Annotated in this window: 97 protein-coding genes and 16 pseudogenes (2 of these 113 cut by a window edge); 35 read left to right on the top strand and 78 right to left on the bottom strand. The window is 52.4% G+C overall.

Translation table 11 applies throughout. The annotated features are described in order from the left end of the window. From rpsJ to fkpA, 12 genes are all read right to left on the bottom strand, one after another. Positions 1-47, bottom strand: the 5' end (the start) of a protein-coding gene (gene rpsJ / locus O3W44_RS14260) for a 30S ribosomal protein S10 (protein ID WP_001181005.1). The gene continues 265 nt to the left of window position 1, outside the view; the window shows 47 of its 312 coding nt (coding positions 1-47); its start codon is at positions 45-47; its stop codon lies beyond the left edge, outside the window. Between the two features lie 385 nt (positions 48-432). Further along, entirely contained in the window at positions 433-906 is a 474-nt protein-coding gene (gene bfr / locus O3W44_RS14255; RefSeq protein WP_269293588.1) for a bacterioferritin, read from the bottom strand. 106 nt (positions 907-1,012) lie between these two features. After that, the gene (gene bfd / locus O3W44_RS14250; protein WP_269293587.1) at positions 1,013-1,207 is read right to left on the bottom strand and encodes a bacterioferritin-associated ferredoxin; all 195 of its coding nucleotides are present in this window, start codon (positions 1,205-1,207) and stop codon (positions 1,013-1,015) included. A 178-nt stretch (positions 1,208-1,385) separates the two neighbouring features. Further along, positions 1,386-2,570, bottom strand: a complete 1,185-nt coding sequence (gene tuf, locus O3W44_RS14245; RefSeq protein ID WP_269293586.1) for an elongation factor Tu — start codon at positions 2,568-2,570, stop codon at positions 1,386-1,388. Positions 2,571-2,638: 68 nt separating this feature from the next. Beyond that, positions 2,639-4,753 (bottom strand): elongation factor G, encoded by a 2,115-nt coding sequence (gene fusA, locus O3W44_RS14240; RefSeq protein WP_269293585.1) that lies wholly within the window; start codon positions 4,751-4,753, stop codon positions 2,639-2,641. Between the two features lie 93 nt (positions 4,754-4,846). Continuing rightward, entirely contained in the window at positions 4,847-5,317 is a 471-nt protein-coding gene (rpsG, locus tag O3W44_RS14235; RefSeq protein ID WP_013510774.1) for a 30S ribosomal protein S7, read from the bottom strand. Positions 5,318-5,413: 96 nt separating this feature from the next. Further along, complete coding sequence (gene rpsL / locus O3W44_RS14230) at positions 5,414-5,788, bottom strand: 30S ribosomal protein S12 (RefSeq protein WP_003852912.1); 375 nt, start codon at positions 5,786-5,788, stop codon at positions 5,414-5,416. Between the two features lie 123 nt (positions 5,789-5,911). Then, the gene (gene tusB, locus O3W44_RS14225) at positions 5,912-6,199 is read right to left on the bottom strand and encodes a sulfurtransferase complex subunit TusB (protein WP_269293584.1); all 288 of its coding nucleotides are present in this window, start codon (positions 6,197-6,199) and stop codon (positions 5,912-5,914) included. Positions 6,200-6,208: 9 nt separating this feature from the next. Further along, the gene (gene tusC / locus O3W44_RS14220; RefSeq protein ID WP_269293583.1) at positions 6,209-6,568 is read right to left on the bottom strand and encodes a sulfurtransferase complex subunit TusC; all 360 of its coding nucleotides are present in this window, start codon (positions 6,566-6,568) and stop codon (positions 6,209-6,211) included. After that, positions 6,568-6,954, bottom strand: a complete 387-nt coding sequence (gene tusD / locus O3W44_RS14215; RefSeq protein ID WP_269293582.1) for a sulfurtransferase complex subunit TusD — start codon at positions 6,952-6,954, stop codon at positions 6,568-6,570. The genes tusC and tusD overlap by 1 nt, the downstream gene beginning before the upstream one ends. Beyond that, a complete protein-coding gene (locus tag O3W44_RS14210) occupies positions 6,954-7,676 on the bottom strand; it encodes a helix-turn-helix transcriptional regulator (RefSeq protein WP_136196209.1) in 723 nt (240 codons plus the stop codon). The genes tusD and O3W44_RS14210 overlap by 1 nt, the downstream gene beginning before the upstream one ends. 165 nt (positions 7,677-7,841) lie before the next feature. Further along, entirely contained in the window at positions 7,842-8,672 is an 831-nt protein-coding gene (fkpA, locus tag O3W44_RS14205; RefSeq protein ID WP_269293581.1) for an FKBP-type peptidyl-prolyl cis-trans isomerase, read from the bottom strand. 279 nt (positions 8,673-8,951) lie between these two features. Here fkpA and O3W44_RS14200 point away from each other — a divergent pair, with 279 nt between their 5' ends. After that, positions 8,952-9,170, top strand: a complete 219-nt coding sequence (locus O3W44_RS14200; RefSeq protein WP_269293580.1) for a protein SlyX — start codon at positions 8,952-8,954, stop codon at positions 9,168-9,170. 128 nt (positions 9,171-9,298) lie between these two features. On the opposite strand, the gene slyD is transcribed toward O3W44_RS14200, so the two are convergent. From slyD to kefG, 4 genes are all read right to left on the bottom strand, one after another. Beyond that, positions 9,299-9,871 (bottom strand): peptidylprolyl isomerase, encoded by a 573-nt coding sequence (slyD, locus tag O3W44_RS14195; protein WP_205953740.1) that lies wholly within the window; start codon positions 9,869-9,871, stop codon positions 9,299-9,301. Between the two features lie 196 nt (positions 9,872-10,067). Beyond that, the gene (locus tag O3W44_RS14190; protein ID WP_269293579.1) at positions 10,068-10,262 is read right to left on the bottom strand and encodes a YheV family putative zinc ribbon protein; all 195 of its coding nucleotides are present in this window, start codon (positions 10,260-10,262) and stop codon (positions 10,068-10,070) included. Between the two features lie 24 nt (positions 10,263-10,286). Beyond that, complete coding sequence (gene kefB, locus O3W44_RS14185) at positions 10,287-12,092, bottom strand: glutathione-regulated potassium-efflux system protein KefB (RefSeq protein WP_269293578.1); 1,806 nt, start codon at positions 12,090-12,092, stop codon at positions 10,287-10,289. After that, the gene (kefG, locus tag O3W44_RS14180; protein WP_269294445.1) at positions 12,092-12,643 is read right to left on the bottom strand and encodes a glutathione-regulated potassium-efflux system ancillary protein KefG; all 552 of its coding nucleotides are present in this window, start codon (positions 12,641-12,643) and stop codon (positions 12,092-12,094) included. Before kefG ends, kefB begins: the two co-directional genes overlap by 1 nt. A gap of 110 nt (positions 12,644-12,753) precedes the next feature. Here kefG and O3W44_RS14175 point away from each other — a divergent pair, with 110 nt between their 5' ends. Next, entirely contained in the window at positions 12,754-14,658 is a 1,905-nt protein-coding gene (locus tag O3W44_RS14175) for an ABC transporter ATP-binding protein (protein ID WP_269293577.1), read from the top strand. A gap of 174 nt (positions 14,659-14,832) precedes the next feature. Here the strand turns inward: O3W44_RS14175 and O3W44_RS14170 are convergent, their stop codons facing one another. Then, on the bottom strand, positions 14,833-15,435 hold the full coding sequence (locus tag O3W44_RS14170; RefSeq protein WP_269293576.1) for a LysE family translocator: 603 nt from the start codon (positions 15,433-15,435) through the stop codon (positions 14,833-14,835). Between the two features lie 61 nt (positions 15,436-15,496). On the opposite strand from O3W44_RS14170, the gene O3W44_RS14165 reads away from it, so the two are divergent. The 3 genes and pseudogenes from O3W44_RS14165 to O3W44_RS14155 all read left to right on the top strand — a co-directional run bounded on the left by O3W44_RS14165 (position 15,497) and on the right by O3W44_RS14155 (position 17,664). Continuing rightward, complete coding sequence (locus O3W44_RS14165) at positions 15,497-16,519, top strand: hydrolase (protein WP_269293575.1); 1,023 nt, start codon at positions 15,497-15,499, stop codon at positions 16,517-16,519. Continuing rightward, entirely contained in the window at positions 16,516-16,734 is a 219-nt protein-coding gene (locus O3W44_RS14160; protein WP_269293574.1) for a YheU family protein, read from the top strand. The genes O3W44_RS14165 and O3W44_RS14160 overlap by 4 nt, the downstream gene beginning before the upstream one ends. 61 nt (positions 16,735-16,795) lie before the next feature. Next, positions 16,796-17,664: pseudogene (locus O3W44_RS14155) on the top strand (phosphoribulokinase). Positions 17,665-17,702: 38 nt separating this feature from the next. Here O3W44_RS14155 and O3W44_RS14150 read toward each other — a convergent pair. From O3W44_RS14150 to O3W44_RS14140, 3 genes are read right to left on the bottom strand one after another with little or no spacing between them, the layout of a single operon-like run. Further along, a complete protein-coding gene (locus O3W44_RS14150; RefSeq protein WP_269294444.1) occupies positions 17,703-18,410 on the bottom strand; it encodes a M20 metallopeptidase family protein in 708 nt (235 codons plus the stop codon). Between the two features lie 23 nt (positions 18,411-18,433). Then, complete coding sequence (locus tag O3W44_RS14145; RefSeq protein WP_269293573.1) at positions 18,434-18,877, bottom strand: amidohydrolase; 444 nt, start codon at positions 18,875-18,877, stop codon at positions 18,434-18,436. 15 nt (positions 18,878-18,892) lie between these two features. After that, complete coding sequence (locus O3W44_RS14140) at positions 18,893-20,083, bottom strand: MFS transporter (RefSeq protein ID WP_269293572.1); 1,191 nt, start codon at positions 20,081-20,083, stop codon at positions 18,893-18,895. A gap of 174 nt (positions 20,084-20,257) precedes the next feature. Here O3W44_RS14140 and O3W44_RS14135 point away from each other — a divergent pair, with 174 nt between their 5' ends. Then, the gene (locus tag O3W44_RS14135) at positions 20,258-21,184 is read left to right on the top strand and encodes a LysR substrate-binding domain-containing protein (protein WP_269293571.1); all 927 of its coding nucleotides are present in this window, start codon (positions 20,258-20,260) and stop codon (positions 21,182-21,184) included. Here the strand turns inward: O3W44_RS14135 and O3W44_RS14130 are convergent. Continuing rightward, positions 21,160-21,567, bottom strand: a complete 408-nt coding sequence (locus tag O3W44_RS14130; RefSeq protein ID WP_269293570.1) for an OsmC family protein — start codon at positions 21,565-21,567, stop codon at positions 21,160-21,162. The genes O3W44_RS14135 and O3W44_RS14130 overlap by 25 nt on opposite strands. Before the next feature lie 304 nt (positions 21,568-21,871). Between O3W44_RS14130 and crp the strand changes: the two genes are divergently transcribed. Next, positions 21,872-22,504, top strand: coding sequence for a cAMP-activated global transcriptional regulator CRP (crp, locus tag O3W44_RS14125; protein WP_000242758.1), 633 nt, complete (start codon positions 21,872-21,874; stop codon positions 22,502-22,504). Positions 22,505-22,556: 52 nt separating this feature from the next. Beyond that, positions 22,557-24,633: pseudogene (locus O3W44_RS14120) on the top strand (YccS/YhfK family putative transporter). A gap of 122 nt (positions 24,634-24,755) precedes the next feature. Here the strand turns inward: O3W44_RS14120 and O3W44_RS14115 are convergent. From O3W44_RS14115 to ppiA, 6 genes are all read right to left on the bottom strand, one after another. Then, positions 24,756-25,013 carry a hypothetical protein gene (locus tag O3W44_RS14115; protein WP_269293568.1) on the bottom strand — a complete coding sequence of 86 codons (258 nt, stop codon included), beginning with the start codon at positions 25,011-25,013 and terminating at the stop codon, positions 24,756-24,758. A 578-nt stretch (positions 25,014-25,591) separates the two neighbouring features. Then, the gene (gene argD / locus O3W44_RS14110; RefSeq protein ID WP_269293567.1) at positions 25,592-26,812 is read right to left on the bottom strand and encodes a bifunctional acetylornithine/succinyldiaminopimelate transaminase; all 1,221 of its coding nucleotides are present in this window, start codon (positions 26,810-26,812) and stop codon (positions 25,592-25,594) included. 88 nt (positions 26,813-26,900) lie between these two features. Continuing rightward, a complete protein-coding gene (locus tag O3W44_RS14105; protein ID WP_269293566.1) occupies positions 26,901-27,476 on the bottom strand; it encodes an aminodeoxychorismate/anthranilate synthase component II in 576 nt (191 codons plus the stop codon). Positions 27,477-27,517: 41 nt separating this feature from the next. Continuing rightward, entirely contained in the window at positions 27,518-28,111 is a 594-nt protein-coding gene (locus tag O3W44_RS14100) for a putative adenosine monophosphate-protein transferase Fic (protein WP_269293565.1), read from the bottom strand. After that, positions 28,101-28,268 carry a YhfG family protein gene (locus tag O3W44_RS14095; protein ID WP_269293564.1) on the bottom strand — a complete coding sequence of 56 codons (168 nt, stop codon included), beginning with the start codon at positions 28,266-28,268 and terminating at the stop codon, positions 28,101-28,103. Before O3W44_RS14095 ends, O3W44_RS14100 begins: the two co-directional genes overlap by 11 nt. Positions 28,269-28,367: 99 nt before the next feature. After that, a complete protein-coding gene (gene ppiA / locus O3W44_RS14090; RefSeq protein WP_269293563.1) occupies positions 28,368-28,940 on the bottom strand; it encodes a peptidylprolyl isomerase A in 573 nt (190 codons plus the stop codon). A 261-nt stretch (positions 28,941-29,201) separates the two neighbouring features. On the opposite strand from ppiA, the gene tsgA reads away from it, so the two are divergent. Beyond that, positions 29,202-30,380 (top strand): MFS transporter TsgA, encoded by a 1,179-nt coding sequence (tsgA, locus tag O3W44_RS14085; protein ID WP_269293562.1) that lies wholly within the window; start codon positions 29,202-29,204, stop codon positions 30,378-30,380. Between the two features lie 36 nt (positions 30,381-30,416). Here tsgA and O3W44_RS14080 read toward each other — a convergent pair whose 3' ends face one another. Continuing rightward, positions 30,417-31,700 carry a cytosine deaminase gene (locus O3W44_RS14080; RefSeq protein WP_269293561.1) on the bottom strand — a complete coding sequence of 428 codons (1,284 nt, stop codon included), beginning with the start codon at positions 31,698-31,700 and terminating at the stop codon, positions 30,417-30,419. A gap of 230 nt (positions 31,701-31,930) precedes the next feature. Between O3W44_RS14080 and nirB the strand changes: the two genes are divergently transcribed. Genes nirB through cysG form a run of 4 tightly spaced genes read left to right on the top strand, consistent with a single transcriptional unit; the run spans position 31,931 to position 37,033 of the window. Next, entirely contained in the window at positions 31,931-34,471 is a 2,541-nt protein-coding gene (gene nirB, locus O3W44_RS14075) for a nitrite reductase large subunit NirB (RefSeq protein ID WP_269293560.1), read from the top strand. Continuing rightward, positions 34,468-34,794, top strand: a complete 327-nt coding sequence (nirD, locus tag O3W44_RS14070; RefSeq protein ID WP_269293559.1) for a nitrite reductase small subunit NirD — start codon at positions 34,468-34,470, stop codon at positions 34,792-34,794. Before nirB ends, nirD begins: the two co-directional genes overlap by 4 nt. A gap of 23 nt (positions 34,795-34,817) precedes the next feature. Further along, the gene (nirC, locus tag O3W44_RS14065; RefSeq protein ID WP_269293558.1) at positions 34,818-35,621 is read left to right on the top strand and encodes a nitrite transporter NirC; all 804 of its coding nucleotides are present in this window, start codon (positions 34,818-34,820) and stop codon (positions 35,619-35,621) included. 47 nt (positions 35,622-35,668) lie between these two features. Next, a complete protein-coding gene (gene cysG / locus O3W44_RS14060; RefSeq protein ID WP_269293556.1) occupies positions 35,669-37,033 on the top strand; it encodes a siroheme synthase CysG in 1,365 nt (454 codons plus the stop codon). Between the two features lie 70 nt (positions 37,034-37,103). Here cysG and trpS read toward each other — a convergent pair whose 3' ends face one another. From trpS to pilM, 12 genes and pseudogenes are all read right to left on the bottom strand, one after another. Continuing rightward, complete coding sequence (gene trpS, locus O3W44_RS14055) at positions 37,104-38,105, bottom strand: tryptophan--tRNA ligase (RefSeq protein WP_269293555.1); 1,002 nt, start codon at positions 38,103-38,105, stop codon at positions 37,104-37,106. Between the two features lie 16 nt (positions 38,106-38,121). Continuing rightward, a complete protein-coding gene (locus O3W44_RS14050) occupies positions 38,122-38,799 on the bottom strand; it encodes a phosphoglycolate phosphatase (RefSeq protein WP_269293554.1) in 678 nt (225 codons plus the stop codon). Continuing rightward, positions 38,783-39,466, bottom strand: a complete 684-nt coding sequence (gene rpe, locus O3W44_RS14045; RefSeq protein WP_269293553.1) for a ribulose-phosphate 3-epimerase — start codon at positions 39,464-39,466, stop codon at positions 38,783-38,785. The genes O3W44_RS14050 and rpe overlap by 17 nt, the downstream gene beginning before the upstream one ends. 67 nt (positions 39,467-39,533) lie before the next feature. Continuing rightward, entirely contained in the window at positions 39,534-40,346 is an 813-nt protein-coding gene (gene dam, locus O3W44_RS14040; RefSeq protein ID WP_269293552.1) for an adenine-specific DNA-methyltransferase, read from the bottom strand. 95 nt (positions 40,347-40,441) lie between these two features. Continuing rightward, positions 40,442-41,455: an SPOR domain-containing protein gene (locus O3W44_RS14035; RefSeq protein ID WP_269293551.1), complete on the bottom strand. Its 1,014-nt coding sequence runs from the start codon at positions 41,453-41,455 to the stop codon at positions 40,442-40,444. Between the two features lie 72 nt (positions 41,456-41,527). After that, positions 41,528-42,615 (bottom strand): annotated as a pseudogene (aroB, locus tag O3W44_RS14030) (3-dehydroquinate synthase). Positions 42,616-42,653: 38 nt separating this feature from the next. Then, the gene (aroK, locus tag O3W44_RS14025; protein ID WP_033792589.1) at positions 42,654-43,175 is read right to left on the bottom strand and encodes a shikimate kinase AroK; all 522 of its coding nucleotides are present in this window, start codon (positions 43,173-43,175) and stop codon (positions 42,654-42,656) included. A 364-nt stretch (positions 43,176-43,539) separates the two neighbouring features. Beyond that, a complete protein-coding gene (hofQ, locus tag O3W44_RS14020) occupies positions 43,540-44,811 on the bottom strand; it encodes a DNA uptake porin HofQ (protein ID WP_269293550.1) in 1,272 nt (423 codons plus the stop codon). Continuing rightward, on the bottom strand, positions 44,750-45,142 hold the full coding sequence (locus tag O3W44_RS14015; RefSeq protein WP_269293549.1) for a HofP DNA utilization family protein: 393 nt from the start codon (positions 45,140-45,142) through the stop codon (positions 44,750-44,752). The genes hofQ and O3W44_RS14015 overlap by 62 nt, the downstream gene beginning before the upstream one ends. Continuing rightward, complete coding sequence (locus O3W44_RS14010; protein WP_269293548.1) at positions 45,132-45,626, bottom strand: HofO family protein; 495 nt, start codon at positions 45,624-45,626, stop codon at positions 45,132-45,134. Before O3W44_RS14010 ends, O3W44_RS14015 begins: the two co-directional genes overlap by 11 nt. Continuing rightward, positions 45,619-46,161, bottom strand: coding sequence for a PilN domain-containing protein (locus O3W44_RS14005; RefSeq protein ID WP_269293547.1), 543 nt, complete (start codon positions 46,159-46,161; stop codon positions 45,619-45,621). Before O3W44_RS14005 ends, O3W44_RS14010 begins: the two co-directional genes overlap by 8 nt. Then, positions 46,161-46,964: a type IV pilus biogenesis protein PilM gene (gene pilM, locus O3W44_RS14000; RefSeq protein ID WP_269293546.1), complete on the bottom strand. Its 804-nt coding sequence runs from the start codon at positions 46,962-46,964 to the stop codon at positions 46,161-46,163. Before pilM ends, O3W44_RS14005 begins: the two co-directional genes overlap by 1 nt. A gap of 117 nt (positions 46,965-47,081) precedes the next feature. On the opposite strand from pilM, the gene mrcA reads away from it, so the two are divergent. Further along, positions 47,082-49,631 carry a peptidoglycan glycosyltransferase/peptidoglycan DD-transpeptidase MrcA gene (gene mrcA / locus O3W44_RS13995; RefSeq protein WP_269293544.1) on the top strand — a complete coding sequence of 850 codons (2,550 nt, stop codon included), beginning with the start codon at positions 47,082-47,084 and terminating at the stop codon, positions 49,629-49,631. Positions 49,632-49,687: 56 nt separating this feature from the next. Here the strand turns inward: mrcA and nudE are convergent, their stop codons facing one another. Further along, positions 49,688-50,254 carry an ADP compounds hydrolase NudE gene (nudE, locus tag O3W44_RS13990; RefSeq protein WP_269293543.1) on the bottom strand — a complete coding sequence of 189 codons (567 nt, stop codon included), beginning with the start codon at positions 50,252-50,254 and terminating at the stop codon, positions 49,688-49,690. Between the two features lie 374 nt (positions 50,255-50,628). Between nudE and O3W44_RS13985 the strand changes: the two genes are divergently transcribed. The 5 genes and pseudogenes from O3W44_RS13985 to pckA all read left to right on the top strand — a co-directional run bounded on the left by O3W44_RS13985 (position 50,629) and on the right by pckA (position 56,825). Then, positions 50,629-52,764, top strand: a complete 2,136-nt coding sequence (locus O3W44_RS13985; RefSeq protein ID WP_269293542.1) for an intracellular growth attenuator family protein — start codon at positions 50,629-50,631, stop codon at positions 52,762-52,764. A 52-nt stretch (positions 52,765-52,816) separates the two neighbouring features. Beyond that, positions 52,817-53,467 (top strand): GMP/IMP nucleotidase, encoded by a 651-nt coding sequence (gene yrfG, locus O3W44_RS13980; protein WP_269293541.1) that lies wholly within the window; start codon positions 52,817-52,819, stop codon positions 53,465-53,467. A gap of 13 nt (positions 53,468-53,480) precedes the next feature. After that, a complete protein-coding gene (gene hslR / locus O3W44_RS13975; protein ID WP_269293540.1) occupies positions 53,481-53,882 on the top strand; it encodes a ribosome-associated heat shock protein Hsp15 in 402 nt (133 codons plus the stop codon). A 170-nt stretch (positions 53,883-54,052) separates the two neighbouring features. Further along, positions 54,053-54,919 carry an Hsp33 family molecular chaperone HslO gene (hslO, locus tag O3W44_RS13970; protein WP_269293539.1) on the top strand — a complete coding sequence of 289 codons (867 nt, stop codon included), beginning with the start codon at positions 54,053-54,055 and terminating at the stop codon, positions 54,917-54,919. Positions 54,920-55,204: 285 nt separating this feature from the next. Then, positions 55,205-56,825, top strand: a pseudogene (pckA, locus tag O3W44_RS13965) (phosphoenolpyruvate carboxykinase (ATP)). Between the two features lie 31 nt (positions 56,826-56,856). Here the strand turns inward: pckA and envZ are convergent. Continuing rightward, entirely contained in the window at positions 56,857-58,215 is a 1,359-nt protein-coding gene (gene envZ, locus O3W44_RS13960; protein ID WP_269293538.1) for a two-component system sensor histidine kinase EnvZ, read from the bottom strand. Beyond that, positions 58,212-58,931: an osmolarity response regulator transcription factor OmpR gene (gene ompR, locus O3W44_RS13955; protein ID WP_001157751.1), complete on the bottom strand. Its 720-nt coding sequence runs from the start codon at positions 58,929-58,931 to the stop codon at positions 58,212-58,214. Before ompR ends, envZ begins: the two co-directional genes overlap by 4 nt. A 542-nt stretch (positions 58,932-59,473) precedes the next feature. Between ompR and yjbE the strand changes: the two genes are divergently transcribed. The 4 genes and pseudogenes from yjbE (at position 59,474) to O3W44_RS13935 (ending at position 64,644) form a co-directional block, all read left to right on the top strand. Further along, the gene (gene yjbE, locus O3W44_RS13950) at positions 59,474-59,716 is read left to right on the top strand and encodes an exopolysaccharide production protein YjbE (protein ID WP_269293536.1); all 243 of its coding nucleotides are present in this window, start codon (positions 59,474-59,476) and stop codon (positions 59,714-59,716) included. A gap of 163 nt (positions 59,717-59,879) precedes the next feature. Beyond that, positions 59,880-60,352 (top strand): annotated as a pseudogene (greB, locus tag O3W44_RS13945) (transcription elongation factor GreB). Between the two features lie 103 nt (positions 60,353-60,455). Next, positions 60,456-62,780 (top strand): Tex family protein, encoded by a 2,325-nt coding sequence (locus O3W44_RS13940; protein WP_269293534.1) that lies wholly within the window; start codon positions 60,456-60,458, stop codon positions 62,778-62,780. Positions 62,781-62,956: 176 nt separating this feature from the next. Beyond that, a pseudogene (locus O3W44_RS13935) lies at positions 62,957-64,644 on the top strand (alpha-amylase family glycosyl hydrolase). On the opposite strand, the gene O3W44_RS13930 reads toward O3W44_RS13935, so the two are convergent. After that, complete coding sequence (locus tag O3W44_RS13930; RefSeq protein ID WP_269293533.1) at positions 64,645-64,914, bottom strand: DUF1471 domain-containing protein; 270 nt, start codon at positions 64,912-64,914, stop codon at positions 64,645-64,647. A gap of 166 nt (positions 64,915-65,080) precedes the next feature. Next, complete coding sequence (gene bioH / locus O3W44_RS13925) at positions 65,081-65,857, bottom strand: pimeloyl-ACP methyl ester esterase BioH (RefSeq protein WP_269293532.1); 777 nt, start codon at positions 65,855-65,857, stop codon at positions 65,081-65,083. Positions 65,858-65,891: 34 nt separating this feature from the next. On the opposite strand from bioH, the gene gntX reads away from it, so the two are divergent. Continuing rightward, a complete protein-coding gene (gene gntX / locus O3W44_RS13920) occupies positions 65,892-66,572 on the top strand; it encodes a DNA utilization protein GntX (RefSeq protein ID WP_269293531.1) in 681 nt (226 codons plus the stop codon). Between the two features lie 58 nt (positions 66,573-66,630). Further along, positions 66,631-67,206 (top strand): Fe-S biogenesis protein NfuA, encoded by a 576-nt coding sequence (gene nfuA, locus O3W44_RS13915; RefSeq protein ID WP_193406036.1) that lies wholly within the window; start codon positions 66,631-66,633, stop codon positions 67,204-67,206. A gap of 38 nt (positions 67,207-67,244) precedes the next feature. Here nfuA and malQ read toward each other — a convergent pair whose 3' ends face one another. The 4 genes from malQ to glpE all read right to left on the bottom strand — a co-directional run bounded on the left by malQ (position 67,245) and on the right by glpE (position 71,630). Then, positions 67,245-69,317: a 4-alpha-glucanotransferase gene (gene malQ / locus O3W44_RS13910; RefSeq protein ID WP_269293530.1), complete on the bottom strand. Its 2,073-nt coding sequence runs from the start codon at positions 69,315-69,317 to the stop codon at positions 67,245-67,247. Between the two features lie 322 nt (positions 69,318-69,639). Next, on the bottom strand, positions 69,640-70,398 hold the full coding sequence (locus tag O3W44_RS13905; protein ID WP_269293529.1) for a DeoR/GlpR family transcriptional regulator: 759 nt from the start codon (positions 70,396-70,398) through the stop codon (positions 69,640-69,642). A 48-nt stretch (positions 70,399-70,446) separates the two neighbouring features. Beyond that, complete coding sequence (gene glpG, locus O3W44_RS13900) at positions 70,447-71,271, bottom strand: rhomboid family intramembrane serine protease GlpG (RefSeq protein WP_269294443.1); 825 nt, start codon at positions 71,269-71,271, stop codon at positions 70,447-70,449. Positions 71,272-71,303: 32 nt separating this feature from the next. Next, entirely contained in the window at positions 71,304-71,630 is a 327-nt protein-coding gene (gene glpE / locus O3W44_RS13895; protein ID WP_269293528.1) for a thiosulfate sulfurtransferase GlpE, read from the bottom strand. Between the two features lie 228 nt (positions 71,631-71,858). Here glpE and glpD point away from each other — a divergent pair. Continuing rightward, a pseudogene (gene glpD / locus O3W44_RS13890) lies at positions 71,859-73,358 on the top strand (glycerol-3-phosphate dehydrogenase). A gap of 1,324 nt (positions 73,359-74,682) precedes the next feature. Here the strand turns inward: glpD and glgP are convergent. The 6 genes and pseudogenes from glgP to asd all read right to left on the bottom strand — a co-directional run bounded on the left by glgP (position 74,683) and on the right by asd (position 85,573). After that, positions 74,683-77,130, bottom strand: coding sequence for a glycogen phosphorylase (gene glgP, locus O3W44_RS13885; RefSeq protein WP_269293527.1), 2,448 nt, complete (start codon positions 77,128-77,130; stop codon positions 74,683-74,685). An 18-nt stretch (positions 77,131-77,148) separates the two neighbouring features. Further along, positions 77,149-78,581, bottom strand: a pseudogene (glgA, locus tag O3W44_RS13880) (glycogen synthase GlgA). A 61-nt stretch (positions 78,582-78,642) separates the two neighbouring features. Further along, positions 78,643-79,934: pseudogene (glgC, locus tag O3W44_RS13875) on the bottom strand (glucose-1-phosphate adenylyltransferase). A 10-nt stretch (positions 79,935-79,944) separates the two neighbouring features. Continuing rightward, the gene (glgX, locus tag O3W44_RS13870) at positions 79,945-81,927 is read right to left on the bottom strand and encodes a glycogen debranching protein GlgX (protein ID WP_269293526.1); all 1,983 of its coding nucleotides are present in this window, start codon (positions 81,925-81,927) and stop codon (positions 79,945-79,947) included. Then, a pseudogene (glgB, locus tag O3W44_RS13865) lies at positions 81,924-84,109 on the bottom strand (1,4-alpha-glucan branching enzyme). Before glgB ends, glgX begins: the two are co-directional and overlap by 4 nt. Positions 84,110-84,465: 356 nt before the next feature. Further along, a pseudogene (asd, locus tag O3W44_RS13860) lies at positions 84,466-85,573 on the bottom strand (aspartate-semialdehyde dehydrogenase). A 207-nt stretch (positions 85,574-85,780) separates the two neighbouring features. Between asd and O3W44_RS13855 the strand changes: the two are divergent. Then, complete coding sequence (locus tag O3W44_RS13855) at positions 85,781-86,374, top strand: YhgN family NAAT transporter (RefSeq protein ID WP_269293525.1); 594 nt, start codon at positions 85,781-85,783, stop codon at positions 86,372-86,374. Between the two features lie 77 nt (positions 86,375-86,451). Here the strand turns inward: O3W44_RS13855 and gntU are convergent. The 5 genes and pseudogenes from gntU to ggt form a co-directional block, all read right to left on the bottom strand. After that, a pseudogene (gntU, locus tag O3W44_RS13850) lies at positions 86,452-87,791 on the bottom strand (gluconate transporter). A gap of 3 nt (positions 87,792-87,794) precedes the next feature. Beyond that, positions 87,795-88,331 (bottom strand): gluconokinase, encoded by a 537-nt coding sequence (gene gntK, locus O3W44_RS13845; protein WP_269293524.1) that lies wholly within the window; start codon positions 88,329-88,331, stop codon positions 87,795-87,797. A gap of 138 nt (positions 88,332-88,469) precedes the next feature. Continuing rightward, on the bottom strand, positions 88,470-89,483 hold the full coding sequence (gene gntR, locus O3W44_RS13840) for a gluconate operon transcriptional repressor GntR (RefSeq protein ID WP_269294442.1): 1,014 nt from the start codon (positions 89,481-89,483) through the stop codon (positions 88,470-88,472). Positions 89,484-89,554: 71 nt separating this feature from the next. Next, on the bottom strand, positions 89,555-90,250 hold the full coding sequence (locus O3W44_RS13835; RefSeq protein WP_269293523.1) for a pirin family protein: 696 nt from the start codon (positions 90,248-90,250) through the stop codon (positions 89,555-89,557). Positions 90,251-90,594: 344 nt separating this feature from the next. Further along, the gene (gene ggt, locus O3W44_RS13830; RefSeq protein ID WP_269293522.1) at positions 90,595-92,346 is read right to left on the bottom strand and encodes a gamma-glutamyltransferase; all 1,752 of its coding nucleotides are present in this window, start codon (positions 92,344-92,346) and stop codon (positions 90,595-90,597) included. A 199-nt stretch (positions 92,347-92,545) separates the two neighbouring features. Between ggt and O3W44_RS13825 the strand changes: the two genes are divergently transcribed. Further along, entirely contained in the window at positions 92,546-92,824 is a 279-nt protein-coding gene (locus O3W44_RS13825) for a DUF2756 domain-containing protein (protein WP_269293521.1), read from the top strand. Here the strand turns inward: O3W44_RS13825 and ugpQ are convergent. The 11 genes and pseudogenes from ugpQ to O3W44_RS13770 all read right to left on the bottom strand — a co-directional run bounded on the left by ugpQ (position 92,821) and on the right by O3W44_RS13770 (position 103,211). Continuing rightward, on the bottom strand, positions 92,821-93,564 hold the full coding sequence (gene ugpQ, locus O3W44_RS13820; protein ID WP_269293520.1) for a glycerophosphodiester phosphodiesterase: 744 nt from the start codon (positions 93,562-93,564) through the stop codon (positions 92,821-92,823). The genes O3W44_RS13825 and ugpQ overlap by 4 nt on opposite strands. Next, a pseudogene (locus O3W44_RS13815) lies at positions 93,561-94,627 on the bottom strand (sn-glycerol-3-phosphate import ATP-binding protein UgpC). The gene ugpQ and the pseudogene O3W44_RS13815 overlap by 4 nt, the downstream one beginning before the upstream one ends. A gap of 3 nt (positions 94,628-94,630) precedes the next feature. Beyond that, a pseudogene (ugpE, locus tag O3W44_RS13810) lies at positions 94,631-95,475 on the bottom strand (sn-glycerol-3-phosphate ABC transporter permease UgpE). Beyond that, complete coding sequence (ugpA, locus tag O3W44_RS13805) at positions 95,472-96,359, bottom strand: sn-glycerol-3-phosphate ABC transporter permease UgpA (RefSeq protein WP_269293519.1); 888 nt, start codon at positions 96,357-96,359, stop codon at positions 95,472-95,474. The pseudogene ugpE and the gene ugpA overlap by 4 nt, the downstream one beginning before the upstream one ends. A 56-nt stretch (positions 96,360-96,415) precedes the next feature. After that, a pseudogene (gene ugpB / locus O3W44_RS13800) lies at positions 96,416-97,731 on the bottom strand (sn-glycerol-3-phosphate ABC transporter substrate-binding protein UgpB). A 152-nt stretch (positions 97,732-97,883) separates the two neighbouring features. Next, positions 97,884-98,246, bottom strand: coding sequence for a hypothetical protein (locus O3W44_RS13795; protein ID WP_269293518.1), 363 nt, complete (start codon positions 98,244-98,246; stop codon positions 97,884-97,886). Positions 98,247-98,323: 77 nt separating this feature from the next. Then, a complete protein-coding gene (livF, locus tag O3W44_RS13790) occupies positions 98,324-99,034 on the bottom strand; it encodes a high-affinity branched-chain amino acid ABC transporter ATP-binding protein LivF (RefSeq protein ID WP_269293517.1) in 711 nt (236 codons plus the stop codon). 1 nt (position 99,035) lies between these two features. Continuing rightward, entirely contained in the window at positions 99,036-99,803 is a 768-nt protein-coding gene (gene livG, locus O3W44_RS13785) for a high-affinity branched-chain amino acid ABC transporter ATP-binding protein LivG (protein WP_269293516.1), read from the bottom strand. Continuing rightward, entirely contained in the window at positions 99,800-101,065 is a 1,266-nt protein-coding gene (locus O3W44_RS13780) for a high-affinity branched-chain amino acid ABC transporter permease LivM (protein WP_269293515.1), read from the bottom strand. Before O3W44_RS13780 ends, livG begins: the two co-directional genes overlap by 4 nt. Continuing rightward, positions 101,062-101,988 (bottom strand): high-affinity branched-chain amino acid ABC transporter permease LivH, encoded by a 927-nt coding sequence (livH, locus tag O3W44_RS13775; RefSeq protein WP_269293514.1) that lies wholly within the window; start codon positions 101,986-101,988, stop codon positions 101,062-101,064. The genes O3W44_RS13780 and livH overlap by 4 nt, the downstream gene beginning before the upstream one ends. A 111-nt stretch (positions 101,989-102,099) precedes the next feature. Further along, positions 102,100-103,211: pseudogene (locus O3W44_RS13770) on the bottom strand (branched-chain amino acid ABC transporter substrate-binding protein). A 403-nt stretch (positions 103,212-103,614) separates the two neighbouring features. Between O3W44_RS13770 and panM the strand changes: the two are divergent. Further along, positions 103,615-104,001, top strand: coding sequence for an aspartate 1-decarboxylase autocleavage activator PanM (gene panM / locus O3W44_RS13765; protein ID WP_269293513.1), 387 nt, complete (start codon positions 103,615-103,617; stop codon positions 103,999-104,001). A gap of 40 nt (positions 104,002-104,041) precedes the next feature. On the opposite strand, the gene rpoH is transcribed toward panM, so the two are convergent. The 4 genes from rpoH to ftsY all read right to left on the bottom strand — a co-directional run bounded on the left by rpoH (position 104,042) and on the right by ftsY (position 108,230). Beyond that, entirely contained in the window at positions 104,042-104,899 is an 858-nt protein-coding gene (gene rpoH / locus O3W44_RS13760; RefSeq protein ID WP_269293512.1) for an RNA polymerase sigma factor RpoH, read from the bottom strand. Positions 104,900-105,143: 244 nt separating this feature from the next. Beyond that, complete coding sequence (gene ftsX, locus O3W44_RS13755) at positions 105,144-106,127, bottom strand: permease-like cell division protein FtsX (RefSeq protein WP_269294441.1); 984 nt, start codon at positions 106,125-106,127, stop codon at positions 105,144-105,146. After that, positions 106,117-106,785: a cell division ATP-binding protein FtsE gene (ftsE, locus tag O3W44_RS13750; protein ID WP_269293511.1), complete on the bottom strand. Its 669-nt coding sequence runs from the start codon at positions 106,783-106,785 to the stop codon at positions 106,117-106,119. Before ftsE ends, ftsX begins: the two co-directional genes overlap by 11 nt. A gap of 5 nt (positions 106,786-106,790) precedes the next feature. Then, positions 106,791-108,230: a signal recognition particle-docking protein FtsY gene (gene ftsY, locus O3W44_RS13745; protein WP_269293510.1), complete on the bottom strand. Its 1,440-nt coding sequence runs from the start codon at positions 108,228-108,230 to the stop codon at positions 106,791-106,793. A 233-nt stretch (positions 108,231-108,463) separates the two neighbouring features. Between ftsY and rsmD the strand changes: the two genes are divergently transcribed. Beyond that, positions 108,464-109,063, top strand: a complete 600-nt coding sequence (rsmD, locus tag O3W44_RS13740; protein WP_269293509.1) for a 16S rRNA (guanine(966)-N(2))-methyltransferase — start codon at positions 108,464-108,466, stop codon at positions 109,061-109,063. Then, positions 109,053-109,322: a DUF1145 family protein gene (locus O3W44_RS13735; RefSeq protein ID WP_269294440.1), complete on the top strand. Its 270-nt coding sequence runs from the start codon at positions 109,053-109,055 to the stop codon at positions 109,320-109,322. The genes rsmD and O3W44_RS13735 overlap by 11 nt, the downstream gene beginning before the upstream one ends. A gap of 27 nt (positions 109,323-109,349) precedes the next feature. Here the strand turns inward: O3W44_RS13735 and O3W44_RS13730 are convergent, their stop codons facing one another. Continuing rightward, positions 109,350-109,706, bottom strand: coding sequence for a DUF2500 domain-containing protein (locus O3W44_RS13730; RefSeq protein ID WP_269293507.1), 357 nt, complete (start codon positions 109,704-109,706; stop codon positions 109,350-109,352). A 269-nt stretch (positions 109,707-109,975) separates the two neighbouring features. Here O3W44_RS13730 and O3W44_RS13725 point away from each other — a divergent pair, with 269 nt between their 5' ends. Together O3W44_RS13725 and O3W44_RS13720 are read left to right on the top strand one after the other, a co-directional pair. Beyond that, positions 109,976-110,602, top strand: a complete 627-nt coding sequence (locus O3W44_RS13725) for a lysoplasmalogenase (protein ID WP_269293506.1) — start codon at positions 109,976-109,978, stop codon at positions 110,600-110,602. A gap of 96 nt (positions 110,603-110,698) precedes the next feature. Then, positions 110,699-112,978: a zinc/cadmium/mercury/lead-transporting ATPase gene (locus O3W44_RS13720; RefSeq protein WP_269293505.1), complete on the top strand. Its 2,280-nt coding sequence runs from the start codon at positions 110,699-110,701 to the stop codon at positions 112,976-112,978. On the opposite strand, the gene tusA is transcribed toward O3W44_RS13720, so the two are convergent. After that, entirely contained in the window at positions 112,949-113,254 is a 306-nt protein-coding gene (tusA, locus tag O3W44_RS13715; RefSeq protein WP_269293504.1) for a sulfurtransferase TusA, read from the bottom strand. The two genes, O3W44_RS13720 and tusA, sit on opposite strands and share 30 nt — an antisense overlap. A gap of 202 nt (positions 113,255-113,456) precedes the next feature. Here tusA and O3W44_RS13710 point away from each other — a divergent pair, with 202 nt between their 5' ends. Beyond that, positions 113,457-114,122: a 7-cyano-7-deazaguanine/7-aminomethyl-7-deazaguanine transporter gene (locus tag O3W44_RS13710; RefSeq protein ID WP_269293503.1), complete on the top strand. Its 666-nt coding sequence runs from the start codon at positions 113,457-113,459 to the stop codon at positions 114,120-114,122. Between the two features lie 116 nt (positions 114,123-114,238). Further along, positions 114,239-114,793, top strand: a complete 555-nt coding sequence (locus O3W44_RS13705) for a DcrB family lipoprotein (RefSeq protein ID WP_269293502.1) — start codon at positions 114,239-114,241, stop codon at positions 114,791-114,793. Positions 114,794-114,864: 71 nt separating this feature from the next. Here O3W44_RS13705 and iolE read toward each other — a convergent pair whose 3' ends face one another. Continuing rightward, positions 114,865-115,343 carry the 3' portion of a myo-inosose-2 dehydratase gene (iolE, locus tag O3W44_RS13700; protein ID WP_269293501.1) on the bottom strand. It continues 418 nt past the right edge of the window, so only the last 479 of its 897 coding nucleotides appear in the window; its start codon lies off the right edge, out of view; it ends in the stop codon at positions 114,865-114,867.

Raw genomic sequence — 115,343 nt, 5'->3', positions numbered from 1 at the left:
CGATGATCAAACGCTTTAAGACGGATACGGATTCTTTGGTTCTGCATGAGACCAGAGCTCCAAACTTTTTATAGACGAAAAAAATTACTACTCGAACCCATTACGATTGATGGGAGAGTGTAATCGTTCAGCATATAACTCCCCAATTGGGAGTATTGTCAGACGGCCCAACATCCTGCCGCCTGCGATTCTGCTCGAATCGCGCCTGCCAATATCGGCAGGCCCGCGCATTATACGTAAATACGTTCAGGAAGCAACCCGTGTTCTGTTTTTAGCCGTCATTTGTCGCTAAAAAATGCGTTTTAAGCGGTAACGGTTATGTTCAGACGTCCAGGGGATGAAGGAAAGCAAAAACAAGAGAGGGAATAAAGCGCCCGCAACTTCAATGCCACTTCTGGCCATAACGGGCGAACAGAGATAAAAACAGTGGGATCATTCGTCTCTGAGTTGTGCCTGCAGGTAGTTTTGAATACCCATTTTCTGGATAAGATCGAGTTCAGTTTCCAGCCAGTCAATATGGTGCTCTTCCTCTGCCAGTATCTCGATCATCATATCGCGGCTCACGTAGTCGTGAACTTTATCTGCGTAGGCGATAGCTTCACGAAGGTCTTTAGCCCCTTCCAGTTCAAGCGTCAGATCGCTGCGCAGCATTTCCTCGACATCTTCACCAATTCTCAGTCGGCCCAGGTCTTGTAAATTCGGTATGCCTTCGAGAAAAAGGATGCGCTCAATGTATTTGTCGGCATGTTTCATCTCATCAATTGATTCATGATACTCAACATCATTGAGGCGAATCAGCCCCCAATTTTTAAACATACGTGCATGCAGGAAGTACTGGTTTATCGCAACCAATTCATTTCCCAATAATTTATTTAAGTGACTTATGATTTTGATATCGCCCTTCATTTTGCTTCCTCCGCTTCCAGATACTATGAGCGTAGATGCGGATAAAAAGAAGTCAAAAAAGCGCGACAGATATTGTGGGTATTTGCAGTGACGTACAGCGAAGTTGTCAGGCTATTTCTTTATATAACGGGATATGTTGCATCTCTTCATCCATGATTTCACGTGTCGCACGGATACATTTTCCGCATTGCTTACCGACAGGGACGATTTGGCGCAAATGCTGAATAGATTTTGGCTGATAGCGGCGCACCGCTTCGCGGATGGTTTTATCACTTATCCCATTACACAGGCAGACGTACATTTACTGTTCACTCTGGTACATTTTCTAAACTTAGTTTAAATGCGAATGGTTTTTATTTCAAACCCAGGCTTTGTGTGGTAATTAACCTCCATAGCTAAAAAACAGCAAAAAAAAAGAGCACCGAAGTGCTCTCTTTCCGTTGCAGTGGCCGCTTTCACGGCCACGCAAAGTATCACAATTAAGCGATAACTTTAGCAACAACACCCGCACCAACGGTACGGCCGCCTTCGCGGATTGCGAAGCGCAGACCTTCGTCCATTGCGATTGGGTGGATCAGGGTAACAACCATTTTGATGTTGTCGCCCGGCATTACCATCTCAACGCCTTCTGGCAGCTCTACTGAGCCGGTCACGTCAGTTGTACGGAAGTAGAACTGTGGACGGTAGCCTTTGAAGAACGGAGTATGACGGCCGCCTTCGTCTTTAGACAGAACGTAAACTTCTGACTCGAACTGAGTGTGTGGCTTGATGGTGCCTGGCTTAGCCAGAACCTGACCACGCTGGATATCTTCACGCTTGATACCACGCAGCAGAACACCACAGTTCTCGCCCGCCTGACCCTGGTCCAGCAGTTTGCGGAACATTTCAACGCCAGTACAGGTTGATTTCGCAGTGGCTTTGATACCCACGATTTCAACTTCGTCGCCGACTTTAACAACGCCACGCTCAACACGACCGGTCACAACGGTACCACGACCAGAGATTGAGAACACGTCTTCGATTGGCAGCAGGAACGGCAGGTCGATAGCACGAACTGGTTCTGGGATGTAGCTGTCCAGGTGCTCAGCCAGCTCAATGATTTTTGCTTCCCACTCAGCTTCGCCTTCCAGTGCTTTCAGCGCAGAACCACGAACGATCGGGGTGTCGTCGCCTGGGAAGTCGTACTGAGACAGCAGGTCACGCACTTCCATCTCAACCAGTTCCAGCAGCTCTTCGTCATCAACCATGTCACACTTGTTCAGGAACACGATGATGTAAGGAACGCCAACCTGACGACCCAGCAGGATGTGCTCACGGGTCTGCGGCATTGGGCCGTCAGTCGCAGCAACAACCAGGATAGCGCCGTCCATCTGCGCAGCACCGGTGATCATGTTTTTCACATAGTCGGCGTGGCCTGGGCAGTCAACGTGTGCGTAGTGACGAGTCGGGGTTTCGTACTCAACGTGAGAGGTGTTGATGGTGATACCACGAGCCTTCTCTTCTGGCGCGTTATCGATCTGATCGAATGCACGAGCCTGACCACCGTAGGTTTTAGACAGAACGGTAGTGATTGCTGCAGTCAGGGTGGTTTTACCGTGGTCAACGTGACCGATGGTGCCCACGTTTACGTGCAGTTTGTTACGTTGAAATTGCTCTTTCGCCATGGCGATATTCCTTACGTTATGCCTTCATCGTCTGGATGAAGGCATCAGTTCAAATTTAAACCGTAGCCTTATTTGCCACGAGCTTCAATAACGGCCTGCGCTACGTTGTTCGGCGCATCGTCATACTTCAGGAACTCCATGGAGTAAGAAGCACGACCTTTGGTCAGAGAACGCAGCTGAGTTGCGTATCCGAACATTTCAGACAGCGGAACTTCAGCGTGAATCTGAACGCCAGTAGCGTTGGATTCCTGCCCTTTAAGCATACCACGACGTCTGCTCAGGTCACCGATGACATCACCGGTATGCTCTTCTGGAGTTTCAACTTCAACCTTCATGATAGGTTCAAGCAGAACTGGTTTCGCTTGTTTAAAGCCTTGTTTAAAGGCAATAGAAGCGGCCAGTTTAAACGCCAGTTCTGAGGAGTCGACATCATGGTAAGAACCGAAGTGCAGACGAACACCCAAGTCTACTACCGGATAACCAGCCAGTGGACCTGATTTCAGCTGTTCCTGGATACCTTTGTCAACCGCAGGGATGTATTCACCAGGAATCACACCACCTTTGATTTCGTTGACAAACTCATAACCTTTCGGGTTAGAGCCTGGCTCCAGTGGGTACATGTCGATCACAACGTGACCATACTGACCACGACCACCAGACTGTTTCGCGTGTTTGCCTTCGATATCGGTAACTTTTGAGCGAATCGCTTCGCGGTAAGCAACCTGTGGTTTACCGACGTTCGCTTCAACGTTGAATTCACGCTTCATGCGGTCAACGATGATGTCGAGGTGCAGTTCACCCATACCAGCGATGATGGTCTGGTTAGATTCTTCGTCAGTCCATACGCGGAATGACGGGTCTTCTTTCGCCAGACGTCCCAGAGCCAGACCCATTTTTTCCTGGTCAGCTTTGGTTTTCGGCTCAACGGCGATTGAAATTACCGGCTCAGGGAATTCCATACGCTCCAGAATAATTGGCGCGTTTGGATCACACAGGGTATCACCAGTAATAACGTCTTTCAGACCGATCGCAGCAGCGATGTCGCCCGCGCGAACTTCGCTGATCTCTTCACGCTTGTTAGCGTGCATCTGAACGATACGACCGAAACGCTCACGAGCAGATTTCACTGAGTTCAGTACGGTGTCACCGGAGTTAACAACACCAGAATACACACGGAAGAACGTCAGGTTACCTACGAATGGGTCAGTTGCGATTTTAAACGCGAGTGCAGAGAACGGCTCTGAATCGTCAGCGTGACGCTCAGCTGGGGTATCTTTGCCATCGTCCAACACACCGTTGATTGCCGGTACGTCGGTCGGTGCTGGCAGATACTCGATTACTGCATCCAGCATCGCCTGTACACCTTTGTTCTTAAATGCAGAACCACAGGTTACCAGGATGATTTCGTTGTCCAGAACGCGCTTACGCAGAGCAGTCTTGATCTCTTCTTCGCTCAGCTCTTCGCCGCCAAAGAATTTTTCCATCAGCTCTTCAGACGCTTCAGCAGCCGCTTCGACCAGCTTACCGCGCCATTCTTCAGCCAGTTCCTGCATGTTGGCTGGGATCTCTTCGTATTCGAAGGTCACACCCTGATCAGCATCGTTCCAGTTGATCGCTTTCATTTTGATCAGGTCAACAACACCGGTAAAGTTTTCTTCTGCGCCGATAGCCAGCTGCAGAGGAACCGGAGTTGCACCCAGACGTGATTCGATCTGGCCGACAACTTTCAGGAAGTTTGCACCCATGCGGTCCATTTTGTTAACGAACGCAATGCGTGGAACTTTATATTTGTTAGCCTGACGCCATACGGTCTCAGACTGTGGCTGAACACCACCAACTGCACAGTAAACCATTACTGCGCCATCAAGAACACGCATAGAACGTTCTACTTCGATGGTGAAGTCAACGTGTCCAGGGGTGTCGATGATGTTAATGCGGTGCGGCTCAAACTGCTTAGCCATACCAGACCAGAATGCGGTGGTTGCAGCAGAGGTAATGGTAATACCACGCTCCTGCTCCTGTGCCATCCAGTCCATGGTCGCGGCGCCATCGTGCACTTCACCGATTTTGTGGTTAACACCGGTGTAGAACAGGATACGCTCGGTAGTTGTGGTTTTACCGGCGTCAATGTGTGCGCTGATACCGATATTACGGTAGCGCGCAATGGGTGTTGTACGAGCCATTTGATTCCTCTGATTCTCGGACGTTCAAAGTAAGTCGACCCCAGCGGGTTGGCTGTTTGAGCGCCCGCTGGTTTAACAACAACTACCTGGCTGTTACCAGCGGTAGTGAGCGAACGCCTTGTTGGCTTCTGCCATGCGGTGAACGTCTTCACGTTTCTTAACTGCAGTACCTTTGTTTTCTGCAGCATCAGAAAGTTCGTTCGCCAGGCGGAGAGCCATAGATTTATCACCGCGTTTACGAGCAGCTTCAACGATCCAACGCATTGCCAGAGCATTACGACGAACCGGACGGACTTCTACTGGTACCTGATAGGTAGAACCACCAACGCGACGTGACTTAACTTCGACAGTCGGACGTACGTTTTCAAGGGCTACTTCAAAGGCTTCCAGTTCGTTTTTACCTGAACGCTGAGCCAGGGTCTCAAGCGCGGTATAAACGATTGATTCAGCGGTAGATTTTTTACCATCTACCATCAGGATATTTACAAATTTGGCCAGCAGTTCTGATCCGAACTTCGGATCTGGCAGAATTTTACGCTGACCAATGACGCGACGACGTGGCATGGAAATACTCCGTTGTTAATTCAGGATTGTCCAAAACTCTACGAGTTTAGTTTGACATTTAAGTTAAAACGTTTGGCCTTACTTAACGGAGAACCATTAAGCCTTTGGCTTCTTCACGCCGTACTTGGAGCGAGCCTGCTTACGGTCTTTAACACCTGAGCAGTCCAGCGCGCCACGAACGGTGTGGTAACGCACACCTGGCAAGTCTTTAACACGACCGCCACGGATCAGGATCACGGAGTGTTCCTGCAGGTTATGACCTTCACCGCCGATATAGGAGGTAACTTCAAAACCGTTGGTTAAACGCACACGGCAAACTTTACGCAGTGCTGAGTTTGGTTTTTTAGGAGTGGTGGTGTACACACGAGTACAAACGCCACGTTTTTGCGGGCAAGCTTCCAGCGCCGGCACGTTGCTCTTTGCAACTTTGCGGACGCGTGGTTTGCGAACCAGCTGGTTAACTGTTGCCATTAAATAGCTCCTGGATTTGCTTTTGCTTCGTAAACACGTGATAAATCGCCTCGTATGACTACGAGGAGGCAGAATTTTAGGGCTGTGTCAAAAGGGTGTCAAGAAATAACCAGGCTTTCCTCATTACCAGGCCATTTGTTGTTGATGTTTTACCGTTAGCGCGACGAAACCAGTATAGTTCACTGGCCGCACTTTGGTTGAAATTTGTCCAGCCAGGCCGCGTGCTGTCAGGTCTTCTTCCAGCACCGACACGGTGGCAGCAGAGCTTAACAGCCGTGCCAGTGCATAACTGCCTTCCAGCGCAGCTAATACACCATCCTGCAGCAGCAATACATCATCCTCTGCCTGGATTAGCAGAAGCAAGGTATCAAGATCGCTGTAAGCGGGCGAGTGCATCAAAGTATGCAGCATCAAAATCTCTTAAAAAGTCAAAATGCGATCGTAACTCGCCAACTGCTGACGTAGCGCAGTGGCATTCAGTATCTCAACATCCAGCACCCGTGTCATTTCTGCGGGCAAGCCTCGCCTCGTCAGTGAGTCCAGACAAAGATAGCAGTGTTCGATATCATACAGTGCCAGCACACCAAAGGTCGCAGCATAGTGCCGACTAAGAATGACGTCTGGCTGCTGTCCGGCTGTAATTTGCAGCACGCCATCACCAATGAAAAACAGGCCAATTTCCTCACTGAGTGCTGCCGTTGCCAGCGCCGCATCTAATCCTTCTCGTCCCGCACTGCTGCCATGCGGCGCGTGCGTAAAGACAAACGCGACACGCTTCATCAGAATTGCACCATGCGATCACAGGTTAGCGCGGCTTCTGCCAGCGCACCTAAGCCGCTCATTTCAAAACCGGGCTGTAGATTATTACCCGCCAGCTGTAAGCGATTCGCTTCCTGCTCATCCGTTACGCCGCGTCGTAATGCCGCAGCTACGCAAATGTTCAGCGCCACACCCTCTTCTATATGTAATGTTTGCCATGCACGCACCAGATCATATTCATCACTTGCTGGTGCGGTCAGCTGATTCGCATTCATCACACCTTCACGATAAAAGAAGATGCTGTCCAGTTGATGCCCCGCCGCCAGCAAGGCACGCGCAAACTGCAAGGCAGTGCTGGCCTGCTGCGTACCATAAGCCGGGCCAGTAACCAGCAAGGTATAACGCATTAACGATCCTGCCCCTGAAAATCGCCATTTTTAAACTGGCGAATATAGAGATAGACCGTGTGCTTGGAAATGTTGAGGCGATCGGCCACTTGGTTAATGGCATCTTTAATGTCAAAAATGCCCTTTTCATACAGATTCAATACGATTTGGCGATTCTTGGCATTATTCGATACGTTGCGATCTGCACTCACCTCTTCAATGGTAAATTCCAGAGTTTGCATCACTAAATCATCAACCGAGCTGGCGAAATTGACGTTCGAGTCAACCTGCTGCATTTCTGGCGGCATAAAGGTCGACATAATTTGCGAAAATGGCACATCAAGATTCATGTTGATGCACAAAAGTCCGATAACCCGTTGCTGGCGGTTGCGAATAGCGATAGTGACAGATTTCATTAGCACGCCGCTTTTGGCTCGGGTGAAATAGGCGCGGGAGACATTGCTGTCCGCACCATGCATATCATGCAACATGCGTAATGCCAGATCGGTAATCGGCGATCCCACTTTTCGCCCTGTATGCTCACCATTAGCGATGCGTACTGCTGAGCATTTCAGATCTTCCAGAGAATGCAGGACAATTTCACAGTGCGAGCCAATAAGCATCGCCAGGCCATCAACAACGGCCTCGTACGATTTCAAAATATCGTAATCAGTTTGCTCGAACGGACGCTGCTCCAGAAGATCGAAGTCACTCAGTTCGCCGGGATTAAATGGATTAGACATTGAAGACATCACCCTAAGTGGCTGGAGCCTGTCACAGGCGCTGCAGGGCAGACTCAATATTGGGATAGTTATGCAGGCGCTAGTCTGGCAAATGTCGCCCGCTTATGCCAGAGGTTTGTCACCGTGTAGAAATGAAACCGCCACCCGAAGGCGGCGGTGAACAGATTACTGCGCTTTTTTCGCGTCAGCAGCAGGTGCCTGCGCTTTTTCATCTGCTTTAGGTGCAGGTTTGATGTCGAGCAGCTCGACATCGAACACCAGCGTGGAGTTAGCCGGAATGCCCGGAACGCCGTTTTTACCGTAAGCCAGCTGCGGTGGGATCACCAGCTTGATCTTGCCGCCTTTCTTCACGTGCTTCAGGCCTTCAGTCCAGCCAGGGATAACACCATCCAGACGGAATGACAGCGGTTCGCCACGGGTATAAGAGTTATCGAATTCAGTACCATCGATCAGTGTACCTTTGTAGTTTACAACAACGGTATCACTGTCTTTCGGTACGTCACCTTTGCCTTCTTTCTCAACTTTGTACAATAAGCCGCTTTCGGTTTTCTTCACGCCGCTCTCTTTCGCAAATTTGGTCGCATAAGCATTGCCTTTGTCAGCATTCTCTTTCGCGTCTTTTTCCATTTTTGCCTGAGCAGCGCCTTTCACACGGCCTTCGAATGCTTGCAGAGTCTGTTCAATCTCTTCGTCAGAGAGCTTGCTCTTGCCACCAAACGCATCCTGAACGCCAGCGATCAGCTGATCTTTATCCAGTTTGATGCCCAGTTTTTCCTGCTCCTTCAGGGAATTGTCCATGTAGCGACCCAACGAGGCACCCAGCGCATAAGCGGATTGCTGGTCTTCGTTTTTGAAGGCCGCATTTTTTGGAGCCTGTGGAGCAGTCGTCGCTGCTGCTGCTGGTGTGGTGGCAGTTTCTGCAGCCATTGCCAGCGGAGCATTTAGCGCGACGGCCATGGTGGTAGCTAACAATGTGACTTTAAACAGTGATTTCATCCTTTCTCCAAAACCGAAGCCTCTCACCTCGGGAATATCATTGCGGACTGAGGGTCCACACTATAACTGTACGTGGCAGTGGCGAACACTCCCACAACGTAATTACCCGGTTTACCTCCGACCTTTTTGCATCAGGAAGTTTCATCAGAGATGATGCCGCTTTAGGGTTTTTTCAAGCGAAACGCCAGGTAAGATCAAAAAATCAGATAATTCTGCGCCATCAGGCCGTAAAATCATGTCATACGTCAACCATATCGAATGCAATTATGAGGAAGGGTCATGCAACAAGCCGAGTGGGAACAACGTCTGGAGACGCTGGAAAGCAAACTGGCCTTTCAGGAAATGACCATCGATCAGCTAAACAATACCGTTGTGCAACACGAACTGGAGATGGGAAAAATGCGCGAACAGCTGCGGTTACTGCTGGATAAACTAAAAGCCAGCGCACCGTCGATGATTGCTTCGCAGTCGGAAGAGACGCCCCCTCCTCACTATTAATCGTTAACAGAGCTGCGCCATCAGCAGGCTGTGTCAGCGTGACGTGAAATGTTCCGCTCTCGCGCTTTTTTCGGATCGTAGAAACCAAAGAAAGGCCACCTGGAGGTGGCCTTATCATATCGCTTTGCTTAGTGGCTGCAGCCGCAACCGCCCGTACCGCAACCACCTTTACCGTGGTCGTGGTCGTGGTCGTGGTCGTGATCGTGATCGTGATCATGGTCATGATGATGGCCATCTGCACCGTGAACGTGGCCGTGAGCCAGTTCTTCCGGCGTCGCTTCACGAATCGCAACAACCTCAACGTTGAAGTTCAGGTTCTGACCCGCCAGCATGTGGTTACCATCAACAACAACGTGATCGTCTTCCACTTCAGTGATTTCAACCGGAACCGGACCTTGATCGGTTTCTGCCAGGAAGCGCATGCCAACCTGCAGTTCGTCAACACCCATGAACACATCTTTTGGTACACGCTGCACCAGGTTGTCGTCGTACTGACCGTAGGCATCGTTAGCCGGGATATGCACGTCAAACTTATCGCCTGCTACGTGATTTTCTAGGGCATTTTCCAGTCCAGAAATCAGGGAACCATGACCGTGCAGATAGTCCAACGGTGCACTCACCGGTGACTCGTCAACCAACACGCCGTCTTCTGTACGTACCTGATAGGCCAGGCTTACCACCAGGTCTTTTGCTACTTTCATGATATCTCCTAACCGTTGAGAGCTGAGATCCCGTCTCATTGGTCTATTTTTGCGTGCAATAACACCAACCAGAAAGGTTCGGGGCTGAGTACGAGAGGGATTTACTGTCTCTCGCGACCTCAGCGTTAATGGCGCCGATTGTAACGGAATTCAATCCCGCTGTAAGTTTAAGCTTAAAAAAAGCTGCGCCATTCCGCTACTCTGGATGGAAAATCCCGATAACTTGCTCATTGGTGCGCACCTGATCGCGAGCCTGTTTATCAGCTTCACGCATCTGATGACCACATTTAACGCACTCAACAACATCAACATTGTTTTCACGCCACATCGCCAGCGTGTCTTTTTCCTGACAGTGCGGACAGGCCGCACCGGCAATAAAACGTTTACGCATTATGTCCTGCCTGTTTAAGTCTTTTTACCGATCATCATCCCAGCCATCGAGTTGCCGCCTCTCCTGCTGCATCTCACGCTGGAAGATATCTTCCAGTTCTCGTCGTGCTTCACGTACGCGAGAAACTTGCGCACTATCAGCATGGTTTGGCATCAACTCACGCAGCATATTGGTATCCAGGCGACGGAAGTGGAGCTGCGCGCGCTGGGCCTGATGGGGATGCATGCCTAGCGACATCAGCGCCTTACGACCTAATTCCAGCGCACTGGAGAAGGTCTCACGCGAGAATTGTGTCACGCCTGCCTGCAGTAACTCGTGGGCTTCCACACGTCCACGCGCACGCGCCAGAATTTGTAACTGTGGGAAATGTTGCTGGCAAAGATGAATAATTGTCATCGCGTCTTCTGGATCGCTACAGGTCACCACTATGGACTGGGCGCTGGCCGCTCCCGCTGCGCGTAACAACTCCAGCTCAGTTGCATCACCATAGTACACTTTATAACCATACTTGCGCATCAGGCTGACCGCACTGATATCACGCTCCAGCACGGTGATACGCTTATTATTTGCCATCAGCAAACGGCCAACCACCTGACCGAAGCGCCCAAAGCCTACCACAATGACTTGCGGCTGATCGTCCTCAACAAAATGCTTTTCTGCATCATCATCTGGCTCGTTAAAGCGACGCGCCAGCATACGATCGATACCCTGCATAAGCAGTGGCGTGGTCATCATCGACAGCGTTACCGTTACCAAAAGCATGGGCAGTTGATCGCCGGAAAATAGCTTTGCGGACGACGCAGCCGAAAAGAGAACGAAGGCAAACTCACCGCCCTGACTCAGCACGACGGCAAACTGCTGGCGCTCCGAACTACGCAAACCAAAGATGCGCGCCAGCACGTAAAGCACCAGCGTCTTCACGGCGACCAGAATAACCACACCCAGCAGGATCTCGACGATGTGGGTATAAAGCACGCCAAGGTTAAGCGCCATACCTACCGAGATAAAGAACAAACCAAGCAGCAAACCTTTAAACGGCTCGATAGCTACTTCCAGTTCATGACGATATTCACTTTCTGCCAGCAGGATACCGGCAATAAAGGTGCCCAGCGCCATTGACAGCCCCAGCGCATCCATAAACAGCGCCGAACCGAGTACCAGCAGCAGCGACGCGGCAGTGAAGACTTCACGCACGCCAGAGGCCGCGATATAGCGAAAAATCGGACGCAATAAATAGCGCCCGCCAATCAGCATTCCCGCGAAAGCCAGCACTTTCATGCCCAGCTTTAGCCAGTCGATATGTCCGCTGTCGCTGCCCGCTAAGATAGGAATCAGCGCCAGTGCCGGGATCACAGCCAGATCCTGAAACAGCAACACGGAAAAGCCCAACTGCCCGGCTTCGCTGCGGTTCATTCCTTTATCACGCATGACCTGCAACGCCATGGCCGTTGAGGACATTGCTAAGCCGATGCCGCCTATAACAGCGGCCTGCCAGCTAAAATGAGTGAACCACAATAACCCGCCCAGAATAGCCGCAGAGAAGATCACCTGTGCAGCCCCAACGCCAAAAATAGAGCGACGCAGCGACCACAGCTTGGAGGGATTCAGCTCCAGGCCAATGATAAACATCAGGAATACCACACCGAGTTCTGAAAAATGCAGAATCTCTTCGACGTCGCTAATAAATCCTAAACCCCAGGGGCCGATAGCGATGCCCGCCAGCAGATAACCTAAAACGGCACCAATACCGAGGCGAGCAGCCACCGGCACAATCAGTACCGCCGCAACCAAGTAAATGACGCCTGCGGTCAGCAGCGTTTGTCCTTCCATTACACCCCTCCATTCGGCAGCGGCGCTGCCAGCCAGTCGCCATAAGCGCGGGCATAATTTTTCATTAAATCGGGTTGCTGACGGCGAGCCCAATAAACAATCATTGGTGGCATCCAGTGCATGCGACACATCTGCGCAGTGAGTTCAAATGGGCGCATGATGTCGTTCATGGAATAGCGATTCAGTCCCTGTTGCTGAAAAGCACTTTCAGGCTCGCCCGTCGTCACTACGCTGCGCCAGTATTTTCCTTCCAGCGCATTGCCATCAATACCGTTGGCAAAGCCGCGAGACAGCACGCGGTCCAGCCACTCTTTAAGCAGCGACGGGCAGCTATAGGTGTAAAGTGGGTGCTGAAAGATGATGATCTGATGTTCACGCAACAATTGCTGTTCACGATGAATATCAATAAAGAAGTCCGGATAGACCGCGTAGAGATCGCGTACCGTGACATGTTCCAGCGCCTGAGCCGATTGCAATAAAATTCGGTTAGCAACCGAATCTTGCGGTTCGGGGTGGGCATATAGCAGCAAAATTTTTGGTGGCTGCGACATCGTTACGCTCCAAAGCGTCGTCATTGCGGCGGATTTCCGCTACCATGCACGACGCAGCAAATTCTAATTATGTTGCCTGTAAATTAACATATTCTGACGATACGGCGCTTATGATTGTCTTCTCTTCCTTACAAATACGCCGCGGCATCCGCGTCTTGCTCGACAATGCCACCGCAACCATCAATCCCGGCCAAAAAGTCGGTCTGGTGGGTAAAAACGGCTGTGGTAAATCCACGCTGCTGTCGCTGCTGAAAGGTGAGATCACCAGCGATGCCGGCAGCGTGACATTTCCAGGAAACTGGGCGTTAGCCTGGGTAAACCAGGAAACGCCGGCCCTGAGCAAACCCGCTCTCGACTATGTTATTGATGGCGATCGCGAATTTCGTCAGCTTGAATCTGAATTAGCCGAAGCCAATGCCCGCAACGAGGGCAATGCCATTGCGTTGTTGCATGGCAAACTGGATGCGATTCAGGCGTGGAGTATTCAGGCGCGCGCCTCCAGCCTGCTGCACGGGCTGGGCTTTAATCAGGAACAACTGCAACGCCCGGTAAGTGATTTTTCGGGTGGCTGGCGTATGCGTCTTAACCTGGCGCAGGCGCTGATTTGCCGTTCTGATTTGCTGTTACTCGACGAACCGACTAACCACCTCGATCTTGATGCGGTAATCTGGCTCGAACGTTGGTTGAAAAGCTATGAAGGCACACTGGTTCTGATTTCTCACGACCGTGACTTTCTCGATCCGGTGGTGGATAAGATTATCCATATCGAACAGCAAACGCTGTTTGAATATACCGGCAATTACACCTCGTTTGAGCGCCAGCGCGTCGCTAAACTCGCTCAGCAGCAGTCGCTGTATGAGAGTCAGCAAGAAAAAGTCGCGCATTTACAGAACTACATTGATCGCTTCCGTGCCAAAGCCTCTAAAGCCAGGCAGGCGCAGAGCCGCATCAAAATGCTGGAACGCATGGAGATGATTGCGCCCGCGCATGTCGATAACCCGTTCAGTTTCAGTTTTCGTCCACCAGAAAACTTGCCTAATCCCTTGCTGAAAATGGAAAAAGTCACCGCAGGCTATGGCGATCGCATCATTCTTGACGCGATAAAACTTAACCTGGTGCCTGGCTCACGGATAGGTTTGCTGGGGCGAAACGGGGCCGGTAAATCGACCCTTATCAAGCTGTTGGCGGGTGAACTGGATGCCATGCAGGGTGAAATTGGCCTGGCGAAAGGCATCAAACTGGGTTACTTCGCGCAGCATCAGCTGGAATTTTTGCGTGCCGATGAATCACCACTGCAACACCTTGCGCGCATTGCGCCTAAAGTGCTGGAGCAGCAGTTGCGCGATTATCTGGGCGGGTTCGGTTTCCAGGGTGATAAAGCCAGTGAAATGACCGAACGTTTCTCCGGCGGCGAAAAGGCACGCCTGGTACTGGCGCTGATTGTCTGGCAGCGCCCTAACCTGCTGCTACTTGATGAGCCTACCAACCACCTCGATCTGGATATGCGTCAGGCATTGACTGAAGCCCTCATCGATTTTGAAGGTGCGCTGGTAGTGGTATCGCACGATCGTCATTTATTGCGCGCCACGACAGACGATCTCTATCTGGTTCACGATGGCAAAGTCGATGTGTTCCCAGGCGATCTGGAAGATTATCAACAGTGGCTGAGTGACCTGCAGAAACAGCAAGCGCAACAGGATGCTGCCCCTAAGCAGGATAATGGCAACAGTGCCCAGGCGCGCAAAGATCAGAAGCGCCGCGAAGCTGAACTGCGTACGCAAACGCAGCCGCTGCGTAAAGAGATTGAGAAGCTGGAAAAGCAGATGAGTAAGTGGCAGAGCCAGCTTTCTGAAGCTGAAGCGCAGCTTTCTGACAGTGCTATTTACGAGCAGAGCCGTAAAGCCGATCTGACCGCGGCACTACAGCGCCAGGCTGAAAGTAAATCCGCTCTGGAAGAGGCAGAAATGGCATGGCTGGATGCGCAAGAAAAGTTAGAGCAGATGATGGCATCATAAGTTTTTTACTCGCTGTACAAACGCCAAATGTTCGTACCGCCGCAAGACAATGCACAGGAAATGACCAACGCAGATTCATTGTTACAAGCTGCAAATAGCGATTCAGGGTTTTCAAGGGACAGAAAGCGTTTCGAAAGTAAGATCAGGGAGGCGCCAGATGCGCTTCCCTGCATTTCAGTGCCAGATTAACAGGACGCAGGCTGCGGTTAATAAGCCCATTGCCAGATTAAAAATGGTCCAGGCACGGCGACTGCGCAGAATGCGGCCAATCATAGCGCCAAAGCCCATCCAGATGATCCCCGACACCAGATTCACACTGAACATACCGAGACTGATGGCAGCCACGGAATGTCGATAAGCGTCGCCAGCCAGACTAAAACTGGCGACCGCGCCCAGTGCCATTAGCCAGGCTTTTGGATTAATTAACTGCAGCAGACCGCCTTGCCAAAATGGCATTGGAGCCGCCTGGGCCTGATCGGTGTCCAGCTTTTCATAGGTTGCAGTAGCGATTTTCCATGCCAGCCACAGCAGATAAAGACTGCCGGCAATCTTAAGGATCAGGTGCAGTGAGGGATAGAGCAGAATCAGGCCACCTACGCCAAATGCCACCATGAGCAGCATCACCTGCATGCCAATCATAATGCCAATCATCAGCGGTATGGTGCGCACAAAGCCAAAATTAGCGCCCGAGGCGGTGAGTAACATATTATTAGGGCCTGGTGTGATTGCGGCGACCCACAGAAAGCCCAGCATTGATAAAAAAAGACTCAGTTCCATGAAAATTGGGTGCTCCTCACCCCCATCAAGCAAAAAAACTTATCGAAGCTAACAGTGTGATATGGAACAGACAAGCCTTTACGACATGAAATTTTCTGGTAATGAAGCAGAGCGATTCACCGGGCTGCCCGGCTTACGTAATCCGCATCTGCAAACCGTGCTGCCACGTCTGCTGCGTCGTCGCGTGGTTTTACAGCCTCACTGGCAGCGGCTCGATCTGCCTGACGGCGATTTTGTTGATTTAGCCTGGAGCGAAGACCCGCAACAAGCGCAACATAAACCGCGCGTGGTGCTGTTTCATGGTTTAGAGGGCAATTTTTACAGCCCTTATGTACATGGCCTGATGCTGGCTTGTCAGGCGCGCGGCTGGCTGGCCGTTGTCATGCACTTTCGCGGATGCAGCGGCGAGCCCAATCGCCTGAATCGTATTTATCATTCTGGCGAAACAGACGATGCCAGCTTTTTCCTGCAGTGGCTGCAAACGCGCTGGGGTGAGGTGCCTACAGCCGCTGTCGGATTTTCATTAGGCGGCAATATGTTGGGATGTTTGCTCGGCAGGCAAGGAAATGCTGCTTTAGTCGATGCCGGAGTTATCGTATCGGCACCCCTGATGCTGGAACCCTGTAGCATGCGGCTGGAGCACGGCTTTTCACGTTTCTATCAATACTATTTGCTGGCCCAGCTAAAGAAAAATGCTGCACGGAAGTTGCACGCGTGGCCAGAAACCTTGCCTGTTGATTTGACCCAACTGAAAGCATTACGCCGCCTGCGCGATTTTGATGATGCCATTACCGCTCAGGCACACGGCTTTGCTGATGCGGGTGACTACTATCGCCGCGCCAGCGCCCTGCCCTTGCTTCACAAGGTGCGTAAGCCGCTGCTCATTATCCACGCTAAAGACGATCCGTTTATGAGCGATGAGGTGATCCCGCGTGAGGAACAATTATCTGCCACTATTACTTATCAACTGACGCAACATGGCGGACATGTTGGCTTTGTAGGCGGTACGCTGAGGCAACCTCAGCTGTGGCTGGAACAGCGCGTACCGCAATGGCTTTCACCTTTTTGGATAGCTAAATCGTGATTATTCCCTGGCAACAAATTTCACCTGAAACGCTGGAAAATCTCATCGAAACTTTTGTCCTGCGCGAAGGCACAGATTACGGCGAGCAAGAGCGCAGCCTGACAGAGAAAGTGGCTGATGTACGCCGTCAGCTTGAACGTGGCGAGGTGGTGATCGTGTGGTCTGAGCTGCATGAAACGATCAACATTTTGCCGCGCAGCGAATTTCGCGGTTGATGCGTTGGATGAAAATTCGTGCTAACAATGCGCTTCGCCCGATCTCTCAGGGAGCTTTTCTATGTCTGCACGGCATCCAATTATTGCAGTGACCGGCTCCAGTGGTGCAGGAACAACCACCACCAGCCTTGCATTTCGTAAAATTTTCCAACAGCTGAATTTGCATGCTGCGGAGCTTGAAGGCGACAGCTTTCACCGCTTCACGCGCCCGGAAATGGATATGGCCATTCGCAAAGCGCGCGATCTTGGACGACATGTCAGCTATTTTGGCCCGGAGGCGAACGATTTCGGGCTGCTGGAACAAACATTTATCGAATATGGCAAAAGCGGCCAGGGTCAGTCGCGCAAGTATCTCCATACTTATGATGAAGCCGTGCCGTGGAATCAGGTGCCGGGAACATTTACGCCCTGGCAGCCGCTGGCAGCCAATACCGATATCCTCTTTTACGAGGGGCTGCACGGCGGAGTAATGACGGCCCAACACAATGTGGCTGAGAACGTCGATTTGCTGGTGGGGGTCGTCCCGATTGTTAATCTTGAATGGATTCAGAAACTGGTACGTGACACCAGCGAACGTGGTCATTCACGCGAGGCGGTGATGGATTCCGTGGTGCGCTCAATGGAAGACTACATCAATTTTATTACGCCACAGTTTTCGCGTACGCATATTAACTTCCAGCGTGTACCGACCGTTGATACCTCTAATCCCTTCGCGGCACGCTCCATCCCGTCACTGGATGAAAGCTTCGTGGTGATTCATTTCCAGGCACTGGAAGATATTGATTTCCCCTATCTGCTCGCCATGCTACAAGGCTCGTTTATATCCCATATCAATACGTTAGTGGTGCCGGGGGCAAAATGGGACTGGCGATGGAGTTAATTATGGGGCCGCTGGTGAAACGACTCATGGAAGGGAAACGCATTGAATAACCTTTTTTCAGGACGACCTCCCTGTCGTCCTGAAGAGTCTAAAGCAGCAGCTGCTCAATAAGGCTTATATGTGTTTTTACACCAACCTGTAACGCCTCTTCGTCAAGTTTGAAGCGAGGATTATGTACGCTCCAGGTTGTCCCTTTCTCAGGATTGCCGCTGCCAATAAACAGAAAACATCCCGGTACTTTTTCCTGATAAGAAGAGAAATCTTCACTTCCAAACATGGGATTGGGAAATTTTTGCAGCGTATTTTCGCCCATCGCGACAGTCACGGTCCGTTCAGCGATGCGACACGCATCAGGATGGTTAAAGCCGATGGCGTAGCCTTTCGTCCACTTTAGCGTGTAGCGCGCACCCTGTGCCATTGTCAGTCCGTCGAGCATCTCTTTTATCAGCACAGGCACCTGCTCACGCACTTTTGCGCTGTGGGTTCGCAAGGTGCCTGCTAACTCAACGCTATCAGGGATCACGTTGTAACCACCTTCAGCCCGAAACGAAGCGACTGTCAGAACGGCTTTATCAAGCGGATCGAGGCGACGTGAAACGATCTGTTGCAGTTTCAATACGACTTCGGCTCCCAGCACCACTGGATCGCAGCTCAAATGCGGCATCGAGCCATGTCCGCCTTTACCCTCCAGTACAATATCAAAGTTATCACTGGAGGCACTAAACACGCCTTCAGCGAAGCCAATTGAGTGGGTCGGTATATTAGGAAACACATGCAGACCAAAAATCATTGCCACATCATTCAAAACACCCTTCTCGATTAAGTCGAGTGCACCCCGGGTGGCACTTCTTCAGCATGTTGAAAAATAAAGCGCACAGATCCTTTGAGCTGTGGCTGAACGTGGCTAAGTACCCAGGCTGCGCCCAGCAGCATTGCGCTATGTGCATCATGACCACAGGCGTGCATAACACCAGGATTTGTCGAGCGGAACGGTTCATCGTTAAGCTCCTCAATCGGCAAAGCGTCAATATCTGCACGCAGCGCATAACAGGGGCCAGGCATAGCGCCGGTAAGGTCCGCTACCACACTATTGGGCGTGGGCCGGGAAATGCTTAGCCCTTTAATTGCCGCGAGCTGCTGTGCAATATAGTCGGCTGTGCGTTGTTCATGGAAAGAGAGTTCTGGATTAGCGTGCAGATGTCGACGCCAGGCAATGACCTGTGGCGCAATCTTATCGAGTAACGCCGTTAAATTTTCTCGCATAATAAGTGCCCTGAGTTAGTGAGCCTGCGGCTGTACGCGATAAGCGGCGGCTGGCAGAATAACCAGACCAGCAAGCAGCATTGCGCCAGCCAGAAACAGAAACACGGCGCTGTAATCTCCTGTTAACGCCAGTAAATAGCCCATCACAATCGGCGCAACAAAACCGCCTAGCGTCCCGCCGGTATTCACTAAACCAATAGTGGCGCCCATCACCTGCTGCGGCAGCCGCTTCATTGGCAAGGTAAAAACAGTAACGAAAGCCGCCATCAGGAAGATATCGGCAAAAAACAGCGATAAACCGATTACCCAGGCGTTTTCACTGACGTAAACCAGCCAAATCCCTGCGGCACTGAGCAACGCACTCAGGCTGATCACCCGATGCTCATGGCCCTGCATATAGCGTCCAACCAGCCAGCCGGTGGTCAGTGAGGAGATCCAGATGCCTAACCCTCCCGCTCCTACAATCAAACCGGAGATATGTACCGGAATCTCCCGCTGCTGAACCAAAAACTTGGGCAACCATGCCAGTAAGCCATAGGTCGGAATGTTGATACAAAAAATGGCAATAAACAGCATGATAACCAGCGGGTTTTTGATTATCTCTGACCACGGCATGGCGGCGCGCTGTTGCGAAGCTGATGAATGTTGACGCGGTAAGATCAGCAGGATCAGGGCTGCGACCACAATCACCAGCAGGCCAAGCCCGATAAAGGCGTGACGCCAGCCCGCCATGTTCAACACCGCGACGGTGATCACTGGCCCGACTGTCATTGCCAGACCGGATGATGAGAGCAGTATCGACTGTGCAAAAGTTCGCTGTTCAACGGCGAAGTTTTCGGTTACCGCTTTGGCGCAAGAGCAGGGATAACCAGAATGCCCTACGCCTGATAAAAAGCGGAAAACGATGAGGAGTCCCAGGCTGAATCCCATCAGGCCAAAGCAGATAGCAAACAGCCCCAGCAGACAAAGCGAAAGAAATGTCATCGCCCGGTAACCAAAGCGATCGTTAAGCCAACCTGCCGGGATTTGAAACAGCGAATAGGCGAGAAAGAAAATACCGGTGATATAACCAAGCTGGGTGGTGCTCAGCCCAAACTCTTTTTCGATGGGTAATAACGCAAACCCCATTACCGTTTTATCGATATAGACCAGGACATACCCGGTAAAAAGCATGGCAATCATCATGGGACGGGATCGTGTCGTCATCGCAACCTCGTTGCTCTGGGAATGATAAAGTAAAGGAAAAAGATGTGATACCTCTCACAATCACATAACATTCAGTGACTTATAACGTTCCCGTATCATTAAATAATCAGCGGCCCAAGATAAGATGGTATTTTGCTATCAGTGATAGCGATAAGGCATCAGGGAGACACAGCGATGGCCTATTTGCCCAAGCTGCAACAGTTACGCGTTTTTCAGGCTGTTATTCGACAGGGAAGCATTCGCTCGGCAGCACGGGCACTTCATCAGTCCCAGCCAGCCATCAGCCGGGCCTTGAAAGAACTGGAGCAGACGTTAAACACCACGCTATTTATTCGCAGTGCACAAGGTGTGATGTTGACAGAAAGTGGAAAAGTATTGGCTTCACGTACGCAGCTTATTCTCGAAGAATTGCGGCGCGCCACAGATGAAATTGATGTTATCAATCACTCTTCACAAGGTTCCGTTGCATTTGGCCTCTCCTCTTTATTAGCGTTTACCGTTTTACCTGGCGCAATTAAAAGCTACGAGAAGCACTATCCCGGCACGCGCTTTACGATTAAAGAAGCGCAACTTTCAACGCTGCTGACCCCTTTACGCGAAGGCATATTAGATTTTGCCATTGGCTCGCTCAGTTCTCATTTGCCGCTGGAAGCACTGCATGTCGAACCGCTGTTTAACGTGCCATTCTGTGTTATTGCGCGTCGCGATCATGCCTGTCAGCACGTCCGCAGTTTTGATCAGCTGCGCGATCAGCGTTGGATAATTCCAGAAACGGAGATGGGATATTATCCGTTACTCTCTGAATACATGGCGGATTTTTATCCGTCCCTGACAACGCCACCGTTGCGTACTGACTCGGTAGTCTGCGGATTGAGGCTGGTGCTGGAAGCTGATTTTCTGGCGGTAGTGGCGCAGCCGATGGCCCGATCTTTCGGCAGTGAAGTGACTATTCTCAATCTGTCAGCGATCCCGGAAGCGCATTATGGCGTGATCTGGCCAAAAAAATCGCCGCTCACCTTAAGCTCACAGCGATTTCTGAACCTGTTACGGCAACGTTGTGACAAATATGAGTGGCGTTATGCGGTAGCAACGACTTCGTAGCTGTGGGTAATTTCCACGCCTTTGCCCAACATAATTGCCACCGAGCAATACTTATCAGCCGAAAGATCAACCGCACGCGCGACCGCTTTGTCCGACAGATCTTTGCCGCTGACAATAAAGTGCAGATTGATATGCGTGAAGATACGCGGGGCTTCTTCACGGCGTTCTGACTTAAGCTTTACCTCGCAGTCGCGCACATCGTTACGCCCTTTTTGTAAAATGGATACCACATCTATCGCGCTGCAACCGCCCGCTGCCATCAATACCATTTCCATCGGACTTGGTGCTTTATCACCAGAATTACCGTCCATTAATACCTGATGACCAGACGATGACTCACCGAGAAACGTCAGACCTTCCACCCATTTCACTCTTGCCTGCATGTTTTTTTCTCCAGAATAGGGGGTTTTGCCGCCAGAGTACGCTTTCACCTGATAAACAGCAATCCAGAGAAATCCGCCCTTTGCTGAAGCGAGACAACAGAAGACAGTCGGCAAAAGCTGTGCTACAAAAAGAGCTGAAAATATTTTTCGTCACTCGATGGCGAAGCCGGGAAGAATTATGCGCACTGCGCCGAATGCAGCCCGAATAATTTCCTGAATGGAAAAACGCTTGAAGCTTTCATCGCCTGACAGGGAAAACTGCCCCCTGTATTTTGGGCACGATTACAACAGAGGATAATAGCGAATGGTTCTCGGCAAACCGCAAACAGACCCTACACTCGAATGGTTTTTGTCCCATTGCCATATTCACAAGTATCCCTCCAAAAGTACGCTGATTCACCAAGGTGAAAAAGCTGAAACGCTTTATTACATCGTGAAAGGATCCGTCGCGGTTCTGATCAAAGATGAAGAAGGCAAAGAGATGATTCTTTCGTATCTGAATCAGGGGGATTTTATCGGCGAGCTTGGCCTGTTTGAAGAGGGTCAGGAACGCAGTGCCTGGGTACGTGCTAAAACCGCGTGCGAAGTGGCAGAAATTTCTTACAAGAAATTCCGCCAGTTGATCCAGGTTAACCCGGATATTTTGATGCGACTGTCGTCGCAAATGGCGCGTCGCCTGCAGGTAACGTCAGAAAAAGTAGGTAACCTTGCATTTCTCGATGTTACTGGCCGCATTGCACAGACGTTGCTTAACCTGGCCAAACAGCCAGACGCCATGACGCATCCCGACGGCATGCAAATTAAAATTACTCGTCAGGAAATTGGCCAGATCGTTGGTTGCTCACGTGAAACCGTGGGCCGTATTTTGAAGATGCTGGAAGACCAGAACCTGATCTCCGCACACGGCAAAACCATCGTCGTTTACGGCACCCGCTAATTTCTGTCACTCCGGCGTGATGGCAACATCACGCCGTTATTGTTGCTGTCCTATGTGGCGTCGAATCATCTATCACCCCGAAGTCAATTATGCTCTGCGGCAGACGCTGGTGCTGTGCCTGCCTGTCACGCTCGGCTGGCTGTTTAACGATCTGCAAAATGGCCTGCTGTTCTCGTTAGTTCCCGCCTGTTGTAACATTGCCGGTCTGGATACACCGCATAAACGCTTCTTCAAACGCCTGATTGTCGGCGGCAGTTTGTTCGCACTCGGCAGTTTTCTTATCCAGTGGCTGACGCTGCAGGGCATTCCGTTGCCAGCCATTCTGTTCGCTATGCCGCTGCTGCTCGGTGTGACAGGTGAAATCAGTCCACTGCATGGGCGCCTGTTGCCGGGTGCGCTTATTGCTGCAATTTTTACTCTGAGTTTGATGGGACATATGCCGATTTGGGTGCCGCCACTGCTCTATATCGGCGGTACGCTGTGGTACGGCGTATTCAACTGGTTTTGGTTCAGGCTGTGGAAAGAGCAGCCGATGCGCGAAAGCCTGAGCCTGATTTACCGCGAGCTGGCAGATTATTGCGATGCAAAATATACCCTGTTAACCCAGCTTACCGATCCTGAAAAAGCGTTGCCTCCTTTGCTGGCGCGCCAGCAGAAAGTGATCGATATGATTAACACCTGCTATCAGCAGATGCATATGCTGTCAGCGAATGGCGACGAAAGCCATAAGCGGCTGAAACGCGCTTTTCAGATGGCGCTGGATTTACAGGAACACATTTCTGTCAGCCTGCATCAGCCGGAAGAGGTGCAAAAGCTGGTGGAGCAAAGCCATGCTGAAGCGGTGATTCGCTGGAACGCCAGTACGATTTCCGCGCGGTTACGCGTGCTGGCTGATGACATTTTGTATCACCAACTGCCCGATCGCTTTTCAATGGACAAACAGCTCGGCGCGCTGGAAAAGATTGCGCGTCAGCATCCAGACAACCCGGTCGGCAATTTCTGTCTTTATCATTTTAACCGCATTGCGCGGGTGCTGCGTACGCACAAGCCGCTGTATCAACGCGACCTGATGGCCGATCGCCAACGCCGCCTGCCCCTGATCCCCGCTTTACGCAGCTATCTCTCACTAAAATCCGCCGCGCTACGCACTGCCGGGCGCTTTGCAGTGATGCTGATGTTTGGCAGCGCGCTGGCTATGTTTTTCAATATTCCTAAACCTTACTGGATCCTGATGACCATTATGTTCGTCAGTCAAAATGGGTATAGCGCAACGCGAGTACGTATTCAGCACCGGGCCGCAGGCACCTTTTGCCGGTCTGGTGATCGCCGCCGCCACACTGCGTTTCGCGGTGCCTGAATCGCTCATATTGCTGATCATGCTGGCGATTACCTTTATCAGCTATGCGTTTACACGCAAATTTTACGGCTGGTCAATGGTCGGTTTCACCGTGACGGCGGTTTACTGTCTGCAACTCTTGTCACTGAACGGCGCAGAGTTTTTGCTGCCCCGCCTGATGGACACGCTAATGGGCTGTCTGATTGCTTTTGGTGGCATGGTGTGGCTGTGGCCGCAGTGGCAAAGCGGATTACTGAGGCAGAACGCACATGATGCGCTGGAAACCTATCAGGAAGCGTTGCGTATGTTACTTGGCCCTGAACAGTCGCCAGAAAAGTTGGCCTATCAGCGCGTAACGGTGAATCAGGCCCATAACGCATTGTTTAACTCACTTAACCAGGCGATGCAGGAACCGGCTTTTAATGCACAATATTTAAAAGATATGCGTATGTGGGTCACGCACAGTCAGTTTATTGTCGAACATATTAACGCAATGACAATTCTGGCACGCGAGCACACCATGTTAACCGCCTCGCTGGCGCAACAATATTTGCAGTCATGTGAGATTGCGCTGCAACGCTGTCAGCAACGGCTGGAATATGATGGTCCCGGTTCGCAAACGAATATACTGGAAGGACCCGAGAATCTTAATGAAGGGCCGATCACTATCGTTGAGCAACATGTAAAACGCATTCTGGGACACCTGAGCGTGATGCACACGATTTCGTCTCTGGCGTGGAACCAGCGACCACAGCATGGCCGCTGGCTGGTGAAAAAACTAAGAAAAGAATAATTTAAAGAGTGAATGAGAGCGTATTTAAAAAAACGCACTCTTTTAAATAACAAAAATTGAAAAATGGATTTATTCTATGAAGAATTACAACATTATTAAATCCAGGTTGATTCGAATTAACATTATGGCGTATTATCGCCTACTGCCACCATCTTTAATGTTAAATCTGCACCGGCTTTGAGATATTCAGTTTGCGCGAACACGGCATCTTTAACCATCGCTTCGCCAGGATCGGTTACTTCCTGATCCCGCACCTTTTCAATGCTTAAAAATAGCAGATGCATTGCAATGTCCATTGATTTTTGAAATGATTCAAGCGTCCGGTTTGAACCCATCTCACCGCGAACGCGATCCCAGCTTCTATCCGCTTCATCACGCAAAGATTAGAACTCTTCAAAAGAGACATTTCCATCGGTTTACATATCATGTAAACCTTCTTCTAAAGATAATGAGATTTTACTTACAATATAACCCTTAATTATTAGTAGGGTAGTGATAAAGCATGCCTTGCATTAAGCTAAACTATTACGCACATCGATAACAATAAATAACAGTGACCTTGCAAATAAAATTTATGCATTTTCCAAAATTATTTCAATGAGGATAAAATTAAAAACTGAGCAAATAAAGAATAGTCTTGCAAAAAATTAACAGTTTAAAAAGCAAAATAACCTTTATCTGTTTTTGATATTCCGTGACCAATACCACAAACAGAAAAGAGGCACGCCTTTTATTAGCACTAGCATTTAAACACTATTTATAAAGTTAATATTTTTATAAGTTTTATCAATTGAAAAATCCGCTACCGCTGTGTCAAAGCCCAATACTTAACAGAGATAATAACCGGGAGAAATTCGGGTAATGCTACGGCGAAAGAATCAACAGGTGGGGTTTTGCAGGGGTTTCTTGACGGGTTACAAGAGATAACCCGTCAGAGAAAATAAATGGCGGAATGAATTTATGCCTTCAGCACGGCATCTATTGCGGCAGCAAATCTTGCCATGCCTTCCTCGATATCGCCTGGCTCAATCACCAGAGAAGGCGCAAAACGGATCACATCCGTGCCAGCGACTAAAATCATTACCCCTTCCGCCGCTGCGGCGTTGAGGATGTCACGTGCTTTACCTGCATGCTGTGGCTTCAGCGCAGCACCAATCAGTAAGCCTTTACCACGAATATCGGCGAACAGATCATACTTCGCATCAATGGCTTTTAACGCTTCCACATATTGCTGACGACGGGTTTCAACGCCTTCCAGCACTTCAGGCGTGTTGATGATATCCAGCGCAGTTTCCGCAATGGCACAGGCCAGCGGATTGCCGCCATAGGTGGTGCCGTGTACGCCAGGTGTCATCGTTGAAGCAATGTCCTGAGTGGTCAGCATTGCGCTCACCGGGAAGCCGCCGCCCAGGGCTTTGGCTGAAGTCAAAATGTCTGGTGTCACGCCATAATGTTCATAAGCGAACAGTTTACCACTGCGTCCCATACCGCTTTGCACTTCATCCAGCACCAGCAGCGCCTGATGCTGATCGCAAAGCTCGCGCAGGCCTTGCATAAATTCCTGCGTTGCGGGCATCACGCCACCTTCGCCCTGAATCGGCTCAACCACAATGGCGCAGGTATGATCGTCAATCACCGCTTTGACGGCATCAAGATCGTTAAAGGGAACATGTACGATGTCCGCTGGCTTCGGACCAAAGCCATCGGAATATTTTGGCTGTCCGCCGACCGAGACCGTAAACAGCGTGCGGCCATGAAAAGCGTTGTGGAAAGCGATGATTTTACTTTTAAACGGACTATGACGTTTATAAGCATAATAACGCGCCAGTTTGAATGCGGCTTCGTTGGCTTCTGCGCCTGAGTTAGCGAAAAATACGCGCTCCGCAAAGGTGGCATTGATTAACTTACTGGCCAGACGTAGTGCCGGTTCGTTAGTAAAAACGTTACTGGTGTGCCATAGCGTTTCGCCCTGGCTTTTCAGGGTCTCGACTAACGCCGGGTGACAATGGCCTAATGCGGTGACCGCGATACCGCCAGAAAAATCGATATACTCTTTGCCCTGCTGATCCCATATGCGACTGCCCTTGCCTTTCACCGGCACAAACTGCGCAGGTGCATAAACAGGCAAAATGACGTTATCGAACGTTTCCCGCGTTACCGCAATTTTTTCCGTTGCCATTGACGACCTCGTTTGATTATTTGTTGAGCCAATGTGAAATAATAATCACAAAATATGCATAAAAAATCACTCAAAGGCAAACAGAACTTTACTGTTCAAGAAAATTGCGCAGCAGTTGATGCCCCTGTTCGCTGAGTATGCTTTCAGGATGGAATTGCACGCCTTCCAGCGCCAGCGTTTTATGGCGAAACCCCATAATCTCATCAGGCTGGCCATCACGCAGACTCCAGGCCGTGACGTCAAAAATATCGGGAAGCGTATCGCGTTGGACGATTAATGAATGATAACGCGTTACGGTAAGCGGATTATTCAAATTGCGGAACACGCCACAGTGGGTATGTTGAATCACAGATGTCTTGCCATGCATCACCTGCCGCGCACGTACCACTTTAGCGCCATAGGCCTGCGCGATAGCCTGATGCCCCAGGCAGACGCCCAGCACAGGTACGCGCCCCGCATAATGGCGGATCGCTGCCAGTGAAATGCCTGATTCATCCGGCGTACAGGGACCGGGTGAAATCACCAGATGCGTCAGAGGGAGCGCGTCAATCTCTTCGAGGCTGATCGCATCGTTTCTCACCACGCGCACCTCAGCCCCAAGTTCGCAAAAGTACTGGTAAAGGTTCCAGGTGAAAGAGTCGTAATTATCAATGAGCAACAGCATGATCAATCCAGAGAGGTTGATGGCGCTGCTATTCTACGCGTTTAGTCCGCCTCACTCACTACTTTCGCAAAGACCTTTTCCAGCGGTTCCAGGTTGCCAGATGCGCCAGCCTGGTTAGCGGCGATCCACGGCTCAGCTTCGATTTTATTCCAGTCCAGCAAATAACCCGCATGCAGCGCCAGTTGCTCGAAAAAAATACGCTGTGCCCGGCCATTCCCTTCGCGGAATGGATGCAGCATATTGATTTCACAATAGTAGTGGGCAATTCGCTGCACAAATTCTTCACGAGGCAGATCGGTTAAGCCTTTTTCCTCTTCCAGCGCGCTCATCAGGGTATTGCCCTCTTTTTCGATGTACTCGAAGTGGCAAAACGGCGTTTCATCTCGCCAGATGTCGATGGTGCGTAGCTCACCCGCCCAGCTATAGACATCCTGAAACAGGGTGCGATGAATGTGACAAAGATAAGGAAGGCCCAGCGTACTTGTGCCAAGCTCTAACGTAGCAAGACGAGCAGCACTAAAGCTCAGCTCAGCTTTGCGTAACTGAGCGGCATCATGAATATCGAGGCGGTTTTTCAGTACATCATCGTTTTGCCAGAGATACGGATCGCGAGAGACAGCAGCATTATTTGCCATACTGCCTCCTTAACGACGCTAAGCGCGCCTGCGCATCTTCGCCTTTGATCGCTTCATTTAGCGCCAGACCTTCAAGGCGGCAGCTTGCCTGATAGCTCACGCCTCGCCGCTGTTGCCAAAGCGTAGATTTTTGTTTGTCTGTGAGTTTGTTTGCCATGTCGCCTCCTGGCTGGGTTTTGCCCTAAGTATAAGAGCAAAATTTTCCTTTGCCGGAGACGAGGCGATGATCGCCATCCGCAGATGGCGACGAAGCGGGTTAAGGCAGCACTTTTGCGCTAAGGATAACGACGGGTTTTGCCGGTACATTCTGATAAGGACCCACATCTTTTGTTGGGACCTGAGAAATTTTATCTGCGACCTCAATGCCTTTGACAATTTTTCCAAATACCGCGTAACCAAAATCACGTTGTCCATGATCGAGGAAGGCATTGTCTGTCACGTTCAGGAAGAACTGACTGGTGGCACTGTCTTTATCTGCGGTCCGCGCCATCGAAATGGTGCCGCGCAGGTTACGCAAACCGTTGTCCGCTTCGTTTTTGATCGGCGCCTGGGTCTGCTTTTGCTGCATGTCTGTGGTGAATCCACCGCCCTGGATCATGAAGCCAGGAATGACACGATGAAAAATGGTGTTGTTATAAAAGCCGTTATTAACGTAATCGACGAAATTTTTCACTGAAACCGGCGCTTTTTGATCGTTCAGTTCGAGTTCGATATTACCGGCAGACGTGGTGAGAAGCACATGAGTGTCGCCTTTAGCGGCCAGAGCTGAGGCGGAAACTGAGGAGAGCGCAAACAGGGCAACTGCCGCTGTCAAAGTACGTTTAAACATAAAAGATCCCTTACCTTGGAGAGCGAGCTCAAAACGAAATTGATTGTAAAGAGCATGTCTTTCAAGAGCCAGTGTTTTACCTATATTTACGCTGGTCTTAACGATATGGCGCAAACGATAAAGTTGCAGCAATGCGTGACGAAAATCACACAACTAGTGAAATTTGGATCTCGATTTTCACTGGTTGTTTATTAAGATCACAGTTCCGTTTACACTTTCTGACACTTTTGCCGACCTTCCGGTTCTTAACAGGTTCAGAACATGACAAACCGAAATCGACTAGGCCTTACCTGGATCAGCTTTTTTTCCTATGCGCTTACCGGCGCGCTGGTAATTGTTACCGGCATGGTAATGGGGGATATTGCGAAGGATTTTCAGATCCCTGTTTCCAGCATGAGCAATACCTTTACTTTCCTTAACACCGGCATTCTGGTAGCCGTATTTCTTAATGCCTGGCTCATGGTTATTGTGCCATTAAAACGCCAACTCATTTTTGGTTTCATTCTCATGGTACTGGCGATCATTGGCCTGATGACCAGCCGCGATTTGACCATTTTCTCGCTTTGCATGTTCGTGCTGGGCGTGGTCAGCGGCATTACTATGTCGATTGGCACATTCCTGATTACGCATATGTATGAAGGCAGGCAGCGTGGTTCCCGTCTGCTGTTTACCGACTCCTTCTTCAGTATGGCGGGAACCCTGTTCCCGGTACTGGCGGGTATCCTCCTGGCGCGGCAGTTGCCGTGGTACTGGGTTTATGTCTGTATCGGCGTCATCTACGTTGCGATTTTCGTGCTGACGCTGTTCGTTGAATTTCCGGTATTGCGCAAGCCAGAAAACAGCCCCACCGTCGAGAAAGAGAAATGGGGTGTGGGTGTGCTGCTGCTGTCGATTGCGGCATTGTGCTACATTTTGGGCCAGCTCGGTTTTATCTCCTGGGTGCCAGAATATGCCACCAAAACTATGGGCATGGATATCGCCAGCGCAGGTCAGTTAGTCGGCAATTTCTGGACAGCTTACATGGTCGGCATGTGGGTATTCAGCTTCCTGCTGCGGTTCTTCGATCTACAGCGCATTCTGATGGTATTAGCGGGTCTTGCTACCCTGTTGATGTACTGGTTTGTCAGCAGCCGTGACGCCAGTATGTTGAGTTGGATTATTATGATTCTGGGCTTCAGCTCCAGCGCCATTTATACCACTATCATCACGCTTGGATCGCTGCAAACTAAAGTGGCCTCGCCAAAGCTGGTCAACTTTATTCTGACCTGCGGCACCGTAGGGACGATGCTGACCTTTGTAGTCACCGGCCCGATTGTTGAGAAGAGTGGTGTGCATACCGCACTCACAACCGCTAACGGTTTATATGCGGTCGTGTTTATCATGTGTGCGCTGCTTGGCTTTGTGACTAAACATCGTCAACACGGTCATATCACACATTGATTTTTTTGGGCGGCGTTGCCCGCCGCCCTGCTCTGTTCAGCGTTTGAAATTCACTTGCTCTTTTTCCGGCAAATAGATCTCACTCTGCGCCGGTTGCGTTGCTGCGATAACGTCACCACGACGGATGGAATAGCGCACCGGCACCTGCCGCCTCACCGCATCAAAGCCACTCTCTGCGGGCAAAATGATTAAGCTGGCATCGTTGCCCTGTTCAAGGCCATAGCCGGTTAAATTAAGCGTTTTGGCGCTGTTATGTGTAATCAGATTCAGTCCGCTATCAATCTGCTCATAACCCATAAGCTGGCAAACATGCAGTCCCATATGCAATACCTGAAGCATATTGGCGGTGCCGAGCGGATACCATGGATCGAACACATCGTCGTGACCAAAACAGACATTGATATTTGCCTCAAGCAGCTCTTTTACCCGCGTAATACCGCGCCGTTTGGGATAGCTGTCAAAGCGCCCTTGCAGATGAATATTGACCAGCGGGTTAGCCACGAAATTGATGCCAGAAAGTCCGAGCAGCCGAAACAGGCGCGAGGCATAGGCACCGTTATAGGAATGCATTGCCGTGGTGTGGCTGGCGGTAACGCGCGCACCCAGACCATCACGATGCGCCAGCGCCGCCACGGTTTCAACGAAGCGCGATTGGTCATCGTCAATCTCATCGCAATGCACATCGATCAGCTTGTCGTAACGGTTGGCCAGCGCAAACGTTTTGTGTAGCGATTCCACACCATATTCACGGGTGAACTCATAATGTGGGATGGCACCCACCGCATCGGCTCCCATTCGCAGGGCTTCTTCCAGTAAGACTTCCCCGTTGGGATAGGAAAGAATCCCTTCTTGTGGAAAAGCCACGATTTGAATCGCGATCCACGGAGCCATTTCTGCTTTTAATTCCAGCATCGCTTTGAGCGCGGTCAGCGTAGGATCGGAAACATCCACATGGGTGCGAACAAACTGAATCCCGTTAGCGATTTGCCACTTCAAGGTCTGGCTGGCGCGCTGTTTCACATCTTCATGACTGAGCAGCGCCTTGCGCTCGGCCCAACGCTCAATGCCTTCAAACAGTGTGCCGGACTGATTCCATGCAGGTTCACCGGCTGTTTGCGTAGTATCAAGGTGAATATGCGGCTCAATAAAAGGTGGAAAGGCCAGCCCGCCTTCACCATCCAGTGATTCGTTATCTGGCTGAAGGTGCTGTGGCTGCGCCTGAATATGGGTAAACTTTCCTTCATCAATGCCGATTTGCCACAACCCCTCGCGTCCGGGCAGACGCAAATTATTAATCCACTTCAGTGAAGTTTTTATCATCGCAATCTGTTCTCCTGTTGAACGCTTCAGGTTAAAGCTAGCACGATTCAGCTTTAAAACACGATCGCGCCAGTTGGCACTTTGTTGAGGGATTTAAAAGGGTTAAGTAATTCTATCAAAATCAACCAGATACCTCTAAATAGGTATATAACAACGCAATTGATTTACATCAATAATCCCCGGATATAGCGCGCTATTGTAGCCGCAGATATCGCAAATTTGGGGCAAAAATGAGCAAGCACAATGTCGTCATAATTGGTAACGGCATGGTCGGCCACCGCTTCATAGAAGAATTAATCGATAAAGCCGAAGCCGGCCAGTTTTCGATAACCGTCTTTTGTGAAGAACCTCGCGTCGCCTATGATCGCGTTCACCTTTCCGCCTACTTCTCCCACCATACCGCCGAAGAACTGTCATTAGTTCGTGAAGGATTTTACGAAAAGCATCAGGTCAGCGTGCTGCTGGGCGAGCGCGCCATCACCATCAATCGTGATGAGAAGCTGATCCATTCCACTACGGGTCGTGCAGTACATTACGACACGCTGATCTTCGCTACCGGCTCGTATCCATGGATACCGCCAATCAAAGGCGCAGGAGGCAGTAACTGTTTTGTCTATCGCACCATTGAAGATCTCAACGCGATTGAAGCCTGTTCACGCCGCAGTAAGCGTGGCGCCGTGATTGGCGGTGGCCTGCTGGGGCTGGAAGCCGCAGGCGCGTTAAAAAATCTGGGTATTGAAACGCATGTGATTGAGTTCGCACCGGTGCTAATGGCGGAGCAGCTCGACAGGCAAGGCGGCGAGCTGCTGCGCCGTAAGATCGAACAGATGGGCGTGCAGGTGCATACCAGCAAAAATACCCAGCAAATCATCCATCACGACGAAGGCGGTAAGACATTACAGTTTGCCGATGGCAGTGAATTGCAGGTCGATTTTATTGTTTTTTCAACCGGCATTCGTCCGCAGGATAAGCTGGCAAAACAGTGCGGTCTGGCGACTGGCGCGCGTGGCGGGATCGCCATTGATGATCGTTGCCGCACCAGCGATCCGGCCATTTTCGCTATTGGCGAGTGTGCCGCCTGGCAGGATCGCGTTTTCGGCCTGGTGGCTCCGGGCTACAAAATGGCTCAGGTCGCAAGCGATAGCCTGCTGGGCCGAGACAACGCTTTCGCCGGTGCAGACATGAGCGCCAAACTGAAGCTGCTGGGCGTTGATGTGGGCGGTATCGGCGATGCGCACGCCAGCACGCCAGGGGCGCGCAGCATTGTCTGGCTGGATGAGAGCAAATCGGTTTATAAACGCTTAATCATCAGCGAAGATCAAAAAACACTGCTTGGCGCCGTGCTGGTAGGCGATACCCACGATTACGGCAATCTGTTGCAACTGGTACTCAATGCGATTCCTTTGCCAGCCTCTCCTGAAGAGTTGATTCTGCCTGCAGGCAGCGGCGAAAAACCCGTTATGGGCGTTGAGGCGTTACCCGACAGCGCACAAATCTGTTCCTGTTTTGATGTCAGCAAAGGCGACATCATTAAAGCGGTACAAGGGGGTTGTCATACCCTGGCAGCCCTGAAAAGTGAAACCCGGGCGGGCACCGGTTGTGGTGGCTGTGTTCCATTGATTACTCAGGTGCTGAACAGTGAGCTCAGCCGCCAGGGCATCGAAATCAGTAACAATTTATGCGCCCATTTCCCCTACTCACGTCAGGAGTTGTATCACCTGATTCGTGTGGAAGAGATAAAAAGTTTCGAGGCGCTGCTGGCGAAATATGGCCAGGGCTACGGCTGCGAAGTGTGTAAACCTACCGTCGCGTCCCTGCTGGCGTCCTGCTGGAATGAGTATGTGCTGAAGCCGCAACATACACCGCTTCAGGACAGCAATGATATGTTCCTCGGTAATATTCAAAAAGATGGCACCTATTCGGTGATCCCCCGCTCACCGGGTGGTGAAATTACCCCGCAGGGGCTGCAGGTCATTGGCCAGGTTGCACAGCAATATCATCTCTACACCAAAATCACCGGCTCGCAGCGTATCGGCCTGTTTGGTGCCCAGAAAGACGATCTGCCTGCCATCTGGTCACAACTGATTGCTGCGGGTTTCGAAACCGGGCAGGCCTATGCAAAAGCCCTGCGTATGGCGAAAACCTGCGTCGGCAGTGCGTGGTGTCGCTTTGGCGTCGGTGACAGCCTTGGCACTGGCGTGATGCTGGAAAATCGTTACAAAGGCATCCGTACACCACACAAAATGAAGTTTGGCGTTTCAGGCTGTACTCGTGAGTGTGCCGAAGCCCAGAGCAAAGATGTAGGCGTTATTGCCACTGAGAAAGGCTGGAATCTTTATGTCTGTGGGAATGGCGGTATGAAACCGCGCCATGCCGACTTACTGGCTGCTGATCTCGATCTGCAAACGCTGGTCACCTGTCTGGACCGCTTCATGATGTTCTATATCCGTACCGGCGACCGCCTGCAACGTACCTCGCTGTGGCTGGAAAGCCTGGAGGGCGGCATCGATTACCTGCGCAGTGTGATTATTGACGACAAGCTGGGCATAAATACTCAACTCGAAAATGAGCTAAACCGCCTGCGTAGCAGCGTGAGTTGTGAATGGAAAGAAGCACTGCATGATGCGCAAAACCCGACGCATTTCGCACACTTTATCAACTCGTCACAGCGCGATCCTAATGTGCAAATGGTGAGTGAACGCGATCAACATCGTCCGGCACGTCCGGCAGAGCGCATCGCCGTGACGCAAATTGAGGAGAGCGAAGCATGAGCCACTGGACTGCGGTATGTCAGCTAACACAAATCCTGCCTGCAACCGGTGTTTGCGCGCTGGTGAATGGCCAACAGATTGCCATCTTCCGTCCACGCGATGATGAAGTGCTGTTTGCCATCAGCAACATTGATCCCTTTGCCCAGGCCAGCGTGTTATCACGCGGCATTATCGCTGAGCACCAGAACCAGCTCTGGGTAGCCAGCCCGCTGAAAAAGCAGCGGTTTCGTCTGAGTGACGGCCTGTGTATGGAAGATGAAGCGTTATCGGTTGCCACCTGGCCCGTGCGCGTCACCGCCGGCCAGGTGGAAATCTGTGCCTGAATTCTTTTTTATGAGATACCACTATGTTTACTGAAACCTTAAATAAAAGCGCGGACAATGCGGCGCGTATTGTCCGTACCGCACAGCAAAGCCCACTCGCGTTCTGGATCAGCTCAGCAATGGCTGGCGCTTACGTCGGCCTGGCGATCATTCTTATCTTTACGCTTGGTAACCTCGCCGATCCGGCGTTGCGCCCGCTGGTGATGGGGGCCACGTTTGGTATCGCCCTGACGCTGGTAATCATCGCGGGTTCCGAACTCTTTACCGGTCATACGATGTTTCTTACCATCGGAGTGAAAGCGGGCACCATTTCTCAAGGTCAGATGTGGTGTATTCTGCCGCAAACCTGGCTGGGTAATCTGGTCGGCTCCGTTGCCGTCGCGTTAATTTACTATTTTGCCGCTGGTGCGCTCTTGCCAAATGGCGATGCGTTAATTCATGGGGCAGCTCTGGCTAAAACCACCCAACCGGCAACGGCCCTGTTTTTTAAAGGTGCGCTGTGTAACTGGTTAGTTTGTCTGGCAATCTGGATGGCATTGCGTACCGAGGGGTCGGCTAAGTTTATCGCTATCTGGTGGTGCCTGCTGGCGTTTATCGCCTCAGGTTATGAGCACTCTATCGCTAACATGACGGTTTTTGCTCTCTCATGGTTTGGTGAGCATAATAGCCATCTGACATTAAGCGGTATCGGCCATAACTTGTTGTGGGTAACACTGGGTAACATGCTATCTGGCATGGTATTCATGGGCCTCGGCTACTGGTACGCCACTCCACGGGCGCAGCGCCCACAGCCACACCTACAAACCGCCCCGCTTAAATCCGTTTAACTCACATATTTTAGCCCGCACTGTGCGGGCTTTTTTCAGGATCCACTATGGAATATTTTCCCCTGTTTTGCCGCCTGCAAGGCAAACGCTGCCTGTTAGTCGGCGGTGGCGAAGTCGCTGAACGTAAGGCGCGCTTGCTGTTAGCGGCAGGCGCAGACCTGCATGTCGGTGCGCTGAATTTCTCTGCTGCTTTTCATCAGTGGGCGCAACAGGGAAAAGTGACCTTACTACAGGGCAGTTTTAATACCTGCTGGCTGTCCGATTGTTGGCTGGTGGTGGCCGCCACCGATAATGACCAGGTAAACCAGCACGTCGCTGACGCTGCTGATGCGCGCAGGATCTTCTGCAACTTAGTCGACGCACCAGCTCAAGCCAGCGCCATTATGCCGTCGATAATCGATCGCTCACCGTTGATGATCGCCGTGTCGTCTGGCGGACGTGCGCCTGTGCTGGCACGCTTACTGCGTGAAAAGCTGGAAGCGATGCTGCCACAGCATCTCGGCCAGCTTGCCCGGCTTGCCGGCACGCTGCGCGCACGGGTGAAAAAACAGTTTGCCTCTGTGTCACAACGTCGCCATTTCTGGGAGCGTTTTTTCTCCAGTGACCGGCTGGCACAAACGCTGGCTAACGGTGACATGGCGCGAGCTAACGACCTGACTGAGACACTATTTAATGCAGCACCTGAAACTCACGGGGATGTCACGCTGGTGGGGGCCGGTCCTGGTGATGCGGGTTTGTTGACCCTGAAAGGCTTACAGCATATTCAGCAGGCGGATGTCATCGTTTATGACCGACTGGTTTCTGAGGAGATCCTTAACCTGGTGCGACGTGACGCCGAGCGGGTCTTTGTTGGCAAGCGAGCCGGAGATCATTGCGTTCCACAGGCGCAAATTAACCAGTTACTGCTGGAGCAGGCGCAGCGCGGTAAACGTGTGGTGCGTTTAAAAGGCGGCGATCCCTTTATTTTTGGGCGAGGTGGCGAAGAGCTGGAACTTCTTGCCCGGCATCATATCCCTTTCAGCGTGGTGCCAGGCATTACGGCTGCATCAGGCTGCGCCGCTTACAGCGGTATTCCACTTACACATCGAGACCATGCGCAAAGTGTGCGCCTGGTAACCGGACATCTGCAACATGAGGGCAGGCTCGGCTGGCAAAAGCTGGCTGCCGACCAGCAAACGCTGGTGTTTTATATGGGGCTGGCACAAGCGTCGGAGATCCAGCATCAGTTGCTGCAACACGGGATGCGCGCTGATATGCCGGTAGCACTGGTGGAAAACGGGACGCGCACGGATCAACGTGTCGTGACCGGCACGCTTATTCAGTTAGATGAATTATCCCGGCAGGTAACCAGTCCGAGCCTGATCATCGTAGGCAGCGTCGTCAGCCTGCGCGATACCTTGCGCTGGTTTTAGTCACTTATCCACACACAATAAAAAACGGCGGGTTTGCCTGCCCGCCGTTGCTGTTTTTATCACTGAGTGATTAAGGCTGGGCGACAAATCCCACGGCCTGATAAACCTTCTTCAGCGTTTCCTGCGCCTGTGCCCGGGCTTTTGTCGCGCCATCACGCATAACTTGCTCAAGGAAAGCTTCGTCATTACGGAAGCGGTTATAGCGTTCCTGCAACTCTGCCAACATGCCAGATACCGCGTCTGCTACCGCCCCTTTCAGGTGGCCATACATCTGCCCCTCGAACTCTTTCTCCAGCTCGGCAATAGTCTTACCCGTGACGCCAGCCAGAATATCCAGCAGGTTCGATACACCGGCTTTCTCTTTCACATCATAGCGCACTACTGGCGGCTCTTCAGAGTCAGTCACGGCACGTTTGATCTTCTTCACCACCGATTTCGGATCTTCCAGCAGGCCGATAACATTATTGCGGTTATCGTCTGACTTGGACATCTTTTTGGTCGGCTCCAGCAGTGACATCACGCGCGCGCCTGATTTTGGAATAAACGGCTCAGGCACTTTGAAAATGTCGCCATACAGTGCATTAAAGCGTTGCGCGATATCGCGGCTCAACTCCAGATGCTGTTTCTGATCTTCGCCCACCGGCACCTGGTTGGTCTGGTAGAGCAGGATATCTGCCGCCATCAGAACCGGGTAATCAAACAGACCGGCGTTGATGTTCTCTTCGTAACGCGCCGACTTGTCTTTAAACTGCGTCATACGGCTCAGTTCGCCAAAGTAGGCATAGCAGTTAAGGATCCAGCTCAGTTGCGTGTGTTCTGGCACGTGTGACTGAACAAAAATGGTGCTTTTTTCAGGATCGATACCGCAGGCGAGATAGAGTGCCAGCGTGTCCAGCGTCGCTTTACGCAGCGCAGCAGGATCCTGACGAACAGTAATGGCGTGCAGGTCGACGATGCAGTAAATGCAATGAAAATCATCTTGCATCTGTACCCACTGACGCAGTGCACCCATATAGTTGCCAATGGTCAGTTCGCCGGACGGCTGCGCGCCGCTGAAAACGATGGGTTTCATTCTTTTGTCCTGATAATTACAGCCCGATCGCGGGCAGAAGTTCATCGAAAGAGTCGAGCGTTAAATCGGGTTGGCTGGTAGCGATCGGTTCGCCATAGTTATAGCCAAACGTCATACCAATATTGGGTACGCCAGCCGACTGGGCAGCGAGAATATCATTACGAGAATCGCCAACAAACAGCAATTGTTCAGGCAGCACGCCAAACTTACCCAGTACGAGGAAAATCGCGGCCGGGTGCGGTTTTTTAACAATCACATCATCTCCGCCAATGATCAGCGAAAACGCGTCAGCAATGCCAAGCGAGGCCAGTAAAGGCGCAACGAATGGCGTAGGCTTATTGGTCACAATTGCCATCGGCATGCCTCTGGCCTGTAACGTTTCCAGCGTCGCTTTTACCTGTGGAAACAGGGTGCTGCCCGCTTCTACCGTATCAGCGTAATGCTTGTCGAACAGCGCACGCGCATCGCGTTGCTCATCGGGTTGCGGTTCACGGCCCAGCGCGTAAGTCATTGCGCGCGTCATCATCACGTCAGCGCCATTGCCGATCCAGGTAGAGACGCGCTCGACGCCTGCTGCAGGCAATGCTAAATCTGCCAGTGTGCGATCAATCGCTTCAGCCAGGCCCGGCGCGCTGTCTACCAACGTGCCGTCGAGATCAAACGCCAGCGCACGAACATCAGTGAAATGAGCCATTGGCCTTCTCCAGCTCGTTGCGCATATCATCAATCACTTTTTTGTAGTCGGGATGACCGAAAATAGCAGAACCGGCGACAAACATATCCGCGCCTGCTGCCGCGATTTGGCCGATGTTATCGATTTTCACACCACCATCAACTTCAAGGCGAATATCGTAGCCGCTCTGATCAATGCGCTTACGCGCTTCACGCAGTTTATCCAGCGTGCCGGGAATAAAAGATTGTCCACCGAAACCGGGATTCACTGACATCAACAAAATGATATCCAGCTTGTCCATTACATAATCAAGGTAGCTGAGCGGTGTGGCAGGATTGAACACCAGTCCCGCTTTGCAGCCATGCTCTTTGATGATCTGCAATGTGCGATCAACATGCTCACTGGCTTCAGGATGAAAAGTGATATAAGTCGCACCGGCTTTAGCAAATTCAGGGATCAGCGCATCAACGGGCTTTACCATCAAATGCACATCAATTGGCGCAGTAATGCCATAGTCGCGCAGTGCTTTCAGCACCATTGGCCCCATGGTCAGGTTGGGAACGTAATGGTTATCCATCACGTCGAAGTGAACCACGTCGCCTCCTGCCGCCAACGCTTTTGCGGTATCTTCGCCGAGGCGAGCAAAATCCGCCGAAAGGATTGAAGGGGCCAGCAAATATTGTTTCATCCGATTCTCCCACTGTTGTGCGCCAGCCTTGCGGCTGGCGTAATGCGTTGGTCGCGGACGAAACAGACTAGCTATAAAGCGCCAGCAGTTCGTCAACCTTCGTGCGACCGGCTATGCTTCGGCTAATAGAACGCCGGGCCTTGACCACATGTAACACTGCATCCTGATACCACAAACGGGTTAATGCAGTGTCATGGTTGGAAATCAGAACCGGGATCCGGCTCTCTTCTGCCAGTTTGGCTGCCAGTTCCGCCAGATGCTGCTGTTCGCGCAGGCTAAAACTGTTGGTGTGATAAGCCGTAAAATTCGCTGTTGCTGACAGCGGCGCATACGGTGGATCACAATACACCACGGAGCCTTTAGAGGCATTGGTCAGGGTAACATCGTATGACTCACAGACAAACGTTGCTTTCTGCGCCCGTTCGGCAAACCAAAGCAGTTCTGCTTCTGGAAAATAGGGTTTGCGGTAACGGCCAAAAGGCACGTTAAACTCACCACGCAGGTTATAACGACATAAACCGTTATAGCAGTGACGATTGAGATAAAGGAACAGCAGCGCACGCTGATAGCTGTCAGTGCTGGTGTTAAATTCACTACGGCGCTGATAAAAGCAGGCTTCGTTATTCCCTTCCGGCGTGAACAACTGTTGTGCATCCCGGATAAAATCAGCAGTGCGCGTTTTAACGATGTTATAGAGATTGATTAAGTCGCTGTTGATGTCAGCAAGATGGTAGCGATCAAAGTCGGTGTTAAGAAACACCGAGCCGGCACCGACAAAGGGTTCTATCAGGCAGTCGCCTTGTGGCAAATAGCGATGGATCTCTTCTACCAGAGGGAATTTTCCCCCTGCCCATTTCAGGAAAGCGCGGTTTTTCTTCATGCTGTCGTGGTTCTTACATCTTATTGTGAGGCTGTGGCTGGACCGACAGCAGATCTGCGCTTAAAACGGGGCCAGCCTGGCTGACCCCACATCAATTATTGAGCTTCTTTCTTTACCTGGCTCAGCGGCTTAACCCAGGGATTTTGTGCACGCACGTCAGCAGGCAAGGAAGCGACAGCGCGCTTAGCTTCTGCGGGTGTAGCATAGGATCCGCTCACTAATACGTACCAGGACTGACCGTTGCGGGTGGTTTTATAAACGTGATAACCGCTCAGGTTCTGCTTTTTCGCCCAGGCATTCAGGCTTTCGGCACGTGATGCCCCGCTCAACTGCAGGGTGTAATTGCCGCCGGGCAAAGTGCTGCTTGTCGTGCTGCTGCTTGCGCTACTTGCCTTAGTGGCGCCCGAACCGCTGGTCACCGGACGCGCTGGCGTAGTGTGCGTTCTGCTTTCACTGGCCGCAGGTTTAGAAGCGGTTTTGTGCGGTGTCTCATGTTGAGTGCGCGCTGGCGTTGTGGTTTTAACCGGCGCAGGGCGACTGGCTGGCGCAGCCGCACCGCTACTTGCGCTAACGGTAGCCGGGGCTGTTGGCAATGAACTGCCGTTCTGTGCACCCTGCGCCGCATCATCGATCTGCTGCTGCTGATTACTCAACGCGCTGTTGAGATCGCCCGGTAAGGTAACACGCTGCTGATTTTCAGGCGCATCGACAGGCGCAGCCTGAGTTGGCGACGGGGAAACCGCTGGCATAGAAACATCACGCGGCGCATTATTGGCATTTTCACCTGCTGCAGGCGTGCCAGTTTCTGCGGGTGCATTTTGCGCACCACTCATTGACGTTGATCCCGTCAGATCGATATTTCTGTCTGCACCCGATCCCGTTGAAGATGCAGTATTGCTGCTATTTGACGCCGGTTTGCTCTCGTCCGGGCCATTTAATGCTGAACCAATGCCCAGCACTAACAGCAGTAAAACCAAAATGCCGATGCCCATCATCATATGTTGACGGGAAACCGGCACTTTGGGTGCAGAAGACGATTTTCGTGGGCGCGAGGGACGGCGGTCACTGGCGTCAGGTTTTAACTCGTCTTCCGGTTTGAACTCATCCATTTTGCCTCCTGCGTCAAGCGGCATAGTGCGTGGCGTATGTTGTGCGCCACGTCACCACTTAACGGCTTAATATCAAATTTTCTGGCAATCGTTAATTGCTGCCAGCACCATATCATGAGCGACGCCACCACGCACTTCAGAGCGGCCAATCGACAACGGCAGCACCAGACGCAGTTCGCCTGCCAACACTTTTTGTCGCGCATCATATGGGGTAAATACGCTTCAGCTGTCATCGTTTCCGGGCCGTGCACCGGCAAACCCGCACGCAGCAGTAACGCGATGATACGATCGGTCTCTTCTGCTTTGAACTGCCCCAGGCGTTCGGCAGTACGTGCAGCCATGACCATCCCTGCGGCGACAGCTTCACCGTGCAACCAGTTTCCGTAGCCCATATGCGCTTCAATCGCGTGACCAAAGGTATGGCCCAGATTTAATAACGCGCGCTGGCCAGTTTCACGCTCATCAGCCGCAACCACGTCAGCTTTCAGCTCACAGCAACGACGAATACAATACGCCATCGCCTGGTTATCCAGCGCCAGCAGCCGGTCTACATTGTGCTCCAGCCACTGAAAAAATTCACCGTCCAGGATGATGCCGTACTTAATGACTTCAGCGAGGCCGGAAGATAATTCGCGCGGCGGTAACGAACGCAGACAATCGGTATCAATCACCACCGAAGCAGGCTGATAAAAGGCGCCGATCATGTTTTTGCCAAGCGAGTGGTTTACCGCTGTTTTGCCGCCGACTGAAGAGTCAACCTGTGATAACAACGTGGTCGGCACCTGAATGAAGCGCACACCACGCTGATAACTGGCAGCAGCAAAACCGGTAAGATCGCCAATGACGCCCCCGCCTAAGGCAACCAGCGTCGTATCGCGACCGTGCGGCTTTTGCAGTAATGCGGTAAAAACTTGCTCCATTACTGCAAGCGTTTTGTATTGCTCACCGTCGGGCAAAATCACCTGATCCACTTTTACACCCGCCGCCTTTAGCAGCGTCGACAGCTTATCAAGGTAGAGCGGCGCCAGCGTCTGGTTCGTCACCAGCATGGCATTGTCGCCCGCTTTTAGCGGCCAAAAAGAAGCCGGATCGTTAAACAGTCCGGCGGCGATAGTGATGGGGTAGCTACGCTCCCCCAATGAAACGGTGATCTTCTCCATGATGCTCAATACCTGTTACAGAGCCTTTAGGCGTTGGATCAATTTTTTTCCAACATGTGGATAATCTGATTCGCCACCACTTTCGCACTTTGATCATCAGTACGGATGGTGACATCAGCGATCTCTTCGTAAAGTGGATTACGTTCGTCAGCCAATGCCTCAAGCACTTCACGCGGAGGGGAATCGACCTGCAGCAACGGACGCTTTTTATCACGCTGCGTGCGCGCCAGCTGCTTCTCGATAGTGGTTTCTAAATAAACCACGACACCGCGAGCGGAGAGACGATTACGCGTTTCCCGGGATTTAACGGATCCACCGCCAGTCGCCAGGACAATGCCTTGCTTCTCGGTCAATTCATTGATGATTTTTTCTTCGCGATCGCGAAAGCCAGCTTCGCCTTCGACGTCAAAAACCCAGCCCACATCCGCCCCGGTGCGTCGCTCAATTTCCTGATCGGAATCGAAGAACTCCATATTGAGTTGCTGAGCCAACTGACGACCAATAGTGCTTTTGCCGGCACCCATCGGCCCAACCAGAAAGATATTGCGTTTCTCTGCCATTTTGTCGGTATTACTAAGAATTCGTTAATGATACCCCGCGTTCAGCTTCTCGCTGGCGGGACAGGAACTGAGACCTCATGAGCATTAGCAAGAGTCAGACGAAAAATTATCTCAACACTCAAGGCTGTTTGGCAACCGATTATATTGCTTGCAGCACACTCATTACTGAATTGGTCTGTCGTTCGCGAAACTGTAACGCGTCAGGGCTGCGTTTTTACAACGCCGCTTTCAGAGGAGATTTCTGATCTGTTTGCTGGGTTTTATCCAACATGGACGGTTACAACGTATTGAAAATCGCTAAACCTTGTATGCTAATTCCTGTCCTGCGTCAACGCAGTTGGCATTTGAGGCCACATTTTCCGCTTTATCCGGCGGTAAGCGATGCTTCCCTGACCAATCGTGGTGTTATAAAAATAACCAGCTCGCGTTTTTTATGTTCTTGTGACTGATGTCGAAACAGTGCGCTAATGAGCGGAATATTGCCCAACAGCGGCACCTGATTTTTCCCCTGAGTCCGCTGCTGCTGAAAAATGCCGCCAAGCGCCAGCGTTTGCCCATCTTTTAACGTGACCTGGGTTTCAATTTCCTGTTTATCAATCGACAGCACCGCCGATTTCCCCGTCTGGATGCTACGGCCTGGGACGTTTTGACTGATGCGAATTTTAAGCTGAATGCGCCCGTTGCCGAGTACGCTGGGCGTCACCTCCATCCCTAAAATCGCCTCTTTAAATTCAATGCTGGTGGCCCCGCTGTTGCCTGCTGAAACTTCATAAGGAATTTCTGTGCCTTGCTTGATTGATGCAGTTTGCTGATGAGAGGTAAACAAACGGGGGCTGGCGATGATTTCGATCTGATTTTCTTGCTCCAACGCACTCAGCTCTAACTCTAACAGTTGCCCACCAATACGTGCCAGCGTGACGCCAACGCTGGCACCCGGTGAACTGACGGCTAAAGGAATAGCCAGCCGGGGATGATGTAATGCTTCGACTACAGCGCCCTCGCCTGAATGCAGCCCCCAGTTTACGCCAAGTTCTTGCAGGTGCTCTTCACTGATGGTCACAATGTGAGCCGCCAGTTCAACCTGTTCCAGCGGAATATCCAGCGCCCGTAACCACTGCTCAGTCTCTTTTAACGCGGCTTCGGTATCACGTAGCAGCAATGTATTGGTGCGACTGTCCACCGTTACGCTGCCGCGTGACGTCATTAAAGAGTCTCGCTCGCTTTGCAGGCTACGGTGTATGTCCGTCGCATTAGCATAGTGCAGCACCAGGGTCCGCTGCTTTAAGGGAAGCTGCAGCTCTTGCTTCTTCTGCTGCGCCTTGTGCTCTTTTTGTTGCTGTTGCTGCCAGCTCTCAGGATAAACAAGCAGAACGTTCTCTTCTTCGATCACCGTCAGGTTTGCCATACGCGACACCAGCCTTAGCGCCTGTCGCCATGAAATATCATCCAGCCGTAGCGAAAGCGCCCCCTGGACACCCGGTGCGATGAGCAGATTAATCTGCTGATAGTCTGCCAGCGCCTGCAAAATACGCTCAACTGGCGTGTTATCGAAAGCCAGGCTTAATTTTCCTTCATCACTTGCGTAGGTCGACGTCAGGCAACAGAGTGCCAGCAGCAAAATGATCGTCCTTATCACGTATGCGTCCTTTTAATTGAAATGAGATGTTCTGCGGCAAACAGCTATTTTTTACTGTCAGTGAGAGGCTGCGCCTGTTCAGGGTTTCAGGTTGCCATGGCGGCAGCGGAAAGGGGTGTCCGGTACGAACCTTAATCGCTTTACCTTGCGGACTTAGCAGCCAGGCCTGGAAGCGATCCTTTCGTCCTATCACGCCTTGTAAAAGCCAGCCTTGCAGCGGTTCAACCTGTTTAATGCAGGCCGCGCCAGGGTAAGGTTTAAACGGATCGCGGGCCTGCGCAATACCGCAAAAAAGCAGAAAAATTAGAAAAATCAGAAAGCTACGACACATCTTCATGCTCCAGCCAAAGCTCAACCGCCAGATATGATGGCTGTGCCAGCAGTTGAAAACGGTGCGGAAACGGTGCAGCAGCCTGGGCGAGCTCGGCAAACAGCGGCTGAAACTGCGGCCACTGCAAATGCAGCGTTAGCGAACGTGGCTGCGCTTCAGGCTGCCATTGCGCCAGTTGTGGACCGCGTGTCGCTAAAATAAGCTCTAACGCAGAAGTTGAGGAATCTGGATGCAGCTGCGCCAGTATGTGCGTCAGGTGTTGTTGTAGCGTTTCTGATGAAGGGTTCAACGCCAGCTGCCGCTGACGCTGCTGCAAATTTTGCTGCTGTTGTTCAAGCGCACGGCGCTGAACATCAAGTTCAAGACGCTGCGGACGCAGTAACAGCAATCCGCACAACAGCAGAAAGATTGCTGTCCCTACCAGAAGCGTGGCATAGCGCAATAGTGGATTGATTTGCATCCAGCGGTACAGCCGCTCATTCATTGGGCTGCTCCTGTAGCTGCGCCCGCAGGCTAAAATGGTAACTGCCTTCAGCCTGACGCTTTACGTTGCCTTGCCGAACCTGTGTAAACAGCGGCTGGAGAGCCAGCTGCTGGCGAAAATGACCAATCGCCTGCATATCCTGCGCCTGGCCTTCAATTCGCAGCTGTAAGTCCTGCTTTTCAATTCGTTGCAGCCACAGAGCGTCAGGCAATAAGCCGGGTAAATCCAGCCAAAACTGCTGCCAGTGAGCAAATTGTTCCGCCTCACGCTGCTGCTTTTCCAGACGCGATCGTTGCTGGCTCAGGGCTTCCAGTGCATTTTTTTGCAGTGCCAGACGCTGAGCGATGGCATTCAGCGCCTGTGTAAGGGTTGCCTGCTGCTGCATAACATGTTGCTTAGCCTGCTGTATTTGCCACGCCTGACACGCCACTGTCAGTACAATGCTGCCTGCAAGCAAGACACTCAGGCGAATAGTGTGCTGCCGCTGTCGTTGCCAGCGGTGTTCGCGCCAGGGAAGAAGATTGACGGCGACCATTAGTGATCGTCCTTACGTAGCGCGAGCCCTGCAGCAAGCGTGAACTCACCGCTACAATCAGGCAGCGGCGGCTGCTGATAACGAAGCAGCGCAAAAGGTGAAAACGGTTCAGCCTCCCTCGCGCGTGCGTTCTCAGCCGTATCACAGAGATAAATTTTCATCGGCTGGGGAAAGAGCTGCTGTAGCTCCGCCAGTGTGGCAACGTCGCTCGAACAGGCTACACCTCTTCCTTCGCACCACAGCCAGCCCGTTTCACGCGGCAACACCAGCACACACCCAGGCGACAGTTGCGCCACTTCGGTTACCTTTTGAAGCGCGTGAGTAGTGAGGTCAAATATCGACGGTTTCAGGCCTGCTTGCCGTAACGGCGCGAGCCATTGATCGATGACCGCTTGCCGCGCGGCAGTGACACACAACTGGCCGCTTTGGCTATCGAGTCGATAATCCAGCGCCAGTGCTTCTGGTGCGACCGGGAACAATTTTTGCGCTGCCGCCTGGACATAGCAGCGCAGCGCAGGCTCGCGTAAGGGCTGCGCAGGCAGGGGTAAACATCGCTGCAATACCAACTGTTCAGGCAGCCCGACACGCAGTGAGTAGCGTTTAGGCAAGCGTTTACGCCACGTTGTTAATGCAGCCAGTAATTCAGGCGAAGATTGCAGCACGCCGTTTCTTAACGTATCTTGCGGCAGCCGCTGTTGCCACCAGTGGCACAACTGCCAGCCTTCACGACGACGCTGGACGGCAAGGGCACAAAGCTGCCTATTCTGAATATCCAGTCCAATTTGCCATGTATGAAAAGCCATGCGCGCGATCTCCTTATCGTCAGGGGAAAATGGACATATCAAAGCGTCTGGCTTGCCTTTATACTACCGCGCGGTTGTTTATAAACTGCCCAATTGACAACAGATGGGAAATCTCAGGTGAAGTTCGTAAAGTATTTATTAATCCTTGCAGTGTGTTGCATTTTGCTGGGAGCCGGCTCGATTTATGGTCTCTACAAATACATAGAGCCGCAGCTGCCCGACGTTAACACGCTGAAAGATGTGCGCCTGCAAACCCCTATGCAGGTTTACAGTGCCGATGGCGAATTAATGGCGCAGTACGGCGAAATGCGCCGTATCCCGCTGAGCTTGCAGCAGGTTCCGCCTGAGATGGTGAAAGCCTTTATCGCCACTGAAGACAGCCGGTTTTATGAGCATCACGGTGTCGATCCGGTGGGTATTTTCCGTGCCGCCAGTATTGCGCTAATCTCAGGCCACGCTTCACAAGGTGCGAGTACCATTACGCAGCAGCTTGCGCGTAACTTCTTCCTTAGCCCTGAACGCACGCTGATGCGTAAGATAAAGGAAGCGTTTCTGGCGATTCGCATTGAGCAACTGTTGACGAAAGATGAGATCCTTGAGCTTTACCTGAATAAGATCTATCTCGGCTATCGCGCCTACGGTGTCGGCGCGGCTTCACAGGTCTATTTTGGTAAACCGGTGGATCAGCTTTCTCTGAGCGAAATAGCAATGATTGCTGGCCTGCCGAAAGCCCCCTCCACATTTAACCCGCTCTATTCTCACAGCCGTGCCCTGTCGCGTCGCAATGTGGTATTAGCACGTATGTTGGATCAGCACTACATCACCCAGCAGCAATATGACGATGCGCGTGATGCCCCACTGATTGCGAAATATCACGGCCCGGAAATCGCGTTCTCTGCACCTTATCTCAGCGAGATGGTGCGTCAGGAAATGGTGAAACGTTACGGCGACAATGCTTATACCGACGGCTATAAAGTTTACACCACAGTGACGCGCCGTTTGCAGCAAGCCGCGCAGGCGTCAGTGCGGAATAACGTGATGGCTTATGATATGCGTCATGGCTATCGCGGCCCGACTAACGTGTTGTGGAAAGTGGGTGAAGCGGCCTGGAGCCAGACGCAAATCGAAAAGGCACTAAAAGATCTGCCGATTTACGGTCCCTTGATTCCTGCGGTGGTAACAGACGCAAACAGCAATGAAGCCACAGCCATGTTGAAAGACGGCACCAATGTGTCTTTAACGCTGGCAGGCGTACGCTGGGCGCGTGCCTATAAATCAGACACGCTGCAAGGCGCAACGCCAAAAAGCGTGACGCAAGTTTTGCAGGCGGGTCAGCAGATTTGGGTACGTAAAGTCGGCGATGACTGGTGGCTGGGACAGGTGCCTGATGTGAATTCAGCCCTGGTGTCACTGGATCCAAATGATGGCGCGGTGCGCGCGCTGGTTGGCGGTTTCGACTTCAACCAGAGCATGTTTAACCGTGCAACTCAGGCGCTGCGTCAGGTCGGGTCAAACATCAAACCTTTCCTGTACACCGCAGCAATGGATCGCGGCTTAACGCTGGCCTCTATTCTGAACGATGTGCCGATTTCCCGTTGGGATGCAGGAGCAGGTGCTGACTGGCGTCCAAAAAATTCACCGCCAACCTATGATGGCCCAATTCGTCTTCGTCAGGGCTTAGGTCAGTCGAAGAATGTGGTGATGGTGCGTGCGATGCGTGCCATGGGTGTGGATTATGCCGCTGAGTATTTACAACGCTTCGGTTTCCCGGCGCAAAACATCGTGCATACCGAATCGCTGGCGCTGGGTGCCGCCTCGTTTACCCCATTGCAGGTAGCGCGCGGATATTCAGTGATGACGAACGGTGGCTTCCTGATCGATCCTTATTTCATTAAAAAGATTGAGAATGAACAGGGTCAGACGGTGTTTGAAGAGCAGCCGAAAATTGCTTGCCCGCAATGCAATTTGCCGGTGATTTATGGTGATACCAAAAAAGCCCTGGCGCTGAATGAAGAGAGCGTAGAAAACGTTGCGCCTTCTGATCAGAATCAAAACCAGGCTGTGCCGCAGCCGGAACTGGAACAGGTTCCTGCTCAGGCGCAGAACGGCGATCAACAGTATGCACCACATGTGATCAACACGCCGCTGTCGTTCCTGATTAAGAGCGCACTGAACTCCAACATTTTTGGCGAACCGGGCTGGATGGGCACGGGCTGGCGCGCGTCGCGCGATTTGAAGCGTAATGATATTGGCGGTAAAACCGGTACCACTAACAGCTCAAAAGATGCGTGGTTCTCAGGTTACGGCCCGGGCGTGGTGACATCAGTGTGGATAGGCTTTGACGATGCGCGTCGCGATCTGGGTCGTAGCACGCTGTCAGGTGCCATTCCCGATCAGATTTCAGGTTATGAAGGCGGCGCGAAGAGCGCGCAACCGGCATGGGATGATTACATGAAAACCGCGCTGGATGGCGTGCCGCCTCAGCCGTTAACGCCGCCGGACGGAGTTGTGACGGTCACGATCGATCGCAGCACCGGCAAGCTGGCAAACGGTGGCGGTAATACACGTCAGGAATACTTTATCAACGGCACACAACCGACCGAGTATTCTGTTCACGACGTTGGAACCACTATTATGGATAACGGTCAGAGCCAGGAACTGTTCTGATAAACAGGCCGATCTTTTAACTGCAAAGGCTGACAATTGTCAGCCTTCTTTATGGGTTAATACGTTATTCGGCCTTGCTGTACCAGCCATTCGCGCGCCATAAACAGCGCGCTGACGTTGCGGGCCTCACGAAAATCAGGCTCCTGTAACAGTGCCAGCATGTTATTTAATGGCCAGCGGCGCACAATTAACGGTTCTGGTTCATCCCCTTCCAGCTTCTCTTCATAAAGGTTTTCTGCCAGCACTATATTCATTTTGCTGGAGAAATAAGACGGTGCCATGGTGAGTTTACCCAACGATGTCAGCGTACCTGCTCCAAATCCCGCTTCTTCTTTGAGTTCACGATCGGCTGCCTGATCCACGGATTCACCCGGATCGATCAATCCTTTTGGAAAGCCAAGCTCATAACTTTCCAACCCAACAGCATATTCCTGAATAAGGATGAGATGGTCATCGATAACAGGCACGATCATTACGGCTTCTCGCTCAGACGGTCTCATGCGTTCGTAAACGCGACGTGCACCGTTGCTGAAAGCCAAATCCACCGCTTCGATAGTAAACAACCGCGAGCGCGCCACGGCTTCGACATTGAGGATGTTCGGTTTTTTTAAGGGGTTTTTCATATCAGCCTCAAACTTTGCAACGCCAGCTGCCAGGAGCGGATCAGCATACCTAACCGAAGACAATTGTGCGACAGTCAGTTAATGCGGCTTCGGCCTGAGAGATGTTCCTGTACCCGTTGCTAAGCAATTTTTTCTATTAGTCAATGTCTCTAAAGAAAATTCAGACAATACCGATTTTTAATTCAGTATTTGATGGTTACCATTCCGACAAGGCATGGTGTAATAACTTCTAATTAAATGATTTGCAGTAGTATTTCATCTGGTGTTTAAGGTGCCATGGCTGTTTATTCCCGCATAATTTGTCTTAAATTGTGGGAGCATCTGGGAGTACGTATTTAACGTGAAGGCAGTATTTTGGCTGAATTGAGCAAAGCATGAGCACAATAATTATCATATTGGCCGTAGTGCTAACCTGTTCAATTCTGGCAGGAATTGGTTTTTGGTACGCTATGCGGCATCGTCCGCCGTTGGCGAAACCGCTGCCATTTATCAGTCCACCCTGCCGTAAACTTTCTGATAAAGAGCGTAGTGCTGTTGAAAAATATGTCGCGACATTAGAAAAGCATCCTCGTTCGGCGCTACCGGGTGAAAAACGTGCCAGCAATGATCGACTCGCGCTCACCGCTCAAAGCAATAATGTCTATCCGGTCACGCGCGCTATTACGCGTTATGGTCTTTCAACGGATGATCCGCACAAGTGGCGCTATTACCTTGATGAAGTCGAAGTTCATTTGCCGCCATTATGGGAACAGTACATCACCGATGAGAACTACGTTGAGCTGATACGCACCCAATCTATTCCGTTAGTGATCTCGCTGAATGGTCACTCTTTGGTTGATTACGCCGCTGATCAACCCGCGCTTCCTACGCTGATGCGTCCTGTTTCCGCTAACGCCTCGATTCGCAAAGCAGAAAGTGAAAACGTTGAACTGTTGCAGGTGCGGAAAGAGACGCCGGAAGAGTATCGCTTGTCTCGTCCCGACGGCACACGCGAAGCCGTGACCATTTCGCTGGCTTTCCTGCTGTTTTTTATTAGTTTGCTGGTGCCACCTGCCCTGATGCTCTGGCTGGTGCTGACCGGCTGCGCGCTGATTGCAGTGAGCCTGTGGCTGCTGTATCGCTTTCCAGCCGAACATGGCTTACGCGACATCCACTGCCTGCGAGGTGCGCCGAAGCGTTGGGGATTGTTTGGTGAATCCAATCAGGAACAGAGCAATATTACGCTGGGGATCATCGATCTGACTTATCCGCAGCACTGGCAACCTTATGTCGCGCACGATCTGGGTCAAATCACAGATGTTGAGATCTACCTTAATCGGCAGGTTGTGCGCCAGGGCCGTTTTTTATCTTTGCAGGATGAAGTCAAAAACTTCCCGATTCAACGCTGGCGTAAAAACGTGGCGCTGGCCTGCGGCTCGCTGCTGGTGCTGACATTGCTGGTCACGTGGATCCCGCTCAGCATGCCGATCAAACTCAGCCTGGCCTGGGTTAAAGGCACTGACAGCCTGGAAGTGAACAGCGTCGATAAACTTAACAGCGTGGCGCTGAATATCGGCGACAGCCTGAAAGTGAACGGGACGGGCATGTGTTCTGTACCTGGCAATTATCAGAGCAACCGTAGCTATGCTTATATGCCATTCGACTGTTCGGCCATTTACTGGAATAACGCCACGCCATTGCCGCAGCCGCAGTCTGATATTATTGATAAGGCTGCCGCACTGTTAGATACCACAACCCGACAGCTGCATCCTGAAACCAATACCGATCCTAAGCTCAACCCGCAGCTGGCGTCAGCGATTCAGAAATCAGGCATGATCCTGTTAGATGATTTTTCCGATTTAGTGCTGAAAACGCAGGACTTATGTAATCAACAACAAGATTGCGTACGACTGAAAAATGCATTGGTGAACTTAGGTAACGCGAAAGACTGGGAAGCCCTGGTCGCCCGCGCGGATTCCGGGCAGTTAAATGGCATGAACGTACTGCTCCGTCCGGTCAGTGCCGAAGCTCTGGAGAATTTGGTTAATACCGCGACCTCCACTTTCTTTTTTCGCGAAACGCGCCGTGCAGCGGAGAATCTGAATAGCCCACCGCCGGGTGGCTTTTTAATTCTCAGCGACGAAGGCCGTCAACTGGTTAATCAGCCGCAGCCTGGCGTGTCGCTGTTTGATCTTGATGCGCCGTCACAATGGCAAGAATTGCAGCGGATGTCTGCAATGTTGCTGCATACACCGTTCAGCGCCAGAGGCATTATTACCAGTATTTCCACCGATGCGAACGGCACGCGACATATCGCGCTGCACAATGAGCCAGATGCGATGGCGAAATGGCGCTATCTTGGCACTACGCTGTTACTGCTGATATTAGTGGCCTGCTGTGTGATAAATGGACTGTTGGCGCTGCGCCGTATGCACCGCAACCGTCAGCGCATGCTTGATATTCAGCAATATTACGATAAGTGCTTCAATCACAACCTCGGCACTATGCAGAGCGTGCGCTCGTTATTCTGAGCCCTTCCCTTCTGTGCTACCCTGTCGCCCTGTTTTTTGCGGGGTAACGTTTATGACGCTCAACTGGTCTGACATTGACACCGTACTGCTCGATATGGACGGTACGTTGCTCGATCTGGCATTCGATCGCCATTTCTGGCTGGAGCACGTGCCAGAAACGCTCAGTCAACAGCGCGGCATCACGTTGGCGCAGGCTGAGCAGATCATTGCGGAAAAGTATCAGGCCGTAGCGCATACGCTAAACTGGTATTGTCTGGATTACTGGGCGCAGGAGCTGGCGCTGGATATTCGCGCCATGACCTGGGAAAAGCGTAGCCGCGCGACGATGCGTGAAGATACGCTGCCCTTTCTTCAGGCTTTGCGCCGCGCCGGAAAACGCACCATTTTGCTCACCAATGCGCATCCTTACAATCTGGATGTGAAACTGGCACAAACCGGCTTAGCGCCACACCTTGATTTATTACTTTCTACCCACACCTTTGGGTATCCGAAAGAAGACCAACGTTTATGGCAAGCGGTACAACAGCAAACCGGATTTATTAATTCGCGCACGCTGTTCATAGATGACAACGAAGCGATTCTGGATGCCGCCAGGATTTGGGGCATCGGCTGGTGCTTAGGGGTGAGTAATCCCGACTCAGGTCGCCCTGAGCAGATCTTTCAACGTCATGTCGCAGTCAGCGATTACCGTAAGCTGATCTGAAACAGGAGCAGCAATGAAAGAGAAAAACAGCGAAGGCGTGCGCCTCGACAAATGGCTGTGGGCTGCGCGCTTCTACAAAACCCGCTCAATCGCACGTGAAATGATTGAAGGCGGCAAAGTGCATTACAACGGGCAGCGCAGCAAGCCCAGTAAGTTAGTGGAGATTGATGCCGAACTTACGCTGCGTCAGGGGAATGATGAGCGCACCGTAGTGATTGCCGAAATCAGCGATCAGCGGCGGCCCGCCAGTGAAGCACAACAGCTTTATCGCGAAACCGAAGCCAGTATTGAAAAGCGCGAAAAAATGGCCCAGGCGCGCAAAATGAATGCGCTGACCATGCCGCATCCCGATCGTCGCCCTGATAAAAAAGAGCGGCGCGATCTGATGAAATTTAAATTATCAGGCGATGAATAGAACAATACCCTGAGGCTTTCAGGCTGCCGCAAGACGGCAAATCCATGAATTCCGATGACGTTACGCATGTAAGTGATTCGGGTGAATGCAAGCAGTCACTGCATGGCAGCCTGGGCTGCAACGGGTATTTTCAGGCGCTAACCTGCCTCGCCCCTATCGAGAGAAAACCTATGTCTGTACAAGATCAACTGCATCGTTACCTGTTTGAAAATGCGGCCGTGCGCGGCGAGCTGGTGAACGTCTCCAATACCTGGCGTGAAACCATTAAAAATCATGACTATCCTGCGCCAGTGCAGACGCTGCTGGGGGAATTGCTGGTGGCAACCAGCCTGTTAACCGCGACGCTGAAATTTGATGGCGAAATTACTGTGCAGTTGCAGGGCGACGGCCCACTTTCGCTGGCAGTGATCAACGGTAACAACAAGCAGGAACTGCGCGGTGTTGCGCGTCACAAAGGTGAGATTCCTGCTGACAGCACACTGAAAAGCATGGTCGGCAATGGCTATCTGGTCATTACAATTTCGCCAGAAAAAGGTGAACGTTACCAGGGCGTTGTGGGTTTAGAAGGCGAAACGCTTGCCGAGTGCCTGGAAGATTATTTTATGCGCTCAGAGCAGTTACCGACGCGTCTGTTTATTCGCACTAACGATAAAGGCGCTGCCGGAATCTTGCTGCAAGTTTTGCCTGCGCAAGAGACCAGTAAAGAAGATTTTGACCACCTCGCTGCGCTGACTGAAACCATCAAGAGCGAAGAGCTGATCGATTTGCCAGCCAACGATGTTCTGTGGCGTCTTTATCATCAGGAAGAGGCAACGGTGTACGATCCACAGCCAGTGATCTACAAATGTACCTGCTCAAGAGAGCGTTGCGGTGACGTGCTGAAAACGCTGCCGCAGGAAGAAGTCGATGAGATTATCGAAGAAGATGGCAAGATCGATATGCACTGCGATTATTGCGGTTCGCACTATATTTTTGATGCGGTCGATATTGCTGCTTTGCGCACTCATTCGGTCGACAACAGCGATCGTCTGCACTAATTTCTGCCGGGCGGCCTCGCCGCCCGCACTTCTGCCGTCTCGCCTATCCCCTTAATTTACATAAAAAAATATCTTTCTTTAGTTTCATAACGCCTTAAAAACAGTTGAAACACCCTCTTAGCGCGCCCTGAGTCGCATTTTTAACAGCCAACGCTTTTACCAAACGCCAGGAGGAGTAAACTGCGCGCGATCATGCGGCTGCCCAAAACCGGGCGGCATTAAATGTGCACGATCCCAACCTTTCTCTGCCTTTGCAGAACAGATACCGATTTAAGGAGCAGTAAAATGCGCGTTAACGGCCTGACCTCGCAAGACCTTGTCAATCTGGGCATCACAGAGACCACGGAAGTGGTTTACAACCCTGATTACGACACGCTCTTCCAGGAAGAAACTCGCCCGGAGCTTGACGGTTTTGCACGTGGCACCCTGACGCAAAGCGGCGCAATAGCAGTGGACACCGGCATTTTTACCGGGCGCTCGCCAAAGGATAAATACATTGTTCGTGACGACACCACGCGCGATACCCTGTGGTGGAACGATCAGGGAACCGGTAAAAACGATAATCAACCGCTTTCTCAGGAAACGTGGCAAGCGTTGAAAGCCTGTGTTACGCAGCAGCTTTCCGGTAAGCGTTTATTTGTGATTGATGCCTTTTGCGGCGCGAATCCAGATTCCCGCCTTAGCGTACGCTTCATTACCGAGGTGGCGTGGCAAGCGCATTTCGTCAAAAACATGTTTATTCGCCCTGATGAGGCTGAGCTGGCCGATTTCACACCCGATTTCGTGGTGATGAACGGTGCCCGGTGTACCAATCCAGACTGGCAACAGCAGGGACTCCATTCGGAAAACTTCATTGCTTTCAACCTGACTGAACGCATGCAACTGATTGGCGGAAGCTGGTACGGCGGCGAAATGAAGAAAGGCCTGTTTGCCGTCATGAACTATCTGCTGCCGCTTAAAGGTATCGCGTCAATGCACTGCTCGGCTAACGTCGGCAAAGCGGGCGATGTTGCCGTCTTCTTTGGTTTATCTGGCACCGGCAAAACCACGCTCTCGACTGACCCAGAGCGTCAGTTAATTGTGTGATGATGAACATGGCTGGGATGATGATGGCGTGTTCAATTTTGAAGGCGGCTGCTACGCCAAAACCATCAACCTTTCAGAGCAAGCTGAGCCAGAAATCTACCGTGCAATCCGCCGCGATGCGCTGCTGGAAAACGTAGTGGTGCGGGCTGACGGCAGCGTTGATTATGCTGATGGCAGCAAAACCGAAAACACCCGCGTGTCTTATCCGATCAACCATATCGATAATATTGTCCAGCCCGTATCGAAAGCGGGCCATGCAAAGAAAGTGATTTTCCTCACTGCCGATGCCTTTGGCGTGTTACCGCCAGTATCGCGGTTGACGCCGGAGCAAACGCAATATCACTTCCTGTCAGGCTTTACCGCCAAGCTGGCGGGCACGGAGCGCGGCGTGACGCAACCTACGCCAACGTTTTCTGCCTGCTTTGGTGCCGCTTTCCTGATGCTGCATCCCACGCAGTACGCTGAAGTGCTGGTAAAGCGCATGGAAGCGTCAGGTGCGCAAGCTTATCTGGTGAATACCGGCTGGAATGGCAGCGGCAAGCGCATCTCGCTGAAAGATACGCGCGCCATTATCAACGCGATTCTGGCAGGCGAACTGGATGATGCGCCAACGCAAACGCTGCCGATTTTCAATCTGCAGATGCCAACCAGCCTCGGTACGCTGGATGCCGCGATGCTTGATCCGCGGGGTAGCTGGGGAAGTGAAGAGAAATGGCAGGAGGCTGCTCAGGATCTGGCGCAGCGTTTTATTGCTAACTTCGGGAAATATACCGATAACGCCGCCGGTGCCGCACTGGTAAAAGCGGGTCCACAGCTGTAAAACCCGGCGCGGCACGCGTGCCGCGCCTGTTTTAGCTTTGTGCGTGAACGCTATGGCCCGACGCAGGCGTTTCCACCAACGGTAGCCAGGCGCGAATACGTAATCCGCCACGCTCGCTGTCGCCAATCTCCAGCGATCCCTGATGCGCATCGATAATACGCTGTACAATGGCCAGCCCTAACCCCGTGCCGCTGGTGCTACGGGCGCTGTCGCCGCGCACAAACGGCTGGAACAGATGCTGAAGCTGATCCGGCTTGATACCCGGACCATCATCTTCTACCTGGAACCAGGCACGATGCAACTCACGTCCGCTACTGACCTTAATCCAGCCATTACCGTAACGCGCGGCGTTGACCACTAAATTGGCCAGTGCACGCTTAATGGAGAGAGGATTAATGTTAAGCATTAACTCTTCCGGCATCACCGCATTTTCGATTTCACGCTCGTAACCGCTCTCAGCGGCCACCACTTCGCCAAGCACGCTGTTTAAATCGGCGCGCTCAGTTTGCATCTCCTGACCGGTACGCAGATAGTCAATAAATTGCTCAATGATGGCGTTACACTCTTCGATATCTTTATTAATCGACTCGGCAAGATAGCCATCTTCTTCGCCCATCATTTCAGTGGCGAGACGGATGCGCGTCAGCGGCGTGCGAAGATCGTGGCTGACACCCGCCATCAGTAAAGTACGATCGTCGGCCAGCTGTTTCACACCTGCTGCCATCTGGTTAAAAGCACGTGTCACTGAACGAACTTCAGACGCCCCGTATTCACGCAGCGGCGGAGGAATGATGCCTTTCCCGACCTGCAACGCCGCATGTTCAAGATCGACTAAAGGGCGGTTTTGAATACGGATAAATAACCAGGCACCGCCAATCGCCAGTAGCATAATGGCTAAGGTGTAGCGGAACAGCGGCGAAAAATCGCCTTGATGAATTTCCGTTAGCGGTACACGCACCCAGATATCGGGCGAGAGCCAGGTTTTCAGCCACACGACCGGTGAATTCTTGTTAACTTCTACGCGCACATCGGTGGGACCGCCAAGCTGCTGCCCCATCTGCTCGCTGAGAAATTCATAGTGCTGCGCCCAACGCAAGCCGCTCTCCTCCGCCGCCGCATTGGTATAAAGCGAAATACCCAGCTCGCGATAGATTTCCCGCCGAAAAGCGGGCGGCACTTCGAGTTGCGTCCCGTCTTCCAGCTGCAATCTGTCGGTCATCAACATACGCACTTCGTAAGCGAGAACCTTATTAAACTGTTGCAGGCTGGGAAGAATGGCGAAGTTAAGCACCACCAGGTAGGTCGTTACCAGGCTGACAAACAGCAAGGTAACGATCAACAGCAGGGTGCGTGCGAAGGAGCTACGTGGCGAGAAGCGCAGCCGCCTCATGCTTTACTGCCGTCCGGTACAAATACGTAGCCCAAACCCCAAACGGTCTGGATATAGCGCGGATGCGCTGGATCTTCTTCCACCATGCGACGCAGGCGGGAGATCTGTACGTCGATTGATCGCTCCATTGCGCTGTATTCACGACCACGCGCCAGGTTCATCAGCTTGTCACGCGACAGCGGCTCACGTGGATGGCTGACCAGGGCTTTTAACACGGCAAACTCGCCGCTGGTTAACGGCATTGGCTCATCTTCACGGAACATTTCACGTGTGCCGAGATTGAGTTTGAACTTACCAAACGCAATCACCGCTTCTTCCTGCGATGGCGCACCCGGCAATTCGTTAGCCTGACGACGCAGCACCGCACGAATACGCGCCAGCAGTTCGCGCGGGTTAAACGGTTTGGGAATGTAATCATCCGCACCGATTTCCAGCCCAACAATACGATCCACCTCTTCCCCTTTCGCCGTTACCATAATAATGGGCATCGGGTTGCTCTGACTACGCAGGCGGCGGCAGATAGACAAACCATCTTCTCCCGGCAACATTAAATCCAGCACCATCAGGTGAAAAGATTCACGGGTTAACAAACGATCCATCTGTTCGGCATTGGCGACACTACGCACCTGAAAGCCCTGCTCGGTGAGATAGCGTTCCAGCAGTGCGCGCAGACGCATATCGTCATCGACGACCAGAATTTTGTAGTTCTCTTGCATTATTTACTCCCAAAGGCGCTATTGCCTGTGCCGATATTGTTAAAAAAAGATGCCTTATAGTGACAGTCATTAATGGTTTATATTCTAGCCGAAATTGTTACAAAGCATATTAAACAGCAGCTTATCTTTATTTTTTGCGCTTCGAGCAGCCTGAAAAGGCTCGTTACACAATGGGTTGAGTAGAGCACGACAAATCTGAAATATGCGCGTTTTTTCTTACATTAACTGGTGCCAGATTAACGCCATCTTTTATTGATTGAACAAATTCAGCGTGTTAGCGGAGAATTTGACTTAATTGTTCAGCCATAAACCTGTTGAAGCGGCTAATAATCCATTCCGTGGCGTTCACAGCAGCATAAGACGCTGTAATTAAGGGCGCATTGACGTTTCCTCTCTCGGATTAACTCCATGAACCAGCCCGCCAGATCCACTCAAGCATAAACCGCGCTAAATCAATCATTAACGTCAACTTTTCGTTCTGAACAATTTCCATCAGACTGCATCAGCACCGCTTCTTATAATGTGACGACAGGGAGATAACAATGAAAAAAACAGCATTGCTGTTAAGTGCACTGGTGCTGACTGCGCTGAATCCCGTTTATGCTGCCACCGTGGTCGGTGAAGCCGCAGGCGCGCAGGCATCAACCACCGCACAAGGGAATTCCAATGCCATCGGTGTCGGCGCTGTTGCAGCTCTGTTTGGCGTTGCGCTCGCTACCGCAGGCGGTGGCGACGGACATGGCAACGGTACGTCAACCACAACGGCAACGCAGGCCGGAAAATAACTCACTGCTTTAACGCGCTTAGATCATTCTTTCTGTGTCAGCCAGTTTCGCCACCGGGGATGTCAACGTGGGGTTTTAACTTTTAAAACCCTTTCCCCGACTCTTTTTTGCGATGATATTTGCTATACACTGAGTCTCTTTTGACTTTTCTGACTGCTGTGGCATGAAAACCCGACTCATTACCCGTGAAGGCTTTAATCAGTTAAAAGCCGAACTCGACTATCTCTGGCGTGAAGAGCGTCCTGAAGTAACCAAAAAAGTCACCTGGGCTGCCAGCCTTGGCGATCGAAGTGAAAACGCCGATTATCAATACAATAAAAAGCGTCTGCGTGAGATTGATCGCCGGGTACGCTACTTAACCAAAAGCCTGGAACAGCTTCGCATCGTTGACTATTCCCCCAGCAAGACGGCAAAGTCTTCTTTGGCGCATGGGTCGAAGTTGAGAACGATGATGGCGATCTTAAACGTTTTCGTATTGTGGGTTACGACGAGATATTTGGCCGCAAAGATTATATTTCCATCGACTCACCGATGGCGCGTGCCTTACTGAAAAAAGAGGTCGGCGATGCGGCGACGGTAGAGACACCAGCCGGTCCGGCAATCTGGTATGTTAACAACATTCGCTATCAGGAATAGCGACTCAGAATATCGCTGAAAGCCGCCCGCTTCTCTGGCAATTTTCACCATCAATCCGTATAACTGTCCGCTGTTTCTCAACCCTGTAAGCAAGACAGCACTGATGATGAAAGTTCTGAGCCACATAATTGCAAGTGAGCTTCAGGCGCGGGCAGAGCAAGTAGACGCTGCCGTTCGCCTGTTGGACGAAGGGAATACCGTGCCCTTTATCGCACGTTATCGTAAAGAGGTGACCGGCGGGCTGGATGATACCCAGTTGCGTCAACTGGAAACCCGTCTGAGCTATCTGCGTGAATTAGAAGAGCGTCGCCAGTCGATTCTGAAATCCATTGATGAGCAAGGCAAACTAACCGACGATCTCGCCAAAGCCATTAACACCACCCTCAGCAAAACCGAGCTTGAAGATCTTTACCTGCCCTATAAACCCAGACGCCGCACCCGGGGACAAATTGCCATTGAGGCGGGTCTGGAACCGCTGGCGGATACGCTATGGCAAGAACCGTCGCACGATCCTGAGCAGTTAGCCGCACAATTTGTTGATGCCGAAAAAGGCGTGGCCGATGTGCGCGCGGCATTAGACGGTGCGCGCTATATTCTGATGGAGCGTTTTGCCGAAGACGCGACGCTGCTGGCGAAAGTGCGTAACTATTTATGGAAAAACGCCCATCTGGTCTCGCGTGTTGTCGAAGGCAAAGAGGAAGAAGGCGCAAAATTCCGCGACTATTTCGATCATCACGAAGCGTTAAACAGTGTGCCTTCCCACCGTGCGCTGGCGATGCTGCGCGGCCGTAACGAAGGTGTATTGCAACTCTCCCTGAATGCCGATCCGCAATTTGATGAAGCACCGCGTGAAAGTCATGGCGAAACGCTGATTGCCGACCATTTGAATCTGCGCCTGAATAATGCTCCGGCGGATAGCTGGCGTAAAGCGGTAGTCAGCTGGACATGGCGCATTAAAGTGATGCTGCATTTGGAAACGGAGCTGATGGGCAGCGTGCGCGAGCGTGCAGAAGAGGAAGCCATCAACGTGTTTGCGCGTAACCTGCACGACTTACTGATGGCAGCGCCTGCGGGTATGCGTTCGACGATGGGCCTGGATCCGGGCCTGCGTACTGGCGTAAAAGTAGCGGTAGTCGACGCGACCGGCAAGCTGGTTGCAACGGATACTATTTATCCGCATACCGGCCAGGCGGCTAAAGCCGCCACGGTGGTCGCGGCGCTCTGCGCTAAACATCAGGTTGAACTGGTGGCTATCGGTAACGGCACCGCCTCACGCGAGACTGAGCGATTCTTCCTTGAAGTACAAAAGCAGTATCCGCAGATTACCGCACAAAAAGTCATTGTCAGCGAAGCGGGCGCATCCGTTTATTCCGCCTCTGAGCTGGCGGCGCTGGAGTTCCCGGATCTGGATGTCTCCCTGCGTGGCGCAGTCTCTATCGCACGCCGTTTACAGGATCCGCTGGCAGAACTGGTGAAGATCGATCCGAAATCGATCGGTGTAGGCCAGTATCAGCACGACGTCAGCCAAAGCCAGCTGGCGAAGAAGCTGGACGCAGTGGTGGAAGATTGTGTGAACGCCGTTGGCGTTGATCTGAATACCGCTTCCGTACCGTTGCTCACGCGTGTCGCTGGCCTGACGCGCATGATGGCGCAGAATATTGTCAGCTGGCGTGACGAAAATGGTCGTTTCCAGAACCGTCAGCAGTTGCTGAAAGTCAGCCGTCTTGGACCAAAAGCGTTTGAGCAGTGCGCCGGCTTCCTGCGTATTAGCCACGGTGATAACCCGCTGGACGCCTCAACGGTTCACCCGGAAGCCTATCCAGTGGTGGAACGTATTCTGACCGCGACCGAGCAGGCCCTTAATGAGCTGATGGGTAATCCGTCTGGCCTGCGTAACCTGAAAGCGGTTGATTTCACTGATGAGCGTTTTGGTCTGCCCACCGTCACTGACATCATAAAAGAGCTGGAAAAACCAGGCCGCGATCCGCGCCCGGAATTTAAAACTGCTCAGTTTGCCGAGGGCGTTGAAACGCTGAACGACCTGATGCCAGGCATGATTCTGGAAGGTGCCGTGACCAACGTGACTAACTTTGGTGCGTTCGTTGATATCGGTGTTCATCAGGATGGTTTAGTGCATATCTCATCGCTTTCTGACAAGTTCGTTGAAGATCCGCATCAGGTGGTGAAAGCAGGCGATATTGTCAAAGTGAAGGTGATGGGGGTTGATCTGCCACGCAAGCGTATTGCGCTGACGATGCGCCTTGACGAGCAGCCCGGTGAGAGCAACGCGCGCAGCAGTAATCGCAGCGCGCCGCGTGAAAACAGCCGTCCGGCTGCGAGCAAAGGGCGTCAGCGTCCAGCCAGCCTGCCTGCGGGTAACAGCGCAATGGGTGATGCGCTGGCAGCGGCTTTTGGTAAGAAACGATAAGTTTCAGCACCCTTCCCGCTTTCTCTCTCCTCAACCCTTCCTGTACGTGGGAAGGGTTGGAATAAGGGCAGTTGCGCCTGAAGCTCCAAACAATTAAGTTGAAAATCTTCATCGGGGCGCTACGCTAACAATACGCCTGTCATAAAAACTACATCCGCTGTGGCACCCAATTCGCGATGGAAACGATCACTGCTTTAATCGATAAGATTTATGCTGACACCTTTCCACTGGCCATGCGCGAGCGTTTGCTTGCCAACGTTGCCAAAGCCCGCGACGCGATAAAGCTGCCGCGCAAGGCTCACTGGGATGAGCTGGATGTGGTGCTCATTACCTATGCCGACCAGTTCCGTGAGCCAGACAAGCCAACGCTCCAGAGCTTCTCACACTTCTACCAGCAACATCTGCAAACGACGTTTCCGCTGGTGCATCTGCTGCCGTTTTTCCCCTATTCATCTGACGACGGCTTTTCCGTCATTGATTACCATCAGGTCAATCCGTTATGCGGTGAATGGCAGGATATTGCTACGCTGCATCAGGAAACCCGGCTGATGTTTGATTTTGTCTGTAATCATATGTCGGCCCGCAGCGCATGGTTTAAACACTTTCTGGCACAGGATCCTGGCTGGGATAACTTTTTTATCAGCATGCCACCCGCAACCGATCTCAGCGCCGTAACGCGACCGCGCACCTCGCCGCTTCTCACGCCGTTTGAAATGGCGAATGGCGAAACCCGCTTTATCTGGACAACCTTTAGTGCTGACCAAATCGACCTCAATTTTGCTCACCCTGAGGTGCTGATTCGTATCGTGGATGTGCTGCTCGACTACCTGACACGTGGTGCCGATTATGTGCGGCTGGATGCGGTGGGTTATATGTGGAAAACCCCCGGCACTAACTGCATTCATCTGGAAAAAACGCATCAGTTGGTGAAATTGTTTCGTGCAATATCTGACGTGGTTGCGCCCGGCACGGTCATCATTACCGAAACCAACGTGCCACATAAAGACAACATCAGCTACTTTGGCGATGGCTATGACGAAGCGCAGATGGTGTATCAGTTTTCGCTGCCGCCTCTGGTGTTACATGCGATCCACTCTGGTTCAGGCCGTGCCTTGCGCCAATGGGCCAGTTCGCTCGATCTGAGCACTGGCGGCACCACCTTTTTAATTTCCTCGCCTCGCACGACGGGATCGGGTTGAATCCGGCGCGCGGCATTTTGACAGAAATAGAAATTGTGGCGCTGGTGCGCGATCTGGCACTGGAAGGGGCGTTAGTTTCCTATAAAAATAACCCGGATGGCACCACCAGCCCCTATGAAATCAACGTCACCTATCTTGATGCACTCAGCCGTCAGGATGATGACGATAAAACGCGCCTCAAACGCTTTCTTTTAGCGCACGCGATTTTGCTGGCATTTCCGGGTGTGCCCGCCATCTACATTCAGAGCATGCTGGGATCACGTAACGATTATGATGGCGTGCGGATGGCAGGCCATAACCGCGCCATCAACCGACAGAAATATCATTTGCAGGAGATCGAGACTGCGCTGGCAGGAGGAGACTGGCTGCGACAGCAGGTTTATATCCAGCTCAGCCAGCTCATTCAACTTCGCCAGCGTCAGTCAGCCTTTCATCCCGATAATCCGATGACGCTGTACGACAGTGAAAATGCCCTGCTGGTTCTGAAGCGTCATCTTGCCAACAGTGAAGAGGGGTTATTGTGCGTGTTTAATCTCAGTGGACGGCAGGTCAAAACGCATCTGCCCGAGGCGCGCATCCTACAGGACGTGATCAGCGGTGAAAAAATAGATGGCACCCAGCCATTAACGCTGGATGCCTGGCAGTTCATGTGGCTACGAGGCTGATTACTTATACACGTCGGCAGTGGCGCTAAATTTACCGTGCTCACGGCCTGCGATGACCAGGAAGTAGCGTCCGCCCTTCTCATCGGCCATTTTTGACAGCTCGCGTTTAGCATCCATCGGTGAGGTGGTTTCCGCCGTGGTATTCACCGTACCGATTTTCTCAAGATTCATTTTCTGCACATCTTCTTTAGTGACTTCCTTCGCCGCCAAAGCTGAAAATGACACTGCACCCATCATCACTGAAGCCACAACCCATTTCAAAACCTTCATATGTTTACCCTCTTAGATCCATTATTGAGATGTAAGCAGCCGCGAAACGCGTAAGGCAATATGGAACGGCATAGTCAAATCCCAGACTAATCACATATAAGTGCAGCGGCCTTGCTCACGCATTGAAGTATTGCCGCTGCCAGCGATTTTGCCAGTCGTCACGCCGTTAAGCCGGTAATGTGTTGATGAATTGCATAATTTGTTGACTGAACGGCTCGGGATGAGAAATGAAAGGCGCATGCGCAGCCTTCTCCATCACAACAGAAGGAGAAGAAGGCAGCTGTTCATCCAGCTGCTGCGCAATGCGACGCGGCACCAGGCCGTCCAGTGAGCCATACAGCCGCAGGAATGGCAGTGAGATGTCGGATAGCGCGTCGCGCAAATCAACCTGGCGCAGAATATCCAGCCCACCTTCCAGCACATCAACCGACGGCATCGGCTGCGACAGCACAATCTCTTTCAACTGTCGGGCATCTGCGCGTGCGCTGTCAGTGCCCAGCGTTTGCAGCGCCAGGAAGCGTTCAACCGTGCGTTGAAAATGGCTACTCAACTGCTGCTGAAAGCCTTGCAGTGTCTCTGGTTTGATGCCTGGCCATGAATCGTATGCCGTAAAACAGGGCGATGAGGCAACGGTGATTAGCGCACGCAGCTTTTCGGGCACGGTCAGTGCCAGCTGCGTCGCCACCAGCCCTCCTAACGACCAGCCCAACACAATGGCGCGTTGCGGCAATAATGGCGTCAGATGGCGAGCCATTTCTTCAAGCGTCAGCGCAGCAAAACCCTGGCTGCGGCCGTATCCCGGCAGATCGACCAGATGCAGGCGAAAATGCGTGCTGAGTCGCGGAACAATGCTTTGCCACACTTCCGCATTCAGTCCCCACCCGTGCAGCAGCACAAGATCGACTTTTCCTTCCCCGCAGGTGTGCCAGTAAAGCGACGTCATCAGTTACTATCCCAAAAATGATAAGGAGATCGCTATGCTACCAATGCCTGCCCTTTGTTGGCTATGCCAGTTACCACTGCGCATTGCACATCACGGCCTGTGTAGCCGGTGCCTGAGCAACCTGGCAACACCGCCGCCGCTGTGTCCACGCTGTGGTTTACCCGCCACATCAACCTCTCTTCCCTGTGGTCGCTGCCTGCGTTCACCGCCCGCGTGGCAGGCACTGGTTTGCGTCGGCGATTATCAGCCACCGCTTCGTCACTGGGTACATCAACTGAAATTTTCTCGCGTGACCGCACTCAGGGTGATGCTGGCTCGGCTGCTTTTGCTAAGCTGGCTTCATGCTTACCGCACGCGTGCGTTGCCGCGTCCGGATATCGTATTGTGTGTCCCTCTGCATCAACGCCGTAGCTGGCAGCGTGGCTACAACCAAACTGCGCTTCTGGCACAACCTTTGGCGCGCTGGCTGGGATGCACATTCAGCCACGGATTACGGCGACGACGTCAGGGTGCAGTGCAGCATCAGTTAAGCGCACAGCAACGCCGCATCAATTTACGCGGCGCTTTTCAGCTTGAAATAGCGGTGCGTGGGTGCCATATCGCTCTTATTGATGATGTGGTCACCACCGGCAGTACGGTGGAAGAGATTAGCCGTCTGTTGCTGGCGCAAGGCGCAGCCAGCGTGCAGGTTTGGTGCCTGTGCCGTACCTTGTAGAGCGTCGGTGATGGGCGTATTATAACCAACTAAATTAGTCAACTATTGAGCAATCGACATGATCCGAATTACTGATTCTGCCCAAGAGCACTTCTCAAAACTGCTATCCAAACAAGAAGATGGCACCCAGATTCGCGTATTCGTGATTAACCCGGGTACGCCAACTGCCGAGTGTGGTGTTTCGTATTGCCCACCCGATGCCGTTGAAGCCACAGATACTGAACTGAAATTTGAAAAATTGTCCGCTTACGTTGATGAACTGAGCGCGCCCTATCTCGAAGACGCTGAGATCGACTTCGTCACGGATAACCTTGGCTCACAACTTACGCTGAAAGCACCCAATGCCAAAATGCGTAAAGTTTCTGACGATGCGCCCATGGTTGAGCGCGTAGAGTATCTGCTACAGGCGCAAATCAACCCACAGCTGGCGGGCCACGGTGGTCGCGTCTCGCTGATGGAAATCACCGATGACGGTTACGCGATCCTGCAATTTGGCGGCGGTTGCAACGGCTGTTCAATGATCGATGTGACACTCAAAGATGGCATCGAAAAAGAGCTGCTGGCTGCCTTCCCGGAACTGAAAGGCGTGCGTGATCTGACTGAACATCAGCGTGGCGAGCACTCTTATTACTGATAATTAAGCGCGACAGGTTAGCTGTCGCGCTTTTCCTTTCAGCCCGCTTTACGACGCTGGCTTACGGTTTTCAGCAGTTTATTCACTTCTTTATCCGCAAAAATTTCCTCCAGCGATTGTGCCAGCTTACGGCGCCAGTTTGGGTATTCATTGGTTGTGCCCGGCACGTTGACCGGTTCGGTCATGCCTAACCAGTCTTCCGGCTGTAAGCCAAGTAATGCGCTGTTGGTATCGGCCAGAAAGCGATGAATGGCCTGATTAAGCTGCGGTGACATTGCTAACGTTTCGGCTCGTTTCGCACTACGCGCCGGCAACGCGCCAGCCTGCTGTAACGCCTCCAGTAGAGCCTGTTTTTGTGCGGCCCGCTGCTGTTGCAGCGACTGCATCACCGCTTTATCAGGATAGAGGCCGATCTTCTCACCTAATAACAAATCGCCCTCGCCCCAAAAACCGTTGAGTGTTGGCAGATCGTGCGTACTGGCGCTGGCAATTGACTGACGTGGATATTCATCTGGCGAGCGGTACTCTCCATTCTGCTGTTGCTCAAACCACAGCACTTTCCATGAAAAAATCCCGCTGTCACGCAGCATACTGATGATCTCTTTCGGCACCGTGCCAAGATCTTCGCCAATCACCATACAGCGATGACGTTGGCTTTCCAGCGCCAGAATGCCCAGCAGATCGTCTACCGGATAGGCCACATATGCGCCTTTATCAGCGGTTTCCCCGGCAGGCACCCACCAGAGTCGCAGCAGCGACATAACATGGTCGATGCGCAATGCGCCGCAGTCGCGCATATTTGCGCGCAGCATATCGATGAAGGGTTGATAGCCTCGTGCCTGCATAACATGGGGATCCATGGGCGGTAATCCCCAGTTTTGCCCGAGCGGGCCCAGTCGATCCGGTGGCGCACCCACGGAGGCCTTGAGGCGATAGAGTTCGGGATCGTGCCAGGTTTCGGCGCTGCCTTCAGCCACACCAACGGCCAGATCGCGATACAGCCCCACGCTCATGCCTGATGCCTGACTGGCTTGCCAGCAGCGTGAAAATTGTTGTTGCGCCAGCCATTGCAACCACTGCCAAAAGGCGATCTCGTCTTCGTGCTGTTTACACCACTGCTGCACCTCAGGAAGCTGGCTGTTGCGCCACGCTTCAGGCCAGACCGGCCAGCCCCAGTGTTCTGCATTATCCGCGCGCCGCGCGGCCTGAATGCCATCATAAGCCGCCTGATAACGCAGGCTGTCGCCGCCCTCACTGACAAAGGCGGCGAAGGCCCGCTTATCCTCATTCTCTTCATTGTGCAGCTGAAACTCTGCCCACGCATAACGTAACGCCGCGAGCTTCAGCGCCATTACCGTTTCGTAATCGACAAAATCACTCTCACGCGCTTTAGCGAGCGCACGCTGGGTTTTGGCGCTTTTCCACCACTTTTGTGCCGCTGCACTTTGCTGAAAATCCGCAACCTGCGACACGTCTATGTAGATGATATTAAGCCAGCGCCGGGACGAAGGACTGTATGGACTGGCGAAACCTGCGCTGGCTGGATAGAGTGCATGCAAAGGATTAAGGCCAACAAAGTCACCGCCGCGTAGCGCCAGCTGTTCCAGCAACTGTTGCAAATCGCCAAAATCGCCGATGCCCCAGTTGTTAGCTGAGCGCACGGTGTACAACTGCACCAGTGCTCCCCACCGCTTTTCACCTTCGCGCAGCGCGGGCGGCAGATAGCAGCGGCGCGGCGTAACAATAATTCGCGTCAGCCATTGCTGCCTGCCTTTGCTGAGCGTTAACTGGTGATATCCCTGCCCGAGCGGTGTGGGCAGCGTAAACAGCTCGCCGCCCTGTAATTCCCCTTCAAAAACCGCGCCTTTCTCACTGCGCAACTGCCAGTGAAACACGCCACGACCTTGTGCAGTAAGCTGGCGTTTGGCATTACCACTGAATACCGCAACCGGCGGCAAAGGCGTTTTTTTGTTACTGCCGGGATTATCCATCACCGCCAGTAGTGCACGCTTGGTTTCATCACTGATCGCCTCGGTTTCACCGTTGACGTTGATATGCGTTAACGAAATACCGGCAGCGCGTGCTGCCTTATCGAGTGAATTCTCTTTCATGCCGCTCCTTAACGTTTGGCTTACCAGCCTTGGTGTGGCGTCATCGGTTGAGGGGAACGACTCCAGCCTAAAGCCGTTTAAACGCGGTCACCTCAGCAACGCCTTAAGTTAAGACGGCATTAAGAAAAAAATCGACTGGCAGGGAAAAAATGGCACAAAACAGTGGGCTTACCGGTTAAGCAGGATCCGGGCAGAAGAGGATCACTCCCTGCCCGTAAAATCAGGGTACGGTATTTGAAGTCAGCCGGAATTTTTTCAAAACGGAAGAGTATGAATTTACGCTGGTAGCAAGACGCCAGCGTTAACACGCTGGCGCAGACTGTTAGCAAAGTTCGAGATGGACGTCGTGCTGTTCAATCACTTTCATTACGCTCGCAGGCGGCGTCTGGTCAGTATAGAGATAGTCGAGCAGGCTCATGTTACCGAGGTTAACCATGGCGTTACGACCAAACTTAGAGTGATCGACCACCAGCATCACGCAGCGTGAGTTTTCAATAATCGCACGCTTGGTGCGCACTTCGTGATAATCGAACTCGAGCAATGAGCCATCCATATCAATACCACTGATACCGAGAATGCCGTAATCGAGTCGGAACTGAGAGATAAAGTCGAGTGTGGCTTCGCCCATGACAGCGCCGTCGCGGGTCCGCACTTCACCACCTGCGATGATGACCCGAAAATCGGGTTTGCCCATTAACAGCATCGCCACGTTGAGATTGTTCGTGACCACGCGCAGATCGTTATGATTAAGCAACGCATGCGCCACGGCTTCGGGTGTGGTGCCAATGTCGATAAACAGCGTTGCGCCATCCGGGATTTGACTGGCGACACGTTGGGCAATACGCGCTTTTTCCGCTGACCACATCATCTTACGATCTTGCCAGGCCGTGTTTTCCGAACTGGATGGCAGTGCCGCACCGCCGTGGTGACGCTGAATTTTATTCTGATCGGCAAGGTCGTTCAGATCGCGACGAATGGTTTGCGGGCTAACTTCGAAGTGATCCACCAGCTCTTCGGTACTGACATATCCCTGACGCCGGACCAGATCGATAATGGCGTCATGACGTTGCGTCTGCTTCACATTACTCTCCTGTTTGCGGCCCGTGACCGCGTATACTTTTTCCTGCGGCTAATGGCGTTTCACTTTGCGCGTGTCAACAAAGGCCATTGCTAATCCCACCACTAAGCCGGTTACGTGCGCGGCATTGGCGATCGCCAAACCAAACGCACCAAACCAGCCAATCACCAGCCAGACGATGGCAAAACCGATTAAGCCACGTTCAAGATAAATGCCGCTATCGGGATCGCGCTCGCCACGCAACCAGCAATATCCCATCAGGGCATAAACCACACCTGACAAACCACCAAACCAGATACCGCTAAATTTGGCTTGCATCCAGCCGCTCAGTAGCGCGGAAATCAACATGATGACAAATAATTTGCCACTGCCAATCCGCCTCTCCACGGCACCGCCGAGATACCACCACCACATCAGATTGAATAAAATATGCAGCAGCGAAAAATGCAGTAAGGCATGGCTGAACCAGCGCCACACTTCAGGATATTGATCCGGGTCTGCCGGCCAGGCCAGCCAGTAGAGTACGGTGCGGTCACCTGCCACCTGCATCACAATAAACACCGCGATGCAGAGTCCCATTATCGTCATGGTGAGGGGGCCTACGCGTTCCCGAATGTTCGCCCAGAAATGCGTGCGTTCATAGCGCAAGCCGCTATCGGTTTTGCCGCTATGCCAGCTGGCAGCCTGATAACGTGGGTGATTAGGGTCGCGGACGAATTGTTGAAGTTCGTTTTCGACCATAGAAAGTTTACTTTCATCATCTAACAGGATGACGTAATGACTTTCATGCTCAATACGCAGCGTAACGCCACGCGTTGCCATATAGTCGACGAACGCCTGCGCCATGCGGGGATGGTTGAACTGGGTAATGCGCATCATACGTAACTCTCCATGTGACGACGGGCTTTTTAGACGCTGCCGTTGGCGACCTGCAGCGGGAAGGCGGCGCGCCAGGCATCAAAACCGCCATCAATGCTGTAAGCCGCTGAGAATCCCTGACTTAACAGATACTGCGCTGCGCTTTTACTGCTGTTGCCGTGATAGCACATCACCAGCACGGGCAATGTCTGATCGGCGCTGGCAATAAACTCATTGAGATTGCTATTTGACAGGTGCAGCGCGCCTGTTGCATGCCCAAGGGAAAAACTTTGTGGATCGCGGATATCCACCAGCAGCGCGCCTTGTGTCAGGTGCTCCTGAGCCTGCTGGACATTAATACATTCGAAGGTTTCCATGGTGTCTCTCATTGCTGTGTCACATTTATTGCCTAGTGTAACCCGAGAATCAGCGCCAATAACCTGACAATCATTGCGGGTTTGTATTTTTTTCACTCACAGAATGTTAGCTGTATCACGCAAAAATGTTTTTAACGGGTTAAATGCTGGCATCAATGTTGGTTTGCGATTATTATTATGCTCGAAAACGAACATAAATGAACTATTCCGAACATCGGAGGAGATGACGTGGAAACCAAAGACCTGATCGTGATCGGCGGCGGCATCAACGGTGCCGGCATTGCAGCAGATGCTGCAGGACGCGGACTGTCGGTGCTAATGCTGGAGGCGCGGGACCTGGCTTGCGCGACCTCTTCTGCCAGTTCAAAACTGATTCACGGCGGCCTGCGCTACCTTGAACACTATGAATTCCGTCTGGTGAGCGAAGCACTGGCAGAGCGCGAAGTGCTGTTGAAAATGGCACCACACATCGCTTTTCCCATGCGCTTTCGCCTGCCGCACCGCCCACATTTGCGTCCGGCGTGGATGATCCGCACCGGACTGTTTATGTATGATCATTTGGGTAAACGCACCAGTTTACCAGGCAGTAAAGTCTGCGTTTTGGCGCGGATTCGGCCTTGAAACCTGAGATCACGCGCGGATTCGAATATTCTGACTGCTGGGTAGACGATGCGCGCATGGTTGTACTCAATGCTCAGGAAGTGGTGAAACACGGCGGCGAAGTAAGAACGCGCACCCGCGTAAACCGAGCCTGGCGTGAAGGCAACCTGTGGATGGTTGAAGCAGAAGATGTCGACAGCGGTAAAACCTTTACCTGGCGCGCTAAAGGTTTAGTGAACGCAGCGGGTCCGTGGGTGAAGCAGCTGTTTGACGATGGCCTGAAGCTGAAATCGCCTTACGGTATTCGCCTGATTAAAGGCAGCCATATTGTCGTGCCGCGCGTACACCATGAAAAGCAGGCTTATATCCTGCAGAACGAAGATAATCGTATTGTATTCGTGATCCCGTGGATGGATGAGTTCTCCATCATTGGCACCACCGATGTGGAATACAAAGGCGATCCAAAGAACGTTAAAATCGATGACAGCGAGATCGATTATCTGTTGAAGGTTTACAACGGCCATTTCAAGAAGCAGCTGACCTCTGAAGATATCGTCTGGACTTATTCAGGCGTGCGTCCACTGTGCGATGACGAGTCTGATTCACCACAAGCGATTACCCGCGACTATACGCTCGACGTGCGAGACGAAAATGGTCAGGCCCCACTACTGTCGGTGTTTGGCGGTAAGCTGACAACCTATCGCAAGCTGGCTGAGCACGCGATGGAAAAACTGAGTAAGTATTTCCCTCATGCCGGACCGGCATGGACGAAGTCGTGTGTGCTGCCAGGTGGTAACATTTCCGGAACGCGTGAGGATTACGCAGCCAGCCTGCGTCGCCGTTATCCGTTTATCAGTGAACAGATGGCACGTCACTATTCACGGACTTACGGCAGCAACAGTGAATTGCTGCTCGACGGCGCAAAAAGCCTGGCTGATTTAGGGTGAAAACTTTGGCCATGAGTTTTACGAAGCGGAGCTTCGCTACCTGGCTCAAAACGAGTGGGTTCGTGAACTGGATGATGCCATCTGGCGCCGTACAAAACAGGGTATGTGGCTGACTAAAGAACAGCAGGCACGTGTAGCGGAGTGGCTGGCCGCCAAGCCAGCCCTATCACTGGCGTCCTGAGTCAGATCGCCAACTGACGTGGGTTTGTTCGCTGCGCGAACCGGCACGGGGAAGGTTTCGTTCGCTGCGCCAACGGGCGCGGAGAAGGTTTCGTTCGCTGCGCGAACAGGCACGGAGAAGGTTTCGTTCGCTGCGCGAACAGGCACGGAGAAGGTTTCGTTCGCCCGGCAGCCGGGCAGTTTCATTTTCCCCGCTGCAGGCGACCGACAAGGGTTGCTGAGCGGCAACCCTTGACCCGCGCTTCCGGCCTGCCCGCCCGCCGCTGCGCGGTCCCTTCTCTTCTTCACGATTTCTGACGGAACGGCTGAATTCACCCTCCGTGGTTCATTCCAGCCTCTTCGCGGCATCCATGCCGCTCGTCCTGAAATCCCTCATCCGCTCAGCGTGCAGGAAGGCCTCTGCCAAACCCCCCGCTGCACCCGCGGTTTCCTGTTTTCATAACGTCATCGTTATTTGCTCATGCGAAAATCCCTTATCCGCTCAGCGTGCAGGAAGGCTTCTGTCAAACCCCCGCTGCACCCGCAGCTTTCCTGTTTTCATAACGTCATCGTTGTTTGCTCATGCGGAAATCCCTCATCCGCTCAGCGTGCAGGAAGGCCTCTGCCAAACCCCCGCTGCACCCGCGGTTTCCTGTTTTCATAACGTCATCGTTATTTGCTCATGCGAAAATCCCTTATCCGCTCAGCGTGCAGGAAGGCCTCCGACAAACCCCCGCTGCACCCGCAGCTTCCGTTCTTTACAGACTTCATGGCGGTGAGTTTTTGAGTTTAGAGTTTTGAGTTTTGCGTTTCACAATCTCAGACAACACCTTGTTAAGGCATTAATTCAGAAATCACAGGCGGGGGTTGGTGGAGGCATCCGGCGCGCTGAGGAAAGAGCGCAGGCCAGGACGAGACGACAGGACGTCGGCGAGAGGCCGGAACGCGCCAGGGACTGGCAAGTCCGGGCGGTCCGTCAGGCCGCAGCGAGAGACGAAGGTACAGCAGAGGCTGCCGGGCGCGGGGATTGTTAAGGGGCCGCGACGCCCCCTGACACGTCCGCCTGCACGGAGGTGCTGGAAACTGCCGCACGCCTGGCGGGCGGGAACCTGCACGGAGCGTGTTTACCCGCACGCCGGGCGGAACCCGCATAAAGTGTGTTTACCCGCACAGCGGGCGGAACCCGCACAAAGTGTGTTTACCCGCACGGCGGGCGGAACCCGCACAAAGTGTGTTTACCCGCACGGCGGGCGGAACCCGCACAAAGTGTGTTTACCCGCACGGCGGGCGGAACCCGCACAAAGTGTGTTTACCCGCACGGCGTGCAGCCTCCCACGCAGTGGCGACTACAACCTTACTGGTGCGATATTCCAGATTTCATCGGCATACTCCTGAATCGTCCTGTCCGATGAAAAATACCCCATGCCTGCAATATTTAGCGCGGCGCGGCGTTGCCATTCATCAGGCTGACGATAAAGCGCATCGACTTTATCCTGGGTATCGACATAACTGCGGTAATCCGCCAGTAACTGGTAGTGATCGCCGAAGTTCACCAGTGAATCGAATAAATTACGATAGCGGCCCGGATCCTGTGGACTGAAAACGCCAGACGCAATTTGCGTCAGTACCTGATGCAGTTCAGCATCCTCTTCGTAATATTTACGTGGGTTATAACCGTCGCGACGCAGTGCTTCTACTTGCGGCGTGGTATTACCGAAAATAAAGATATTTTCTTCGCCCACATGCTCAAGCATTTCCACGTTAGCCCCGTCCAGCGTACCGATAGTTAATGCGCCATTCAGAGCGAATTTCATATTACTGGTACCCGACGCTTCGGTTCCTGCGGTAGAGATCTGCTCCGAAAGATCGGCGGCAGGAATAATGATCTGTGCCAGACTAACGCTGTAATTGGGAATAAAAACAACTTTCAGCTTGTTCTTGACCTGCGGATCATTATTGATCACCTGAGCAACGTCATTGATCAGATGAATAATATGCTTGGCGACGTAATACGCTGAGGCCGCTTTACCCGCAAAAATATTGACGCGCGGCACCCAATTGGCTCCCGGCTCGGCTTTGATGCGGTTATAGCGGGTGATCACATGCAATACATTTAAGAGCTGACGTTTGTATTCATGAATACGTTTAATTTGTACGTCAAACAGCGCATTCGGATCGAGTACAACATCCAGATTTTTTGCTACCCAGTCTGCCAGCCGACGTTTGTTTTGCAACTTCGCCTCTGCAACTTTCTGAATAAAGGCCGGGTAATCAATTTGCGCTTTGAGCTCGTTTAACTGGCTCAACTCGGTGCGCCAGTTGCGACCAATCTCCTCGTCTAACACGTCGGAAAGTGCCGGGTTCGCCAGTGCTAACCAGCGTCGTGGCGTAACGCCATTGGTTTTATTGCAAAAACGTCCAGGAAACAGGCGAGAGAAATCAGCAAACAGTGACTGCACCATCAAATTAGAGTGCAGTTCTGATACACCATTGACTTTGTGACTCACAACCACCGCCAGCCACGCCATGCGGACCCGACGGCCCTCTTTTTCATCAATAATCGAGATACGTGACAGCAAATCCCAGTCGTCAGGATAATAATCCTGAATCGTTTTGAGGAAAAAGTCGTTGATTTCAAAAATAATGCCGAGATGACGCGGTAAAATTTTCCCCAACATATCAACCGGCCAGGTCTCCAGGGCTTCCGTCATTAAAGTGTGGTTGGTGTAAGAGAACACCTGACAGCACACCTCAAAAGCGTTGTCCCAGGAAAACTTATGTTCATCGATCAGCAAACGCATCAGCTCTGGAATCGCCAGAACCGGGTGCGTATCGTTCAGGTGAATCGCGATTTTGTCAGCCAGGTTGTCCCAGGTTTGATGCATACGCCAGTGGCGATTAAGAATGTCCTGAACCGTAGCGGACACCAGGAAATATTCCTGCCGTAAACGCAGCTCGCGACCTGAATAGGTTGAATCATCAGGATAAAGCACACGAGACACGTTTTCTGAGTGGTTTTTATCTTCAACCGCTGCGAAGTAATCGCCCTGATTGAACTTACCCAGATTGATTTCGTTACTGGCTTGGGCGCCCCACAGCCTCAGCGTGTTGGTGGCATCCGTATCAAAGCCTGGGATGATTTGATCGTAAGCCATCGCCAGGATCTCTTCTGTTTCCAGCCAGCGCACCTTCGATCCTTCATGCTGAATACGTCCACCAAAGCGCACTTTGTAGCGGGTATTGAAACGCTGGAACTCCCAGGGATTACCATACTCAAGCCAGTAATCGGGTGACTCTTTTTGCTCGCCATCAATAATGTTCTGTTTGAACATGCCGTAATCATAGCGAATGCCATAACCGCGCCCTGGCATGCCCAACGTGGCAAGCGAATCCAGGAAGCAGGCTGCCAGACGACCTAAACCGCCATTTCCGAGGCCAGGATCGTTTTCCTCTTCCATCAGTTCGGCAAGATCGAGACCCATTTCGTCCAGCGCCTGATTGAGATCCTCATAAATGCCCATCGCTAATAGTGCATTTCCCAGCGTGCGGCCCATCAGGAATTCCATCGACAGGTAATAAACCTGCCTGACATCCTGTGATAACTGGGCGCGGCTGGAACGCAACCAACGCTCAACCATGCGATCGCGCACCGCCAGCAGCGCGGCGTTGAGCCACTCATGCTTATTGGCGATAGAGGGATCTTTACCAATAGTGAACATCAGCTTGTAAGCAATCGAGTGCTTTAAAGCATCAACCGTCAACGTCGGTGAGGCGTAAGTGAAAGGTGCATTCATATCCAGTTTCCCAATCCGTTACAACAAACGTTGATAAAGATCGCGGTAGGCTTGTGCTGCCACCTGCCAGCTAAAATCCATTCCCATTGCCTGACGCTGAACGTAACGCCAGAGAGAAGGACGAGACCACAAAACAAAAGCACGTCGAATCGCACGTAAAAGCGACCAGGCGTTACTGTCTTCAAAACTGAAGCCGCTGGCGATACCGTCCGCCAGGTTTTCAAGCGAGCTGTCATTCACCGTATCCGCTAAACCGCCGGTGCGGCGTACTAGCGGCAACGTGCCGTACTTCAGCCCGTAAAGCTGCGTCAGGCCACAGGGTTCAAAGCGACTTGGCACCATAATAACGTCTGCACCACCGACAATGCGGTGCGAGAAAGCTTCGTGATAACCGATTTGTACTCCTACGCTTCCTGGATGTTCGGCCGCAGCCGCCAGGAAGCCCTGTTGCAGTTCCGCATCACCCTGTCCCAGCAGTACCAGTTGTCCCCCTGGGCCAGCAAGCCTGGCAACGCTTCAAGCACCAAATCCAGTCCTTTCTGGCGGGTGAGGCGACTGATAACGCAAAAGACCGGGACTTTATCATCCACCTTTAGCCCCATCGCGACCTGAAGTTGACGCTTGTTTTCCGCCTTAGCTTCCAGCGTGTCGCGGTTGTAGCGGGCACTCAGCAGCAGATCGTGCGCCGGGTCCCATATTGAGGGATCCACACCGTTCAGGACACCGCTTAAGCGGCCTTCCAACATGCGCTGCGCCAGCAATGCTTCCATACCGTACCCGAATTCGGCTGAGGTGATCTCATGTGCATAGGTCGGGCTTACTGCAGTGATGTGATCGGCGTAGAACAGCCCGGCTTTCAGGTAGGAGATCTGACCAAAGAACTCCAGCCCGTGCATGTTGAAGAATGCGCTGGGTAACTGGATCTGATCCAGATGATGCGCGGCGAACAAACCTTGATAGGCCAGGTTGTGCACGGTAAACACCGACTTTGCCGGACGTCCACGCGCCTCCATATAAGCGCAGGTCAGCCCCGCGTGCCAGTCGTGTGCATGCACAATGTCTGGCCGCCAGGCAGGATCTAACCCGCATGCCAGTTCGCAGCCCATCCAGCCCAGCAGCGCAAAACGCAGATAGTTATCCACGTAAGCGTACTGTGATTCATCGTGATATGGGCTGCCTGGCCGATCGTATAAACCTGGCGCATCAATGAGATAAATATTAACGCCGTTAAAATGCCCCAGCAGTAAGCGCACAGGACCCGCAAAGGTCTGTAAATCAGCAATCACTTCAGTATCTGGTATACCTTTGCGCAATGCTGGAAACGCGGGGATCACCACCCGCGTATCCGTTCCACCCGCAATTTGTGCTTGAGGTAATGCCCCGACTACATCAGCCAGCCCGCCAGTTTTCAGCAGCGGAAAAAGTTCTGAACAGACATGTAAAACCTGCATCCTCGACCTCATTAAGTTATCAGGCACGATCCGCGTGCCCATTGCGTGTGCCGCTTATCGCCTACTGCCCCGCATTAGCCAATTTGGCCAACATGGCGCGGGTAACCAGTACGATGCCTTCTTCCGAACGGTGAAACCGGCGACTGTCTTCATCAGGGTTTTCGCCAATCACCATCCCTTCTGGCAGCACGCAGGCGCGGTCAACCACACAGCGGCGCAGACGACAGGATCGGCCAACCACCACATCAGGCAGCAGCACGGTAGAATCAATATTGCAAAAGAATTAACGCGCACGCGCGGGAAAAGCACAGAATTCACGACCACCGACCCCGAAATAATGCAGCCGCCAGAAACTAAAGAGTTCATGGTCATGCCGTGACTGCCGGAGCGGTCCTGCACAAATTTAGCAGGCGGTAGCGGTTCCATATGCGTGCGGATTGGCCAGGTGTGGTCATACATATCCAGTTCTGGTGTAACCGAGGCCAGATCAAGATTGGCACGCCAGTAAGCCTCCAGCGTTCCCACATCGCGCCAATAGGGCGTTGCTTTGTCATCGTTTTGCACACAGGAAAGGGCAAACGAATGAGCGTAGCCTTCGCCGCTTGCCACGATTTTTGGCAGGATATCCTTACCAAAATCGTGATTCGAATTGGGTTCCAGCAGGTCTTCTTCTAATAGCTGGTAAAGATAGTCTGCATTAAAGACATAGACGCCCATACTGGCGAGCGACTGAGTATCGTCGCCTGGCATGGTAGGGGGTTTAGGCGGTTTCTCAACGAAATCAACCACCATATTTTCCTCGTTCACCGCCATCACCCCAAAGGCTGTGGCTTCGTGAACCGGAACCGGTAAACAGGCAATGGTGCACTTTACATTTTTATCTACGTGATCCAACAGCATGCGCGAGTAATCCATTTTATAAATATGGTCCCCGGCAAGAATCACGATGTACTGTGCATCATAACGGCGAATAATATCGAGGTTTTGCGTCACCGCATCGGCAGTGCCGCGATACCAGTGCTCAGTAGAGAAACGCTGCTGCGCTGGCAGTAAATCAACAAATTCGTTCATCTCCTCGTTGAAGATCGACCAGCCACGCTGAATATGCTGGGTCAGCGTATGCGATTGATATTGAGTAATGACGCCAATGCGGCGGATGCCGGAGTTCACGCAGTTGGAGAGCGCAAAGTCGATGATACGGAATTTACCGCCAAAGTGTACGGCAGGTTTGGCGCGTTCCGCGGTCAGGTCAACAAGGCGTGTGCCACGTCCTCCGGCAAGGATCAGGGCAACCGTTTGTGTAGGGAGCTGGCGAGCCAGCATCAGATGATCTGTTCTGTCTAATTTAACCATGTCTGACTCCTTATGATTGCTTTTGGAACACGCACACACCGTGTGCGGGACCATGCCAGACAGTTAACAGGATGGGGTTATCGTCCCCGGCGAAAGGAGGAAGGGCACGCCATTCTCCGTCTGGTAAGGCGATGTCACTCACCGATTCCGTGGCGTTTATTGTTATTAACCAGCGGCCGGAGAGCAGGATCTGCATTCTGTGCGCCCCCTGCTTCCATTCGTCGTGCTGCAGTGGTTTGCCGCTGGCATTGAGCCACTGCACATTGCCGTCACCTTCCTGCCACCAGCGGTCCGCCGTCAGCGCAGGAATGCGCTGGCGTAAGTGGATCAACGCAGCGGTGAAATCGACCAATCCTTTTTCATCAGCCTGCCAGTCCAGCCAGGTTAACGCATTGTCCTGACAGTAGGCATTGTTGTTACCGTGCTGACTGTGACCACGCTCATCACCCGCCAGCAGCATGGGTGTGCCTTGTGCCAGCAGCAGCGTGGTAAGTAAGCCATGCACGCTAAGCCGCCGACGCTCAAACACATCAAAGCTGACCTGCAATCCTTCTTTACCATGATTATGGCTGTAATTGTTGCCATGACCATCGCGGTTGTCTTCGCCGTTGGCTTCATTGTGTTTGTGGTTAAAACTGACCAAATCACACAGCGTGAAACCGTCATGGGCGGTTACCAAATTAAGGGTAGCGTGGGGTTGCCGCGTCTGGTGCTGAAACAGATCGCTGGATGCGGCAAAACGGCGAGCAAACTCACCGTTAGTAACCTCGCCATGCAGCCAGTAGCGCCGCACGGTATCGCGAAACTGATCGTTCCATTCAGCAAACGGTTCAGGATAGTGCCCCACCTGATAGCCATCAGGCCCGATATCCCAGGGTTCGACAATCAGCTTCACTGATGACAGCAGCGGACAGGCACGTATCGCTCTAAACAGCGGTGCGTCACGCTGATAATCTGGCGTCCGGCCCAGAACCGTCGCCAGATCAAAACGAAAGCCATCAACGTGACATACGCGCACCCAGTAACGCAGTGCCTCTAACGCCCACGTCATGACCTGAGGATGATTGAGATTGAGGGTGTTACCGCACCCGGTCCAGTTTACATATTCACCCTGCTCGTTTAGCCAGTAATAACTGGCGTTATCCACACCGCGCAGAGAAACGGTCGGGCCAATTTCCTCAAGCTCGGCGCTGTGGTTAAACACCACATCAAGCAAGACTTCGATGCCTGCAGCATGCAGATTTTTCACCGCCTGCTGGAATTCCTGCAACGGCGTCAGTCCGTCTTGCCCGGAGGCGTAACGAGGATCAACGGCCCACAACGCAAACGGGTTATAGCCCCAATAGTTACTTAAACCGAGACGCAGCAGGCGTGGCTCGCTGGCAAAATGCGCAATCGGTAACAGCTCAATGGCGGTAATACCAAGGTAACGCAGATAATCCACCATAACAGGATGGCCTAACGCTGCGTAAGTCCCGCGCAGCGTTTCCGGAATTTCCGGATGTCGTTTGGTGAGGCCGCGCACATGCGCTTCATAAATCACTGTATTGCCCCACGGTGTGCGGGGCGCAACATCTTCTTCCCAGTCAAAATCTTCGGCGACCACCAGCGACTTAGGCGCTAAGGCAGCGTTATCCACGAGATCCGGTTCGATTTCTCCACCGTGAAAACAGGGATCGTCTGGAATATCCCCTTCTACCGCGCGGGCACAGGGATCAACCAGTAATTTCGCGGGATTAAAACGATGCCCTTGCCTGGGCGCCCAGGGGCCGTGCACCCGATAGCCGTAACGCTGGCCAGGTTTGATGCCTGCCACGTAACCATGCCAGATATCACCACTGCGACCCGGTAATGCAATACGCTGTTCACGACCGCGCGCGTCAAACAAGCAGAGTTCAACGTGTGTGGCATGATGAGAAAACAGCGTAAAGTTGACGCCCTTACCATCGTAATTAGCACCTAAAGGTTCAGGGCTACCGGGATTGACTGTCATTCATTCTCCTCACGCACCAGCCAGACAGTGGCAAGCGGCGGCAGATTCAGACTGAGGGATTGCGGACGACCATGACTCTCCTGTGAATCGGTATGTACCCGGTGATTACGCACATCACTGCCGTGATATTCATGCTGATCGGTGTTCATCACTTCGCGCCAGCTACCCGCCTGGTTAACGCCAAAGCGATAACCCGGACGCGGCACAGGGGTAAAGTTACTGGCGATAATCATTTCATTGCCGTCACGGTCGCGACGCACAAACACATACACCGAGTTTTCAAAATCATCGACCACCAGCCACTCAAACCCTTGTGGATCAAAATCGAGTTGATGCAGCGACTTATGGTGTTGATAAGTGAAGTTGAGATCGCGTACCAGACGCTGCACACCATGGTGCCAGTTGTCTGCACCTTCCAGCAGATGCCAGTCGAGACTGGAGTCGTGATCCCACTCTCTTCCCTGTGCAAACTCACCGCCCATAAACAGCAATTTTTTGCCAGGAAATGCCCACATCCAGCCGTAATAGGCACGCAGGTTGGCAAACTTCTGCCACGCATCGCCTGGCATACGATCAAGAATGGAACGTTTGCCATGCACCACTTCATCATGTGACAGCGGCAACACGAAGTTCTCGGTGTAGTTGTACATCATGCCAAAACTCATCAGGTTGTGATGATAGCGGCGATGGATTGGATCAAGCTTCATGTAGTCGAGCGTGTCGTGCATCCAGCCAAGGTTCCACTTAAACCAGAAGCCCAGTCCGCCATCTTCAGGTGGACGTGACACACCAGGAAAATCGGTGGATTCTTCTGCTACGGTCACTGTCCCTGGCATTACCTGGCCGAGTGTGCGGTTGGTGTAACGTAAGAAAGCGATCGCTTCGAGGTTTTCACGGCCCCCTGATAATTAGGAACCCATTCACCTTCTGCGCGGCTGTAATCGCGGTAAATCATTGACGCAACCGCGTCGACACGCAAACCATCAATGCCAAAACGTTCAAGCCAGTAGAGCGCATTGCCTGACAAATAGTTGCTGACTTCGCGGCGACCAAAGTTATAGATCAGCGTGTTCCAGTCCTGATGAAAGCCTTCACGCGGATCGCTGTGTTCATAAAGCTCAGTGCCGTCAAATTTTGCTAAGCCGAAGTCATCGCTGGGAAAGTGGCCCGGCACCCAATCCAGTAATACATTCAGGCCAGCCTCATGCGCGCTGGCAATAAAGTCGCGAAACTCGTCGCGCGTCCCGAAGCGACGGGTGGGCGCGTACATACCCAGAGGCTGGTAACCCCAACTGCCATCAAAGGGATGCTCGTTGATTGGCATCAGTTCAATATGGGTAAAGCCCATCTCTTTGACGTAAGGGATCAGTTGTTCAGACAGCTCTTTGTAGCTGAGCCAGAAATTATTGTCGGTGTGACGGCGCCAGGAGCCAAGATGCACTTCGTAAATTGAGATTGGCGCATCAAACGCATTGGCGGCTTTGCGCTCAGCTTTCATCTCAATCAGGTTAGGCAGCCCACAAATTGTTGAGGCGGTTTGCGGACGCATCTGCGCTTCAAAGGCGAACGGATCAGCTTTAATGCGCAGCTGACCACTCGCATCAATGATTTCAAATTTATAGAACTGACCATTGAAAGCGCCCGGTACAAACAGTTCCCAGATGCCCAGTTCCTGACGCAAGCGCATCGGATGGCGACGACCGTCCCAGTAATTGAAATCGCCGACGACCGATACGCGACGTGCATTGGGTGCCCAGACGCAAAAGCGCGTACCGTTCACGTCATCAATCACTGCGCCATGTGCACCCAGCGTTTCATAGGGACGCAAATGTGTCCCTTCCGCCAGTAGCCATGCATCCATCTCTTGCAGCAACGGGCCGAAACGGTAAGCGTCGTCCAGCAAGTTTTGCTGTCCGTGCCAGTTTACGGCTAACTGGTAGCGAAAACGGTTTTTGCGACGTGGGACCACACCGCTAAAGAAGCCACGAGAATCAACACATTTTAGCTGGGCGAGTTTACGCCCGGTATTCGTTTCAATTACCCAAACCTCTGAAGCCTCGGGCAGCAGCGCCCGTACTTCAAGGCCTTTTTCCGTCTGGTGCATCCCTAATATTGAAAAGGGATCGGCGTAATTCCCCTCAAACAGGGCATTGATCGCCTGGCGATCGGGAAGCTCTGACATGACTTTCTTCCTGTGATAGTGGCAGGCGAAATGGGCGTATTCGCAACACGCATCAGATGCACTGCTCTTCATTGAGCCATGCGTACAACGACAAGGAAATTAAGCCAGTCCGTGGGAAAGATTCTTTGCCGTGTACAACAACCATTCAGTTCTAAAAGCAAAACAGTCAACAAGCGGCACATCATTGTTAAATCATAGCTTGGCGATAGAAGTTGCCAGGCCAGAAAACAAAAAATTCTTCACGAGCAAGCAAAAAGGGAAGCTGATCACTTCCAGAGGATAAGTCATTTGACTTATTAGAGGATAAAAAGCCAAAAAGGCCGGAGATTTTCCAGCCTTTTTGAAAAGTTTAAGATTTAGTCTACCAGCAGACGCAGCATACGGCGCAGCGGTTCCGCAGCGCCCCATAACAGCTGGTCACCCACGGTAAAGGCCGAGAGATATTCTGGCCCCATATTGAGTTTGCGCAGGCGACCGACCGGCGTGGTCAGCGTGCCGGTAACGGCGGCAGGCGTCAGTTCACGCATTGTCAGTTCGCGGTCATTTGGCACCACTTTGACCCATTCGTTATGTGAAGCCAGTAGCTGTTCAATCTCCGCCAGCGGCACATCTTTTTCAACTTCAGGGTAAAGGCCTGGCTGTGACAGCGCAGCGCACCAACACGTACGCATAAACCGTCTACCGGAATGGTGTGTTGCGTACCCAGAATCTTGTTGGTTTCTGCCTGGCCTTTCCACTCTTCGCGGCTCTGACCGTTTTCAAGCTGTTTGTCGATCCATGGGATCAGGCTTCCCGCCAGCGGTACACCAAAGTTGTCTGTCGGCAAAGTGCCGGAACGGGTAAATCCGTCACGCTGCGCTCAATATCAAGAATGGCTGACGCCGGATCGTGCAGTGATTTTGCCACGTGGTCGTGCAGCATACCCATTTGCGTCAGCAGCTCGCGCATATGTCGTGCACCGCCGCCCGATGCGGCCTGATAAGTTGCCACAGACGCCCACTCCACCAGGTTCTGTGCAAACAGGCCGCCGAGCGACATCAGCATCAGGCTGACGGTGCAGTTACCGCCAACAAAAGTATTAATGCCGTTGTCGATGCCCTGACGAATCACCTGATGGTTAACCGGGTCGAGGATAATGATGGCATCGTCTTTCATACGCAGCGTAGAAGCCGCATCGATCCAGTAACCTTTCCAGCCACTGGCGCGCAGCTTAGGATAGACTTCACTGGTATAGTCGCCGCCCTGGCAGGTGATAATGATATCCAGTGCTTTTAGTGCATCGATATCAAAGGCATCCTGAAGTGCACCATGATGCTTGCCACCGAATTCCGGGGCCGCCTGACCATGCTGCGACGTCGAGAAAAAGACCGGATTGATAACATCAAAATCGCGCTCTTCACTCATGCGGGACATCAGCACTGAGCCGACCATACCGCGCCAACCAACAAAACCTACATTCTTCATGTCGTATCCGTCTCAGGCGATGTCACACCTGATTTTCAACCGAGGGGAAGAGCGGAGTGCCAATTTCACCCCACTCTGCGTAATAATATGACCACCAACTCTACAAAATGCACAATTTCTGGCAAGTGAATTAATTCGATGGCGCTAACTTTTTCAGCAGCACATCTAATAACACGCTTTTCTTAACCATGAGTCGATATAAAACAGATGACTGAAATGATTTCTGCAACAATATTATTGTTGTTAATAATGGATCCGCTGGGCAATTTGCCGATTTTTATGTCGGTTTTAAAGCATCTGGAGCCTAAACGTCGCCGCATGGTGTTAATTCGCGAAATGCTGATTGCGCTGGCGATTATGCTGCTGTTTTTGTTTGCGGGTGAACGCATTCTGGCGTTTTTGAACCTGCGCACTGAAACAGTTTCGATCTCTGGCGGCGTTATTCTCTTTTTAATCGCCATCAAAATGATTTTCCCTTCGCCCGAAACCAGCAGTACCGGTTTACCTGCCGGAGAAGAACCGTTTCTGGTGCCGCTTGCAATCCCGCTGGTTGCCGGCCCTTCGCTGCTGGCAACGTTGATGCTGTTATCGCACCAATACCCGCACCAAATGTCACATCTGGTCGGTGCGCTGTTGATTGCCTGGGGCGTTACCGTGGTGATTTTACTGCTTTCCGGCGTATTTTTGCGGCTGCTCGGCGATAAAGGGGTTAACGCACTGGAAAGACTGATGGGGCTGATCCTGATTATGCTGGCGACACAGATGTTTTTAGATGGGATTCGGGCTTACCTGAAATTGTAGGCATGGCACCCGCTTTCTCCACCTCAATCCTCCTCTGATCGGGGAAGATTGAGGTGAGAATAGTAAACCGCAACAGCTTAAGACAACAACTCAAACGCAATCATGCCAACCACTGCGCCCACCGTACCCAGAATCGTTTCCATCAGCGTCCAGGTTTTTAACGTCTCCGCTTCGCTGGCACCGGTAAAACGGCCAAACAGCCAGAAACCCGCGTCATTCACGTGACTGATAATAATTGACCCGCCGCCAATACAAATGGATAAGGCTGCCAGTTGCGCACCACTGTAATGTAACGGTTCAATTACCGGCATAATCAAGCCAACGGTGGTCAGACATGCCACGGTCGCGGAACCCTGAATAACACGCACTGCGCCAGAAAGAATAAAACAGGCCAGCGCAACAGGAAGCCCGGCACCGGTCAGAGCATTACCCAACACCGGCCCCACGCCTGAATCAACCAGTACCTGCTTAAACACGCCGCCTGCGCCGATGACCAGCAGAATAATACCCGCCGGTTGCAGCGCACTGCCGCACACCTGCATCACTTTCTCTTTATCCATGCCCTGACGATAAGCCAGACCATAAATAGCCACCAGACAGGCCAGCAGAATGGCCGTAAACGGATGACCCATAAATTCCAGCCATTGATAAAGCGACGTTCCTTCGGTGGTAAACCGTGCGCCAATGGTTTTCAGCCCCACCAGAACCAGCGGGAACAGAATCAGACAGAGACTGAAACCAAACGAGGGTAGCTGACTTTCATCGACATCCGGTTGATGATCTTCCGGCGGTGAGCTGAAAGAGACATGCTTACCGATGAAATTGCCAAACAACGGACCAGCGATCAGCATGCCTGGAATGGCAGCACACAGACCGAGCAGGATCATCCAGCCAAAATCTGCGTGCATCTGTGAAGCCAGCAACATGGGCGCAGGGCCCGGTAGCAGAAAGGCGGCGGACGCGGCCACACCGGCAAACAGCGGGATCACCAGCTTGACTAAATTGCCCTGCGTGCGCCGCGCCACAGCGAACGCAATGCTAATCAGCAGCACCACAGCCACTTCAAAAAACAGCGGCAGTGCGCAGATCAAACCGGCAATGCCCATCGCGTAGTGTGCACGGCTCTCGCCAAAGGTTTTCAGCATGCGGATGGCAATCTGATCGACCGCGCCGGTTTCATGCAGGATTTTGCCGAACATCGCACCCAGCGCCACCACGATGGCCAGAAAGCCGAGCGTGCCGCCCATCCCTTTTTCCATGGTCTCGGCGATTTTATTCAGCGGCATGCCGGAAAACAGCCCGGCACCAATCGACACCAACATCAGGGCGACAAAGGCATGCATACGCGCTTTCATCACCAAAAAAGCAGCAGCAGGACAGAGCCTGCTGCGGTCAAAACGAGTGTAGCGGTATTCATTGACTAGCCTTGATTGATTGCTTCCTTGATGGTCGCAACCGTCGCCGCTACAACCTCGTCCAGTGGATGATCGATATCCACGACTAATACATCAGCCTCATCGCTGCCTGGCTCTTCCAGCGTGGCGAACTGCGTCACCAACATTTGTGGCTTGAAAAAGTGGCCTTTACGCGCTTTAAGACGCGCTTCGATGGTGTCGAAATCCCCTTTCAGGTAGATGAAGCTCAGGTTGTCATTGCCCTGACGCAGGCTGTCACGGTAACGCTTTTTCAGTGCCGAACAGACAATGATCGAAATGGCCTGGGTACGCTGCATGGCAAAAGCGGCATCATTCAGCGACTGTAACCAGGGCTGACGATCGTCATCATCCAGCGGATGGCCATCCGCCATTTTCAGGATGTTGGCACGCGGATGGAGAAAGTCACCGTCGAGAAAGGCGGTATTCAGTTGATGAGAAACCTGATTAGCGACAGCAGATTTACCGCTGCCTGAAACGCCCATCAGGATAAAAACGTGATGCGACGGGGAATGCGTTGTCATTTTTCTGCTCCGGCAGGTGAATTTGCCAATGTTACCGATAACAATGTCGGTTCTCATTGTCTTGACCACTTAACAGCCTGGCAACCTTTTTACCTGGAAAAGCACAAAAGTGTGAACTGACTCATAAATTTGTCAGAATCAGATGCTGCCGCCTTCCGCGATCTCAAAACCTACATCTAACGGCTCTGTTACGCTGTGATCGCCTGCAATACGCGCCAGTAACAGTGCCGCAGCTTCACGCCCCATTCGGTCACGCGGCGTAAGCACCGTTGCCAGACGCGGCGTCACTACCTGAGCGATGTCATGACCGTGAAAACCTGCAATCGCCATCTGCGCAGGCACCTGTAACCCCTGGCGCTGGCACTCAAACATTGCGCCAACGGCCAGGTCATCATTAGTACAAAACAGGCTGTCAGTTTCAGGGTAAAGGCGCTGGGCTTCACGAAGTAGTTCGCCACCGGCGCTGAACGACGACGCATCTTCCATCATCACGCTACGCGGCGTCAGCCCCGCCTCGCGCATGGCTTTTTCATAGCCACGTTGCTTTTGTAGCGTGCGCTCATCCAGGCGAGCGCCCAAATAAACCGTGTGGCGATGTCCCTTTTTCAGGATAGCCTGGGTCATCTGACGCGCCGCTTCAACATTGTCAAAACCCACGGCCATGTCCAGGCACGGCGTGACGCAATCCATCACTTCAATAACCGGAATGCCTGCAACTTCCAGCATACGCAGCGTACCCGGCGTATGGCTGCGCTCCGTCAGGATCACCCCGTCAATATTCCAGCCCAACAGCGAACGCAACTGCAACTCTTCTTTTTGCGGGTTATAGCCAAAGTGAGCCACCAGCGTTTGATAACCCGCTTCATCAGTCACCGCTTCGATGCCACGCAGCACATCCGCAAAAACCTGGTTGGTGAGTGAAGGCAGCAGCACACCGATGGCGCGACTGGTGGCGTTGGAAAGCATATCGGGGGCGCGGTTAGGGATATAACCGAGTTCATCCAGCGCCACAGCAATCTTCTCACGCAGTGCGAGGGAGACCTGCTCAGGATTGCGCAAATAGCGGCTGACGGTCATTTTTGTGATGCCGACGCGATCGGCAACATCCTGTAATACCGGTCTTTTTTCTTCATCGTAAGCGCCTGGGGACAGAGTTACGATGAGTCTATCATTAAATTGTCACAGAATAGCCAATGGGGCGCGACGATGCGCCCCATCACGCTTTAGACCGGTGGCAGATCAAACAGCAGCACTTCAGCATCACGCTCTGCCTGAAGGATCAGGGCAGATTCATCCCAAATCGCCAGCGCATCACTGGTTCCCACAGCCTGGCCGTTCACAGTGACATCACCTTTTACTACCTGAATCCAGATGCGACGTCCCGCTTCGATCTCAATGCTGTCATTATCGCCAGCGGCCAACACCCAGCGCGACAGCGTCATATCCTGATAAACCTTTAACGAGCCGTCACGTGCGTCTGGCGTCAGGACAAACTGACGTCCTTTTACATCCGGGAAGCGACGCTGATCGTAACGCGGTTCAATGCCAGTGCGCTCAGGGATAATCCAAATTTGATACAGATGCAGCGCCTCGGTGTTGCTGGCATTGTATTCAGAGTGGCGCACACCCGAACCGGCGCTCATGATCTGAAACTCACCTGCCGGAATCTGCTCTTTGTTGCCCATGCTGTCCTGATGTTCCACGGTGCCCGACAGGACATAGGTCAGAATTTCCATATCTTTGTGCGGATGAGTACCAAAACCCTGGCCCGCGTCGATAATATCTTCGTTAATCACCCGCAGCGCGGAAAAGCCCATAAAGTTAGCGTCATAATAATTGGCAAAAGAAAAAGTATGCCAGCTCTCTAACCAACCGTGCCGGGCATGACCGCGTTCTTCCGCTTTACGTACGTAAATCATGTTCAATTCTCCTCAATGTTTTTTCATAGTCTGTGCTTGAGGAGCCGGGATTGATAGCTGAAAAAGTTCACTTCTCTGTTCAAAAAAAATGAACGATCAGGCAAAAGTGGGTCAAGCAGTTTGACAAGGCATGAATGGCAGACAAAAAAAGCCAGCACCCGGCTGGCTAAGAAACACTGGAAGCAATGTGAGCAATGTCGTGCTTTCCGCAGGGTCAGTAGAGATCCCGGGAACGCAAGGCAATAATAATCATTATCATTCGCGTTTGTAAAGGATTTTTGCGAATGATTTCACGCACATTGATTTTTAATCCCTTGATGTTAAAAAGGTTTTACCAGCGAAGGTCAATAGCCCGCACTGAGATCGTCAACACTGCGTGGATCCGATGCCCCATACAACATGCCGTCCGGACCAATCATGATGCTTTGCGTGCTACCCATCGCAGGCAGCACTTTTACGTGTTGGCCTTTGTTTTCCAACAGGCGAAGCGTATCCGGACTGAAGCCCTTTTCAACACGTAACTGATCCGGTAACCATTGATGATGAAAGCGCGGCGCGTTGGTCGCTTCCGCTACGTTCATGCCGAAATCAATGCTGTTCACGACCATTTGCAACACGGTAGTAATGATGCGGCTGCCTCCAGGGCTACCGGTCACCAGCCAGGTTTTGCCCTCTTTCGCGACGATAGTGGGCGACATGGAGGAGAGCGGGCGTTTAGCGGGTTGTACCGCATTAGCCTCGCCACCCACCAGGCCATAGACATTTGGCGTGCCCGGCTTGGCTGAGAAATCATCCATTTCATTGTTCAGCAGAATGCCGCTGTTGCCCGCCACGATGCCGCTACCAAAATAGGTGTTCAGCGTGTAGGTCACAGCAACGGCATTGCCTTTACTATCCACCACCGAGAAATGGGTTGTTTGATTACTTTCGTAAGGCGCGAGTTTGCCGGGTTTGATCTCGCTGGACGGGCGCGCTTTGGCAACATCAATCTGCTGTGCCAGCGACTTCGCATAAGCTTTGCTGGTCAGTGCCTGCTGCGGCACCTTCACGAAATCGGGATCGCCAAGATATTCGGAGCGGTCGGCATAGGCATATTTTTCCGCTTCTGCCATGATCTGCATGGCATCAGCACTGCCGAACCCCATTTTCGCCAGATCAAAATTTTCAAGGATATTGAGGATCTGAACGATGTGAATCCCACCTGATGACGGTGGCGGCATCGAAAAGACCTCATAGCCGCGATAGGTGCCGCTGACGGGCTTGCGTTCAACGGCGCGATAGGCAGCTAAATCAGCTTTGTTAATTAAGCCGTTGTTTCGGGCCATTTCCCCAGCGATTTCAGCGGCAATCTCGCCCTGATAAAAAGCTTCAGGCCCTTGCTGAGCAATCAGTTGCAGACTGCGTGCAAGATTTTTCTGCACCAGCCGATCGCCCTTCTGCCATGGTTTGCCGTCCGGTTTGAAAAAGATCGCTTTGCTGTTGGCATGACTGAGCAGCACTTCTGTGCCATAGGTTTTCAGGTCATCTGCCAGCGCATCGTTAACCACAATGCCATCGCGGGCCAGTTTGATGGCGGGTTGCAGCAGCTTGCTGAGCGGCAGCGTGCCATATTTCTGCGCGGCCAGGGCGAAACCAGCAACCGTGCCCGGCGTGCCTGAAGCCAGATGAGAAGTGAGCGATAATTTACTGTCGGCGTTGCCCTGCTTATCCAGGAACATATCGCGTGAAGCGCGGCCAGGAGCCATTTCACGGAAGTCGATGGCCGTCGTGCGGCCTGAAGCGGTGCGCAGCAGCATAAATCCGCCGCCGCCAAGATTACCCGCTTGCGGATGAGTCACGGCCAGGGCAAAACCAACCGCAACGGCGGCATCAACCGCGTTGCCGCCCTGGCGCAGAATATCAACACCCACCTGCGTTGCCATGGCATCGACTGAAGCAACCATGCCGTGCTGCGCCTTTACCGGATGGAACGTGTCGCTTTCAATTCCATAGGAAACCGGTGGCGACGAATGGGGTGCTGCACCGGCCACGCTGACAACGGTGAAACTCATCAATAATGACCAGCAGAGCTGGCGAATACGGTTCTGTTTTTTCATCCTGCCACCACCTTTATTAATTTACATTTATTATCATTTCTACAAGTGGCTACAAATACAGCAAAAAAATGGCAGCTAAGTCAAATTCGGCACATACCTGAATGTGGAGTCTGTGATATTGCATAAACTTATGCAGGCGGCCCATGCGCACAAATTCAGCGCGTTGCACACAGTAGCGGCTGCCTTTACGGAGGATGTTATGAAGAAATGGCTAATTATTTTTGCGGCATTATTACCGTTAACCGGCATGGCGAACATGCTGAACAGCACAAACGATCCAAACAAACCGGGTTATAACCCCAGCCAGCAACGGATGCAAACCCAGATGCAGATCCAGCAGCAGCAGCAGCAAACGAAGTTGCAGCAGGATCAGCAGCGGCAAAATCAGGATTTACAGCGCAAAATGCAGGAGCAGCGAAACAGTGCCCAGCAGCGCGTTATTCGTACGCAGCCGGGCCAGCAGCAAAATCAAAACTAAGCGAAATCGGGGCCAATAATGTCGATGCAGTCGGTACAGATAGCATCGACGCCCCACTTGAGTAATGTCCGTGCCCGTTCCGGGCTGTTCACGGTATAGGCTAAAATACGTAAGCCTGCCGCTTTCAGTTCAGCGACGCGCGCTTCATCCAGCACCTTGTGATTGAGATGAATCGATACGCAGTCTAAGGCGCGCGTTTTTTCTTGCCACTGCGCATCCCAGCTGTGCGACAACAATCCGCGTGGCAGTGTCGGTTCCGCCTGCATTGCCGCTTCCAGCGCCTCAAAGGAAAAAGAGGAGAGCAGCGGTGCGGTTTGTCCCTGCCACAGTTCTGCCGCAGCCAAGGCCACAGCGCGTCCGGTTTCGACGTCACTGCCGGTAGTGGGTTTAATTTCAATGTTGGCCATCATCTGATGCTGACGACAGCGCGCAGCCACAGCATCCAGGCGCGCCAGCGGTTCACCCGTGAATTGATGGCTAAACCAGTCACCTGCATCTAACTGCGCCAGCTTCTCCCAGGGCAGTTCACTCGCGACACCCCAGCCATTACTGGTGCGATCCAGCGTGTCGTCATGCAGCAAAAAGATCTGCGCATCACCTGAAAGTTTGACATCAAATTCAATCATCTGATGACCATATTTCGCGCCGATATCAATGGCTGCTAAGGTATTTTCCGGTGCCAGTTTACCCCCGCCACGATGAGCAACGATGTGCGGGTAAGGCCAGTAGTGTTGACTCATTCCAGACGCCTTCCGTGAGTTGAATCGAAGAAGTGTAACGCATCTGACGGCAGATGCAGCCACAGCGTGCTGCCCGCCTGCGGGCGCTCGCTGTGCGGCAAACGAACCACTAAACGCGCCTTGCCAAGTCGCCCGTGCGCAAGATTATCCGCGCCCAGCATTTCCAGCGTTTCCACCTGTAAAGGAATACCTTCATTTTCACGGCAGAGCTGAATATGCTCCGGGCGAATGCCGAGCGTGACCGGGCGATCGGCCCACTTGGCTTTGCTCTTATCCAGCGGCAGTGCAGCGCCATTAAGGTTGAAACGCGTGCCGTCGCCGTTGATTTGCCCCGGCAAAGGTTCATCGCCGGTGCGCCGATAAACGAGGCGACAAACTGGCTGGCGGGCCGCTCATACACCTCAACCGGCGTGCCGATCTGCTCAACAATGCCTTTGTTCATTACCATCACGCGCTGCGCCAGCGTCATCGCTTCAACCTGATCGTGAGTAACATACAGGCTGGTGGTTTTCAGTCGGCGATGCAACTGTTGCAGTTCCAGACGCATCTGCACACGCAGCCGCGCATCAAGGTTAGACAGCGGTTCATCAAACAGAAAAACCGCTGGCTCGCGTACAATGGCCCGACCCATCGCCACGCGCTGGCGCTGCCCACCCGACAGCTCACGCGGACGGCGACTCAGCAGGTTTTCCAACTCCAGACTGCGCGCCGTCTCCAGCACACGTTGACGAATTTGCGCCTTACCCATGCCGCGAATCTTCAGCCCGTAAGCCATATTCTCTTCCACGGACATGTGCGGATAGAGAGCGTAGTTTTGAAAAACCATCGCAATGCCACGATCTTTAGGCTCTTCATGGGTAACACGTTTGCCATCGATATAGATATCACCGGATGTGACCTGCTCCAGTCCGGCAACCATCCGCAGTAGCGTAGATTTACCGCAGCCGGATGGCCCTACCATCACCATAAATTCACCATCGTTTACCGTGACATTGAGCGGCTGAATGATTTGATTCTTACCATCATAGGATTTTGTTACCGCCTGAAGCGTTACGCCTGCCATTTTTTATTTCTCACTCTCAACCAGGCCACGCACAAAGGCGCGCTGCATGACAAATACCACCACAACCGGTGGGATTAAGGTTAGTAACATCGCCGCCATCACTTCGTTCCACTGCGTTGGCCCCCGCTGGTGGAGATCATGCTTTTAATCCCCGCCACCGCCGTGCCTAAACTGGCATCATTAATAATCAGCAGTGGCCAGAGGTACTGATTCCAGCCGTAGATAAAAGTGATCACGAACAGCGCCGCCAGGTTGGTTTTAGAGAGCGGCAGAACGATATCCCAGAAGAAGCGCATCGGGCTGGCACCATCAATGCGTGCGGCTTCGACCAGCTCATTCGGCAGCGACATAAAGAACTGGCGAAACAGGAAGGTGGCAGTAGCGGACGCCATCAGCGGCAGCGTCAGGCCGCTGTAGCTGTCGAGCATGTTCAAATCGGCGATTACCTGCACCGTGGGGAAAATACGCACTTCGACCGGTAACATCAAAGTGATAAAAATCAGCCAAAAGAACAGCGAGCGTAGCGGAAAACGAAACCACACCAGCGCGAATGCAGACAGAATCGACACGACAATTTTGCCCACAGTAATGCCAAGCGCCATGATCAGGCTGTTAAGCAGCATCAGGCCAAACGCCGGGCCACTGCCATTTACCCCCTGAGACCAGATACGCGAGACGTTTTCCCATAAATGCGTACCGGGGATTAACGTCATCGGCACCTGATATACCGCTTCGTTATCCAGCGTGGCAGCCACAAAGGCGATATACAACGGAAACAAAATCGTTAATACGCCCAGAATTAAAACGATATGGCTGAAGATATCCAGCCCGCGTCGATTCTCTGTCATTGGTATTGCACCTTACGCTCGACAAAGCGGAACTGAATTATCGTCAGGCCGATAACCAGCAGCATCAGCACTACCGACTGCGCCGCTGAGGATGAGAGATCCAAACCTGTAAAACCTTCACGATAGATTTTATAGATGAGCGTGGTGGTCGCCTGTACCGGGCCGCCGCCTGTCGCCGCATCGATCACCGGGAAGGTATCGAAAAAAGCGTAGATAAGGTTGACCACCAGCAGAAAGAAACTCACCGGGGTAATCAACGGCAGTGATAAATTGAAAAAACGCCGTACCGGACCCGCGCCGTCAATGGCTGCCGCCTCAACCAGGGATTTCGGAATGGATTGCAGCGCCGCAAAGAAAAACAGGAAGTTGTAACTCATCTGCTGCCAGATCGAGGCCAGCACGATCAGGAACATCGCCTGACCGCTGTTCTGCGCATAGTTCCAGTTGTAGCCGATATGGTTCAGCAAAAAGCTGAACAGGCCCAGGCCGGGATTAAACAAAAACATCCACAACACCGCAGCCACCACTGGCGCGACGGCATAGGGCAACAGCAGCAGCATTTGATACAGCCTGCGCAGTCGCACCACATAATCCACCAGCGCCGCCAGCAGTAGCGAAAACACCATGCCGCATACCGTGACCAGCCCGCTGAATTTTATTGTGGTCCAGAAAGCGGCGAGGTAGTAATCGTCGGCAAACAGCCGCTTAAAGTTATCCAGCCCAACAAACGTGCTGGAAAGACCAAACGGGTCGAGATTTTGCAGCGAATACCAAAGGGCTTCTCCGGCGGGCCAGAGAAAGAAAACAGCCGTGATTAGCAGTTGCGGTAGCACCAAAAGATAAGGCAGCAGACTGGTGCGAAATACCGGACGAGATGAGGACATAGCGTGCTCTGCGTAAAGAGAACAAGGGCCAGCCGTAGCTGGCCCTGAAGGACGCATTACTTAACCTGCTGCTCGAAGCGGCGCAGCAGATCGTTGCCACGCTTCACAGCATTATCTAACGCGCTTTGTGGTGATTGCTTGCCGCTCCAGACGCCTTCCAGCTCTTCGTCAACGAGGGTACGAATCTGCGGCATATTGCCCAGACGCATCCCTTTGGTGAATGGTAAGGGTGCTTTGTTTAGCATCTGTCGCGTCGCGATGTCTGCGCCAGGGTTTTTATCGTAAAAGCCCTGTTGTCTGCTCAGCTCATACGCTGCGGTGGTAATTGGCAGGTAACCGGTTTTTTGATGCCATTCTGCGGCAATTTCAGGCTGCGCCAGAAACTGCATGAATTCGGCAACACCTTTGTAAGTATTGGCATCTTTGCCTTTCATTACCCACAAGCTGGCACCGCCAATGATGGCGTTTTGCGGCGCATCAGGCACCGTTTCGTCATACGGCATCATGCTTACACCAAAATTGAATTTTGCGTAGTGACGGATATCCGCCAGCGAACCCGAAGAGGCCGTCGTGATGGCACAGTCACCGTTGTAGAACTTTGCGGTCGATTCATCTTTACGACCAAAGTAGGTGAAGTCCCCTTTTTATTCATCTCTTCCAGCATCTGGATATGACGAACCTGAACCGGTTTATTGAACGTCAGTACCGCATCGGTGCCATCGAAGCCGTTGTTTTTGGTGGCGACCGGCAGCCCATGCCAGGCGCTGAAGTTTTCAATCTGAATCCAGCCCTGCCAGCCGCTGGCGTAGCCGCAGCTCATACCCGCTTTACGCAGTGCATCGGCGTCTTTTGCCAGTTCCTGCCAGGTTTTAGGCGGTTGTTCTGGATCCAAACCGGCTTTTTTGAAAGCGTCTTTGTTGTAATAGAGCACCGGCGTAGAGCTGTTAAACGGCTGAGAGATCAGACGGCCCTGTGAATCGCTGTAATAACCCGCCACCGTAGGCACAAACTGCTTTTCATCAAACGAGATGCCTGCGTCCTGAAAGACCTGATGCACTGGCACAATGGCTTTCGACGCCATCATAGTTGCAGTGCCAACTTCGTATACCTGCAAAATAGCGGGCGCTTTATGAGAACGCACTGCTGCGATACCTGCGGCCAGGCTCTGCTCGTAGTTACCTTTGTAAGTGGGAACAATTTTGTAATCAGGATGCGCCTGGTTAAAACGTTGTGCCAGAGAGTCGACTTCTTTGCCTAACTCACCTTCCATTGAGTGCCAAAAAGGAATTTCAGTGGCGGCGAGCGCATTGCCGCTGAGCGTCAGGCCCAGCACCGCACTCATCAGGCTACGACGAAAAGTAAACACGGACATATTATTTTCCTGTGCAGGTAGGTACGTGTGAAATCACACATTTTTTGTTCGCGAAGTAACATGACACGGAAAAATGAAGGAAAAATAGTTTTAATATGGCGAAAATATGACAAAACAAAGGCAGGTGAAACAGTGCCTGCCTTTTCGTTGTTTTACTCCTGGTCAAAATTAAAAAACGGCCTTTTAGAGGGTGGCTCTTCTCGCCGCTTCATATGCGCATCTCCACGAAACAGCGGGCTCTGCTCTTTTATGCATACTGAAGAGTAAAAAAACCGACATTTTTTATTCTTCTCTTTCATCCTCTCAGAAGAGGTTAAAGGCGTGTTTATACTTTTTCCCCAATGCAGGGTGTCGGGTTCGTCGGTAGGAAAAAACGGGCTGTCAGGAAGGGGTTTTGCTGCTTTTTTTTCAATCAAATGAGAATAGTCACCTGAGTCTTTATAGGAAAAGTCGTTAGCGAATGCCGACGCAGGCGGTAATGCGATGAATACGACAGATAAGAATTTAAATAGCATGCTTGCTCCTTGTCACGGAATGGCATGGCTTCCATGCCATTCTGTCTCGGGCAACGCGCATTCGTTACCCTTGGTTATTATCCCCCAAGGTAAGCATCTCTCACAGCTTTATTTGATAACAACGCTTCGCCGCTATCTTCCAGCACCACATGACCGTTCTCCAGCACATAGCCGCGATCGGCCAGCTTCAATGCCTGATTGGCGTTTTGCTCCACCAGGAAAATCGTCATTCCTTCGCTACGCAGTTGCTCAATGGTATCGAAAATCTGCTGGATAATAATCGGTGCCAGACCGAGCGATGGCTCATCCAGCAGCAGCAGGCGCGGCTGGCTCATCAGCGCACGACCAATCGCCAGCATCTGCTGCTCGCCGCCAGACATGGTGCCCGCACGCTGCACTTTGCGCTCCTCCAGACGCGGAAACAGTTCATAAACGCGTTTAATGCGCTCCTGATACTGCTGACGACTGGCAAAAAAGCCACCCATCGCCAGATTCTCTTCTACCGTCATGCGTGAGAAAACGCGGCGGCCTTCCGGCACAATCGCAATCGCTTCACGCATGATACGCGCGGTTTGCCAGTCGGTTATCGCTTTACCATCAAAGGTAATGGTTCCCTGACTGGCACGCGGTTCGCCGCATAGCGTACCGAGCAGCGTGGTTTTCCCCGCACCGTTCGCCCCAATCAGGGTAACGATTTCGCCCTGATTGATATACAGGCTGACATTGTGCAACGCCTGGATTTTGCCGTAGTGGGCGCTTACGTTTTCAATGGTTAACATGCTTGCCATCTTACGCCTCTCCTAAATAGGCTCGAATCACGTCCGGGTTGTTACGAATCTCTTCCGGCGTGCCGTTGGCTAATGGCGTCCCTTGGTTCACCACATAAATACGATCAGAAATACCCATCACCAGCTTCATATCATGTTCGATTAACAGTACCGAAACCCGATGCTCGCCACGCAGTTCGGCAATCAACTCATCCAGCTCGTGGGTTTCTTTGGGGTTCAGACCGGCAGCCGGTTCGTCCAGCATCAAAATTTCAGGACGTGTCACCATGCAGCGCGCTATCTCCAGCCGACGCTGTTGACCATAAGCGAGGTTACCCGCCTGGCGGTTAGCCATCTCAAGCAGCCCGACCCGCGCCAGCCAGGTGGCGGCACGATCAAGTGCTTCACTTTCGCTACGGCGAAACGCGGGCGTTTTGAGCAATCCGGAAAACACGCCGCTTTTCAGATGCTGATGCTGGGCGACTAACAGGTTCTCAATCACTGTCATCTCACGGAACAAGCGCACGTGCTGAAAAGTGCGCACAATGCCCATACGTGCAATCTTCTGGCCTGGCAAGCCTTCCAGATGTTGATCGCGCAGTTTGATGCTGCCGCCAGTCGGTTTGTAAAAACCGGTCAGGCAGTTAAATACCGTGGTTTTCCCCGCGCCGTTTGGGCCAATCAGCGACACGATTTCTTGCGGGCGCAGCTCCAGCGCCACGTTATTCACGGCTAACAGGCCGCCGAAGCGCATCATCAGGCCTTCAACGGCTAATAAAGGCTGACTCATGCCTGCTCTCCTTGTTTTTGCTTCAGCTTCAAATGTGGACGCTTCATCGGCAGCAGCCCTTGCGGACGCCAAATCATCATCAACACCATCAAACCACCCAGCACTAACATGCTGTATTCGTTGAGATCACGCATCAGTTCACGCGAAACCACCAACAAGATAGCGGCAAGAATAACGGCGAACTGTGAACCCATGCCGCCCAGCACCACAATCGCCAGTACAAAGGCTGATTCGACAAAAGTAAAAGATTCCGGACTGACGAATCCCTGACGCGCCGCAAACAGGCTACCAGCGAAACCGGCAAAGGCGGCGCTGATGGTAAAGGCGGTCAGCTTAATGCGCGTTGGGCTCAGGCCGAGTGAGCGACAGGCAATCTCATCTTCACGCAACGCTTCCCAGGCACGGCCCAGCGGCATACGCAGCAAGCGGTTAATGACAAACAGCGTCAGTACCACCAACAGCAGCGCGACCAGATAGAGGAAAATGATGCGGTCGCTGGGATCGTATTTCAGGCCAAAGAAGTTATGGAATGTGTCCCAGCCACCATCACGCGGGCTGCGATTGAACTCCAGACCAAATAAAGTCGGTTTCGGTATCTGGCTGATCCCGTTCGGCCCACCGGTAATTTCAGTGTTGTTGAGCAGCAGAATACGGACAATTTCGCCAAAGCCGAGCGTTACAATCGCCAGATAATCGCCGCGCAGACGCAGCACCGGAAAGCCCAGCAGCAAGCCAAACAGCGCCGCCATCATGCCCGCCAGCGGCAGACACTGCCAGAATCCCAGCCCGTAATAATGGTTAAGTAAGGCGAAGGTATAGGCGCCGATAGCGTAAAAGCCGCCGTAGCCCAGCACCAGTAAACCTGACAGCCCAACCACCACATTCAGGCCAAGCCCGAGCATGACGTAGATCAGCGTCATGGTGGCAATATCAACCGTACCGCGTGAGACCATGAACGGCCAGGCGACAGCCGCAACGATGATCACCGCCATGACCAGCTTTTGCTTTGCGGTAGAGCCATCAATTCCCGGCAGCACCAGCGCAGGGCCGGAAAACTTTTTGAGGCCTTTTTGCCATACCGGACGCAGCAGTTGGAACAGAAACACCACTACACAAGCGACAGCAATCCATTCCCAGCGGACACTGCCCGCATTCTGCACCACCAAATGCGTGCCATCGAGGTTCAGTCGCAGCCCCATGAAGAAGGTTGCCAGCACCAGCAACATCACAGAAGAGATCAATGCATTAACCAGGGTCTTCATACTTTCTCGACCTCCGGGCGGCCCAGAATGCCGGTCGGCATCACCAGCAACACGACAATCAGCAAGGCAAAGGAGACCACATCTTTATACTCGGTGCTGAGATAAGCTGAGGTCAGCGCCTCAGCAATGCCAAGCACCAGGCCACCGATCATCGCACCAGGAATGCTGCCAATGCCGCCCAGTACCGCTGCGGTAAAGGCTTTCATCCCGGCCATAAAGCCGATGAATGGGTTGATAACGCCGTAGAACTGACCCAGCAATACTCCCGCCACAGCGGCCATTGCCGCACCAATAACGAAGGTGAGTGAAATGACGCGGTCAGTATTGATGCCCAGCAGGCTGGCCATTTTCAGATCTTCAGCACAGGCACGACAGGCGCGGCCCATGCGCGAATAGCGGATAAACAGCGTCAATGCCAGCATGGCAAGGAAAGTCACGACCCAAATAACAATTTGCATTGAAGAGAGCGTGGCGGCAAAGCCATTGCTTTCGCCTAATGTCCACTGGCCCGTCACCAGGCTTGGCAGCGCGAGATCGCGAGATCCTTGTGTCAGGCTGACGTAGTTTTGCAGGAATATTGACATCCCGATAGCGGAGATCAATGCAATCAGGCGCTTGGATGCGCGCACCGGCTTGTAGGCCACGCGCTCAATGCTCCAGCCATAGGCGCTGGAGATGATCACCGCCATGACAAAACCTGCGGCAATCATCAGCCAGGTGGTGTCGATGCCCATCATCATCAGGGCGGCAATCACGATGAAAGAGACATAACTACCGATCATGTATACCTCGCCGTGGGCGAAGTTGATCATGCCGATAATGCCGTAGACCATGGTGTAACCGATGGCGATCAGCGCGTAGGTGCTGCCGAGGGTAACACCGTTAAACATCTGCTGAAGGAAATAGAGAAACTGCTCGGACATACCTTAACCCTTACTTATCCGTTCGTTGCCAAACGGGATACAAAAAACGCCTGGCCGCTAAGCACCAGGCGTTATTGTCACAGGCCCGTCAGGGCCAGAAAATAGCCTGGCTTATTTCACAGCAGTAGACGTGCCGTCGGCGTGCCATTTAAAGACACCGAATTCGAAGCCTTTCAGATCGCCCTTCTGATCCCAGCTCAGGTCGCCCATCACGGTTGGGACAGCTGCGCCCTCTTTCAGGTTCTTAACGATATCTTCCGGTTCTTCACTTTTGCTACGTTCCATACCGGCCGCCATTGATTGCAGCGCAGCGTAGGTGGTCCAGACAAATGGACCGGTTGGATCGAGTTTTTCGCTTTCAGCGCGTCAACGATAGGTTTGTTAGTCGGCACCTGATCGTAACGCTTCGGCAGTGTGACCAGCATGCCTTCGGAGGCCGCCCCCGCGATATTAGAGAGGGAAGCGTTACCCACGCCTTCTGGTCCCATAAACTGCGTTTTCAGGCCTGCCGCACGTGCCTGACGTACAATCTGACCCATTTCGGGGTAGTAACCGCCAAAGTAAACGAAATCAACGTTCTCTTTTTTCAGGCGTGCCACCAGCGTGGAAAAATCTTTGTCACCTGCGGTGATCCCTTCGAACATAACAATATTAGCACCGGCTTTTTTCAGGCTGTCCTGAACGGAACGCGCCAGGCCTTCGCCGTACTGCTGTTTATCGTGTACCACGGCGATGCGCTGAGGTTTGATTTCACTCATCATATATTTCGCAGCGGTCGGGCCCTGGTCAGAATCGAGGCCGGTAGTACGCATGATCAGCTTGTAGCCGCGTGAGGTTAAATCGGGAGCAGTGGCGGCTGGGGTAATCATCAGCACGCCTTCGTCTTCGTAAATATCAGAGGCGGGTTGGGTTGAGGATGAGCACAGGTGGCCGATAACGTAGCGAATACCGTCGTTAATGACTTTGTTAGCCACCGCAACCGCTTGTTTTGGGTCACAGGCATCGTCATATTTCACAGCAACCAGTTTGTCACCATTGATGCCGCCTTTTGCGTTGATGTCTTCAATCGCCTGGGTAGCACCCGCAAATTGCATATCGCCATACTGTGCAACCGGACCGGACATGGCACCGACGATGGCCACTTTGATATCCTCTGCCAAAGCTGTGTGACTCATGGCTAATGCAACGCATCCTGCCAGTAAAGCGCGACCTTTCATTTTCATCCGAACTTCCCCATCTGATTTGTCGTGTTTGTTGTGAGTTGTTTATTTTCTGCCAGATAAAGATGAAAACTGATTTAGCAATAATGAGTTAGCACGCTTTTCTGGCATTTATAGTTAATAAGGCTTTATTTTTCAGGTTATTAAACAGGAAGTTTCTTCTGTAAATCAACTGAGATGTTTAGAAATAGCTGGACCAGACAGCATAATTAACTGGTTGCAATGGCCGGTTTTTCACCAGTTTGCCAGCGTGTTATGCTGCTTTTGTCATCAGCCAACCCTGTTTACCACTATTATCCTGGCACCCAGGCCAACTTTTGACCTGTTTTATTCAGAAAAAACTGTTGGCACGCGCGCTGTATAATTTCGCTACACTTTGCCCTTTGAACCAGTACAGGTGTTTGTCATGAAGCTCACTATCCTGCGCTTAACGGCGTTTACGCCACAGGACCGCATCGATTTAAGTAGAATTTGGCCGGATCAAGACATTAAACAGTTAGAGCACTCGCTGGGCGAAAATTATCGTCTGTACGCGGCACGCTTTAACGAACGTTTACTGGCGGCTTTACAGTTAGAAATCGTGGGTACGCAGGGAAAAGTACATCATCTTGAAGTGCGTGACGCAACGCGGCGGCGCGGCGTGGGGAAATATTTGCTGGAAGAAACCATGCAGCAGAACGCATCGCTGGCAGACTGGTGGATAGCGGATGATGGCAGCGACGATCAGAGCGTGCGGGCAGCTTTTATGCAGGCCTGTGGATTCAGAGCGCAAACAGATGGCTGGATAAAATAAAACGCAGACAACAAAAAGGGCGACTCTCCGTCGCCCTTTTTTATGCTTCGATCGCCATACGAAGTTTTTTCATGGCGTTCTTTTCAAGTTGTCGAACACGTTCTGCCGAGACGCCGTATTGATCGGCCAGCTCCTGCAGCGTAGTCTTGTTGTCTTCATCTAACCAGCGTGCACGGATGATGTGCTGGCTACGCTCATCAAGGCCTTCCATCGCATAGCTCAGTTTATCAGCAGCATGCGATTCCCAGTTATCCTCTTCAATGCCGTCAGCAAAATCAGAGGTTTTATCCTGAAGATAAAGCACGGGTGCCATAGATTTACCTTCACCGCTCTCATCGTCAGCGGACATATCGAAGGTCATATCCTGTGCAGCCATACGCGATTCCATTTCACGTACATCTTTGCTGCTCACGCCCAGTTCACGCGCGACCATTTCAACTTCATCCTGATTAAACCAGCCCAGACGCTGCTTGGTTTTACGCAGGTTAAAGAACAACTTACGCTGTGCTTTAGTGGTAGCGACTTTCACGATACGCCAGTTACGCAGAACGTATTCATGAATCTCGGCTTTAATCCAGTGCACGGCAAAAGAGACCAGGCGCACGCCAACTTCAGGGTTGAAGCGACGCACTGCTTTCATCAGGCCGATGTTACCTTCCTGAATCAGGTCAGCCTGCGGTAAGCCGTAGCCGGAATAATTACGAGCGATATGAACTACAAAGCGTAGGTGAGACAGGATCAGCGTCTTAGCCGCATCCAGATCGCCCTGGTAATGCAGCCGTTCAGCCAACGCTTTTTCCTCTTCTGCCGACAGCATCGGCCAGGTGTTGGCGGCCCGAACGTAAGATTCCAGGTTGCCAAGAGGAGCAATAGCTAAAGTTTGCATTTCTTTGGTCATTCAAACCCTCACAAAATAAGTGGAATTGCTGCGCGTATCCTTCAGCAGACGTTACAGTATGTCAACGACGCTGAAAATCCGAAAGCAATCTGTGCTACTTCCTGAGACACGAAAGTTATCCACAAGTTCAGTAGTAGCAGTGCATATTTTACACACAGATGACAAGAAAGAAAGCGGGGAAAGATCCTCTGCTTCCTGTTGTCGGCAGCAGAGGAACATTATACCAAAAAAATGTTGCAGGCGTTTACTGCGGCGTAAAACGACGTAAATGTTGTACCGTTGCCAGCCAGGCCGCTACCCAGCCAATGATTGCGGCGATAAGCAGTAACAGCAAGGCTTCATCCCAGGAGAAGCCTTCAAGCGAAAAAGTGGTGCCGAAAACGGCCGCAACCTGCGCCACCACCGATTGCAAACGCAACACCAGGACTTCTGACAGCACCAGTGATAAAACCGCACCGCTGAAGCCCAGCAGCGCGCCGCCATAGAGAAAAGGTCGCAGGATAAAGCCATCGGTTGCACCGATCAGTTTCTGCACATTAATGGTATCGCGGCGCGCAAAGATACTGAGCCGCACGCTGTTACCAATCACCAGGAACACGGCGACTATCATCAGAATACCAATCATTGACGCAATCTGACCGACCAGCCCAGTCAATGCCGCCAACCGGGCAAACCAGCTATCATCCATGCGCACTTCATCCACGCCCTGCACTTTTGACACGCTGTCGCGCAGGTTTTGCATGGTGTCTGAATTCTGGAAATTAAGCTTCGGCGTAATAATCGCCACCGCAGGCAGCGGATTTTGTTCCAGCATATCCATTGCACCACCGAAACCGGACCAGTTACGGAACTCATTAAGAGCTTCTTCACGCGTCAGATAATTCACATTATCCACGCCATCAACCTGCTTGAGCTGCGCCACCACATTTTCGGCGGCGGTGTCATCCAGCGTTTTAGAGAGATAAACCGTTAACTGCGGCGCGGGATACCACTGCGTTGCCGCCTGGCTGACGTTTTTCCACACCATGTAACAGACACTGGGTAACGTCAGAGAAATAGCGATAACCATTACCGTCAGCAGTGTCGCTAAGGGCTGACGCCACATATCAGACAGCGTGCCGCGCAGGGCGTAGCGCCACTGTTCCTGCCAGCCGCCTTTGAGTGCTTTGCTTTTTGACGGTTGCTTCGCTTTCGGTGCCGCTGGGCGTTTATTGCGTTTATTGACCATCATGGCCTCCGTGCAGGCGTCCCTGATTCAGCGTCATAACACGATAACGACGACGCGCGATCAAACCGCTGTCATGCGTCGCCATTAACACCGTGACGCCAACGCGGTTGAACTCTTCGAACAGGCGCAAAATGTCCTCTGACAACGCATCATCCAGGTTACCGGTGGGTTCATCTGCCAGCAGCACCGCAGGCTTATTAACGACCGCACGTGCAATTCCGACGCGCTGCTGTTCACCGCCAGAAAGCTGAATGGGATAACTTTTCGCTTTGTCGAGCAGGCCAACTTTATCCAGCGCCGCGGAGACACGGCGACGAATATCTTCGCCGCTGGCCCCGGAAATGATCAACGGAATCGCAACATTGTCGTAGACCGAACGATCCATCAACAAATGGTGATCCTGGAAAATCATCCCGATCTGACGACGCAGAAAAGGCACTTCGCTGTTACGCAGTCGGGAAATGTCATGGCCGCTAAACCAAATTTGCCCGGCGCTTGGACGCTCAATGCCACAAATCAGCTTTAGCAGCGTACTTTTACCGGCACCAGAGTGGCCCGTCAGAAACGCCATTTCTCCGGGACGGAGATGAAAATCCACCCCTTGCAGCGCCTGACGTCCACCGAGATATGCCTTACTGACCTCTTCAAAGCGAATCATCCCAATTAGTCCTCTCGGGCAAACAGTGCCTCAATAAAATCTTCAGCCTTAAAGGGCCGTAAATCCTCGATGCCTTCCCCGACACCGATATAGCGGATCGGAATGCCGAACTGGTCGGCAACCGAGAAGATCACACCGCCTTTCGCCGTGCCATCCAGCTTGGTCAGGGTAATCCCGGTTAACCCCACCGCTTCATGGAACAGTTTGGCCTGGCTGATAGCGTTCTGCCCGGTACTGGCATCCAGCGTCAGCATCACTTCGTGCGGTGCCGAATCATCCAGCTTTTTCATGACTCGGGTAATTTTCTTCAGCTCTTCCATCAGATGCGATTTGTTCTGCAAACGACCTGCGGTATCGGCAATCAGCACATCAGCACCGCGCGATTTGGCGGCCTGAATAGCATCAAAAATAACGGAGGCAGAATCGGCCCCGGTGTGCTGAGCTATGACCGGAATATTGTTGCGCTGGCCCCAAACCTGTAACTGCTCTACCGCAGCAGCACGGAAAGTATCGCCCGCTGCCAGCATCACTGATTTGCCTTCGGCCTGATACTGACGCGCCAGCTTACCGATGGTGGTGGTTTTACCCACACCGTTAACGCCCACCATTAAAATAACGAAAGGCGTTTTGCCTGTAACGTCCAGCGGCGCATCTACTTTTGCAAGGATGTCAGCCATTTCCGTTTTCAGCAGGCCATATAAGGCCTCAGCATCACGTAGCTGTTTGCGATTCGCTTGCTGAGTAAGATTAGTGATAATGCGTCGCGTAGTGTCTACCCCGACATCGGCAATCAGTAACTGCTCTTCCAGCTCTTCAAACAGTTCATCATCGATTTTTTTACCGCGAAACAGGCTAATAAAGCCGGAACCGAGATTCTGGCGGGTTTTAACCAGGCTGCGTTTCAGACGCGCAAAGAAGCCCTCTTTCGTCGGGCGTTCCTGTTCTTGAGAAATAATCGGTGCTGCCGCTAACGGTAGATCGCTGACGGTGTCTTCCGGCTCAATGACTTCTGCTTCTTCAACAGGTGAAGCATCCGCTAAAGCCAGGGCTTCCAGCTCTTCGTCGCTCAGCGGCATCTCATCTTCAACCGCTTCCGCCTCTGTTTCGGCTACCGGCACAGCCTCGGCCACCGGGCGTTCGGGTGCAGGTTCGACCTCAAGCAGTTCTTCAGGATCGGCACGCACCGGTTCTGGTTCAGCGATGATCTCTGGCGCAGGCTCCACGTCTGCTTCGCGTTGCTGTTCGGCCACCGTTTCGGTGATGGCGACAGTCTCTTTCGCTTCCGCTTCGGCCTCGCTTAAGGCCGGTGATTGCTGCGCTGGCTGCTCAACTTCAGTCTCAGCAGGCAGATGTTCCTGCTCAGGCGTTTCGGCCGGCTGTTGCTTCTCTTCCTCTTTGCCAAATCCCAGCCAGGAAAAAAAGCCACGTTTTTTCTCTTTTGCCATTGTGTGACCACACTCCTCGATGGCTTCATCCCGGTCGCACGTTGTTCCCAGGTGTAAAATCAGTATTGGTGGTAAACGCCAGGCTGGCGTAAAACCGTAGAATTATGCATGACTTCAGCAACTCAGTAGTCTAACACTTTCCAGCCAGCTCACCACAGCACCCTTTTTTAACGTTTCTTCTCACCGTTTCGCCCGTTAAACTACGCAACAAATTATGACGAGTTGTGAGCAAGATGATAAAAACCCCTCGCAATACAGGTGGCGCCGGGCAAATCCGTATTATTGGCGGTCAGTGGCGCGGCCGAAAATTGCCCGTACCGGACAGCGCCGGTCTGCGCCCCACCACCGATCGCGTGCGTGAAACGCTGTTTAACTGGCTGGCACCCTATATTCAGCAAGCCCGCTGTCTTGATTGCTTTGCCGGTAGCGGCGCGCTCGGCTTAGAAGCCCTGTCGCGCTATGCCGGCTCAGCCACGCTACTGGAGCTTGAACGTCCGGTCGCACAGCAACTGACGAAAAATCTCCACACGCTTAATGCCAGCAATGGCAACGTAATTCAAACGAATGCGCTAAACTGGCTGGCGCAAACCGGCGAGCCGTTTGATGTGGTGTTTATCGATCCGCCGTTTCGCAAAGGCTTGCTGGAGCAGACGTTGCAACTGCTGGAGCAGAATCACTGGCTGGCCGACGACGCTTTAATTTACGTCGAAAGTGAAGTAGAGAACGGCACACCGCCGGTGCCCGCTAACTGGGATTTGCACCGCGAGAAAATCGCCGGGCAAGTGGCTTATCGTTTGTATCAACGTCAACAGGAGACGCATGATGTTACTTAATTTGGGACGCCTGTTGATGCTGTGCGTTTGGGCTTTTCTACTGCTGAATGTTTTCCACCCTTATCCGAAGCCGCTGACCTATTTTATTAATGTCGCGCTGATTTTCATGATCCTGATGCACGGCTTGCAGTTGGTGCTGCTGCGTGCCACCCAAACCAAAGATGCGCCACCCATTGATCGTGTGACGCAGGCGAAAGTGTTTCTGTTTGGCGTGTTTGAACTGGTCGCCTGGCAAAAAAAACATTTTCCACGGAAATAGTGAAAAACGCGGGCGTAATGCCCGCTTTTACTGCGCGGGTGTGAAACTCACAAAGCGCGAACCCTGCATTTTCAACTCGCCTTTCAAACCCTTATCCATCTGGTGATAGTCTGCTTCATTCACCTGCACTTTGATATCACTGGCTCCGTTCAGCGGATGAAACCAGGCTTCATAACGCATCTCTTCCCCTGCAATCACTTCACGCTGGCGTGAGCGGCGATTGGGAGCCGGAAATTCGCGTTTGGTTTTCACCTGCACCGTCAGACTGCGAATCGGTGAGACATCATTCACAGCGGCTTCACGCCGTTGCTTTATGAACTGACGGGTCGCCAGAATAGCGATAATGGCCAGGACGATAAAAAAGAGTAGCGGTGGTTTGCTCATATTTTTGCTCGTGCTTAATGAATAACAGGGAAATTTGTTGCGCGGCAAAGCATACAACCAGAGTTACCCGATTGTCACATCGTCAAGGCGTAACCTAAACTGAGATCGACATTTTGGGAACTTTCACAATTTATACTCAAAATAATTCGCGTTTCAGAAAGGCGGCAAAGGCGCAATCCCGCAGTTGACGGAAATCCGTGCTTCGGGAGAGCAAGCGAAGTCCACACGCCTGAAACGTGAAAGATGTTGAGTAGGAAAAGGGAGAAACAATGCTCTGGTCATTCCTCGCTGTACTTTTCTCCGGTTGGCTGTATGTCGATGCCTCTTATCGTGGACCACAATGGCAACGCTGGCTGTTTAAACCGGTTACGCTTCTCCTGCTGGTAGGCCTGGCATGGCAAGCTCCGACCCTGAATACCACCGACTATCTGATTCTCGCCGGTTTGGTCGCCACGCTAGCTGGCGATGCCCTGACGCTGTTACCGCGCCAGCAAATGCTCTATGCGCTGGGAGCCTTCTTCCTTTCGCATTTGCTCTATACGCTGAGCTTTGCTGCGAACATGACGATGACCTTCTTTTGGCCCATTCCGCTCACGCTGCTGATCATTGGCGCGGTGGTGATCGCTATTATCTGGCGCAAACTGGCTGATCTGCGCTGGCCAGTTTGTACCTTTATTGGCATGACATTAGTGATGACATGGATGGCAACTGAGCAATATTTCTTCCGCCCTACCGATTACAGCTTCTCGATTATGATCGGGGCCAGCCTGCTGTTACTGGCTAACGTGATCTGGTTCATTACCCACTATCGCCGCCGTTTCAGTGCCGACAGCGCCATCATTGCTGCCTGCTATTTTGCCGGTCACTTTATGATTGTGCGTTCGCTCTGGCTCTAATGAAGAAAAAATGACCTGGTTCTTGACTCTGGAGTGAACTCCAGAGTGTAGGATATCAGAGCGGACATTCCGGTCCGCTCTGTATCCGGAGGTCACATGCATCAACATCACTCCTGTGGCTGCGGCAAACCCCGCGCCGCTCACGCTGCGGCAAAACCGCTTTGTCACGTGCGCAGTGTTCGCCCGGCATCGCTTACGATTAGCGCCGCAACACCGGTCATGGCTGAGCCATCAGGCTGCTGTCCTCAGGATCAGAACAGCCCCGGCAGTGACGCCGACGAGGAAAGCGATCGGCGAACGTTAACATCGTATCAATACAGCTGGCACATCAGCGGCATGGATTGTCCAGGCTGCGCCCGCACCATTGAAACCGCGGTTTGCCAGTTGCCTGACATCACGCAGGCCCGCGTACTGTTTTCCAGTGAAAAGCTGGTCGTCAGCGCCAACAGCAACATGGCGTCTGCTGTAGAGCACGCGGTTAAAAAAGCCGGTTTCCAGCTCCTTCCACATTCGAAAGAGCGTGCTGCGCCTTCACCCTGGTACGCCAGTCGCGGCGTAATCGTACTCGGCTTGCTGATGCTCGCCAGCGTGTTGCTGAGCCAGTTCAGTGCGGTTTGGGGCGATCGCCTGTTTATCATCACCACTGTGATCGGATTGTGGCCCGTCGCTGTCAGTGCGATTCAGCGCCTGCGCAGCGGTTCTCCATTCACTATAGAAATGTTAATGACGCTGGCGGCTGGCGGTGCATTGCTGATTGGCGCCCATGCCGAAGCTGCGATGGTGCTGCTGCTGTTCCAGCTGGGCGAGCGGCTTGAAGCCTACGCCGCGTCACGAGCGCGCAGCGGGGTAACCAGCCTGATGGCGCTGCGCCCAGAGTCTGCCACACGTCTTTCAGGCGCAACGCGCAGCGAGGTGATGTTAGCTGACCTTCAACCCGGTGATATTATCGAAGTCGCCGCAGGAGGACGGCTGCCGGTTGATGGCCGCCTGATAAGTGACAGCGCCAGCTTTGATGAAAGTGCATTAACCGGCGAATCGCTGCCGGTCACGCGCGAAAGCGGTGAAAAAATCCTGGCAGGCGCAACCAGTATTGATCGCCTGATTACGCTGGAGGTGGTGTCTGAACCGGGTGAAAGCGCCATCGACCGCATTCTGCAACTGATTGAAGAGGCGGAAAGCCATCGCGCCCCGGTTGAACGTTTTATCGATACTTTTAGCCGGGTTTACACGCCAGCCATCATGCTGCTTTCGCTGCTGGTGATGGTGCTGCCGCCGCTGCTCGGCTTCGGTGCCTGGCTGGCGTGGATTTATAAGGGCCTGACGCTGTTACTAATTGGCTGTCCCTGTGCACTGGTGATCTCCACTCCCGCAGCGATTACTTCCGGGCTTGCCGCCGCCGCCCGGCAGGGCGCGTTAATTAAAGGCGGCGCGGCTCTGGAACGATTAAGCGCACTGAAAATGGTTGCGTTTGATAAAACCGGCACGCTTACTGCGGGTAAACCGCAGGTTACCCGCGTGCTGCGTTTTGCCGACAACAGCGAGGAGGAACTCCTGGTGCTCAGCGCCGCTGTAGAACAGGGGTCAACCCATCCTCTGGCCATTGCGATCGTTGCGGCCGCCCAGGCGCGTAACCTGCCGTTGCCCCAGGCACAGTCACAACAGGCGTTAGCGGGAAGCGGCATCAGCGCCTGGGTTGCAGGCCAGCAGGTGCAATTGCTGGCACCGGTTCGTGTCACAACGCTGAATGAAGCGCAACAAGCCCTGATCGCTGAGCAAGAAGCGCAGGGACAGACGCTGATCGTTTTATTACGCGATGACGTGCCGCTGGGCGCACTGGCGTTGCAGGATTCGCTACGTCACGATGCCATCGCTGCTGTTCAGGCATTGAAAAAACTGGGCATCAACAGCCTGATGTTAACCGGCGATAATCCCCGTGCGGCGGCATCTGTCGCCCAACAGCTGGATATCAGCTATCGCGCCAGCTTACTGCCTGGCGATAAAGTTGAAGTCATTCGCCAGCTTAGTCATCAACATCCGCTGGCGATGGTCGGCGACGGTATTAATGATGCGCCAGCCATGAAAGCAGCGACGCTGGGCATTGCAATGGGCAGCGGCACTGACGTGGCGCTGGAAGCGGCTGATGCCGCATTAACACGTAATCAGTTAAGCAATCTGGCACCGATGATTGCGCTGGCACGTCGCACGCGCAGCATTATTCGCCAGAACATCGCGCTGGCGTTAGGTCTCAAGGCGCTGTTTCTGGTGACAACCCTGCTGGGCATGACGGGATTATGGCTGGCGGTGCTGGCTGATTCAGGCGCCACCGCACTGGTCACAGCCAATGCTTTACGGTTGCTGCGGGCGCGTTCGGCATAAAACAGGCGGCGGCAGGCGGCCGCCGTTACCCTTCCAGCCCCTTTTAATCAGGTATTGATACGGCAGCGTTTCGGTTTGCTGGGCTAACAGACGATGCTCCATAAACCGGCAAAATCCAGGAATATCACGTGTTGTGGCGGGATCGTCGGCGATAATCAATAGCGTTTCGCCATTTTGTAGATTACGGACGGTTTTGCGCACCATCATCACAGGCTCCGGGCAGCGCAGGCCACGCGCATCAAGCTGATGGTCAGCCGAGGTGAAAACATCACTCATAATGGACTCGATTCTGGTTTGGGGCGCTTATTCTAACCCCTCAGTTAACTGACGCAAGGCGATAACGATTGCGTTAAAATTAACCATTGCATAAATAGCACAACGCGGTAATATGCCGCCGCTTTTTATCCATTAAACCGCAGACTATTGCCTGACAATATCCTGCAATGGGTTCCCTCACCCCAACATTAAAAGGCTTACTATGCTCGCATTCACGTCGCGTCAGCGCATGCACGCGCTGTTTTGGTTGTCGCTGTTTCACCTGCTGGTGATCACATCCAGTAACTATCTGGTGCAGTTGCCTGTTTCCATCTTTGGCTTCACGACCACCTGGGGCGCATTCAGCTTTCCGTTTATTTTCCTTGCTACCGATCTGACCGTGCGCATCTTTGGCGCACCGCTGGCCCGTCGCATTATTCTGGCGGTGATGATCCCTGCGCTTTTTGTTTCCTATGCTGTTTCCTGCCTGTTTTATCAGGGTGAATGGCAAGGCTGGCACGCGCTGCAAGAGGTTAATCTGTTTGTGGCCCGCATCGCCTGCGCCAGCTTTATGGCTTACGCGCTCGGTCAGATTCTTGATGTGCATGTGTTTAACCGCTTGCGTCGTTTACCGCAGTGGTGGATTGCGCCTGGCTGTGCGATGTTTCTTGGCAACATCAGCGATACGCTGGCCTTCTTTTTCATCGCGTTTTATAAAAGTCCCGATCCCTTCATGGCGCAGCACTGGATTGAAATTGCGCTGGTCGACTACAGCTTTAAAATTCTGATCTGCATGGTGTTTTTCCTGCCGGCTTATGGCGTTTTGCTCAATGCCACTTTGAAACGCCTCTCAGCACGTTCAACTCGCGCGCAGGTCAATTTCGGCTAAACGGAAATAGAGCCTTTTATCGTGACACGCTAAGCTTTGCTGACAATCATCAGGTTGCGTTTGCAACCTGATTCCTGTTGTATAAACGCCTGGCTGGATACTTAAAAGGGATTCTGATGCGCAACATCGTAAAATATGCGGGAATTGGTTTACTGGTTTTAGGCTTAGCCGCCTGTGATCAGAAGCAGGACGAAGCAGCAAATGACAATGGCGTCAGCGCCAGTCAGTCCACACAGACAGTGACGCTGATGGATGGAAAGCTGAGTTTCTCACTGCCGCCGGGCATGTCCGATAAGAGCGGCAAACTGGGTTCTCAGGCGACAAATATGCACGTGTACGCGGATGAAACCGGTGCGCGTGCCATTATCGTGATTGCCGGTGATCCAACCAACGATAGTCTGGATGTGCTGTCACAGCGCATGGAACAGCAGCAGCGTAACCGCGATCCGCAGTTACAGGTAGTTTCCAATAAAGCCGTGACGCTGAAAGACCAACCGGCACAGCAGCTGGATACGGTGATTTCAGCCAATAATCAGACATCGTGGTCATCAGTGATTTTGGCAAAAGTGGATGGCAAGTTACTGACGTTGCAGATCACGCTGCCGGGCGATAACCAGCAGCAAGCGCAAAGCGATGCCGATAATATCGTTAAGAGTATTACGCTGAAATAAGTCACGCAGGCGGTTTTCAGTGCGTCGATGCCCTCTCCCTTCGACAGGAAGAGGGCACAACGTCCAGAAAACTAAATGCCTGCCTTTTCCCGAATGTACTTACGCGCTTTAACTGCGTACTCAAACGGATTCGCCAGTGCCGGATCCTGTTCCGCTTCAACCACCATCCAGCCTTTATAGCCGTAATCATCGAGAATTTTGAACACCGGTTTGAAATCAATCACGCCGTCGCCGGGCACAGTGAAAGTGCCTTTCTTCACACCATCAAGAAATGAAAGCTTGTTTTGACGCACTTCCGCGACGACCTCATCGCGCACATCTTTCAGGTGTACATGGAAAATGCGCGGCAGGTATTTCTCCAACACCGCCAGCATCTTCGCCTGCGATCCTTCTGAATAGTAAATGTGGCCGGTATCGTAAAGCAGCCCGACGCTTTCATCCGTCAGTGCCATAAAGCGGTCAATCTCTTCTGTGGTCTGAATGCCGGTCCCCATATGATGGTGCAGCGTGACGCGCATGCCTTTCTCAGCGGCGATTTTTGCCAGCGCGT

Source organism: Pantoea sp. LMR881, assembly GCF_027157825.1.
Taxonomy (GTDB): domain Bacteria; phylum Pseudomonadota; class Gammaproteobacteria; order Enterobacterales; family Enterobacteriaceae; genus Pantoea; species Pantoea haifensis.
The sequence above is the reverse complement of the archived record's forward strand: the minus strand, read 5'-3'. Positions and strand labels throughout refer to the sequence as shown.

Bases quoted from the DNA above. Each gene is read 5' to 3' on its own strand.
- bfr (WP_269293588.1), bottom strand. From the start codon at position 906: ATGAAGGGCGATATCAAAATCATAAGTCACTTAAATAAATTATTGGGA.
- bfd (WP_269293587.1), bottom strand. From the start codon at position 1,207: ATGTACGTCTGCCTGTGTAATGGGATAAGTGATAAAACCATCCGCGAA.
- tuf (WP_269293586.1), bottom strand. From the start codon at position 2,570: ATGGCGAAAGAGCAATTTCAACGTAACAAACTGCACGTAAACGTGGGC.
- fusA (WP_269293585.1), bottom strand. From the start codon at position 4,753: ATGGCTCGTACAACACCCATTGCGCGCTACCGTAATATCGGTATCAGC.
- rpsG (WP_013510774.1), bottom strand. From the start codon at position 5,317: ATGCCACGTCGTCGCGTCATTGGTCAGCGTAAAATTCTGCCAGATCCG.
- rpsL (WP_003852912.1), bottom strand. From the start codon at position 5,788: ATGGCAACAGTTAACCAGCTGGTTCGCAAACCACGCGTCCGCAAAGTT.
- tusB (WP_269293584.1), bottom strand. From the start codon at position 6,199: ATGCTGCATACTTTGATGCACTCGCCCGCTTACAGCGATCTTGATACC.
- tusC (WP_269293583.1), bottom strand. From the start codon at position 6,568: ATGAAGCGTGTCGCGTTTGTCTTTACGCACGCGCCGCATGGCAGCAGT.
- tusD (WP_269293582.1), bottom strand. From the start codon at position 6,954: ATGCGTTATACCTTGCTGGTTACTGGCCCGGCTTATGGTACGCAGCAG.
- O3W44_RS14210 (WP_136196209.1), bottom strand. From the start codon at position 7,676: ATGTCTAATCCATTTAATCCCGGCGAACTGAGTGACTTCGATCTTCTG.
- fkpA (WP_269293581.1), bottom strand. From the start codon at position 8,672: ATGAAATCACTGTTTAAAGTCACATTGTTAGCTACCACCATGGCCGTC.
- O3W44_RS14200 (WP_269293580.1), top strand. From the start codon at position 8,952: ATGCAACAAGCCGAGTGGGAACAACGTCTGGAGACGCTGGAAAGCAAA.
- slyD (WP_205953740.1), bottom strand. From the start codon at position 9,871: ATGAAAGTAGCAAAAGACCTGGTGGTAAGCCTGGCCTATCAGGTACGT.
- O3W44_RS14190 (WP_269293579.1), bottom strand. From the start codon at position 10,262: ATGCGTAAACGTTTTATTGCCGGTGCGGCCTGTCCGCACTGTCAGGAA.
- kefB (WP_269293578.1), bottom strand. From the start codon at position 12,092: ATGGAAGGACAAACGCTGCTGACCGCAGGCGTCATTTACTTGGTTGCG.
- kefG (WP_269294445.1), bottom strand. From the start codon at position 12,643: ATGTCGCAGCCACCAAAAATTTTGCTGCTATATGCCCACCCCGAACCG.
- O3W44_RS14175 (WP_269293577.1), top strand. From the start codon at position 12,754: ATGATTGTCTTCTCTTCCTTACAAATACGCCGCGGCATCCGCGTCTTG.
- O3W44_RS14170 (WP_269293576.1), bottom strand. From the start codon at position 15,435: ATGGAACTGAGTCTTTTTTTATCAATGCTGGGCTTTCTGTGGGTCGCC.
- O3W44_RS14165 (WP_269293575.1), top strand. From the start codon at position 15,497: ATGGAACAGACAAGCCTTTACGACATGAAATTTTCTGGTAATGAAGCA.
- O3W44_RS14145 (WP_269293573.1), bottom strand. From the start codon at position 18,877: ATGCGAGAAAATTTAACGGCGTTACTCGATAAGATTGCGCCACAGGTC.
- O3W44_RS14140 (WP_269293572.1), bottom strand. From the start codon at position 20,083: ATGACGACACGATCCCGTCCCATGATGATTGCCATGCTTTTTACCGGG.
- O3W44_RS14135 (WP_269293571.1), top strand. From the start codon at position 20,258: ATGGCCTATTTGCCCAAGCTGCAACAGTTACGCGTTTTTCAGGCTGTT.
- O3W44_RS14130 (WP_269293570.1), bottom strand. From the start codon at position 21,567: ATGCAGGCAAGAGTGAAATGGGTGGAAGGTCTGACGTTTCTCGGTGAG.
- crp (WP_000242758.1), top strand. From the start codon at position 21,872: ATGGTTCTCGGCAAACCGCAAACAGACCCTACACTCGAATGGTTTTTG.
- argD (WP_269293567.1), bottom strand. From the start codon at position 26,812: ATGGCAACGGAAAAAATTGCGGTAACGCGGGAAACGTTCGATAACGTC.
- O3W44_RS14105 (WP_269293566.1), bottom strand. From the start codon at position 27,476: ATGCTGTTGCTCATTGATAATTACGACTCTTTCACCTGGAACCTTTAC.
- O3W44_RS14100 (WP_269293565.1), bottom strand. From the start codon at position 28,111: ATGGCAAATAATGCTGCTGTCTCTCGCGATCCGTATCTCTGGCAAAAC.
- O3W44_RS14095 (WP_269293564.1), bottom strand. From the start codon at position 28,268: ATGGCAAACAAACTCACAGACAAACAAAAATCTACGCTTTGGCAACAG.
- ppiA (WP_269293563.1), bottom strand. From the start codon at position 28,940: ATGTTTAAACGTACTTTGACAGCGGCAGTTGCCCTGTTTGCGCTCTCC.
- tsgA (WP_269293562.1), top strand. From the start codon at position 29,202: ATGACAAACCGAAATCGACTAGGCCTTACCTGGATCAGCTTTTTTTCC.
- O3W44_RS14080 (WP_269293561.1), bottom strand. From the start codon at position 31,700: ATGATAAAAACTTCACTGAAGTGGATTAATAATTTGCGTCTGCCCGGA.
- nirB (WP_269293560.1), top strand. From the start codon at position 31,931: ATGAGCAAGCACAATGTCGTCATAATTGGTAACGGCATGGTCGGCCAC.
- nirD (WP_269293559.1), top strand. From the start codon at position 34,468: ATGAGCCACTGGACTGCGGTATGTCAGCTAACACAAATCCTGCCTGCA.
- nirC (WP_269293558.1), top strand. From the start codon at position 34,818: ATGTTTACTGAAACCTTAAATAAAAGCGCGGACAATGCGGCGCGTATT.
- cysG (WP_269293556.1), top strand. From the start codon at position 35,669: ATGGAATATTTTCCCCTGTTTTGCCGCCTGCAAGGCAAACGCTGCCTG.
- trpS (WP_269293555.1), bottom strand. From the start codon at position 38,105: ATGAAACCCATCGTTTTCAGCGGCGCGCAGCCGTCCGGCGAACTGACC.
- O3W44_RS14050 (WP_269293554.1), bottom strand. From the start codon at position 38,799: ATGGCTCATTTCACTGATGTTCGTGCGCTGGCGTTTGATCTCGACGGC.
- rpe (WP_269293553.1), bottom strand. From the start codon at position 39,466: ATGAAACAATATTTGCTGGCCCCTTCAATCCTTTCGGCGGATTTTGCT.
- dam (WP_269293552.1), bottom strand. From the start codon at position 40,346: ATGAAGAAAAACCGCGCTTTCCTGAAATGGGCAGGGGGAAAATTCCCT.
- O3W44_RS14035 (WP_269293551.1), bottom strand. From the start codon at position 41,455: ATGGATGAGTTCAAACCGGAAGACGAGTTAAAACCTGACGCCAGTGAC.
- aroK (WP_033792589.1), bottom strand. From the start codon at position 43,175: ATGGCAGAGAAACGCAATATCTTTCTGGTTGGGCCGATGGGTGCCGGC.
- O3W44_RS14015 (WP_269293549.1), bottom strand. From the start codon at position 45,142: ATGTGTCGTAGCTTTCTGATTTTTCTAATTTTTCTGCTTTTTTGCGGT.
- O3W44_RS14010 (WP_269293548.1), bottom strand. From the start codon at position 45,626: ATGAATGAGCGGCTGTACCGCTGGATGCAAATCAATCCACTATTGCGC.
- O3W44_RS14005 (WP_269293547.1), bottom strand. From the start codon at position 46,161: ATGGTCGCCGTCAATCTTCTTCCCTGGCGCGAACACCGCTGGCAACGA.
- pilM (WP_269293546.1), bottom strand. From the start codon at position 46,964: ATGGCTTTTCATACATGGCAAATTGGACTGGATATTCAGAATAGGCAG.
- nudE (WP_269293543.1), bottom strand. From the start codon at position 50,254: ATGAAAAACCCCTTAAAAAAACCGAACATCCTCAATGTCGAAGCCGTG.
- O3W44_RS13985 (WP_269293542.1), top strand. From the start codon at position 50,629: ATGAGCACAATAATTATCATATTGGCCGTAGTGCTAACCTGTTCAATT.
- yrfG (WP_269293541.1), top strand. From the start codon at position 52,817: ATGACGCTCAACTGGTCTGACATTGACACCGTACTGCTCGATATGGAC.
- hslR (WP_269293540.1), top strand. From the start codon at position 53,481: ATGAAAGAGAAAAACAGCGAAGGCGTGCGCCTCGACAAATGGCTGTGG.
- hslO (WP_269293539.1), top strand. From the start codon at position 54,053: ATGTCTGTACAAGATCAACTGCATCGTTACCTGTTTGAAAATGCGGCC.
- envZ (WP_269293538.1), bottom strand. From the start codon at position 58,215: ATGAGGCGGCTGCGCTTCTCGCCACGTAGCTCCTTCGCACGCACCCTG.
- ompR (WP_001157751.1), bottom strand. From the start codon at position 58,931: ATGCAAGAGAACTACAAAATTCTGGTCGTCGATGACGATATGCGTCTG.
- yjbE (WP_269293536.1), top strand. From the start codon at position 59,474: ATGAAAAAAACAGCATTGCTGTTAAGTGCACTGGTGCTGACTGCGCTG.
- O3W44_RS13940 (WP_269293534.1), top strand. From the start codon at position 60,456: ATGATGAAAGTTCTGAGCCACATAATTGCAAGTGAGCTTCAGGCGCGG.
- O3W44_RS13930 (WP_269293533.1), bottom strand. From the start codon at position 64,914: ATGAAGGTTTTGAAATGGGTTGTGGCTTCAGTGATGATGGGTGCAGTG.
- bioH (WP_269293532.1), bottom strand. From the start codon at position 65,857: ATGACGTCGCTTTACTGGCACACCTGCGGGGAAGGAAAAGTCGATCTT.
- gntX (WP_269293531.1), top strand. From the start codon at position 65,892: ATGCTACCAATGCCTGCCCTTTGTTGGCTATGCCAGTTACCACTGCGC.
- nfuA (WP_193406036.1), top strand. From the start codon at position 66,631: ATGATCCGAATTACTGATTCTGCCCAAGAGCACTTCTCAAAACTGCTA.
- malQ (WP_269293530.1), bottom strand. From the start codon at position 69,317: ATGAAAGAGAATTCACTCGATAAGGCAGCACGCGCTGCCGGTATTTCG.
- glpG (WP_269294443.1), bottom strand. From the start codon at position 71,271: ATGCGCATTACCCAGTTCAACCATCCCCGCATGGCGCAGGCGTTCGTC.
- glpE (WP_269293528.1), bottom strand. From the start codon at position 71,630: ATGGAAACCTTCGAATGTATTAATGTCCAGCAGGCTCAGGAGCACCTG.
- glgP (WP_269293527.1), bottom strand. From the start codon at position 77,130: ATGAATGCACCTTTCACTTACGCCTCACCGACGTTGACGGTTGATGCT.
- glgX (WP_269293526.1), bottom strand. From the start codon at position 81,927: ATGACAGTCAATCCCGGTAGCCCTGAACCTTTAGGTGCTAATTACGAT.
- O3W44_RS13855 (WP_269293525.1), top strand. From the start codon at position 85,781: ATGACTGAAATGATTTCTGCAACAATATTATTGTTGTTAATAATGGAT.
- gntK (WP_269293524.1), bottom strand. From the start codon at position 88,331: ATGACAACGCATTCCCCGTCGCATCACGTTTTTATCCTGATGGGCGTT.
- O3W44_RS13835 (WP_269293523.1), bottom strand. From the start codon at position 90,250: ATGATTTACGTACGTAAAGCGGAAGAACGCGGTCATGCCCGGCACGGT.
- ggt (WP_269293522.1), bottom strand. From the start codon at position 92,346: ATGAAAAAACAGAACCGTATTCGCCAGCTCTGCTGGTCATTATTGATG.
- O3W44_RS13825 (WP_269293521.1), top strand. From the start codon at position 92,546: ATGAAGAAATGGCTAATTATTTTTGCGGCATTATTACCGTTAACCGGC.
- ugpQ (WP_269293520.1), bottom strand. From the start codon at position 93,564: ATGAGTCAACACTACTGGCCTTACCCGCACATCGTTGCTCATCGTGGC.
- ugpA (WP_269293519.1), bottom strand. From the start codon at position 96,359: ATGTCCTCATCTCGTCCGGTATTTCGCACCAGTCTGCTGCCTTATCTT.
- O3W44_RS13795 (WP_269293518.1), bottom strand. From the start codon at position 98,246: ATGCTATTTAAATTCTTATCTGTCGTATTCATCGCATTACCGCCTGCG.
- livF (WP_269293517.1), bottom strand. From the start codon at position 99,034: ATGGCAAGCATGTTAACCATTGAAAACGTAAGCGCCCACTACGGCAAA.
- livG (WP_269293516.1), bottom strand. From the start codon at position 99,803: ATGAGTCAGCCTTTATTAGCCGTTGAAGGCCTGATGATGCGCTTCGGC.
- O3W44_RS13780 (WP_269293515.1), bottom strand. From the start codon at position 101,065: ATGAAGACCCTGGTTAATGCATTGATCTCTTCTGTGATGTTGCTGGTG.
- livH (WP_269293514.1), bottom strand. From the start codon at position 101,988: ATGTCCGAGCAGTTTCTCTATTTCCTTCAGCAGATGTTTAACGGTGTT.
- panM (WP_269293513.1), top strand. From the start codon at position 103,615: ATGAAGCTCACTATCCTGCGCTTAACGGCGTTTACGCCACAGGACCGC.
- rpoH (WP_269293512.1), bottom strand. From the start codon at position 104,899: ATGACCAAAGAAATGCAAACTTTAGCTATTGCTCCTCTTGGCAACCTG.
- ftsX (WP_269294441.1), bottom strand. From the start codon at position 106,127: ATGGTCAATAAACGCAATAAACGCCCAGCGGCACCGAAAGCGAAGCAA.
- ftsE (WP_269293511.1), bottom strand. From the start codon at position 106,785: ATGATTCGCTTTGAAGAGGTCAGTAAGGCATATCTCGGTGGACGTCAG.
- ftsY (WP_269293510.1), bottom strand. From the start codon at position 108,230: ATGGCAAAAGAGAAAAAACGTGGCTTTTTTTCCTGGCTGGGATTTGGC.
- rsmD (WP_269293509.1), top strand. From the start codon at position 108,464: ATGATAAAAACCCCTCGCAATACAGGTGGCGCCGGGCAAATCCGTATT.
- O3W44_RS13735 (WP_269294440.1), top strand. From the start codon at position 109,053: ATGTTACTTAATTTGGGACGCCTGTTGATGCTGTGCGTTTGGGCTTTT.
- O3W44_RS13730 (WP_269293507.1), bottom strand. From the start codon at position 109,706: ATGAGCAAACCACCGCTACTCTTTTTTATCGTCCTGGCCATTATCGCT.
- O3W44_RS13725 (WP_269293506.1), top strand. From the start codon at position 109,976: ATGCTCTGGTCATTCCTCGCTGTACTTTTCTCCGGTTGGCTGTATGTC.
- O3W44_RS13720 (WP_269293505.1), top strand. From the start codon at position 110,699: ATGCATCAACATCACTCCTGTGGCTGCGGCAAACCCCGCGCCGCTCAC.
- tusA (WP_269293504.1), bottom strand. From the start codon at position 113,254: ATGAGTGATGTTTTCACCTCGGCTGACCATCAGCTTGATGCGCGTGGC.
- O3W44_RS13710 (WP_269293503.1), top strand. From the start codon at position 113,457: ATGCTCGCATTCACGTCGCGTCAGCGCATGCACGCGCTGTTTTGGTTG.
- O3W44_RS13705 (WP_269293502.1), top strand. From the start codon at position 114,239: ATGCGCAACATCGTAAAATATGCGGGAATTGGTTTACTGGTTTTAGGC.